The organism is Paenibacillus violae, from assembly GCF_032461945.1.
Lineage (GTDB): Bacteria > Bacillota > Bacilli > Paenibacillales > NBRC-103111 > Paenibacillus_E > Paenibacillus_E violae.
Map to the genome: position 1 here is coordinate 288,358 of NZ_JAWCUD010000006.1, position 115,343 is coordinate 403,700.

Genomic DNA, 115,343 nt, shown 5'->3' on the forward strand with positions numbered 1-115,343 from the left:
AGCGGTACGTGTTGTAGCAAAAGTAAACCCATCCCTGTATCGCCGCATGCATCAATTTGCTTTGGATCATTTTACAGAAGCGACAGCTTATTACCACGTGACGACGGACATCGATGCCATCGTTCCTCTTGCTGAAGTCGCGGATGCCGATCTGCCAAACTACATGGAAGAAAACAATGCGCGCCAATTGCTGCACATCACATACGGCCTGCTGCTGCAAGCAAAAAATGCCGATGGCAGCAAGCAATTTGCTGAAGAATTCTTCCGTACGATGACGGAGCAGGAAGACGTCTTCGCTGAAGGTTTGCGTCATCATATTGGCAGACATTTGGAGCTGCTCGGTAAATAATTAAAAAAGAGGCAATCCTCAAGCGCTTTGATCTGCTTGAAGATTGCCTCTTTCTTATTCTTGATTCGAAGGTTCATTCCGGTTATCATCTGCGCCAGGATAGTCCCGTTTGAGGCCTTCATGCAGCTCGTGATTTTCATAGGAAAACCGGTTCGGCGGGCGCTGATCTTTTCGCCAAGGCGTGCTTTTGCCCAGCGATTCCGTGTTTAGGCTTGTGCCATAAGGGCCTTCGGGAAATTCCTCAGGAATCAGGTCGTTTCGCTGAGATTCGACCGTCTCCAAATCGGTGTATACATCTCGCTGCTCGGGTATGAACCCCTTTGTTTCGGTATACTTATCTTTCGCGGATTCTTCAACACTCATGGAAAATGCCTCCTCATCTGGGTTGCGCATGCTTTTTCCAGTGTCCCCCGCTGATCCGTTAAATATCCGTGAAATGAATGGAACCGATAATTTGGGATAAAAATTCATTCAGTTCCAGTGCTTGCTCTTCATTGAGCTTGAATACGTACTCCAGGTATCCCTCTTCGGCCAAGTCATCCGGACCAATTACCGCACTGCGTCCTGATTGTAAGTCAATCACAAGCTTTTTGCCGTAATAACGGGTTGTAGTCATGATTGCAAGGTCAAAACGGTGCAGCGCATTGCCGACGAAGCATACAAAACGCGTTGTCGTCTCTTCTTGATGGTCGTATAAAAAGTCATAATCAGACATAAGGGCCCTCTTTTCATTCTGGTATGTCTTTCATTATAACCGAAATAGGCTTGTCAACAAAACATAGGTTGCGTCCATCTTACAAACATGGTATGATTTGGATATTAGAAAAAGGGAAGCACCTTTTCAGCCTAGCTGAAGAGGTGCTTTTTCGTTTTTCTTACCCTATTTTCGTAAACGTTTGGAGGAGGTAAGTATGAACATTGTTTTTTTAAACACATTGGAGAAAGAAACGGGGGATCATCGCGTATTATCAGCACAGGTGTCGATTGCTGAAGAGCAGGGCGTGTGGAATGTATTCTGGAACGAGCCCGACAGCGCGGGCAAGCCGCAGCAAGCACAGTGGTACCAGGGGATGAGCTGGGATGAGATGCTAAGCATCTTCCGTCATGGTTTGCGCGAGAAGTTTCGCAGCGGCTTTCGTCCCATTGTGAGCTCGGAGCTGGAATCCGTCCAAGTGCTGTCTGGTAAAGCGAGAATGACGCAGATGCTGACTTATTATTGCGAAGAAAACCCAAGCGAAGAAGTGTACGAGCAGCTTCGTGCGTGGAGACGCGAACAAGCCTCGCGCGAAGGCAAAGCGCCGTATATTCTCGCCACGAACCGGGTGCTGCGCATAATATCTGTTTTCTTACCCCAAAGCAAGGAAGAACTTCAGCAAATACCCGGCTTTGGTGAGCAGAAGACCAATATGTATGCGGGGGATATTTTAAAGATTACCGCAGAATATACGCGCACGAACGGCTTTCCGTTAGATTGGGTTGCTAAGAGCGTCGATATCGTCAAGTTCGAGTCCTGGCTCCTTGCTCAGAAGGAGCAGAAGCTGCGTATGGAGCTGGATCGTGAGGTCAGCAAACGCAAGCTGCTCGAGATTACTGCCCGCGGAGGCAGCTTGGCTGATCTTCAAACCGATTTGACGATGCCGCGCAGAGAGCTCTTGCTGTGGGTAGAGGAACTTGACCGGGAAGGCTATGATATGGATCTGTTAGTGGAAGCAGAATTAGCTTCGGTCCCGGAGGAGGAACAGATCAAAGCATGGAACGCTTTTGAATCGGAAGGCGACCGTTATCTGAAACCGGTTCTTCAGCGTATGGGCGGTACGGAAGAACTGAAAGGCAAAGAACTCGACCGCGCTTATGAGTGGCTGCGATTGCTGCGATTGCGTTTTCGCAAGGAGAAGGAAAGCATGAGCGCACAAGCTGCAAGCTAGTATTGACAGAGCTTTGGCAGATATGATTAAATGGTCAATAATCTTAATAGCAATCAAAGCGATGACGAACTGGGGCTAAGCCCTTAGTAGGAGTACTGCCGCTGCTGCAGAGAGTCGGTGGAAGGTGCAAACCGATGCAAGCATAGCTCCGAATTACCGTTCCGAGTTGGTTGAGGGAACATGCTCTGTTTGAGAGCATCAGTAGCTTATACCCGGCATTCGATGCCGTTACAATGACTAAGTGAAAGAGAAGGCTGCGAATGAGAGTCGCAGATGCTTCGCTTTAATTAGGGTGGTACCGCGAGACAACCGTCTCGTCCCTTTGTGGACGATTTGGTTGTCTTTTTGTTTTTTTTTATAACGATGAGGAGGGATTGCAAGATGACGGGGATCGAATTAACCGATGCACAAAGGCAGGAAGTCGAGCGCCAACTGCAAATCATTAAACGTGGTGCGGCTGAAATCATACCGGAAGATGCTCTGAAACAGAAAATTACCCGGGCAATTGTGACGGGGAAACCATTGAAAGTGAAATTGGGCTTAGATCCATCTGCGCCTGATATTCATATTGGGCACACGGTTGTCTTGCAAAAGCTTCGGCAATTTCAAGAGTTAGGCCATGAAGTTCAGCTGATCATTGGAGATTTCACGGGTCGAATTGGCGATCCAACGGGGAAGTCGGAAACGCGCAAGCAGCTGACAGAAGAGGATGTTCAGCATAATGCTCAAACGTACCAGACGCAGCTGTCCAAAATTTTGGATTTCACCAAAACAACCTTTTACTACAATTCTAGTTGGTTGGGTGAACTGAAATTTGATGATGTGCTGAAGCTTGCGGGTAAAGTAACGGTGGCGAGGATGCTGGAGCGGGACGATTTCGCCAAAAGATACGCGGCTAATCAACCGATTCATGTGCATGAATTTTTCTACCCGTTAATGCAAGGCTACGATTCCGTTTCACTTGAGACCGACATTGAGCTTGGCGGTACGGATCAGACATTTAATATTTTGATGGGACGCACGCTGCAAGGCGCCTATGAGGTGAAAGACGGCCAAGTGGCTATTCTGATGCCGCTGCTCGAAGGGCTGGATGGCACGCAGAAAATGAGCAAAAGCTTGAAAAATTACATCGGTATCGATGAGAACGCGAATGAAATTTTCGGCAAAACGATGTCGATTCCGGATTCGCTTATGCTGAAATATTATGAGTTAACGACTGCGATCTCAAGCGAGGCGCTTCAGGAGTTGAAAGAGGGACTGGAGGCGGGTTCCGTCCATCCAAGGGATGCCAAGATGAAGTTGGCGAAGGAATATGTGCGTATGTATCATGGTGCGGAACAAGCTCAAGAGGCTGAGCAGCATTTTATTACGGTCTTTCAGAAGCGGGCGCTGCCGGACGATATCGAAGAAATGCAGATCAGCGAGGAACTTCTCGAAGCTGGCCAGATCGCCATCATTAAGCTGCTTGTTTCTATGGGGCTGCAAGCTTCCAACGCAGAGGCAAGACGCAGCATTGAGCAAGGCGCGGTGAAAATTAATGAAACGAAAATGACGAATATCCATGAAACACTCCAGCCGCAGGACGGCGATATTGTTCAGGTAGGAAAACGAAAGTTTGTGAAAATTAAGCGGGTTTCGCCATAACCTAAAAAAGGGCCTCTTGAACAGCAATCCGCTGCTTCAAGAAGCCCTTCCTTTTATTTATAGCCATTCTTTTTTACGGAATAAAATATACATAGCAATACCTAACACACCCATAAACGCTAAGACGAACTCATCGCCGTGAGCGACATGGAGCCCTAGAATGTTATCAAAGTTCATTCCAAACACCCCTGTAATGAACGTCAGCGGCATGAAAATGGTTGTCAGCGCGGTAAATACCCGCATGATATCATTCGCGCGATTCGCCAGGCTGGACTGGTAAGCTTCTCGTAAGTTCCCCATCAGATCGCGGAGCGTATCGAATGTATCCACTATTTTGACGGCATTCTCATAAATGTCGCCAAAATATTTCTGAAGCTGGTGGTCGATCAGCCTGAGATCCTTCTTGCCGAGTGTACCGATCACATCACGTTGTGGAACAAGCACTTTTTTGAGCCAGAGAATTTCCGAACGAAGTCCGATGATCTCATTCAAGTGCGTTTTTTTGGTCGCTACCAGAATATCTTCTTCCAGCTTTTCAATCTTGGCCTCGATACGGTCACCAACCGCAACGTAGTTATCGACGACAAGATCGACTAGATGGTATAGGAAACGATCGGCGCTGTTGACCTCCTCTTCCCAGAGAAACGGCTTTAAAGCGCGAAGTTCATTGATTTTTTGTCTAGTAACGGTAATAATGACATGTTTGCTAAGAAATAGATTAAGTCCGCGAAGGAAAATCTCCTCATCATCAAAACGAATGCTATTTATCACGATAAAATAATGCGAATCATAAAATTCAATCTTAGGACGCTGCTCCTCTTCGCTCAAACAGTCCTCCACGGCCAAATCATGTAGATGGAATAAAGGTTGAAGAAGTTCTAAATCCTCGATCCCTGCATCGATCCAATAAAAGCCTTGTTCTGGAGGTGTTAGTGCGACAGACACGTCTTCGACCAATGTGAAAATGCCATTCTGAACCCACCGTGTTTTCATCTGATCCACCCCTTTGCATGGAATCAGCCGGTTACGTTCATCATGTGCGCGAGACTACGAATGATGGAATAACCGACTGCATTCCTACACTATAAAATTTACAAAACTTGCAGGTGCTACTCCTCGGTTCCCCGTCCAAACGTATGCCCCCCTTTTGCGTCCATGTCGAATAATACTTGTCTAGTATAACCCTTCATATACCCTGTTTCAAGCCAAAAAGTTTGGCGCAACAAGTAAGAATGTGCTTTAGATACTCTATGGATTCAGGGCTTGTTCGGTGTCAAAAAAAACCGCCATGAATTACATGGCGGCTTTCAAGATCTTTCCTTTCATTTCTTGATAAATGTCTATCAGTTCAGGATTACCTCGGAGCAGCAGATCTTCTTCACTCTCTGCTCCGTAGACTCGACATAATAAGGCAGCGGCATCCTCAGCTTGTTGCCTAGTTGGCTTCGATGTTTCAATTAGAGCGAAATATCGATTTAATGAAGCGAAAGCAGAGAAGTTATCCGAAGATGGTGCGGACATAATGGACCCCCTTTTGATGGTTAGATAATGTAATCAGTTTGATATTTATTTAACCCTGTTTTGAGCTATTTAAACACCAAATCACGATACATTTCGTATCAATAATATCATAGATGGACAGCCTGATGCAATTTCTTTGTTTTTGCAGGTTGTCAGGATCGGTTAATGTCTTGACTTTACATTATTTTATAGTATGATGATTTTAATCGCATACGTTTCATTTTCTTATCAAGAGTAGGTGGAGGGACTAGCCCTATGACACCCGGCAACCGACAAACCTTTGCAAGCAAAGGGATGCACGGTGCTAATTCTTGCGGAACCGCTTGTAACAAGCGAATCTGGGAGATAAGAGAAGGACATTGACAGTGACATTCCATGGCCTTTCTCTGATTCCAGAGAGAAGGCCATTTTTGCATTTCCATACACCCAAAATAAACCATGAAGAGGAGTGAACAGGATGCCGATCAAGATTCCTGACAACCTGCCTGCCAAAGAAATTTTAAACCAAGAGAACATCTTCACCATGGACGAATCTGTCGCGTATCACCAGGATATACGTCCACTTCGCATTGCTTTGTTAAATTTGATGCCTACCAAAGAAACGACCGAGACGCAGTTGCTGCGCTTGATTGGGAATACGCCGCTGCAGGTGGAATTCGTTCTTCTGCATCCGAAAACTCATACATCCAAGAACACCTCCGTTGAACACCTGGAGATGTTCTATAAAACTTTTGACGATATTAAAGAAGAAAAGCTGGATGGCATGATTATTACGGGTGCCCCAGTCGAACAGATGGAGTTTGAAGATGTGAATTACTGGGAGGAGTTGACGCAAATCCTGAATTGGAGCAAAGAAAACGTCACTTCAACCTTGCATATTTGCTGGGCAGCCCAAGCGGGCTTGTATCATCACTTCGGGGTTCGTAAATTTGCGCTGGACAACAAAATATTCGGTGTATTCCCGCACACGGTAGAGGTGCCGAATACGAAGCTGCTTCGCGGATTTGATGAAATTTTCCACGTGCCGCAATCGCGCCACACGGATGTTCGCCGTGAAGACATTGAGCGATGTCCGGACCTGGAGATTTTATCCGAATCAGAGGAATCCGGTGTTTATATCGCGGCAACACGTGATGGCAAACATATCTTCGTAACGGGCCATTCCGAGTATGATGCGAATTCATTGAAGTGGGAGTACGATCGGGATGTGAGCAAAGGACTTCCTATTGATATCCCCAAAAATTATTATCCCAACAATGATCCTAGCCGGCAGCCTTATAACACTTGGAGAGCCCATGCGAACCTGCTGTTCTCCAATTGGTTGAACTATTATGTGTACCAAGAAACGCCTTTTGAGCTTACCGCTAATATCAATGAAAGCCTGGCAAGTGCGTCTCTGTAATTCGAACCCAAATCATGAGGAGGAACTCCCTTTGTTGAAAATCGAAAGTCGTCTCGCCCAAATTGGCTCCATCGAAGAACCTGTAACCGGAGCTGTCAGCTTCCCTGTTTATCAAGCTACTGCTTTCCGTCACCCGAAGCTCGGTCAAAGCACCGGTTTTGACTACGCGCGTACCAAAAGCCCAACTCGTAAAGTGCTTGAGGATGCGATCGCTCAATTGGAATCCGGAGATGCGGGTTTCGCATGTTCATCCGGCATGGCAGCCCTGCAAACGGTTTTTGCCTACTTTAGCCAAGGCGATCATTTGATCGTTTCCTTGGATTTATATGGCGGTACGTACCGTCTGCTCGAGAAAATCATGTCTCGCTTCGGTGTGACGGCTACGTACGTAGATACGAACGATTTGGACGGCTTGGAATCTGCCTACCGTTCGAATACCAAAGGGCTGATCATTGAGACGCCGACGAATCCACTCATGATGATTACAGATATCGAGCTTGTATGTACATGGGCCCGTAAGAAGGGTATTGTGTCCATTGTCGATAACACGCTTTTAACTCCTTATTTACAGCGCCCATTAGAGCTGGGGGCAGACATTGTCGTTCACAGCGCGACCAAATATTTGGGTGGACATAACGATGTGCTTGCCGGTTTAATTGTGACCAAGGGCAAGGAGCTTTCGGAGCAGATGGCCTTCCTTCACAATTCGATTGGAGCCGTGCTTGGGCCGCAAGACAGCTGGCTTTTGATGAGAGGTATGAAGACATTGGCGCTTCGTATGGAGCGTCATGAACAGAATGCAACAGCCATCGCGAACTTCCTGCTGGAGCACCCGCTGATCAGTGATGTTTACTACCCGGCACTGGAGTCTCATCCAGGTCATGCTATTCAAAACAAACAATCGAGCGGAAACACAGGGATTTTCTCCTTTAAAGTGAAAGACGCCAGACTGGTTGAGCCGATTCTGCGTCACATTCAGCTTATCGCTTTCGCTGAGAGCTTAGGTGGCGTTGAATCGCTGATGACATATCCAGCTGTACAAACGCATGCGGATATTCCGCTTGAAATTCGCCAACAAATCGGCGTGGATGACCGCCTTCTGCGCTTCTCTGTCGGCATTGAGCATCAGGATGACCTTATAGCTGATTTAGCGAATGCGCTTAGCCAAGCACAAGCAGAATTAGAAGGAGAATCCCTGTAATGAGCCATTCACCGAACGATAAACGCAAGCCGCACGGCAAATTCGCTACCAAACTCATACACTTTGGCGCTGAAATTGATGAAGTAACAGGTGCTTCCAGCGTGCCTTTATATCAAGCGTCAACCTTCCATCAAGCCGATTTGGAGGTTTCTCCGGAGTATGATTATACACGTTCCGGAAACCCAACCCGTCAAGCCTTGGAAGACTACATTGCCCTTCTCGAAGGCGGAACGCGCGGCTTTGCTTTTGCTTCTGGCATGGCCGCGATTTCCTCGGCATTCATGCTTCTTTCACAAGGAGATCATGTGATCGTGACGGAAGACGTGTATGGCGGTACATACCGCTTGCTTACAACGATTATGAATCGGATGGGGGTCGAATCAACCTTTGTTGATATGACCGATATGGCCCAAGTTCGTGCAGCGCTGCGTTCTAACACAAAAGCAGTGTTCCTGGAAACACCTTCCAATCCGACCCTCAAAATCACCGACATCGCAGAAGTAGCTGCTTTTGCCAAAGAGCACGATTTGCTGACGATGCTGGATAATACATTCATGACGCCATATCATCAACGTCCAATTGAGTTAGGGATTGATATTGTACTTCACAGTGCAACCAAATTCCTGGGTGGACACAGTGACGTCCTGGCTGGACTTGCCGTAGTTGCGAATGACAGCTTGGGCCGCAGAATGAAGCAGATTCAGAATGGATTAGGCAATGTTCTTGGCATTCAAGATTCATGGCTGCTCATCCGCGGAATGAAAACTTTGAAAGCCCGTATGGAAGTGTCGGAGAAAAGCGCGCAAAGATTGGCACAATGGCTATCTGAACAGCCTGACGTTGAGGTCGTGTATTACCCGGGTCTTCCGAACCACCCACGTAGAGAGATTCATGAAAAGCAGTCTCTTGGCTATGGAGCCGTAGTTTCCTTTGATGTAGGTTCCGGCGAAAAAGCGAAAAAGATGCTGAGCAAAGTGCGCATTCCGCTGGTAGCCGTTTCTCTAGGCGCTGTAGAAAGCATTTTGTCCTATCCGGCTATGATGTCTCATGCAGCGATGCCGAAGGAAGTTCGCCTGCAGCGAGGCATTACGGACGGTCTTGTCCGGTATTCGGTTGGTCTTGAAGACATTGAAGACATCATTGAAGATCTGGAGCAAGCGCTTCGCGGTTAAACGTTCCGGAATTCCCAGAATAGTCATATTTGAAAAAGGTTCCTACGTATGAAAGCAGCAATTTGCTGCTTTTTTGGCATGAGTATGGTACGATAAATGGATACGAGCCATCAGAAATTAAAGGAGTGAAGAGCTGTGAAACCGATCGATCGTATTTTAAATAAAGCACAATCAGGCGGCCGAATTGATGTAGAAGAATGCATTACACTGTTCGAATCCGATCAAATAGAGAAAATTGGCGATACTGCGAATCAAATTATGAAGAAATGGCATCCGGACCCGATTACCACGTTCGTTATTGGCCGGAACATCAACTATACCAATATTTGTGATGTATACTGCAGATTCTGTGCGTTTTATCGTGCGCCTGGTTCAGCTGAAGGATATGTATTGCCGGACGAGACGATTTTCCAGAAGATTCAAGAGACACTGGATGTCAACGGTACGGAGATCCTGATGCAAGGCGGTACCAACCCGAACTTGCCATTCAGCTATTACACGAACATTCTTCGTGAGATCAAGAAGCGTTTTGACATTACGATGCACTCTTTCTCACCAGCTGAAATTATGAAAATGAAAGACGTTTCAGACGGATTATCCTTAGAAGAGGTAGTTCGCCAATTGCACGAAGCTGGACTGGATTCCTTGCCTGGCGGCGGCGCCGAAATTTTGGATGACCGTACTAGACGCAAAATCAGCAAGCTCAAAGGCTCTTGGCGCGACTGGATGGACGTCATGCAAACCGCTCACAAAATTGGTATGCACACAACGGGTACCATGGTAATCGGTTTTGGTGAGTCGATGGAGGAGCGCGCGCTTCACATGCTGCGTATCCGTGATGCACAGGACGACGTATTGATGCAGAAGCTTAATACACCTGGTTTCCTTGCATTCATTCCGTGGACGTTCCAACCGGATAATACGAACATGAAGGCGGAGAAAGTAACGCCTGAAGAGTATTTAAAAACACTGGCGATTAGCCGGATTATGCTCGATAATGTGCCGAACTTCCAATCTTCTTGGGTTACAATGGGACCTGAAGTGGGTAAACAGACCCTGAGCTATGGCTGCAATGATTTCGGCTCTACGATGATTGAAGAAAACGTGGTATCCGCGGCGGGCACGACACACAAAGTTAACGTTACCTCAACGCTGGACATCATCCGCCAAGCGGGCAAAATCCCTGCGCAGCGGAATACGAAATATCAAATTTTGCGTGTTTTCGATGACGAAAACGTGAAAATTGATAAAGATTTTGTTATGCAGAATTAATAATAAAGAGGCCTCCTTCCACTAGTGTAGTGGTTGGAGGCTTTTCTGCGTTAATTATCGCACTTCCTTCAAGGGAGCGGTGTGAATGATCGTTTTATTTTTACCCGTTTTCTTGGCTGTGTATAGGGATTGATCGGCGCCGGCGAAAAGCAGCTCTTTGGAAGTTCCAGGTTGGTACTCGCTGAGCCCGATAGAGATGGTGACAGATTGGCCGTTCAGCTCTTCCTGTTTCATTTGGGAAATTTGCCAACGAATTCGTTCGAGCAGGTCAAACACCACATCAGTGTTCTTCTCTGTGAAAATGATAGCGAACTCCTCACCGCCATATCGTGCTACAAAATCATTGAGACCCACATGACTTTTCAAGGTGCTGCTGACGTTCTTCAAAACGGCGTCACCGGCTCTGTGGCCGTAAGTATCATTGACTTTCTTGAAATTGTCGATGTCGAGCACAGCGATATGAATGCAGAAGTGACCTAAAGCGTTTTGCACAATAAGCTCATCCAAGTATTCATGGAAGGTAATATGATTGTACAAATCGGTTAGCGCATCTGTTTTGGAGAGCTTGTCCATAATAATATTTTTGATCAATAGTTCCTGTTTCAACTCCGTTGTTATTTGCAAATTGTTCAGGATTTCAACACCGCGCTTGATAATGCCGAATGTAATGATCGAAATAATGGTCAGCACCGGCAATATCGTCAGCAGATCTATGAAGGTGTAATCTGCGAGTAAGCGCAATTTGACAAGAAAAAGAATAGAGAAGGAGACTAGAGATAAACCTATGGAGTATATAATCTTAGAAAATTGCAGGTAAAAAATAGAAACGAAAATTGGAAGCAAAAGATAAAGGATAACTAGATTTATTTCATAATTGAAGAAAATAATCGTGAAGGATAAAATCGCACCGCCGCTTATAATCTGGTAATCCAAGTGATTTTTATAAAATTTATTGGTCGTTTCCAGCATAAGCAAGATGAGGATCATGGTAAGGACGGAGACAATGAGATGCCCTGACGTAAGGGATGCATCCCTTTTTGCAGTGAAAGAGTAGAGAAGTTCGAAAGGTAGTTGAATCATGACCAGGAACCAGTAGGTGTTCAGCAGCTTGCGGTTCCAAGCGTGTCTGTGCAGTTGATATGCGTCTATTTGCATGGATACTCACTCCAATATGAGACTAAAGCACTACGATGACTATCATAGCATGAAAATTTGTGGGATTGGAATAACTTTACTTAAAGATTTGATAAAGAATACTGAAAGGAAATGGCAATTTGTTCGTTGTATATCTCCTACCTATCGACCATATACTCTTAAGAGGAGGATGTATTGATGGAAGGAGTGAGGGTATGGAGCTGTTTACTATCGTGATCATGAAGGTTGATGAGTCCTATGTGCGTTCGCTAAGCGCTCAAATCGAACGTGAGCTGCAACTTTTACATATGGTTGAAAGTGGATGGACTATTGCATACGAATTGTCAGAAACACATGCATATATCCGCCTGGAATCGAAGCTGACGGACGAGGAAATTTCAGCGATGCGACGCCAAATGTTGCCGAATCTGGCTGGTGTATTGGCAGATCACATCATTGCGGACAAGGAATCAAGTATCTTGCGTCAATTGCTTATCAAAGAGTTTAAATATGAGGCCAAGGAAGATTTGGAAGCTATCGAAGGGTACTGTAAACCAACGGTTTATACAGATACAGGGACAGAGGACTTCCCTGTTCTTACCAACAGTTTCGGCATTCAGCGGCGCAGACAAGTCTTAGTCGACCAGCTAATGTTGGCATTAGAAGAAACTTCAAGGCTCAGTTTGGACGGCTTCCTGCATTTCCGTTTGCAAGATTACACGGACGAGCTGCGGGAAATCGCGGAATATGCGATAGACGAATTCATGATGGATCGCCAGTACCAGGAATTTATTTCTCTTTTGCAATATTTTGTGTATATTCAAGAAGCCAAAATTCCGGTTGTTCATCTCATTCACAAAGGCGGGCATGAGTTTGTTATTTTGAATGATCGTATGGAACTCATTGATGCCAATGAATTTGATGCTTCTTTCAAGATGGAAATGTTGGAGAAGGACATTAATTTTGAAGATATGATCGTGAGCACGTTGATAACGGTATCTCCTGCAAACATCTATATTCACACGAGAGACGCTGACATGACGATTATCAAAACGATTAGGCAAATCTTTGAAGATCGAACGACGGTGTGCTCCTACTGCCGAACATGTGACATTTATTTGGGGGAAGCCAAAAAACAAGACCAACTATCCCCTTGACCTTGGACGAAGAGCCAATTATAATAGTGAGCGAAGGCGTTAATCAAAGACAAGAACTTTCTGCAAGAGCTGTACAGAGAGAGGAGACCAGGCTGCAATCTCCTTCAGTGAAACAGATTGTTTACCCCTTTGTAGCCGTGTTGTGGAATTCTGCCTGATTTGCAGGCTGTTAGTATACAACACCGGAATCATTCCCGTTACCGAATGCTGATGAGGATTCGCCATGCTCGATAAGACATGCAGCGAATCGAACTAGGGTGGAACCACGAGCTGAGCGCACTCGTCCCTTATGGGATGCAGTGTGCTTTTTTGCGTTCAATCATATATATATACAGGAGGAACGAAGATGGTTGTACAAGTGAAATTACCAGATGGCGCAGTGAGAGAGTACGCAGTTGGAACGACCATTGAGCAAGTGGCGGAATCCATTTCTTCCGGATTGAAGAAAAATGCGGTAGGTGGTAAAGTGAACGGAAAATCGGTTGATTTGTCGTTCGCTTTGGAAAATGATGCTGACGTTGAGATTTTAACGCTCGACAACGAAGCGGGATTGGAAATGTATCGTCACAGTACAGCTCATTTAATGGCTCAGGCTATTAAACGCATTTATGGCGAAAAGGCTGTTAAATTAGGAATCGGACCTGTCATTGAAGACGGATTCTACTACGATATCGATTTGGAAACGCCGTTGAATCCAGAGGATTTGGTGAAAATCGAGAAGGAAATGGAACGTATTTCTAACGAAAACCTGGCGATTACTCGCCGTGTGGTTTCCCGTGAGGAAGCGATTCGCATATTCACTGAGATGGAAGATCCGTACAAACTTGAATTAATCCGTGATTTGCCGGAAGATTCCGTGCTCACGATTTATGATCAAGGTGAATTCTTTGACCTATGCCGCGGACCGCATCTGCCATCAACTGGCAAGATCAAAGCTTTCAAACTGTTAAGCGTAGCTGGTGCCTACTGGCGCGGAGACGCGAAAAACAAAATGCTGCAGCGTATTTACGGAACTGCGTTCCCTAAAAAAGCGCAGCTGGATGAGCACTTGCATTTGCTTGAAGAAGCGAAAAAACGTGACCACCGCAAGCTGGGTAAAGAGCTGAAAATGTTCGCATTCTCCCGTGAGGTTGGTCAAGGGTTACCGCTTTGGCTGCCAAATGGAGCTAAATTGCGACGTACAATGGAACGCTACATTGTAGACTTGGAAGAGCGTTTAGGCTATCAACACGTATACACTCCGGTTCTTGCCAACGTGGATCTATACAAAACTTCCGGTCACTGGGATCACTATAGCGAAGATATGTTTCCAAAAATGGTCATGGACAATGAAGAACTAGTTCTTCGTCCGATGAACTGCCCGCATCATATGATGGTCTATAAGAGCGATATGCGCAGCTACCGGGATCTGCCGGTTCGTATCGCAGAGCTTGGCACCATGCACCGTTATGAGATGTCAGGCGCATTAACCGGTCTACATCGTGTTCGCGCTATGACACTGAATGACGCTCATATCTTCTGTCGTTTGGATCAAATTAAAGAAGAGTTCTCACGTGTAGTTACTTTGATCCGTCAAGTTTATGCTGATTTCGGCATTACGGATTACCGTTTCCGCCTTTCCTACCGCGATCCTAAGGATACTGAGAAGTACTTCCAAGATGATCAAATGTGGGAAACTTCCCAACGCATGCTGCGTGAAGTTGTAGAAGAGCTAGGACTTCCATTCTACGAAGCTGAAGGGGAAGCTGCATTCTACGGTCCTAAACTTGACGTACAAATCAAAACAGCGCTTAAGAAAGAAGAGACTCTTTCCACAGCCCAAATTGATTTCTTGCTGCCGGAGCGCTTCCAGCTTGAGTACACAGGGGAAGATGGCCAGAAGCATCGTCCGGTTGTTATTCATAGAGGGATCATCTCGACTATGGAACGGATGACAGCTTTCTTGCTTGAAAATTTCGCAGGTGCTCTGCCAACTTGGTTAATGCCAGTACAAGCCAAAGTCATTCCGGTATCGCCTGCCTTTGAGGAATTCTCAAATAAGGTTACTGAGCGTCTATTGGCTGCAGGTATTCGTGTTGAAGCGGATAACCGCAATGAAAAGCTGGGTTACAAGATTCGCGAAGCGCAGCTGGAGAAAATTCCATTCATGCTCGTTGTCGGGGAAAATGAAGTAACGAATGAAAGTCTGTCTGTCCGTAAACGCGGTCAAGGGGACCTGGGTACACATCCGATTGATCAAGTTATCGGCATGATCAATGAAGAAATAAGCAAAAAACTATAATCATATAAAACGAAAGCAGAGAAGAGTGATTCTTCTCTGCTTTTTTTGTTTTCAAAATTAGGCATTTTGGTATGTATAAGGGAACGCAAAGGGGGCATTTTAATCAGTGAGTCTGCATATGGAGGTTTAATTCTGGAATGAACTGGACAACCTGCAATAGTAGGGGAGGTATCGAAACAATGTTTACTGCGTTATTTACGAAGCCCAAATGGCTTGGAACATGGATGATCATGAATGTTTTGATTGCGCTTTTCGGACAAGAAACAAGAAACACGGCAGAAACCGTAAGCCATATACAAGTGCCGCACCAAATGGATGCTCCGAGCAATTCGGAACCTGTTTCTGTGCCAGTAACACAAGATCGTAGGCAGCAAGTTAATTATCGCTATGTGCCGAAACTGGACTCCGATTTGTCCAAGCTTAAGTCGGTTGAAGTGACGGCTACCGGCTATTATGCGGGTAAAGAATCCACGGGTAAAAATCCGGATCATCCTGAATACGGGATTACCTTTTCAGGAATCAAAGTAAAGCGGGACGACAAAGCGCTATCGACTATCGCTGCAGACACGAAAGTCTTTCCGTTGGGCACGGTTTTGTTTATTCCGGGATACGGTTACGGGGTAGTTGCCGACACGGGAAGCGCGATTAAAGGGAAGAAAATTGACTTGTATTTTGACACGAAAGATCAGGTCTACAAGGAATGGGGCAAAAAAACCGTCAAAGTCTTTATCGTCAAGCAGGGGAGCGGCAAGGTGACGGAGCTCATTTGGAATCAATTGAAGGATGAGATCTTGTCTCCTACCAAATCGTTATAAAAATGGTTCAGGCTAAACTTTTTCATCATAAAAAATCCTGTTTGGGAAACCATATACATACAGGAGGTGATTGAACATGGCTAAGAACAAAAACAACAAGAAAGCAGCACAAGACGTAGAATTCGCTACGGAAACTGCGGTACCTAACAAGCAGCAACAAACGAACACACAAAACCAAAACAAATAACGAATAACCATAGCGATATTAAAAAAAAGCAGGGATCCTAAGGGGCTCTGCTTTTTTTATTTCTTTTCATCGTCGCCTATTTTCGATATAATGTAGCAAAATCTAACATTTGCCCATCTGGGAGGAGTGCCAATTGCTTATGCAGGCAGAGACGAAACTAAAAGCTTGGTTGTATGGTCTTATTCTCATCGGTATTGCCTTAAGTGTTACGGCTTTATTTTCAACATCTTTTTGGTTTACGGCTGCGAGTTTGGCTGTTTTTTTGTTTTTAGGGATATTGATCACTGTTATGAATAAGTCATCAAGCGTTTCACTCGACTCTGAAAAGCAGCAGCAGGAGCAATTCCGAACCTTTATTCAGGAATCACAAGTCGTGGCTGATCGATTGGCAGCGGCGGTAGAAGAAGTGAATCGCTCAATTAGCCAACTTCTGTACATTGCCGATGCGTCCATTCAAGGGGAAGAGGATCTGAAGGCTCGCAGCGATCAAGCGGTAGGACAGCTGCAGGAAGCGTTCGCAGCGATTCAGCAGGTGGCGGCGGCAGCCGACCATATTTTAGACTCATCGTTACATATGCACAAAGAGAGCGAACAGACCAAAGACACGGTTGTCGATGTATGCCGCTCCCTGAATGCCACAGACGAAGTCATGAGCGATCTGCATATCAATAATGATACGATGCAGCGTAAGATTCAGGATCTGACCACTCATACTTCTAAAATCGAAGAAATCAATACGTTCATTGCTGAAGTGGTCAATCAAACGTCGTTGCTTGCTCTTAATGCTTCCATTGAAGCCGCTAGAGCGGGTGAGCAAGGGCGGGGCTTTTCGGTTGTCGCACAGGAGATCAAGAAGCTGGCTGCACAAAGCCATGAAGCGGTGACAACCTCATCGGAAATTCTGACCGCTATTGAGAGTGGCGTTGCGCAAGTTGTCGCAGCAGTTGCAGAAGAGAAGAAGTCGGTTGCTTTAGGCATTAGCGAAATGAAGGTGATGAAGGAAAAGATCGATACGATTTTCTCGCTTATCCTGCATGTCAACAATCTCGTTGCAAGTACGACAACCTCAACCAAAACGCAGTCCACCTTAGTAACAGGTACGAGGTCCTCGCTCGGACAAGTGGTAGATTTGATGAACGAAACCATGAACAGCGTGGAGAACACGCTTTTGCAAATGAAAAAGCAGCGCCAGGAAGTTTCGATGCTTCAGCACATCAATCAAAATCTTGATCGCTCGTCGACAGAGCTTATCCAAGCTATTCAAGCCGTTGGTTTGCAAAATACGAAAGGGACAACCAACGTTAATATTCAAGAGATGAAGCAGCTGCTCAGCGCTCTTGTCCTCAAACCTGACATCACTTCCTTGATCGATGGGAATCATGCCGCTCAATTAAGCGCAGTTTTGAAGAAAACAGATGGTATTGAGGCGATCTGGTCGAACCGGGCAGACGGGACCTTCATCTTTTCACTGCCTGAAGCCGGCCTTGTGAATGGGAAGGGGAGAGAGTGGTGGAAGCGGGCGATGGCCGGTGAACTCTTCGTTTCGGAGGAATACGTGTCAGCTATTACGAAGAAACCGTGTATTACTTTATCCAAAGCGATAATAGGTGACACGGGAACCCCGATTGGTGTCGTAGGAATCGATTTAATCTTGAAATAATGGTTCTCAAAACCATAGTTTTAGTGTAAAATAAGATTACTGTGATGAATGTTAACATGGAGAGATAGGTGAGTGACTATGCTGAATGCTATGCGACTGGACGGTAATTCTCAAAAGACATCAAGGAAAGCCGCGGAGGTATTTCCTTTCTTGGAAGCTTACATTGCCCGCAAGGAGCAGCAGGCTTTAGAGATTGAGCAGGTAGTGGAGCGTTACGAAATGAAGAGAATGAAGGAAGAGCGGGCTTATCAGGCGATGTCTTCACTTCGTCGCATGTTTACGGGGAAGAAACCTGACCATCATCTGGCCGTTGAGTATATCCATTATGTGAAGAAGCCAATGGAGCAAGTGAACAAGTTGCGTGCCGAAATAGCACGGGCCAGACAGATTATGAACGAATCCAAGCCTGGCGAAGACATCACCATGCCCGATGATTTCGAAGAGCTGCTTAACTAATAACAAATTAAAACCCTTCCGTCTGGAAGGGTTTTTTGCTGTCGATTTTATCCTCTTTTCAATTGTTCCAAGTCCAGAAAACCATCCTCCTGGCTATAAGCGGGAACCCCGTGGATCCCTACGTCTAACCCTACGAGCTCTTCGTCACTGCTTACGCGCAGAGGTACGATGAGGTTGATGAGCTTCATGACACCCCATGTGAGGGCAAAGCCCCAAATACAAATCGTAACGAGACCCAATGCTTGAACACCTAACAGTCCAAATCCGCCGCCATAAAATAAACCGGCTGTACCTTCGCGGACAGCGTCAGGCTGTGCGAACAAGCCTACAGCCAGTGTTCCGATACTGCCGCTGATGCCGTGCACGGGAAACGCTCCGACGGGGTCGTCAATTTGTCTGGCTTCCAGCATTTCAGTTGCGTAGACCATCGCGATGCCGCAAACAGCTCCAATGAAAATGGCGGCAACATCACTGACGAATGCGCAACCTGCGGTAATGCCGACGAGCCCTGCAAGCGCGCCGTTGATAACCATCGGCGGGTCAGCCTTGCGATAGCGCAACATCGTAAACAGGATGCAGGTTGCGCAGCCTGCAGCTGCAGCCAACATGGTCGTTACGGCAATATGGCCGATCGATGTATTGGTAGCACTTAGCGTACTGCCGGAGTTGAAGCCGAACCAACCAAACCATAGGATGAATGCGCCTACGGAAGCTAGCGGTAAATTGGACGGTGGAACGATGTTGGCCGATCCATCCGCAGAGAATTTACCGATCCGCGGGCCGATGATCATAGCGGCAGCGAGTGCCGAGAAGCCGCCAAGTGCATGAATGACAGCCGATCCAGCGAAATCAACCATGCCTAGCTTGCCGAGCCAGCCACCGACTGACCACACCCAGTGACCGGCAATGGGATAAATTAAACCTGTCATGGCAATGGTGTAAAGGATGTAAGCTCGGAAGTTGATGCGTTCGGCTACAGCTCCCGATACGATGGAGATAACAGCGATAACAAAAGCGCATTGGAATAGCCAATAGGTTTCATGTGAGATGTTAAGCACGATGTGTGTCAAATCTCCTCCCATGAAAAAGCCGCTTGTGCCGATGATTCCCCCTGCGTCTTTGCCATACATGAGTGCGAAACCGATGAAATAAAAAATAAGTGCTCCGAAAGCGATATCAACAAACACTTTCATAATGATGCTTACAGCATTTTTCTGCCTGACAAAGCCTGCTTCCAGTAACGCAAAGCCCCCTTCCATCAATAGAATCATGGCAGCCGTTAGTACCACCCATATGGTATCTAGACCGCTGGAAAGCTGTTGGATTTGATCCATTTGTAATCTCTCCCTTATATTCGAAGCGTTCTAATGGAACAATTATACGGTTCTCATGATAAGCATGTCAACGAAATGCGTAAGAATATATAACATAAGTGGCATATTGTTCGTATCTATCAAATCCATGTCAGTTATTTTATGTTTGTGCTCGAAAAACTCAGTCTCTAGACCGAGGCGGCCTTCAATCCCTCGTCTCTTTTCAATCTTGCTTCGATCTTATAGACTAGAAGTATCTTAACAACGATGTACACAAATGGAGGAAGAACGTATGAATCCGCATATGTTTCAACGCATGATTTGGGGGCTTGTCCTTGTGACGGCAGGTATCCTATTTTTACTTAATCAACTGGGGTTCATTCATATTGACCTTGCTTATATGTTTTCCACGTATTGGCCTGTCATTCTCATCTTTTACGGGCTCGTCGGATTCCTATGGCAGCGTAAGTATCATTGGGGAGGTTCGATTTGGAGCTTACTCGTTTGCGGTGTCGGAACGATATTCCTTCTTAAGAATCTGAATCTCACCGATCGCTCGCTGGGAGACATGTTTAAAATTTTGGCTCCTGTTGCCTTAATCTTATTCGGGCTGAACGTTATCTTCCGCCCTGGCCGTAGAGAATCACCGGACTGGCTTTCAATGAAAGAAGCGAAAGAGCAAGCAAGAAGAGAGAGACGGGAAGCAAGACGTAAGGAGCACGAGAGACATAGTAATCCTTGGGACTCCGCCGGCTGGAACCATAAGGAAAAAGTAGAGCGGGACCTTTTCACAGGAAACGAAACCAAGCGTGCACTGAGCGACGAGGAAAAAGAAGTTCTCAAAGATATTCATGGCGAATTTCATCAAAAACATGCAGACGAATGGCTTGGCTCGGGAGAATCATCCGCGAAGGCGACAACAGCTCAACCTGAATCACATAGCCAGCCGAAAACACAGAATCTTCACAAGCACAGTCACAGTCACGGTCACGGCCATCGCTACGATGACTTCGTGCGCAACTTTGATTCAGGTGATGTTCTTCATCGTCACGGCTTCATCGGGGATGTGCATCTGGGGCAAGAAGCTTGGGAGCTTAAGCCGATTCAAATCTCTCACTTCATTGGAGATTCTGTGATTGACCTGACCCGTGCCGCCATCCCGCTTGGAGAAACAACGATTCATGTAACTGCCTTTATCGGCGACGTGAAAATTTTTATTCCTAACGATCTGGATGTTGAGGTTCGCGTGATGGCAAGTTCTTTTATAGGGGATATGAAGGTTCTTGATCGCCGTGAGAGCGGTTTTCTGCGCAGCGTGAGGACACAGACCTCCCATTATGAAGAAGCTGAACGAAAGCTTATCGTTACGACAAGCATGTTTATCGGTGATATTACAATCAAAAAGATAGGTTAAGGATGGAGCATGTACAAATTGCGAATGTTCAATATGAAGTGGCAGCTGCTGAATTACTTTCTGATTTCGAGTTTACTCACTGTCTCAAGTATTTTTATTGTGCTGGAATACTACAGCCGGGAGCTTGCATCATGGGAGTTCCGGATGTGGTTTCTCATTGCCATTTTAGCGGTCTGTTTAACAGTAGGTTATGTAGCAACCAAGAGATGGCAGCGTAAGGTCGATGAACTTCATGTGGCTATGCTCGAACTATCTAAAGGGAATTTCGCCAGTCGTGTTGAGCTTGAGCCTGTTGAACCGTTCATGTACTTATATGATGCTTTTAATAAAATGGCGGCTTCTGTCGAAGAGCGTGTTCAACTGTTGCAAAAACTTGGAGAGGCCGAAGCAATTCGCGATCAAGAGCTTACAGAGAATGCCGTTATGGAAGAACGGCGCCGGCTTGCGCGTGATTTGCACGACACGGTGAGCCAGGAGCTTTTCGCCATTCATATGTCAGCTTCCTCTCTGCCCAAAATATTGGAAAGAAACCCGGATGCAGCGGGGGCGGTCATGAATCAGTTGATTCAAATGTCTCACCATGCCCAGAAGCAAATGCGAGGCTTAATTTCACAGCTTAGACCGATTGAATTGAATGATATGAGCCTTCAAGAAGCCCTGGAGAAGTGGTTTCCGGAATATTGCCGGACCCATGAGCTGCAGGGCCAGCTTGACGTTTCTTTGCGCGATCCGATTTCAGAAGCGATTGAGCATCAGTTTTTCCTGATTATCCAAGAAGGTCTTGCGAATGTAGTGAAGCATGCTTCCGCCAAAGGAGTAAGGCTGGCTATTTATGAAAGAGAGCATCAGTATGTGCTTCAGCTGCAAGACGATGGCCAAGGATTCGAGCGAAAGGACATCTCCTCAGCTTCCCATGGTTTATCCACGATGAGAGAACGAGCGCAAAAGCTGGGTGGGGAAGTGGAAATCGACAGTAAATTAGGCTCAGGCACCCGTGTTAGGGTCCGCATTCCGCGCTTTACAGGACAGACTGGCATCGTCACAAAGGAAAGAGAGGGAGAAAGCCATGAGTAACATAAAAGTAATGATTGTTGATGATCACGATATGGTTCGTGTTGGCTTAAGGACTTATATTTCGATGGAACCTGGTCTGGAAGTTGTGGGGGAAGCCGGTAATGGGCAAGAAGCGTTCGATAAGTTAAACGGCGAGTTGTCCCAAGGGCTCCCTGATGTCATTTTGATGGATCTCACAATGCCTGTGCTCGACGGGATCGGAGCAACCAAATTAATTTACGCCAAATTTCCGCAAGTCAAAATCATTATGTTAACCAGCTTTCTGGAAGAAGCCAAGGTGCTTGAGGCGGTAGAGTCGGGAGCTATCAGCTATATGCTGAAAACCGTCTCGTCCGATCAATTGATTCACGCCATCCAGAGCGCATACCGCGGCATGCCTGTGATGAATTCGGAAGTGTCAATGGCGCTAACGAGAGGGGTTAGACAGCGCAACGCCATGCCGGAGGAAGAAGGCTTGACTTCACGCGAGAAGGAAGTGCTGTTATTGATTGCCGAAGGTAAAAGTAATAAAGACATTTCTGAGGAACTTTTTATTAGTATAAAAACGGTGAAAACACACGTCAGTAACCTGCTGATGAAGTGTGAATTAGATGATCGTACACAGTTGGCTATTTTTGCACACCGAAAAGGTTGGGTTTAAGGAAGTAGGCCCTCATAACACATAAAAACTACATTTTGGAACACTCTATGCGTAAGGAAATTAATATGAGCGCTTAAGGAGTGTCGGAATGAAAACAATATCTTCTTCATTAGAACAGGTCAAAGAGTCCTTCGACAGTGTAAGAGACCACCTGCAGGAGTTTGACTTTGCGTTGGGCGGTAACTGGGACTATGACCATGGCTATTTTGATCGCTCTTTAGATGAAGCCAATAAAGTGTGGTTGCGTATTCCTTTTCAAGTTGTGACGGGAAGAATTGATGGCGATACTGAGGCGACGGATGCCATCGTAGAAGTGGGAACCCCATTTGTGCTGAAACATGTCTATAATGAAGGACTTGATCAAGAAGCGGAAGCGGAAACCTATGGAGCGATGATTGATCAGTTTCAGGCGCCGCTCGATCCGGATGCTGCCGTAGAAGATAAATGGGTAAAAGAAGCCGCAGGACTGCTTAAAAAGGTTGAACAAGCTTGGATACAATAAAAGTGCCCTTTTTTTACCTCCATTTTATTGTTTTTTAATATTCGTTTAAGGTTGTGAGTGCATGATAGTACCATAGACAGCAAGGATTCATCCAACTAACAAACATGCACTTTATAACTCGTATAGACAAATGGAGGTAAGAACTATGGAAGACAACAAAAAAGACTACAGCGACTTCTTCAAGTCGCAGAATAACAATAGCGAATCGAACGACTCCATGAACCGCAAAGAAACGAACCCTGAAGAACCGCATGATCCGAACAAAGAAAGACCTTCCTATTATTATTCTTATGGACCGTACAAGTCCGCTTTTAACGAGAATAATGAACAGGAAGCCCTTACAACTTCCGCATCAGGCACAGAGGGAACGTCCAGCGTCGAGGTTACCCCGCCTAAGAATTTGCGCCCATTCAGCTTTGGCCCGGATGTAAGTTCTGCGCAAGGACCTGGTCCTTGGGATTCGCATACTAGAAAACGTTCTTCTTCTGTAAAAAGCGTTTTCGCTGCTTTTATGGCTGGAGCCTTGGTTGTTGGAGGACTCATGTTCAGCGCTGACAAAATGAACTTGTTCACAGGCAACCAGCCTCTGGCTTCGGGCAGCTCGACTACGGCTACAACGAAGAGTTCCAGCGACAACGGCGAAGTGAAAAATGTAGGGCTTGATGTTGTCCGCCCTGGCAACATTTCCGCAATTGCTCAAAATGCGGGACCAGCGATCGTGAAAGTTGAATCTTTGGTGAAACCGAAGCAGTCGACCCGCGGCGGTAACTCGCTGTTCGATGATCCGTTCTTCCGTCAATTCTTTGGGGATAACGGCGGCGGCAATACCGCACCGAAAAGCGGTACGCAAGATTCAGGCAGCGGCGAACTTCAGCCGGCAGGGATGGGAACCGGGTTTATTTTCGAGAAAACAGGCTATATTTTAACGAATGAACACGTGGTTGACGGCGCTGATGAAGTGCAAATTACGGTTGAGGGTTACGATAAACCATTCAAAGCCAAATTGCTGGGTAACAGCTATGACTTAGACTTGGCTGTCCTCAAAATTGAAGGCGACAAAGATTTCCCGATTCTCCCTCTTGGCAAAGCAGAAGATGTGAATGTTGGAGATTGGGTTGTTGCCATCGGTAACCCTTACGGTTTTGATCATACGGTAACTGTTGGTGTGCTAAGTGCGAAGGAACGTCCGATCTCTATTCCAGATACCAAAGGAACACGCGAGTATAAGCACTTGCTTCAAACAGACGCTTCCATTAACCCTGGTAACTCCGGCGGACCTCTGCTCAACTTGAACGGTGAGGTTATCGGAATTAACACGGCGGTAAGCTCGCAAGCCCAAGGTATTGGATTTGCCATTCCGACAAGCACGATATCTTCCGTCTTGGAGAACCTGAAAAACAACGTTCAAATTCCTAAAGAACCAGTTCCTTACTTGGGTGTAGGATTGCAAGATATCGGCAAAGACTGGGTTAGCGAACTGAAGCTTTCCAATACGGATGGGGCATTAGTTGGCAGCGTTCAACGTAAAAGCCCTGCTTTCCAAGCCGGCCTGCGCCAGTACGATGTAATTGTTGATATTAACGGTACGAAAATCAAGAACTCTCAAGAGTTGATTACGAAGGTTCAAGCTACAAAAGTTGGCGATAAAGTAACGTTAGGTGTTATTCGTGACGGCAAACGGATGGATGTGCCGCTTACAGTAGGAGACAAAAATACGTTGGCTGAAACACCTGCTGAATAAGAGGAAGAAACTTATTTATAAACAAAGATTCGTGCGTACGGTTAAGGAAGTGGAGACCCGCGGGCCGCAAGCTTGCAGGCTCTGCTTCTTTTTGCTTGCCGAGCTGATTTTGATACAATGAAAAGGAAGAAGGGGGGCCAACCAATGAGGGAAAATATTATGGTGATCGATGATGATGAGAAAATTACGTCTATGTTGAGACGTGGCCTGGCTTTTGAAGGATATTCCGTTGAAACGGCAAGCAATGGCGCTGAAGGACTTAAGCAAATGCTGAGGTCGGAGCCCAATTTACTGATCTTAGACGTGATGATGCCGCATATTGACGGTTGGGAGGTTGTACGACGCATCCGTGAAAGCGGCAGCGAGGTGCCGATCCTGATGTTAACGGCCAAAGATGAAATTAGCGATCGTGTGAAAGGCTTGGATCTTGGAGCAGACGATTATTTGGTCAAGCCCTTTGCGCTGGAGGAACTGCTCGCAAGGGTGCGAGTGCTTTTGCGTCGTCGAACGGATCGGACGGAGCAGCCGACGAATCGTTTAACCTATGAGGATACAATCCTTGATCTGGATACGCGCGAAGTATTCCGTGACGATAAATTGATTGAATTGACGACCAAAGAGTTTGATTTGCTTCACCTGTTCATGCAGAATCCGAAGCGTGTCCTTTCACGCGACATTATTATGGAGAAAATATGGGGCTACGATTACAGCGGCGAATCCAATGTTCTTGAGGTATACATAGCGCTACTGCGTCAAAAGACCGAAGAGTTCGGCCATAAACGATTGATTCAAACCGTCCGGGGAGCGGGGTACGTCTTGAGAGGGGAATCCTGATATGTCGCTTCGTTTGCGGCTGACGCTTTGGTATTCAGGTGTTTTGGCATTAACGATGCTGCTATTCGGGATCGTGCTGTACGTTTTCTTGAATTACTTTTTGTACGATCAGATCCGTCAGGATTTGAAACGGGAAGCGGGGAATACCTCTCTGCGTATTCAGAAAAGCATCGCCCTTTCACAAAAGGGGCTTGTCGTGGAATTAGAATTGGAGAACAGAGATTTCTATTCTACAAATACGTTCCTGCAATTATATAATGTGAATCTCAAAAGCTATAATCGCTCGGCTAATCTGCAATTTTATAACGTAGCTTTGCCTCTTGATGCTTCTAGCATTGATAAGTTGAAGGGGGATGCCGATGGTTTTTTTCAAAAAACCAAAGTGCTTGAGCAGGATTTCCTCATCTATTACCAAGGCATCTATGATCAAGCCAGCAATCTAATCGGAATTCTTCAAGCTGCGGTCCCTATTGGCAGCTATGAGAGAACGGCCGTTACCCTTAAGTATACGCTCATGTTCTGGGCAGTGTTTACAATTATCGTTGCTGCTTCGCTCGGGTGGTTTCTATCGCGCAAGGCGCTTCAGCCGATTGAACGCGTGATTGATGCCGCCAATCAAATAGGAAGCGGAGACGATTTGGAGAAGCGAATTGAGTACCAAGGGCCGCTTGATGAAATCGGCCGGCTTACCCAAACGATCAACGGTATGCTTTCACGCATCCAGATTACTTATCTGGAGCTGGATGAAGCCTATCGTGCACAGCGTAGATTCGTATCAGACGCTTCTCATGAGTTGAGAACACCGCTGACGACGATTCGAGGAAATGTGGACCTTTTGGAGAAAATGTGGAAGAAGACCTCGGGGACCGAGCTCGCCACACCGGAACAGATGCAAATGTCGCTGGAAGCGATGCACGACATTGCCGGAGAAGCGCAGCGGATGAGCAGGCTCGTGAACGATCTTCTCGCGCTTGCCAGAGCAGATGCGGGAGTTGTTATGGAGAAGCATCCTGTCGAAATGCTGCCGCTCGTGCAGGAAGTTGTGAGAAGGGCGCAGTTGTTAGAGCATACAGCGGAATGGCATGTGGGTGATCTGGAAGTTCTGGACCATGCCATCGTACAGGGGAATCGTGATTATTTGCAGCAGCTGCTGTTTATTTTCATTGAAAATGCATTTAAGTATACGCCGGTCGGGACCGTGTCGATTCAAGTGTCGCGGACGAATGATTTTATCGGCATTCAAATTGCAGATACGGGGATTGGAATGGACAAAGAAGATATCCCGCATATTTTCGACAGATTCTATCGTGCCGACTTATCCAGAGGGTTAACCACGGGTACAGGGCTAGGCTTATCGATTGCCAAATGGATTATTGATGAGCATGGCGGGTCCGTTGAAGTGACGACACGCAAAGATGAAGGCAGTACTTTTATGATATGGTTGCCGGCTAACTTTCCTCTACCTGTGTAATCCGTTATAATAAAAGGAAAACAGATGATGTAGGCGGGTGGAAGGCATGGAAGTCGTACGAATTTCTCCAAGAGGCTACTGTTATGGTGTCGTAGACGCGATGGCATTGGCTATGCAAACTGCAAAAAATTTAAATCTTCCAAGACCAATTTATATATTAGGTATGATTGTGCACAATGCGCATGTCACCGATTTCTTCAAAGAAGAGGGCGTCATTACACTGGACGGTGAGAACCGTCTGGAAATTTTGGAGCAAATTGAAAAAGGTACTGTCATTTTCACGGCGCACGGCGTTTCTCCCGAGGTTCGAAGACGAGCAAGAGACAAAGGTTTGACGGTTGTCGACGCAACGTGCCCAGATGTGACAAAAACGCACGATTTAATTCGCGAAAAAGTAGCAGACGGCTATGAAGTTATCTATATTGGTAAAAAGGGGCATCCAGAGCCGGAAGGCGCCGTAGGAGTTGCCCCTGGCCTTGTGCATCTTATTGAGAAGCTGGAAGAGGCTGATCGTTTGAGCATTAAGTCAGAGCGAATCATCATTACGAATCAAACAACCATGAGCCAATGGGATATCAGGCACATCATGAATCGTCTCTTAGAGCTGTTCCCTAAGGCCGAAATTCATAATGAGATATGTCTTGCAACGCAGGTACGACAAGAAGCTGTGGCAGAGCAAGCCAAAGAATCCGATCTGGTTATCGTTGTCGGAGACCCCAAAAGCAATAATTCCAACCGCTTAGCGCAAGTTTCAGAGGAAATTGCTGGAGTCAAGGCGTATAGAATAGCTGATATCACTGAATTGAATCGTGAATGGTTAACCCATGTCCGAAAAGTTGGGGTGACTTCTGGGGCTTCGACGCCGACTCCAATTACCAAAGAAGTCATTTCTTACCTGGAAAGTTACGATCCGAAAGATGAAACCACTTGGGCAGTTACACGTACTATTAATATGAAGAAGCTCATTCCGGCTGTGAAGTCCAAAGCAGCCAGCAGTGAGTAATTCGTATTTATTCCACAGGGCGGGATTGTGACCAGCATGCAGAGCACTCAGAAGGTGAAAATGATGAAAACTCGCTACGATTGGAAAAGCAGCAAACGCTGGTTTAGGTACAAATATTTACTTCTTTTACGTGCCAAAGGCGGCCCTTCTAAGGTAGCGCGCGGCTTTTCAATTGGTCTGGCTATAGAAATGTTTACTCTGCCTACAGCTGGATTTGCATTCGTTCTTATTTTTCCTTTGGTCTATTTGTTAAGAGCTAATCTGCCTGCGGCATTAATTGGGTTTGTATTCGGCAAAGTGATTTATCTTCCGTTCTCAATACTCAATAAGCAGGTCGGAGATTGGCTGGTACCGAAGCATGTCAAGGTGTATCTGATTCATCATCTGCCTCATGTCTTATCCAATATTATCCGAAGCGGTTTGGATTTGATTGTTGGTGGGATGGTGGTTGGAACCATTCTCGGTATTATTGCTTATTTCCCTGTCGTGCTCTTCCTCAAACACCATACAAATCGTCGCAAAGAGAAACGCAGACTCCGCAAGGATCAGCTAGCACCTTCTAAGCAAGAAGAATAGCAAATAAATTAACGCTTGACGAATCTTCGTCAAGCGTTGTATATTTACTTTAGTGATTAAAAGCGTAGAAGCGAACAAGCGTTGAAGTGTTTAAGTGGAACAACCCATATAAATGAGGAGCGTGTATATCATGATCGCCGTTACTTCTAACAAAACGTCTGACGAGCGTATTCAAGAAATCGTCCAATTTATCGAGAAGCAAGGTGTGCAAGCACACGTTTCCAAAGGTGAAGATCGCACGGTCATCGGTATTATCGGTCAAGCAGATCCCAAATTAGCAGAACAACTGCGCCAAATGTCAGGAGTGGAACAAGTCGTGAAAATTTCGAAATCATACAAACTAGCAAGCCGTGACTTCCATCCGGCAGATACAGTTATCAACATTAAAGGCGTGGAAATTGGCGGCGAGCAGTTGGTCGTTATGGGCGGACCTTGCGCCGTGGAAACACCGGAGCAAATCGATGAAATCGCCCGTTTGGTGAAAGCGGCTGGGGGTCAAGTGCTGCGCGGCGGCGCATTCAAACCAAGAACAGGACCTTACAGCTTCCAAGGCGTAGGCGTAGAAGGTTTGATCATGATGGCTGAAGCGGGCAAAAAGCATGGACTTCTTACGATTACAGAAGTTATGACTCCTGAATACGTAGATGTGTGCGCACAGTATGCAGATATCCTGCAAGTCGGCACACGGAATATGCAAAACTTTGACCTGCTTCGCAAGCTGGGAACGATTCAAACGCCGGTTCTGTTGAAACGCGGATTCAGCTCCACCTATGACGAATTCCTGAATGCAGCAGAATACATTCTTGCCGGCGGCAACCCGAATGTTATGCTCTGTGAGCGCGGAATCCGAACATTCGAAACTTACACACGTAACACATTGGATTTATCTGCTATTCCAGTCCTTAAACAGCTTAGCCATCTTCCTGTCATTTCTGATCCAAGTCATGGTACAGGTCGCAGAGAACTGGTCGTTCCGATGACGAAAGCTTCTGTTGCTGCAGGCGCGGACGGTTTGATCATCGAAATGCATACGGATCCGGACAACTCCATGACCGGTGACGGCGTACAATCGCTGTTCCCAGACCAATTTGCAAACTTGCTCGTAGATTTAGAGAAGCTTGCACCATTACTTGGCAAAAAGTTCGACACGAAGAAAGAAGGTATTCTGGCATAATCATATGTTCAAGGAAACGAGTTTCTTCTATATAGGAAGAAACTCGTTTCCTTTATTTGTATATAAGAAAAGTCTGTGAAATAGTGTGAGCATAGCTTACACATAAATAAAAAATACCTGACATAAGTATTGACTGTGAAAGCTTAATCGCTATATAATATGTGCAAGATAACAACAAAAAGTTGAACATTAATCATGTAAAGTACGTTGAATGTACGGAAATGGGAGGGTTTTTTAAATGTCAGTTCAAAACGTGTTGAACCTTATCAAGGAAAAAAATATTGAGTGGGTAGATTTTCGTTTCGTAGGTCTTTCCGGTAAAGCACAGCATATCTCTTTGCCAGCTTCTGAAGTAGATGAAGAAACATTTGTAAACGGCGTAGCTTTTGACGGTTCCTCCATCCCAGGATTCCGTGGTATTGAACAATCTGACATGGTAATGATGCCAGATACGGAAACTGCCTATGTAGATCCTTTCACAGCTCACCCAACATTGATCATTATGAGCAACATCCATACGCCAGAAGGCGAACGTTATGATCGTGATCCACGCAGTATCGCACAAAAAGCAGAAGAATATCTTCAAACAACTGGTGTAGGTACGACAGCATTCTTCGCACCAGAATCCGAATTCTTCATCTTTGACGATGTTCGTTTTGAAAATGGCATGAACAAGTCTTACTTCGAAGTTGACTCCGAAGAAGCTGGTTGGAACACTGGCCGCAAAGAAGAAGGCGGTAACCTTGCTTATAAAGTTCCAGTTAAAGGCGGTTACGTTCCAGTAGCTCCAATCGATTCTCAACAAGACATTCGTTCCGAAATGTGTAACAAACTTGCTGACGCAGGTCTTCGCATCGAACGTCACCATCACGAAGTGGCAACAGCTGGTCAAGCTGAAATCAACTTCCGTTTTGACACTTTAACTAAAACAGCAGATAACCTGCTCAAATACAAATACATCGTTGCTAACACTGCTAGAGAATATGGTAAAGTTGCTACTTTCATGCCTAAGCCGCTGTTTGGCGACAACGGTAGCGGTATGCACGTTCATATGTCTATCTTCAACGAAGGCAACCCACTGTTCTACGAAAAAGGTGCTTACGCTAACCTTAGTGAACTTGCTATCAACTACATTGGCGGTATTCTATACCACGCTCCTGCGTTGATTGCCATCACGAACCCAAGCACAAACTCCTTTAAACGTCTGGTTCCTGGTTACGAAGCACCGGTTAACCTTGTATTCTCCAAAGGTAACCGTTCCGCAGCAGTTCGTATTCCAATCGCGGCTGTAACACCTAAAGGCTGTCGTATCGAATTCCGTACACCGGACAGCACAGCTAACCCATACCTTGCTTTCGCAGCAATGTTGATGGCTGGTCTTGACGGTATCAAAAAGAAAATCGATCCACGTGCACTTGGATACGGTCCTTTCGATACAAACATCTATGAAATGTCTGATGCTGAGAAAGCTGAAATCCGCAGCGTTCCAGGTACATTAGACGAAGCTCTTGATGCTCTTGCAGCTGATTCCGAATTCTTGACAGAAGGCGGCGTATTCACACAAGATTTCATCGATAACTACATCGAATTGAAACGTGGCGAAGCGAAACAAGTTGCAATCCGCATTCACCCGCACGAGTACAACCTGTACTTCGATTGCTAATTCCTTAGCACTTATATCGTTTATAAAGATGAGCTGCTTCTACCATGGTTTTCCATGGTGGGGGTGGCTTTTTTTAATTGAGAATAATACCTTTTTAATAATTATTATAATCTAATCCTGGAAATTTAATGAAAACCATGTATAATAAAAGCATCAATCAAATCATTTCTTATTCTTTATTATTCCAACGCTGGGAAGGAAGATATATAATGAGAATCACCTTAATTGCAGGAAGCAATCAACAAGCAGCTACAAGTACAAGACTCACGGAGTACATTCAACACTTGGTTCAATCACATGGACATCAAGCCACGCTTATTGATCTGAACAAAACACCGATACCGTTTTATTCACCGGACGATGCTCATGGCGGTCATGAAGCACTTGAAAATCTGAAGCTTGCGATGCATGAAGCGGATGGTATCGTGTTAGCGACGCCTGAATATCATAGCGGAATCTCTGGTGTTCTGAAAAATGCACTGGATCATCTGGGACAAGACCATTTTAATAATAAAGCCGTTCTTTCCGTCAGTTCATCGGGCGGTGCTGTAGCTGTCAGTTCGCTCACTCAACTGCAAACTATCGTGCGCAATCTTCACGGCATTAACTGCCCTGAGTGGATTTCCATTGGCGGCGATCAGCGTAAAAGTTTTCAAACAGGAGTGGCTTACAGCGATATTCATCCGGATGTCGATAAACGCGTGCGACGTGTCCTAAATGCCTTCCTCGATTTGACAACCGTATTGAAAGTTCGACAATAGCTTGTTCGACAAGAAATGATTTAAATTCACATATTATATTTAAAAAGAGTAATGCAAGCGTTCAGACGCTTTGTATTGCTCTTTTTTTAATTGTTAACCACGATGAATGAAAATGTGTTTACAATGATGTAATGATCTGCTAAACTGACCACTATCTATTGTTAACCTAAATATATAATTTAAGGTTAACAATAAATTCTGTTTAGGAGGGAATGTCGTGTCAAAGTCCTACGAACGACTTGCGAATCTCAACAAGTCGCACGTCTGGCATCCTTTTACACAAATGAAAGACTACAATAACGAGGATCCTCTCATCATTGAGCGTGGAGAGGGCGTTAGACTTTATGATGTCCAAGGACGCGCGTATTACGATGGATTTTCGTCTGTTTGGCTAAACGTTCATGGACATCATGTACCGGAGCTTAACCAAGCCATTGCGAACCAATTGGAGCTTGTTGCTCATTCAACCTTGCTAGGTATGGCTAATATCCCCGCCATTGAACTGGCTGAGCGGCTTGTAGATATCACGCCAAGTGGATTAAACAAAGTGTTTTATTCGGATTCTGGAGCAACCGGAGTGGAGATCGCGATTAAAATGGCTTTCCAGTATTGGCATAACAAGGGGCGCCGTCATAAAAAATCTTTTATCACAATGGGGCAAGCGTACCACGGAGATACAATAGGCGCTGTGAGCGTTGGAGCAATTCCGCTCTATCATGACGTGTTTCGCCCCATGCTGTTCCAGTCGCATGTCATCCCTTACCCCTATGCTTATCGGCATGAAGGGGGGGCGGAGGGAGCCAAAGAAGCGACGATACATGCTTTGCGAGACCTGCTAGAAGCAAGGGCAGATGAGATTGCGGCGCTTATTGTGGAGCCGATAGTCCAAGGAGCCAGTGGAATCGTCGTGATGCCGGAAGGCTGCCTAAGCGAGATGGCTGAACTTTGCCGTGAGCATGACGTGCTGCTCATTGCCGACGAGGTAGCGACCGGTTTCGGTCGGACGGGGGAAATGTTTGCCTGTGATTTGGAAAACGTAACACCGGATCTGATGGTGGTGGGAAAAGGACTCACAGGCGGCTACTTGCCTGTAGCGGCAACGCTGGCGACGGATGAAATCTATGGCGCCTTTTATGCGGACTATCAGGAGCAGAAAACCTTTTTCCATGGACATTCTTACACGGGAAACCCGCTCGGTTGTGCGGTAGCTTTGGCCAGCTTAAGGCTTTTTGAGGAGAGGAACATGTTGGAGGGTGTTCGTTCTAAGGCAGTGTTTACTGCAAATAAACTAGCGGCGCTTAAAGATAGACCGCACGTCGGTGAAATCCGGCAGAAAGGGCTGATGATCGGAATCGAGCTTGTACGTGATAAAGGTTCACGAGAACCGTACGAGTGGGGAGAGCGAATTGGCGTGCGAACGAGCCAGAAAGCCAGAGAGCTTGGCATGCTGACGCGGCCGCTGGGCAATGTGATTGTTTTCATCCCGCCATTAGCCAGCACAGAGGCTGAGCTTGGAACGATGACGGAGATTTTGGCGGCATCCATTATTCAGGTCACGGAAGGATGAGGTGGACGATGAACAAAGACAACGAGGAGCCGATGCGGGGACTGTTCATCACAGGTACGGACACAGGAGTCGGCAAAACGATGGTGACAGCTGCCATAGCAGCGGCGCTTCGTGCGGACGGCTGCCAAGCAGGCGTGTGGAAGCCCGTACAATCAGGCGCAGGCCTGGGCAGTGGTGAAACGGATGCAGAGCGGTTGTTGCAGCTAACAGGGATAAAAGAGCAGCCGGATACCGTTGCGCCATACACATTTGAAGCGCCGCTGGCTCCAATGCTTGCTGCCAGACTTGCCGGCGTGACCTTAACGCTGCAGGAGCTGATCGCCGCGGGCAAACCGCTTATCGAGCGATACGATGCCCTGCTGATCGAAGGCGCAGGAGGCGTGGCCGTTCCGCTGAACGATGATGCTCTGATAGTGGATTTGATCGCAGAGCTTCAAATACCTGCACTGATTGTTGCCCGTTCCGGACTAGGCACAATTAATCATACGATTTTGACGGCAGCTTTTTTATCGCAGCATAGAATCCCGATTCTAGGCGTTATCTTAAATGACTGTGATGATCAAGACATTCAAAACGATCCGAGCGTTGTCACAAACGCGGAGCTTATCGAGCAGTATAGCGGTCTTCCCGTTCTCGGCCGGTTTCCTTTTTTGCCTGCTGAGGTTCATACAGATCTTTTCATACATACAGCTAGAAAATCCATTCAACTTGCGCCGATCAAAAAAGCGCTAAAAATTGTGCCCCGATGAACGCCAAGGAGGAGAACATGAACTTGAATATGAACATCATTTCAACCCATAAGGAGTGGCCTTTGTTGGCCCAAAAAGCATTAAACGGCGAACGTTTGACGGAAGAAGAAGGGCTGGCTGTGCTCGAAGCAAGCGATGATGAGGTGTTGCCGCTGCTGCAAGCCGCTTTTCAAGTAAGAAAGCACTATTACGGCAAAAAGGTCAAATTGAACATGATTATTAATGCGAAAAGCGGACTCTGTCCCGAGGACTGCGGCTATTGCTCGCAATCGATTGTTTCTACGGCGCCGGTAAGTAAATATACCTTGCTTGATAAAGATACGCTGCTTGCCGGCGCACGTGAAGCTATGGCGCGTAAAGCCGGAACATACTGCATTGTAGCGGCAGGCAAGGGACCGACCGACAAGGAATTGGCGCAAGTCGTGGATGCCGTGAAAGAGATTCGTGAAACAATGCCGCTAAAAATTTGCGCTTGCCTAGGCATTTTGAAGGACGAGCAAGCGCAGCGGCTTGAAGAAGCAGGTGTACATCGGTACAACCATAATCTCAATACGAGCAAAGCGAACTACCCATCGATAACGACGACCCATACGTACGATCAGCGTGTTGAAACGGTGGAAAAAGTCAAGACATACGGCATGTCCCCCTGCTCCGGCGTCATTATCGGGATGGGCGAAACCAATGAAGAAATTGTGGAAATGGCCTATGCGCTGCGTGATCTGGACAGCGATTCGATACCAATTAATTTCCTCAATGCCATTCCTGGAACGCCATTGGAGCATGCAGGCCGCACTCCGGCGATGAAGGCTTTGAAAGTGCTCGCTTTATTCCGTTTCATCTGTCCATCCAAAGAAATTCGTGTAGCGGGAGGCCGTGAAGTAAATCTCCGTACATTGCAGCCTATGTCGCTGTATGCGGCCAATTCGCTATTTGTCGGTGATTATCTGACAACGGCAGGTCAATCGATTGGTGTGGATCACCAAATGATTGAAGATTTGGGTTTTGAGATTGAACTTAACGCTTTGTAAGGTGGTACGGACAATGAGTGCGGAATCTTCTTTAAAATGGATGGAACAGGAACTAGCCTCTCTGGACGAAGCCTCCTTGAAACGATCCTTGCGGGCAAGTTCGGCGATTTCAGGGTTTCCTGGGCGCATGTTCCACGGAACAAGGGAGCCCAACCTGCCGAACTTGCTCAACTTGTCCGGCAACGACTACCTTGGGCTGTCCCAGCATCCTGCGATGATTGAAGCGATGCGAGAGGTACTGCTCCAGGAAGGGGTTGGCGCGGGGGCATCCCGCCTTGTGACTGGCAACCGGTCTGCGTATACGGAACTGGAAGCAGCCATTGCCGATTGGCAGAGCTGCGAAGCAGCCCTTGTATTTGCCAATGGGTATATGGCAAACACAGGAGTTATCCGAGCCGTGGTTGGCCGGGATGATGTAGTATTTAGCGATCAACTGAATCATGCCAGCATTGTGGACGGTATTCTAATGAGCCGGGCGGAGTTGGCCCGTTACCGGCATAACGATATGGAGCATTTGGGAGCGTTACTGCACAAACACCGCGACAGGAAGCGAAAGCTGATCGTTACGGATGCGGTCTTCTCCATGGACGGAGATCAGGCCCGCTTGGAAGATCTCATCCTGCTCAAGCATGAGTATGGAGCGATGTTGATGGTGGACGAAGCGCACAGCGGAGGAATTTATGGAAGATATGGCGAGGGATTATGCCATATACGTGGGGTCAAGGATGAGGTGGACATCCATATGGGAACGTTCAGCAAAGCCTTCGGCGCCTATGGAGCGTATGTGTGCGGGAGCCGGATGCTCATTGATTTTCTCGTAAACAAGGCGCGTACGCTTATTTATTCAACGGCGATACCGCCTGCGCTGGTCGCAGGCATTGCTCAAGCTTTAGTGCTTGTGCAGCAGGAACACTGGCGGCGTGAACGGCTGCATACCAATAGTCGTTCTTTTCGATCTCATCTGCAAAAGGCCGGCTTCCTCGTTGGAATCGGCGATTCTCCTATCGTGCCGATGATCGTCGGCGATAATGAGACTGCCTTGCGCTTCAGCGCTGCGTTGGAAGAGAAAGGCATCGCAGCGGTGGCGATCCGGCCACCGACGGTTCAAGAAGGGACAGCTCGTATCCGCTTCTCCTTATCCGCAGCCCATACAGATAAAGAACTGCGGGATGCAGCGGCGTGTATTCGTGAAGTAGGGCTGCAGCTTGGAGTGATGGGATGATGACACTAGAGAAGAGAGCAACGATCGTCTGGTTGCCTGGGTGGAGTATGCCGCCCGAGGTGTTTGATCAACTTTGTAAGACGCTGCCTGAATATCAGCATGTGTATCTCAACTTTAGCGAAGCTGAAACGCCGGAAGCTTTGTTGACGAACACCGAGCAAATGGTAAGGAAATGGAAAATATCGGCGCTACATAGACCTCTTTTTATTGGCGGATGGTCGCTTGGCGGATTGCTGGCGCTCCATTTAGCAGCTAGAGGTCTTGCGGACGGTCTCATTTTATTTGCAGCTACGGCACGTTTTATTCGTTCTAAAGATGAGGCCCATTTTGGTCAGCCTGATGCTTATGTGCGGCAGATGATGAAGGCCACTATGCAGGATGCGCTTGCAGTTGAAACCAATTTTCGCCAAATTTTGTGGACGGAAACAGAGTTGGAGTTAGGAATCAGCGACAAACTTCCTCGAATGGGTACGTGGACAGCTCCCTCTCTGCTGGCAGGACTTCAAATTTTGCGGAAAGTGGAAGTCAGCGCAGTACTCTCGGAAATTGTGTGTCCGGTGCTTCTGTTCCATGGTAGGGAAGACCGAATATGCCCTTACAAAGGGGCGGAAGAGCTTGCAGCGGGACTGTCTCGCGTTCATTTATATGCCATTCCTGATTGCGGTCATGCACCGTTTGTAGGAAGGGAAGAGGAGATCGCTGCGGAAATGAGGCGGTGGCGCGATGAACAGCAGTATGGAAATTGAACGTCAATTCAATCGGAGTTCTGCAGGATCTTATGATGAACATGCCAATGTACAGAAAATGATGGCTGAGCAGCTTGCAGAAGCTCTCGGGGTGTTGGATGTTACAAGAAAGAGTACACCAGCGCGAGTAGGCAGCATTCTTGAGATTGGTTGTGGCACAGGCATTGTGACGAGTGGCTTAGTTGAAAAGTACCCCATAGCGTCGATTACCGCGCTGGACCTTGCACCTGGCATGCTTCGGGCGGCTGAGCAGCGTGTTCGAGGCAGTCAGCCAGCTGACAGGGACATAAGATTCATCCATGGCGATGTGGAGAAGTGGTCGGCAACCGCACCGCCAGCTTCGTTCGATCTGATCGTCTCCGGCGCCTGCTTTCAGTGGCTGCAGCAGCCGAAACAGACGCTTCAGCACCTTCGGCGTCTTCTTCGTCCGGGCGGCGTGTTGGTGTTTACGACATTCGGGCCGACAACATTTTATGAGCTGCATGAGTCTTTCATGGAAGCGTACCGACAGAACGGACAGCAGCCGCAGCGGCACGGGCTGACTTTTCAATCCGGTGCAGGGTGGAGAGAAATGCTTGTTGACAGCGGCTTTACGCACACGCACATTCATGAAGATCGCTTGCTCCACGTAGAAACGTATCCGACGCCAAAGGATTTTTTGCATGCAGTTAAAGCAATGGGAGCCAGCACATCAGAAGCAGCGGTTGCGCCCGGCATTGGCAGACGGCGTTTGTTCGTCGATATGTACAAAGCGTATGTGACGAAGTTTAGCGTATTAGGGGGCGTTTCAGCTACCTATGAGCTTTTGATGATGCAAGCGAAGGTTCCTAATAAAGATAGAGATTCAGACAAGTTCTGAGTTTCTATCTTTTTTGTTCCTACATACTTTTGACACATTTATGTGCTAAGGTATGGAAAATTAGGCGTGGAGGGAAATCATGGGAGTAACTTGGACGAACACAGAGGTTGTTCATTTATTGCTTCGGGCCGGATTTGGAGGGGCAGAGGGGGAAGTTAACGCTTGTGTGGCGCTGGGGCGTGAAGAGACGGTGCGTCGGCTTATCGCAGGAGAAGCATTGACCGAAACGGCGGCGCTGACACCTTTTGATCAGTTAAACGCAGACAGCAAAAAAGCTCTGGATCCGTTACAGCTTGGCGATCAGCAAATGTATTGGTTATACCGGATGGTGAATTCCAGCGCGCCGTTGATTGAGAAGATGACGTTGTTTTGGCATGGACATTTTGCGACAGCAAATTACAAGGTCAAGAATGTCACACTGATGGTTCAGCAAAATGAGCTGTTCCGGAAGTATGCATTAGGCAATTATAAGGAACTGGTACTCGCTATCGGCAAAGATCCGGCTATGATGATCTGGCTTGATGTGAATCGCAATAAGAAAAACAAACCGAATGAAAACTATGCGCGTGAAGTGATGGAGCTTTTTACACTAGGAATTGGTCAATATACCGAAACGGATGTGAAGGAAGCGGCAAGGGCTTTCACAGGCTGGACCTATAATGAGAAGGAGAACAAAGTGGCGTTTAATCCCAAACAACATGACAATGATTCGAAAACGCTGCTCGGTGAGAAGGGGAATCTCGACGGTGATGAGGCTATTGAGATTATTTTTCATCAAAAGTCGTTATCTACCTTTCTGGCCTTGAAATTGCTCAAATATTTCGCCACAGACAATCCTTCAGACAGCTGGGTACAGCAAGTGGCAAAGCTGATCACTGAGAAGGCGACAATCGGAGAAGTGCTTCACGAGCTGTTCATGTCGGATGACTTCTATAACCCCGATTTGCGGTTATCCCTTATTAAAACACCGGCTGATTATGTTGCTGGCATTCTCAAAACCATGCAGCTGCATGTGGCCAAAGGGCATGCGCAAGCGATGAGGAAAATGGGGCAGGAACTGTTTTCACCCCCGGACGTTGCAGGCTGGAGAGGCGGTGCATCATGGCTGAACACCAATTTGCTGCTCGCGAGGTATCAATTCGCTGAGTCCATGGCTGCGCAAATGAACAACAAGCTGGTGGGCACTGCGCCGAAGCAGGCGGAAAGGCCGGAGGAATGGGTGAAGTTGTGGAGTCAGCGTCTGGGAATCACTCAACTGTCTGATAAGACGATGAAAGGTTTAAGCGCTTATGTGGAAGATACCCTCTTACATACAAAGCAGAAAAATGCCGGTTTACGAGGCTTGGTGCAGCTCCTTTTGATTAGTCCGGAAGCGCAAATGAAATAACGGGGGTGAAGGCCATGAAATTGACAAGAAGGGAATTTCTGCTGAAAGGGACCGCGATGTTTGCTACGTTAAGCCTTGGCGGCATTTTGTTTACAGAAACAGGCAGATCGATATTCGCCGGGGGAGCCAGTGACGATGTCGACGAGCCGGTGCTGGTTGTTGTGCAGCTTAGCGGAGGCAATGACGGCATAAATACGCTGATTCCATATGGGCAAGGCGTATATTACGATTCAAGGCCGACATTAGCCTATCAGCAAAAGGACGTGCTTGCGCTTGATCATCAAGTAGGCTTACATCCTAGCCTATCAGGGCTCTCTGACCTTTTTAAAAACGGAAACATGGCGATCATTCAAGGCGTCGGTTACCCGGAGCCGGATCATTCCCATTTCCGTTCCATGGAAATTTGGCAGACCGCAGAGCCTGCGAAAATTAGCCGGAGCGGCTGGTTGGCCCGCTATATAGAGTCTTCGCTGCGCGATAATGCGAATCCGCTTAAAGCGGTTCAGGTCGGTGCGGCGGGCAGCAAAGCTTTTGCCTCGGATAAGATGAGCTTTCCCGTCATTCAATCGCTGGAATCGTATCATGTGATCGATCCCAAAACGCCGATGATGGATAAGAATCGGATAACCAAAGCTTTTTTGGATATGTATAGCGATCAGAACCAGATGGAACAGCTGCGGGTCGTTTCGGGGCGCGGGTATGAAGCTTATAAAAGCGTTGAAGCCATACAATCTTTAACAGCCTCTTATGCCAACAAAGTGGAGTATCCCAAAACGAATTTTGCCAGTGATCTTCAACTCGTTGTCAAGCTGCTGGCGGGAAAGTCGGGAACGCGCGTATTTAATGTCCAAGTTGGCGGTTTCGATGATCATGCCGATGAAAAGGAGCAGCATGCCAGGGTTTTGACACAGGTGGATCAGGGTCTGACAGCTTTTTATAAGGATTTGGAGGCACAAGGTCTGCAGGATCGGGTTGCTATTATGATGTTTTCCGAATTTGGGCGTCGTGTGAAGGAAAATGGGAGTGGCGGTACGGATCACGGCACGGCAGCACCGATGTTTGTGATTGGCGGGAAAGTGAAAGGCGGTCTCTATGGCGCTTACCCGAGTTTAAGCAATTTGGATAACGGGGATTTGAAATATGAGGTTGATTTCCGCTCTGTGTACAGTACGTTGGTGGATCATTGGTTAAAAGGAGATGCTTCGGCCGTACTTGGGAAACCTTATGAATCGTTGAAGTTTATATAGGGAAAGTGGTAACCTAATTGAAGTAGTGAAAATAGTTAGACAAAGTGATACAAGCATGGAAGGAGTGCTGAAGGATGGTGGATATAAAACCGATCTCGGATCATTTGAAGGAGCATTTATCTATCCTTTTTGTGGGATATAACCCTAGTATTCGATCGGGTGAAACCGGCCATCACTATGCGAATCCGAACAATCGCTTTTATCGCATATTATTTCAAACTGGATTAACGCCTCGGCTCTATAAGCCGCAGGAAGATCAAGACCTGCTTGAACTTGGCTACGGGTTTACGAATATCGTGGCGAGACCCTCACTGACGGCTGCTGAAATAACGCCTGAGGAGTACCGACAAGGCCGCATCATTCTCAGGGAGAAGATACAAAACATGCAGCCAAGGGTTGTATGTTTTGTAGGCAAAGGGGTTTATGAGCAGTATAGCGGACGCAGAGGGATGGCTTGGGGCAGCCAGCCAGATCCCATCGTACCAGGCGTAGTAGAGTACGTATGTCCCTCTTCCAGCGGGCTCGTTCGAATGAAATTGGAAGAAATGGTCGCTATCTATACCGGAATTAAAACATTTATCGGGATGGAGTTGGGTAAGGGATGAATATTCCATGGCTGCAATGGGCTAAAGAAATTCAAGCGATTAGTCAAGCCGGGCTTGCTTACGGCGAGAACGGTTATGATTTGGAGCGATACGAGGCGCTGCGCAAGATTAGCGTGGAGATGATGAGCCACTTCACGGACACTCCGATTGACAAAGTGACGGAATTATTCGCCAGCGATACGGGGTATCAGACGCCGAAGGTCGATATTCGGGCGGTTGTTCTGAAGGAGAACAAAGTGCTCCTTGTGAAGGAAAGAGCCGACGGCGCTTGGGCTTTGCCAGGCGGTTGGGCGGATATTGGCTACACACCGAGCGAAGTCGCTGTCAAAGAGACGCGTGAGGAAGCCGGTTACCAAGTCAAGCCTGTGCGTTTGCTGGCGATTCTGGACAAGAAGTGCCATGCACACCCGCCTGCCCCCAACTACGTCTACAAAATATTTATCTTATGCGAATTGGTCGGCGGTGAGGCGCTAGAGGTCAGTTTGGAAACGACCGAAGTCGGCTTTTTCGGCGAACAGGAGCTGCCGCCTCTATCAATTGAGCGGAATACGGTCGAGCAGGTCAAACGGATGATAGAGCTTGCAAGCGGCCCGGCATCACAGGTGCTGCTCGATTAAAACAAAAATGCTCCCCAGTCGTATAGCCACGGCGGGGAGCATTCTGATATTATCGCATCAATATAGGCTTAAGCTGATCGAGAATATCCTCCATTTGCTTGGAGCATTGCTCGTACATCGCTTTGGCTTGTTTATTGTTGGTTGTCAGTCCGTATAACATCAGGTCTGCTTCGATCTGTTTCAGAGTCGCGAAGAGAGTAGCTTTTTCCTGCGGTATGGGAACGTTGATCTTATCGTCAAATAAATCAAGATACAATTGGCCGTACGAATCGACTTGCCCTAGAAAAACATTTTCGACCGTTACCCCGACCTTGTCCAACTCCGTTTTCAGCCATCCCCGGTTAAATGAAAGAGTTGCTAACGCTTCATCTAATATCTCACCGTCCATAATGACGGCTTGCGGCTCTTTCTCCGGTGCAACCTTGATGCCCAAATGCTTCGCAGTGAGCGGTAAATTCTCCCGATGCAGCAACACGTTAATTTCACCGCTGGGCTCCATAATCGCAAATTCAACATCCGCTACTTTGAAAACCGACCGCTTGCGCAGTTGTTCCATAAGTTCATCCGTGGTGAGCCGCTCTTTTTTTAAATTATCTTCTAAAACCTTCCCGTCTCTAATGAGTACGGTGGCTTTACTGTCAATAAAATCGCGCATTTTTTTGCTTTTAAGCTGTAATAGTTCAATGCCCAGCGAACACGCGATCCAAACGGTTAACGAGATTAGACCGAGGTACCATTTCGAATCGATATCTAAGGATATCGCTCCAGCCAGGTTTCCAATGGTAATGCCCGTGATGTACTCGAACAGAGATAGTTGGGACACTTGTCTTTTTCCAAGAATCTTGGTCATGATGAACAATACGATTACAGCTAAAAGGGTGCGTACGATGACTTCATAAGCATCGGGCATGTGATTTCCTCCTTACGTTTCAAAAAGAACTTGGCGGCAGGCAGTAGTTGCCGGGTTTGATGGAACTACAGGGCGCTATTTGAGCGAAATATTCGGCTTGCGGAAATATTGGGAACTACACCAGGATGATGTCAGCAGCAATAGGCAATCAGAAAAAGTAGGCAAGTTTATACATTATTTGTGAAAATAATGGAAGTTATACGCCGGGGCCCAAAGGAAAAACGCCCAGCGGCTCATACGAAGGCTGCCGGCCCAAGTGGCTGCGGTAGAGGACGATGTCCTCTACCCGCCACGCGGGCAGCGAAGGCGCGCCTGCCAGGGAGGCGCGCGAGAACGGTTCCGCCGCTAGCCGGTAGCGGCGGGCTAGCGTGAGATGCGGCCGGTAGGCGCGAGCCTCGGCCTGAAAGCCATGGCGGGCGCAGGCGCCCGCGACCTCGCGCTGCAGCGCAGCCAGCGCGTCCAGGTCGCCGGCGACGCCCGCCCACAGCACCGACGGCGCTGCCGGAGGTCCGAACACGCCGAGCCCCTCGGCGTGTAGGGTCAGCGGCAGCGCAGCTGCTGCAAGCTGGCGCAGGTCGTGCGCCAGCGATTCCGCTTTCTCGGCGGATGCGTCGCCGAGAAAGCATAACGTGACGTGGACGTCCTGCAGATGCGTCCACTTCTGGAAAGGCAGCCGCTCTTTGAGGGCGGCTGCCATGAGAGCCAGCTCCCGCTGCGTGTCTTGCGGGAGCTGGATGCCGACAAAAAGCCGGTACGTGTCGGACGGTGTTGAAAGCGCTTTTGTCGAATGAGCGGAAGGATGCATGCGAGTGTGGACTCCTTTTTGGCTTTTTATGTCGGTGTATCCTGGTTCCGGTTTCCTGCTTCAACTAGCATTGCCAACTAAGGTTTTACTTGATGCATGAGGAGAATATTGCTATCATAGCCATAATACAAAAGCAAAGGTGTGGTCATTCATGGGAAATCGGGCCTATAACTTTAACGCAGGGCCTGCGGCATTACCGCTCGAAGTTTTGCAGAAAGCGCAAGAGGAACTTGTCGAATTTAAGGGTATCGGCATGTCGATCATGGAAATTTCGCATCGCAGCGCGGAGTACGAGCAAGTACATACGGAAACGCAGCAATTATTGAAGCAAATTTTTGCTATTCCTGACGGTTATCAAGTACAGTTCCTGCAAGGTGGAGCAAGTACGCAATTCGCTATGATTCCTTTGAATTTCTTGAAGCCGGGCAAAGTGGGCAGCTATGTGCTGACTGGCGCTTGGGCTGAGAAAGCGGTACAGGAAGCAGGCCTTTTCGGAGAAGTATCGATTGCTGCCAGCTCCAAAGAGAACAAATTCATGAAAATTCCGGATCTCAGTGAAATCAACATTCATCCCGATTCCGCTTACCTCCACTTGACTTCCAATGAAACGATCGAAGGCGCTCAGTTCCAAAGCTACCCGGACACAGGCAATGTGCCGCTTATCGGGGATATGTCCAGCGATATCTTGAGCCGTCCGGTTGATGTATCGAAATTCGGCATGATTTATGCCGGTGCCCAAAAAAATCTAGGTCCATCCGGCGTGACGGTTGTCATCGTCAAAGAAGATCTTCTGCAGGACCTGCCGAAAACAATCCCGACCATGCTTCGTTATGACATTCACGGCAAAAACAATTCCCTGTACAATACGCCTCCGGTGTATTCCATCTACATGGTGAACCTTGTACTGAAATGGATTCAGGAACAAGGCGGACTAGCTGTTATCGAGAAGAACAATCTGGAGAAATCAGGCTTGATCTACAGCGCAATCGATCAAAGCGGCGGTTTCTACCGTGGTCCTGTCGATAAGGGCAGCCGTTCGGCAATGAACATTACTTTCCGCTTGCAGGATGAAGAGCTGGAGAAGAAATTCATCAAGGAAACCGAGCAGAACGGGTTTGTCGGGTTGAAAGGCCATCGCAGTGTAGGCGGCTTGAGAGCATCTACCTACAATGCGGTTCCTTACGCTTCCTGCAAAGCGCTCGCAGATTTCATGATTGATTTCCAAAAACGCAACGGCTAGTAACGAACGAAATCAATGAGCTAAATCAATGAGCTATTCATGGCACCCTCGTGTGCGCGTGGATAGCTTTTTTTTGTCGCAGGATAGAAGGGGCGGTTCGCCGTTTACAATGTCTTAAGATGGCCTCTGAGACGGTTTGAGAGGCTTCTTCTGAGAGGGGGGGCGGAACTAGATCTAGTAGGGTGAAAGAAGAGATTCCAGGCGAAGTTCCTTTCGACAAATGTGAAAATTTCAAGTCTAAAATGAAAATATTTTTTCAAATCCTCTCGAGCCACGCCCCGTCTGGGTTTGCCTATTTCGGGCTCAGAAATGTGTCATAATACACGTTGACAAACACAATATATTGATATAAATTTGAATCTATCAACTAGATGTCGTGGGAAAAAGCGAATTCGGCAACTCCTGAATTCGCAGCGGAAATACCGCGTAATACCGGGAAAACACCCGATTTACCGCTATTTTCAGCCGTTTTCCTGCTTGCGGAAATTCGCTTATTTTGTCGATGAGACAGAGGACAATACTAGATATGGATGGACGGTAAGATTTATATTACTAACTACATATAGGTTATCTACATAAGACTGACACAAGTACGAGAATGTTTGAACCAATGATAGAAATGTTAGGAGACGGAGCCCATGCTGATTGCTTACGATTCGAAAACGGGGAATGTTCGCCGATTTATTAACAAACTTCAAATGCCGGCGATCCAAATCGAGGAAGCGTTGAAAGTGGACGAGCCATTCGTGCTCGTTACCTACACAACCGGATTTGGCCAAGTTCCAGAGAAGGTAAGTTCCTTCCTGGAAACGAACGCCTCCAATTTGATCGGAGTGGCAGCAAGCGGCAACCGCAACTGGGGAGACGGGTTTGCCAAAAGCGCAGACACCATTTCACAACTGTATGATGTGCCTGTGTTAACGAAGTTTGAGTTATCCGGCACCAAAAATGATGTAGAACGATTTGTTCAGGGGGTACATGCAATTGCGGCACATTGAGCTGAATAATTTATTAATGCAACGCGGAGCGGATGGTTTTTTTCAACTAGAGAAGGATAAAGAAGCTGTTGAAGTTTTTATGCAGGATGTTCACAGTAAAAGCCTCACTTTCCCCGATACCTCTTCAAAAGTTCGTTATATGATTGATAACAACTATTATGAGAATGTCTATGAGTACTACACATCAGAAGAAGTAAATCAAGTTTATCAAGTGGCCCACGATCATCAGTTTGAGTTCGCCTCCTACATGGCAGCTTCGAAATTCTATACAGATTATGCTTTGCGCAGTGACGATAAATCCTTGTACCTGGAGCATTTCCCGGATCGCGTTGCGATTGTAGCGCTTTACTTGGGGCGCGGTAACGTTGAGACGGCTAGTACACTTGCTGTGTCGATGATGGAACAGCGTTTGCAGCCGGCGACGCCGACATTCCTGAACGCAGGGAAAAGCCGCCGTGGCGAGATGGTTTCCTGCTTCCTGCTGGAGATGGATGACTCTCTCAACTCGATTAACTATGTGCTGGCGACATGCATGCAGCTTTCCAAAATTGGCGGCGGCGTAGCCGTTAACTTGTCCAAACTTCGCGGGCGCGGTGAGTCTATCAAAGGCGTAGAACGCGCAGCCAAAGGGATTATGCCTGTTCTTAAGCTGATGGAGGATGCGTTCTCCTACGCGGATCAAATGGGGCAGCGCAAAGGCTCCGGAGCGGCTTATTATAACATTTTCGGCTGGGATCTTATGGAGTTCCTGGATAGCAAGAAAATTAATGCAGATGAGAAATCGCGTCTGAAAACACTTTCCATCGGTCTTATCGTACCGAATAAGTTCTACAAGCTGGCCGAAGAGAACAAACCTCTTCATGTTTTCGCGCCTTATACGGTGTGGCAAGCTTACGGCAAGCATCTGGATGACCTAGATATTGATGAGATGTACGATGAACTCTTAGCGAACCCGAAAGTGAAGAAAAAAGTCGTGATGAGCGCGCGTGACATGCTGATCAAAATTGCGACAACGCAACTGGAATCCGGTTATCCTTATATGATGAATCGTACGAACGCGAACAGGGATCATGCTCTGAAAGGGATCGGAACGATCAAAATGTCCAATCTCTGCACAGAGATTTTCCAATTGCAAGAAACATCGGAAATCAATGATTACGGTCAAGATGATGTGATTCTGCGTGATATCAGCTGTAACTTGGCTTCCATGAACATTGCGAATGTGATGGGGCACAAGAAATTGCGTGAAACCGTTCATGAAGGCATGACGGCTTTGACAGCAGTGAGTGACATGACGACGATCAGCAATGCGCCAGGCGTGGCTAAAGCGAATCGTGAGCTGCACTCCGTTGGTCTGGGAGTCATGAACCTGCACGGGTATCTATCGAAAAACAAAATCAGCTATGAAAGCGATGAAGCGAAGGATTTCGTCCGCACGTTCTTCATGGCGATGAACTACTATTCGATCGAAAAAAGTATGGAAATTGCCAAAGCGAAAGGGCAGGTCTTTGAAGGGTTTGAGCTGTCTGAATATGCGAATGGCGCTTATTTTAACCGTTACACAGAAACAGATTACCGTCCGCTTACGGATAAAGTGAAGGCTCTGTTCGAAGGGATGGAGATCCCGTCACCAAGTGACTGGGGCAAGCTGAAAGATGAAGTCCAGAAGCACGGTTTGTACCATGCGTACCGTTTGGCTGTTGCGCCAACACAAAGTATTTCGTATATCCAAAACTCAACTTCGAGCGTAATGCCGATTGTAGAACCGATCGAGACTCGTACATATGCGAACTCAACGACATACTACCCGATGCCATTCATGGCTCGCGACAATTATTTTTACTACAAATCCGCGTATCAAATGGATCAATTCAAAATTCTCGATCTGATTGCGGAAATTCAAACGCATGTGGATCAAGGCATTTCAACTATTTTGCACGTAAATAGTGATGTGTCTACGAGACAACTTGCTAGATTGTATCTGTATGCGGCACACAAAGGACTTAAATCGCTCTACTACACGCGAACGAATCAGCTATCCGTTGAGGAATGTGTCAGCTGTTCGGTGTAATTGGGAAGGGGATTGAACATAGATGAGCACGGCAACTACCATTAATCAGCCAATCGTCAAAAAAGCGGTGAACTGGAACCGGCCTGATGATGATTTCACGATAACCTTCTGGAATCAGAACATTATGCAGTTCTGGACGGATGAAGAGATTCCATTGTCTGACGATAAAATGTCCTGGATCACGCTGAGCGGGGCTGAACGTGAGCTCTACATGAAGGTACTGGGCGGCCTTACGCTGCTCGATACGATGCAAGGCGGCGTTGGCATGCCGAAGATTCTTGAGCATGTCGACGGGCTGCAGCGCAAAGCGGTGCTCAGCTTCATGGGCATGATGGAGCAAATTCATGCGAAATCGTACAGCTCTATTTTCACGACACTGTCGACGACAGAAGAGATTAATGAGCTATTCGCATGGGTAGAGCGGAATCCTTATCTGCAGTTCAAAGCGAATAAAATTTCCCATTATTATGAGAATATTACGACGACCAAAGAGCTTTACTTAGCGATGGCAGCGTCGGTTTTGCTGGAGAGTTACTTGTTCTACAGCGGCTTCTATTACCCGCTTTATTTGGCCGGACAGGGTAAAATGACAAGCAGCGGGGAAATCATTGATTTGATTTTACGCGACGAGAGTATTCACGGTCTGTACATTGGTGTATTGGCTCAGGAAGTTTACGCAGAGCTTAGCCCTGTTGAGCAAGATGAGGCTTACGAGACGTTGTCTGCGCTGCTGAAGGAGCTTCATGCGAACGAGGAAGGCTACACGGAAAGCCTGTATGGTCCTCTGGGGCTAGCGGATGATGTGAAAGCATTCCTGCGCTACAACGCTAACAAAGCGTTCATGAACTTAGGGGTAGAGCCGTTGTTCCCGGAAGAGGATATTAATCCGATTGTTCTGAACGGACTCAGCACGAAGACGAAACAGCACGACTTTTTCTCGAAAAAAGGGAACGGGTATGTGCGTACGATTCACGTTGAAGCTTTGACGGATGATGATTTTGTTTTTTAAGGTTTGAAAAAGGTGCCCTTGGGTGCCTTTTTTTTGGGCTTATAGAAGGTTGGAGTGGTTGAGGTGTTACCCTTTGGCGGTAAGGTACGGTGGAACATAAGGGAATGACGAGACGCAATTCTAGCGAAAAGTGACTTCATAGAGAACTGGAGGGAACTATGGTACGCTATTTTGGCCATTTCTAGGGGAATTCTGCTTATTTCATGGAAAAAAGACCCTGTGGTTCCTCTACTTCCATGGCATGCCGGATATTTGCCAAAATAGCGCCCTGTAGTTCTCTCCGAGGATTTGTTGCCTTATAAGGCTCATTTTTTGTGACGTGCAAGCCGTTTAAAGTAAGAAGAGTACCGTGACTTTGCCACGTTGCACCGCGGGAGTTGCAACTTGTACAGTGACCAAGTGTCACTCTTGCCGTAATCGAGCAGTGCTGTCACGGATGACTAATTCCGGTTTTTTGGGCATCTCAAAAGACGGTGTCTTGCCTTCAATCCGCTGCAGCAGAAGATCTACAAGCTTGGAACTGGTCCAGGTTATATCGTAGCCGACATTCGTTAAATTGGGACGCAGCGTGCGAAAGAACTCGGAAGGCCCGAAGCCAATGATAGATACATCCTGTGGCACTCTGTACCCCTGATCAGCGAAGTAGTTCAAGGCTGCGACCGTCGTAATCTCATTCGAGATCAGGAGTGCTGAAGGTTTTTGCGTCTGAAATAATTGATAGATCGCATTATAGCTTTGATCCATTTGTCCAATAATAGGGACGATCATTTCTTCTTTGAACGGTACACCATACTGGGCCAAGGCTTTCTTAAAGCCATTTATTCTTTCGACATTGAAGGATAACATGCTGCCTTTGACACTTCCCACCAACATACGAATATCTGTATGGTTCAAATCGAGCAGATATTTAGCTGCGATATAACCGCCTTCGAAGTCGTCCGAGGATACGTAGTAACGGTCTTGAGGGTTGTCAGAGTATTTCATATTGAAGACGTAAGGGATTTCAGCTTCGTCTAGCAAGGAAGTCAACGTATCATTTTGAGAGGGGCTGAAAATAATAAAGCCGTCCGCGAGTTGATTTTTGATTACCTCAAAATAGGAATAAGCGTCCCCTTCAGCGGACGTGATGATTAAAATGTTGTAACCTTCTTTGTGGGCTTTCTCGGTCAAGCCTTTAAATTGCGCTTGAAATCCAGCATTTGACATGATCTCGCTAATATGAGCCTGACTAATCACTAGTCCAAGAATATAGCTTTTACCGGACTTGAAGATGCGTGCTGTCTTGTTTGGAATGTAGCCGAGACTTTCGATGACCTCTAGAACCTTTTGCCTTGTTCGGGGTTTCACGAGGTCAGAATCATTTAATACTCTAGAGACGGTAGAAGCAGTGACATTCGCCTTCAAGGCGACGTCACGGATAGTAGGCTTTTTGATGGAGACTCTCTCCTTTGGGAAAGCGTGGAATGAAATAATGATAACGATGCCATTATATCATTTTATCTAAAAAAATCACAGCAAATTGTTCAATAAAAACGTGGGAATTCAGGTTGACATCCTTTGATAGCGGGTCTAATATAATGTTGTAAGTGCTTTCAGTTCTTTGTAAAGCAAAATGGCAACGGTACCATTTCTTGTGTAAATTTCAATAAAGAGAGGGGTATGACCTTGCATAATTCGTTGCAAATTTCCAAGAAGATGACGCGTACATATCATTTTTTAAACAAAGGAACCACTTTTTACAATTTGAATTATGTTGCACGTATGCCAATGACGGCTTCGAGGAATGGGGAAAGCCTCCCATTTGATGATCGGAATCAACATAAGAGTTATGAGTACGCAACACTTTTTGAACTGGAAGAAAAGCTCTGCAGTACGATGATGCGGAGCACAGTCAAGAAGCTGCAAAGTACGCTGGACTACATTGAGCTGCGCATGGATGCTATTCAGCCAGAAGATACGAGCGCGGCAAGGCGTGTGTATCTTCACTTGATGCATGCCATAATTCGAACGGTATATAAAGCTGGTTTTACACTCAGAGACATGATGGAATGTGATATTGACCCATGTGCCAATATGGAGCAGTTTGCAACCAAGCAAGAGATTCACCGTTATTTGGAAGAGATTTGCCTGCATATATGTAGGCATATGCTTGCATTGCGCGTGGACAAAAACCAACGTATTGTGTGGGAGATCAAATCCTACATCGATGAACATTTTAACCAGGACTTTGGACTTGAGCATGTATCTGAGTTAGTGAAGTGCTCCTCTACATATATAAATCGCTTACTGAAGCAGTACACAGGAAGCACTTTTTATAACTTATTGACTGCAAGGCGCATCGTAAGCTCCAAGCAATTGCTTTCCTTGAATGATTGGACGGTTTGTCAAATCAGTAATAAAGTTGGCTACAATAATGTGCACAGTTTTATACGTGCCTTTAAGCGAAGCGAAGGCATTACACCCGGGCAATATCGCGACTTGCTTCTCTATAACGCCTTGGAGCTTGAGTAAAAATGGCAACGGTACCATTCTTATTTTTGATAAGGGGGCAACTATGGAAAGAGTCAGAAATAACAATCTGGGTTTAATTCCTTTAGCAGGTATTTGCAGCTATGAACAAGCTTGCAATGTCGGTTATGGCATTGACCGTTCGGTAAGTTTATTGAAAAGGTACGTGTACGTGGAAACCCAACTGACGAACATTTTCGCCGCACATCTTGCCCATGTGCCTGAATGGGAAGTAAAGTGTGCTTTCGGCTTGCACATGTGGCTCGATGCCGAGCATAGTGCCATGCTTCGTAAGCGAATTACAGAGATGCGCGAACCTCCGCATGATTTGGACAAAACACCAGATACTGCGATTGAATTGTTTTTTCAGGAGTTGATTCGGTCGCAAACGACCCTGGAGCTTATGGTTGGTATTTATGGCGTAGCCAAGAAGGAACTTATTCGATCTTTAAACAAGTATTTGGTAGAAACCAATCCGTTAGTGGATCATCCTACGTGTCGAGTGCTCAAAATCATCTTAGTGGAAGAAGAAGAGATGCAGCTATGGGGAGAGCAGGCGATACAAGCGTTGAAGATAACAGAGGAGGATCGAATAGCCGCACAACAATGGCAGGAGCATTTGCAATGCTGTTTGCAAGCGGCAGGAGGCTTCTCAGGTGATTTGGAAAAATCAGCGAACTGGACGCCTACTACTCCTCGTGCCGAGGATGGCAAGCCTTATGACATGGAAGTTGAACCACGCCGGGATGCCCGATTTGCCGATAAGTATAACTCAGCGGGGAAAATAGATGAGTATTATCTAGAAGAGACACGCCCTTCAGACGAGAGAACATATGCCTTGATCTATAAAAGGTTGAAGGAAATGACGGTTCCAGAATGGATGGGGCCAATCATTTACAAGACGAAGGGGAAACCGTGGGACTATTATGTGGATATGAGCAGACAACTGTGGGATGAGGCCCGTCATTCCATGCTCGGTGAGGTTGGTTTGTATCAAGACGGTGTTGAATTTTATAAATACCCCATCGACTTTAGAACAAGCTTAACATTGAACACGAAGTTCGAACCGTTGGAAGCGCACATCATTTTGTGGTATTTCGAGCAAAGGCAAATGCCCAAAAAGACAGGAAAACGGCTAGAGTGGGAGATTGCCAAAACGTCGGACAATGAGCTTGCAATCACGTTTCAGGATTACGATTGGGCTGATGAGGTGCTTCACACGCAAATCGGCAGAAAATGGCTTGTGCCGGAGGTCGGTGGCTTAGAGGAGCTGAAGCAGAAAGCGGAGGAGTTATTGCCCAGAATAGTGGAAGAGAGGGCTAAGTTGGATGAACGATCGGATCAAAAGCAATGGTGGCCGGATTTTTTAACTGAAATGCGAGCAGGTCGGGATCGGACTCGATAGGTAGCTTAACATGCCATACATGAAAAATGAAAACTCCGTATTGAGCAGCAGGTCTAGGAGACCAGCCCATACTCGTACGGAGTTTTTTCATCAGTGTTCTTTTACTGCCAAGACAGTTGGGTGAATATATCTTGCCGTACTTCCCCGAATGATCAGCTCGGGTTTTTTTGGTCTTTCAAGAACCACTGGCCTGCCTTCAATTCGCTGCAGCAGCAGATCGACCAGCTTGTCGCTGGACCATGTAATGTCATAGCTGACATTCGTTAAATTCGGCCGATGATGCCGAAAAAATTCTGATGGACCGAAACCGATGACAGACACATCCTGCGGTATACGGTAACCATAATCGTAAAAATAATTTAAAGCGGCCACCGTCGTTGTTTCGTTTGAAATCATCAGAGCAGTGGGCTTTTGCGTCTGGAACAATTGATGGATTAAATTGTAGCTCTCTTCCATCTGACCGGGAATGGTGACGATCATTTCCGGTTTGAACGCGATGCCGTATTCGTCGAGTGCCTTTTTGAAACCAAGCACGCGATCTTCATTGAAAGGCATAATAGTCCCTTTTACAATACCAAGAATAAAGCGAATATCCGTATGGTTCAAATCTAGCAAGTATTTAGCCGCCATATATCCACCCTCAACATCATCCGAGGAGATATAGTAACTATCTTCGGGATTATTGGAATATTTCATATTGAACACATAGGGAATGCCGGCTTCCTCAAGCAGGGAGGTCAAGGACTCATTGATAGACGGACTTAATATGATAAATCCATCGGCTACCTGATTTTTGATTACCTCAAAGTAGGAGTTGGGTTCAGCATCGGTTGAAGTGATAATGAGCATGTTATATCCTTCGTTGTGCGCTTTGACGGTTAGCGCTTTAAACCTTGCTTGGAATCCGGCATTTAAGACGAGTTCGCTAATATGCTGCGTACTAATCACGAGTCCTAGGATATGGCTTTTGCCGGATTTGAACACGCGAGCCGTTTTGTTTGGAATGTAGCAGAGGCTCTTGGCGGCTTCCAGTACCCGCTGTCTTGTGCAAGGTTTAACGAGGGTGGAAGCATTCATAACTCTGGATACGGTGGAGGGAGTTACGTTTGCTTTTTCGGCAACGTCAAGAATGGTTGGCTTTTTGATGCGGCTTCCCTCCTAAACATAGTAACGATAACTGCCACCGTGACGAATTTAGCTAGGCAGCTCCCGTAGTTTGGCAAACAGGTCCATGTACACTAGACTCCGATCAATATCTATCGATTCTTTATAAAAGTGACGAGAATCATCGAAAGAATATGTAAATCCGGGATTGAGAACTGGAGCCCGCCTTACCATAGAAGGCACCCATTGCTCGTTAAGTACCCAGGCAATAGCTGCAACATCCCAAAGTACCTTGGACCATCCCATCTTATTTTGTCCAAACCGGGTAAATCGACCGTGGAACATATCGCTGAAGTAGGTGCCAAGCTTATTTTGCCCACGCAAACAGGCATCAATTTCATATGGCGTAGTCAGCAAATGGGACGCTACCCCATGACATGGGAGTACAACTAAAGGCACGCCACTGTCAAAAATAAGCGAAGAGGCCTGATAGTCTTGCGACACATTAAAGATTTTCTGAGTGGGCCACCAGTAGGCATTCGGACCAAGCCACACGACGACCATATTGTGAATGATTTCAGGACATTTTGCGATAGCTGATGCCACATTCGTAATGGCGCCAATGGCAACCACATACAGCGGTTCGCTGGATGAAAGAGCCAGGTCAATGATTTTATCCGCAGCTTCGCTCGGCACTGGCTCAGTATGACTGGTCATGTATTGCGATGACCCCTTATAGACCGGAGGAGCATTCTTCACATCCATCAGCTGCATAATATTTAGGATTTCCTTATAGCTTTTCTCCATGCCATCCGCCGGGCTGACCGAGTTCCAATTGAAGAAAGGTGCGGCTGTAACGGCCAGTAAATCGATTTTTTCCGGGGAAAGCAGCGCATAGGCTAAGGCAAATTGATCGTCAACTTCGTTAAATGTGTCGGTATCCAATACCATACGAACTCGGCCTTCCGGGAATGTAAGTCTTTGCAGCATGGTGCTGTCATCCAGTTTGGGCCACGTAGATTTAGTCATTTTGTGCCACCTTTCCAATCGTTAACAGGATTTTGAAATGATAAGTTGTATTATAGGGGAACAAGTTAAATTTATGGAATATTCAATTATCTAACAGGTGTCAATTTTATAAATGCACATTTGTTTCATAATTGCACAATCTGAGATGTTAACTGTGTATTTACTACAGGATAAGGAGAGGGCTATGATAGAGGTATCAAACGGGAAGGGCTGAATGGAGTGAAGCGATAGTTGGATAGCGTAAATTATTATTTGAATATTCAGAAATTTAATAGTTGCCAATTACTGTACATAGATTGCGAGGTGTTCATATGAGTGAAAATTCAGGTTCGCAGACAGTGAGGTTGGTAAGATCCGCACGTCAACCGCTGGCGTTGACCAGGCTACTGAAAAATCTCGTCCGCTATAAGTATTTCTATATGATGTTAATCCCCGGTCTTCTGTACATCGCCATTTTTCATTATGCACCGATGTTCGGGTTGGTCATTGCCTTTCAGGATTATCAAATTTTTAATGGGGTTTGGGGCAGTAAATTTGTGGGCTTCGACAATTTCATGTATTTATTTCAAGCCCCTCAGTTTATCACAGCTATGAAAAATACGTTTATAATCAGCGCATATAAAATTATCTTAGGTTTTCCTGTTCCGATTTTGCTGGCGCTGCTAATCAATGAAGTTCGCATTTTGATTTTTAAGCGCAGTATCCAGACCATTCTTTATCTGCCTCACTTTTTATCGTGGATTGTTATGTCTGGTTTAATGTTTAACTTCCTATCCGATCAAGGACCGGTTAACAAACTCATTAAGATGATGGGTGAGAAGGCCATTTACTTCTTCAGCGATGAGGTTTATTTCAGAAGCATATTGGTTATATCCGACATTTGGAAAGAGATGGGCTGGAACGCCATTATTTATTTGGCGGCACTGACCGTTGTATCGCAGGATTTGTATGAGGCGGCCAAGATGGATGGTGCTACACGTTTTCAGTGTATGATGAAGATTTCGCTTCCTAGTATAATGCCAATTATTATGATCATGCTGCTGCTGCGAATGGGAAGTGTGCTTAATGTAGGATTCGAGCAAGTATTTAACCTGTATAACCCGATGCTTTATGGTGTAGGCGATATTATTGATACTTATGTTTACCGAATTGGAGTTTTGGAAAATAAATTCCATATTTCTGCGGCTGCTGGCATGTTCAAATCCGTTATTGCGTGCATAATGGTCGTTACCACCTACTATTTCCTAGAAAAAGTGGAGGATAAATGATGAAGCCGATACTTTCACACACCGTCAGACCACGCCGCCGTGTTTTTGGAATCAATGCTGACAGCGCTTTCGGAGTAATTAACCTGCTGATTCTTTCCGTTATAACTTTGGCGACACTGCTTCCAGTAATCACCGTTCTGCTAAGCTCAATAACGCCGATGAGTGATGTAATCAATCAACCCAATGCATTTATCGTTATACCGACAAGCCTTACATTTGAGTATTATGCCTGGTTATTTCGAGGCAGCTCCAAGATTATTGATGCGTATACGATTACTATTCTAAGAACGTTGATTGGTACAACGGTCAGCCTTGTCATCACCATTCTTACAGCGTATCCGCTTTCGAAGAAGTTTTTGCCGGGGCGCGGTGGCATTATGGGGATCTTCTTTTTCACCATGTTGTTTTCCGGTGGCATGATTCCAACCTTCCTGGTCGTTAACAGCTTGTATTTGACAAATACGTTTTGGGCAATGATTATTCCCAGCGCGTTAAGCGTGTACAATTTGATCATTATGCGGACATTTTTCCAAACAATCCCAATTGAATTGGAAGAGTCGGCGATTATCGATGGTGCGTCCGAAATGACTACTTTGCTGAAAGTTATTTTGCCCGTCATGCTGCCTTCCCTGGCCACCATAAGCTTGTTTTACGCAGTGGCTCACTGGAACTCATTTTTCGACGCTGTATTGTATATCACCGACCGGCAGTTATGGCCGCTGCAGCTGTTATTACGCGAAATTTTGGTCGCGAATGATATCGGCGGACTCGCGCTCGGAGGTTCGTTGTCTGACAACAGACCGCCTGCGTCGGTGCTTATTAATTCCACTATCGTAGTGGCGGTGCTGCCGATCATGTGCGTCTATCCGTTCTTGCAGCGCTATTTTGTGCAAGGCATGATGGTTGGCTCCATTAAAGGATAAGCGATGGATAACAGTTTCCCAAGCAGCGGCAAGCCCCGCCAATCGGCAGGTTTGTAATACAACAAATCAATGGGAGGTTATGTAAAATGAACGGAAAGCAGAAAGTCAGCTTAGGTCTATCCGCCGCATTGCTTCTATCCCTGGTTACCGCTTGTACCAAAAACGACGCATCGCCACCGGCACAAGTTTCAAACGCTGATGCAGGCCCTATTAAACTACTATATACAAAGGGCGGTTTTGAAAAGGCACCAGACAACAATCCCATCAAAGATACGATTGAAAAAACCACTGGCGTGAAATTTGAACAAATTTCCCCGCCTTCAGCGAACTATGCGGATCAGGTACCCGTCATTATGGCTTCTAAAGATAAACCGGACGTTGCCATGATGCCAACGAGTCAAGCGGTTTTTGACTATGCAAAGCAGGGCGCATTGCTAGATTTGAAGCCATATCTGAGCCTGATGCCGGATATTCAGAAGAATATTCCGAAGGAAGCGTTAGATTACTTTACGGTAGATGGTAAATTGTGGGCGATTCCGCTTTGGCTTCATCCGCAGCGCTATAATTTCGTTATTCGTGGAGATTGGTTAAAAAAAGTTAATCTGCCTGTACCTAAAACACTAGATGAGCTGCACAATGTGCTGGTTGCTTTTGTTGAGAAAGATCCTGACGGCAACGGCGCGAAAGACACCTATGGCATTAGTGGCCTTGGACTCGATTCACTCGATGGCATTTTCGGAGCATTTGGCGTTATCGCTGGAGATGCACCTTGGGTAAGCACAGCGAAAGCGAGCGTTTATTTCGTTGAAAAGGACGGTAAGCTAATTCCCCAAACAACGCGCCCGGAAGCGAAGGAAGCTCTTCAGGTGTTAGCAAACTGGTACAAAGAAGGACTTATTGATCCAGAAATGTTTACGCACAGTTCGGCTGTGAGAGACGAGAAGTTTGTTAAAAATCGTTATGGTGTATCAGCCAACTGGTGGACCTGGGAATCAAATATGGAAAACACCATGAAGAAAACCGATCCGAATGTCGAACTGCTTCGCATAGCTCCGCCGATAGGACCTCGAGGTGAATCGGGCTTACGCGGTGCAGGGATGGTTGCCCGTGGCGTGGTCGTGTTGAAGGATACAAAGCACCCTTCCGCTGCGGCTAAGTTTATGAACTATTTTAATACCGAAGAAGGCGGTTTTACGACGTATACAGGTCTTGAAGGCGTGCAATGGGAGAAGAAGGACGGCAAAATCTACACCACAGAGCAATGGAATAAAGACAGCAAGTGGATTCAATGGTACTCATTATTTGAAAACGAAGCTCCGTTGTTAAAGGTAGAAACTTACGCGGTTCAATCCCGTCGAGATGCCTTCAACTGGAAAGTTATTACGAATGCTGCTGATATGATGAACTCACAAGCAGAATTGAAGTACCAAGCCGATTTACGCGGATTGACAGCTGACTACTACGCTCGGTTTATTACCGGTAAAACACCTTTGTCTGAGTTCGATAAATACGTGGATGAATTCAATAAACGAGGCGGCAAAGAGTGGACAGATGAAGTTAACAAAATTTATCAAGAGAAAAAAGCGAAAAAATAGGAGTAGAAAACATGGTGTTATCCCATAAGAAGGTATCACATGTCCGATCAGCCAGATCATTCACTGCTGAAGCGTCGGAGGCGGCATTCCTGTTAGGGGGAATAGGTACTGGCAACGTATCGCTTGGCAGCCGGGGTGAATTCAGAGATTGGGAGCTTTTCAATCACCCTGATAAGGGACTCCATTTTCCTAATTCTTATTTCGCAATATGGGCTAAGGAAGAGGGCGAGCCTTCCATCGCAAAGGTGCTGCAGTCGCAATTTAAACCGCCGCACAGCAAACCTCATGGATATTCCCCGTATGCGGGGGGCGGGCTTCCGAGAATGGAGGCATCCCGCATGTCAGGCGAGTATCCGATCTGCCGAATCGTGTTTGAGGATTCTGAATTGCCGGTGCAGGTGGAACTGGAGGCTTATACACCCTTCATTCCTTTGAATGCGGATGACTCTGGTATCCCTGGGGCAGTTATGACTTACTGGGTAAAAAATGTATCGGACCGCCCTGTAGATGTGACCGTGGCGGGCTCGTTAATTAATCCTATAGGCGGGATTAGCTTTAACGCCTTCGGCAGTATGGAGCTGCCTGCCACAGGCCGGAATGTTAATGACTTTGTGCAAAAAGATGGAATCAGCGGCCTTTATTTTCACTCCCATAAGTATGCTGATACCGATCTGCTTTACGGCGACATGTCACTAGTCACAACGAATCCAAATGTTACGAGCAAGCGGGTTTGGCTGCGAGGCGCCCATTTTGATTATCTTCAGGAATTTTGGGATGATTTCGCAGAAGATGGCCGACTAAACGATCTTGGTTATGAGACACCTTCCGACGATCGCAAAACGGATACCGGTTCTTTAGGTATCTTTGAAACGCTGGCCCCAGGAGAAACAAAACAGTTCCAGTTTATCATGAGCTGGTATTTCCCGAATCGTATGAATGGCTGGAGCGAGCAGTTCCGTGTCAGAGCAGAAGGTAGAGAAATCACCCAAAACTATTATGCTACTCGGTTTGACAGCTCATGGTCGGCGGCAGCCTACATCGTACAGCATTTTGAAAGATTAGAAAGGGAAACGTATCTGTTCCAAAACGCTTTATTTAATAGTACATTGCCTGATTATGTGCTTGACGCGATGTCCGCCAATATTACTGTTCTTCGCAGTACAACCTGCTTCTGGCTGAAAAACGGTAAGTTTTTTGGTTTTGAGGGCAGCTTGAATCATTTGGGCAGTTGTGAAGGAACTTGTACGCATGTATGGAACTATGCACAAACTGCCGCATTTTTGTTTCCAACGTTGGAGCGCAGCATGAGACAAACGGAGTTTTTGCTGGAAATGCATGAAGACGGCAAGATGAACTACCGTGCTACGAAAGTGTTCGAATCAGAGTTCGTATGGCCAGGCAACCTCATAGCGCCGGGCGCTGCGGATGGTCAGATGGGCGCCATCATGCGAGTTTTTAGGGAATGGAAGCTTAGCGGAGAGGATGAATTCGTTAAGGAACTGTGGCCTTCTGTTCAGAAAGCCTTACATTACGGCTTGGAACATTGGGATACAGACGGCGATTACGTGATGGATGGGCAGCAGCATAACACATATGATATTGATTTCCATGGCCCTAACCCGCTGACTGGAACGATATTCTTAGGCGCTTTGCGGGCGGCGGAGGAAATAGCAGCCTATCTCGGAGAAGCCGACAAAGCAAGGGCATATCGGGACATCTATGAAAAAAGCCTCATCCGGCTCGAGGAATTAATGTGGAATGGGGAGTACTACGAGCAAATGGTAGAGGATGTAGACCAACATAAACACCAGCTTGGTTTAGGCTGCCTGTCTGATCAGTTGCTGGGACAACAATTTGCGCATTTGTATGGGCTTGGGTATTTACTTCCGCCAGACAAGGTGAGGAGTGCCTTGAGTGCAGTGTTTAAATATAATTTTAGAAACAATTTTAACAAGCATGCCAACTGCCAGCGTGTCTACGCGCTTAACGACGAACAAGGTATGCTGCTTTGCTCCTGGCCGCAAGGCGGTCGTCCGAAGCTGCCATTTGTGTACTCAGATGAAGTTTGGACCGGCATTGAATACCAGGTAGCCACACATCTGATATACGAAGGCTTTCTTGAAGAGGGCTTGAAGCTTGTCAAAACCGTTCGGAATCGCCACGATGGGATTCGGCGTAATCCATGGAATGAGGTGGAATGCGGTCATCATTATGTCCGCTCCATGGCCAGCTGGGGTCTGCTTATCGCGTTAAGCGGGTTCAAATATGACATGGTTCAAGGCACAATGGCATTTGCACCTGTCATCGATGCAGACAGGTTCACCTCATTTTGGAGCACAGGTAAGGCATGGGGGACGTATTCTCAACGGATGAATCAGGCGGGGGATTACGAAGCAGAAATCAAGGTGCTCTATGGTGATATGACAGGAGTTCGTGTAATTGCTTGCGGCAAGGATTACATTCTCTAATTCTTCCGTGTCTTTAAAAATGGCAACGATACCATTCGGAGATTTGAGAGGGATGAATGCTTGAAAGGGGTGATGGGTACTAGTTTATTTGTCCCGTTTTAAGAGAAGGCGAAACATCATGTTGATCTATTTATTAGTAAATAATCCATAGAACAAATTGAGGAGAGAACAATCTATGAGTGAAAAAGTGAGCTTAAAAGACAAGTTTTACGGTTGTATAGCTGGTGTTCATATTGGTTCCGCGATGGGGGCACCTGTAGAGGGCTGGGATTTTGAACGAACGGAAGAAACGTATGGCATCCTGGATAAATTGGTATCTTACGAGCATTTCAATAATGGCTGGGTGCGTGAGGCGGGCACGACGGAAGACGGTGTCGAGAGACAGAAACTGATGATCTCCGCCATTATTGAAAAACAGGATCGAGTTACGGCTGAGGAAGTCCGCAGACAGTGGATCGCGAAAATTAAGCCGGAGTCAGCAGGCATGATCTCGGAGCCATTCGAAGCCGTATTGCTAGCGATGGCAAAAAGCGGTATTCCGGCCAGGGATATCGGGAAATATTGTGATTACGCCGGACTGAACAGTTTCTCACGTTCCTGCCATCCGATTGGACTCATTAACGCCGGTGATGTGGAAAATGCCATTAACGATGTGAACGAAGTCGGACAGCTGTATCAAACATCCAATGGACGAGGGTTAAAATGGGCGGCTGTAACGGCAACGGCAATTGCAACCGCTACGAAAGCGAATGCAACCGTAGATAGCGTAATTGGGGCGATCTACAATTATTGCGACCCCGATGTTGTTGTAAAGGAAATTGACCGTGAGCTTAAACGCACACAAAACATTACGGATATTCGCGAACTGCGCAAAGTCTTGTATGAGTCTTACAGCATTAGAGGGATTCCATATGAGGTAAGTTATGCGAACGAAGTTGTAACTAAAGCGATATGCATATTCAGAATGGTCAATGCCAACGTCAAGGATGCTTTGATTACCGCTGTTAATATGGGCCGTGATACGGACTGCGTTACAGCGGTTGCTGCTGGGATTTCTGGTGCGTTGAGCGGAACGAGTTCCATTCCTGAGGAATGGATTAAGCAAGTTGATTACGCAACTTCGCTGCACGTTGTAAGTAATTCGCACAGAACGATGAAAGAACATTCGGAAGGATTGTACCAGGCCTATCATTCAAGACTACTGAAACTGAAAGCGTATTCGGAACAAATGTCTGCAATTTAGCTAATGCGCATAATCTAACTATGTGAGGAGAGTTCTTTCAATGAGCGAAAATATTAGTCTGAAGGAAAAATTTTATGGTTGTATAGCGGGAACTTATGTGGGTGCTGCCATGGGCGCTCCTGTCGAGGGAATGAGCCATCAAGAGATTGAAGCGAAATACGGTGTTTTGAATACATTATTGCCCTATGAGCGTAATAACAACGGTTGGATACGTGAGGCAGGCACGACAGAAGACGGAGTGGAAAGACAAAAGCTTATGACGACAGCCATCCTTGCCAAGCAAGATCGTGTAAATGCGGAAGATATCCGCTCCATCTGGGTTAGGGACATTAAACCGGACGCAGGCGGAATGATCACGGAACCGTTTGAAAATACGCTGCTGGCGGTTGCCAAAAGCGGTATCCCTGCCCGGGACATCGGTAAATATTGCGATTATGCGGGATTAAGCAGTGCGTCTGGCTCCTGTCAGCCGATCGGTTTAATTAATGCCGGCGATGTTCGCAATGCGGTTGCGGATGCCTTTGAAATCGGACAGCTGTACCAGACGTCCAAAAGCTACGCTGTCCGCTGGGCAGGCGTTTCCGCCGCAGCGATTGCTTCGGCTACCAAGCCAGGTGCAACCGTTGATAGCGTTATTGGCGACATTTTCAGATATTGCGATTATACCGATCTTGCGCTCAAAATTGATGGCAACAAGTATGGCTACCTTCGTGATAATGTCATACAGGAGCTGGACTCCGGCTTGAAACGTACTGCACACTGCAAGGATTTCGGCGAATTGAGAGAGGCCTTTGACAAAATTTATTACGGTTGTGGAGTTCCCTACTGCAACAGCTTTGCGAACGAAGCATTAACAAAGGCGATCTGCGTTCTAAGATTAGTAAACGGAAACGCTTATGAAGCTATCCTTGCCGGCGTAAATATGGGAAGAGATACAGGGGCTGTTGCTGCAATTGCTGGTGGACTGGCTGGTGCGCTGAAAGGGGCAGGATCCATCTCTGCCGAATTAATTAAGCAGGTGGATGATGCAACAAGTTTGAATCCGTACACCAATAATGAAAGAACAATTCAGGAACAAGCGGATGGTTTGTATCGAGCCTTTCACGCAAGATTGCAAAAGATTAATACATTTACGGAAACAATGTTGGCTGTTTAAAGGGGGAAAGTTTCATTGACCAGGTTAAAAATAGGCATTATCGGTCTTGGCGAGGTCGCCCAAATTATCCATTTTCCCGTATTGGAATCTTTGTCCGAGAGGTATGAAATCGCTGCCATCTGCGACATTTCACCTAAGCTATTAGAGGTGATCGGGGATAGATATCACGTGCCGAACCGCTATGTTGATGCTGCTGAAATGACGAGCCTTCCAGAGCTGGATGCCGTTCTCATCTGCAATAGTGATGAATATCATGCGGATTGTGTGATTGCCGCTCTCCAGAACAAAAAGCATGTGTTAATCGAAAAACCGATGTGCTTAACCTTGCAAGAAGCCGATGACATCATTCGTGTCCGGGATGAAATGGGCGTGAAGGTCATGGTCGGTTATATGAGAAGGTATGCCCCGGCATTCGTACAAATGGTTGAAGAAGTGAAGAAGCTGGATACAATCAACTATGTGAGGGTCCGCGATATTATTGGGGGAAATCATTTGTTTATCGATCAATCCAGCAAAGTCCACCGTTTTGATGATATCAGTGAGCATGCCAAATTAGACCGTGCCGATCGGGCGGCTAAATTGGTGAAGGATGCCATCGGCGAAGCCCCTGCGGATTTGCGTTCAGCCTATCGTTTGCTTTGCGGGCTAGGAAGCCATGATCTCTCCGCGATGCGGGAAGTGATCGGATTCCCCAAAAGGGTTGTTTCCGCTCGACAATGGAATAACGGCAGATTTATGAGCGCAATATTGGAATATGACGGATTTCATGTTACCTATGAAACGGGGATTGACCATATAAGACGTTTTGATGCGCACATTGAAGTTTACGGCAACAACAAATCGCTGAAGGTACAGTACAATACGCCGTACATGCGTCATCTTCCTACAACACTGCAGGTGAACGAAACCAATGGGGAAGCGTATAGCGAAACGGTTGTTCGTCCTACCTTTAAGGATGCGTACACTTGTCAATTTGAATATTTTTACGATGTAGTCGTGAACGATGTTACGCCGAAAACAACGCCGGAGGATGCCAAAGAGGACTTGAAGCTATTTCAAATGCTGATTGAAGCTATGAGGGGAAATGAGCCAAACAGCTAGTTTTGTCGGCATCTCGCAAGGTAGTAAGGGAGGGAAGGCATTTGAAGATTGCCTTGGGAAGCGATCATTGTGGTTATGAATTGAAGGTAGCTCTGAAGCCGTTATTTGCTAAACTGGGCGTTGAAGTTACCGACTTCGGTTGTCATTCGGTTGAGCCGGTCGATTTTCCAGATGTGGCTAGAACCGTGTGCAACGCTGTGCGCGGTGGGGAATTTCAGCGGGGAATCATGGTTTGCGGTACAGGCGTAGGTGCCGCGATTGCAGCGAATAAGGTTCCGGGCATTCGGGCTTCGGTATGCCATGATATTCATTCGGCGCATCAGTGTGTAGAGCATGATGATGTAAATATCATGTGCCTCGGTGCGCAGATCATCGGGCCTTGGCTGGCAGAGGATTTAGTCCGCTCGTTTTTGCAAGCCGAATTCCGTACAGATGAACATTTCCGGAGACGTGTAAATAAGCTTCATAGTTTGGAGCTAGAAGGCGCCAGAGAATTGCTGAACGGTAAATAAATAATCGCCGCCCCGGATTCTTTGAGCGGGCGGCGATTTTGCCTTTTCTTAAGCTAATGATTCCTTCACGACAGGCTCCGTCAATTTGTAACCAACATTGCGAATCGTCATGATATATTCCGGATTGCGGGCATTTTGTTCAATTTTATCGCGCAAATGGGAAATGTGCACATCGACGATTCGGGTATCGCCCAGGAAGTGATAGTCCCAGACGCCATGAAGCAGCTGTTGTCTGCTTAGGACTTTACCGCGGTGTTTGCATAGGAATAGCAGTAATTCAAATTCTTTGGGTGTGAGTTCGATCGGTGCGCCGTTTATCGTAACTTCGCGTTGGTCCGCTTTGATGGAGATTTGGCCAATTGTAATCGGCGTGTTCTCGGATGCAGACGGCAAAGTTTGAATCCGACGATGAATAGCATGAATACGGGAAATAAGTTCTTGCGGCGAAAACGGCTTCGTCATGTAATCATCAGCCCCGTTATCGAGCCCCGCAATTTTATCCGTAAGGTCCTGCATAGCTGTGAGCATAATAATCGGAACGAGGTTATTTTGGTTTCTTAGTTTACGGCATACTTGAAAGCCGTCCATTTTCGGCAGCATAAGGTCTAGAACAATGAGGTCAGGTCGAAAAGTTTGAATCGCATCAAATACAGCTTCACCATCGAATACGCAATATACTTCGAAGCCCACGAGCTTCAGGTTGAACTCTATAAGCATTGAGATTGAAGGTTCGTCATCGACAACGAGGATCTTTTTTTTCAGCATTTAGGTTGACTCCTTTTATCGAGAAGGATAACTCTATTATGAGGGGGCTCTATCATCGACATATTAAGATAAAGTTAACCCTGTGTAAAATTGCAATCCTTGGGCGCATATAATAGGATAGAAGATGAGGTGAATTTGACAGAGATGGCTTTTCATATTGTACTAGTAGAACCCGAAATTCCTGCAAATACAGGAAACATATCAAGGACATGCGCGGCAACAGGCACGCATCTCCATTTGGTCAGGCCGCTGGGCTTTCAGACGGATGACAAGACGCTGAAGCGGGCAGGTTTGGATTATTGGCACTCCGTAAAACTCGAGTATCACGATTCATTTGACGAAGTGCTGGAGATGTATAAAGGGCATCGCTTCTTTTTTGCAACGACCAAGGCGAAAAAGCGTTACACAGAATTTACATTTCAGGATGGCGACTTTTTGGTTTTTGGCAAAGAGACGAAAGGTCTCCCGGAAGATCTTCTGCGTCAGCATCCGGAGACGCTTCTTCGACTTCCGATGTCGGATAACGTTCGGTCGCTCAATTTATCCAATTCGGTTGCCATTATGCTCTATGAGGCATTGCGGCAGACCGGTTTCGAGGGGCTTGACTAGTTGAACTAGATAGTAGTACGACAACATTATTTAGGTCTGTGTCGACAAAATTGACAATAAAAGAAATTTCGGCTTTTAATTAGAAGGAGTTTCTTGACCAACGGCGAATAGTATTCCCTATCAGTCCGTATAGATATGCTAAGCCAACACGCGAGCATAGAAAATGATAGCGGAAGAGAGGTGAAGTCCTATGATGAAACCAGCCGGAGTCGTTCGTAAAGTCGATCAATTGGGACGTATTGTTCTGCCTAAATCGTTACGTAAACGATATCAAATGAATGAAGGGGATCCTGTCGAGATTTTGGTACAGGGTGATCATATCATTTTGGAGAGATACCGCCCGAAATGCGTATTTTGCGGCAGTATGGAGAGCGTGAGTGAATTCAAAGAACGTTACATATGCAGCACTTGTGTAACAGAAATGAATGTACTTAAAGTGAGAGCCTAATAATGAAAAAAGCATCGTCTTTCCTTCAGGGAAAGAGGTGCTTTTTTTTCGTTTAGCCGAACGTAAAAAAGACCACCAGAATGATACATTCCGATGGTCTTTGGTAAACTTACAGGCCCTTAGTTTTGTCCTCGTTATAGGAAGCCGTCATCATAGCGACGAGAAATAGCACAAAAACGGAATTAACGAGCCAAAATGTTGCTGATAAGCCAAACATTGCTGCACCCCCTATAGGTTAAAGAACGTAAAAGCATATAGTTAAGGCTTATTATACCCAACCATCCTAAAAAAAGAAACGAATAAAGTGTGAATAATTTCAGTTATTTGAAAAATAAAAAGTTTGTAGCCAGCGGTCTCAGCTTCCCATCGGACGGGCGGTTAATGACGCTTCCACCCATGACTAGCGTAGTAGAACCGCCGCCATCCAGATTATAAGCGTCAACAATGCCTAACTGCTGCATCTTGTCCTGCAGCTCAGCAAGCGTTGCACCTGAGTTGCCGCTTTCGTCATAACCATCGGTCACGATAAACAACAGCTGGTCGTTCTTGTAATTGGCCATCACGGTTCGGGCAGCACGCGCCGGCGAGCTTTGCCACTGATACGGGATGGTCGCTTTGGCTCCGTTCTTGAGGAGCGTCGGAACGAAGGTCGAACCCATCAGCGGATTCAGCTTGTCCAGCTCAGCTTGGGAGCTGAACTTGCCGCCGATCAGCTGGCGGTCTTTATTCAATCCGATGAAAATCGTATCATTTTTCGTCGGGAAGAAGCCGTTTAAGTACTTGCCGTTCATCACCGTCGTATCGAGCGGGTAGCGTTTGCCTTTGCTGTCATCGGCAAAGCCTCCTGCGTTTACGCCGGCAATAGCGCCGTAGCGTGACACAGCTTCCAAAGTGGTCTCGCTGGAGCCCATTTTATCCTTGCCAAGAACAAGCTTAATGGCTTTATCGCTTTTGAGGTTTACTTTAAGCGCATAACCTTTGTAGTTATTTTCACTCAAAGCAAATAATTTCAAATCGATATTGCCCGATGAGGCTTGGCGAATGGGACTGCCAAGCTTCGCGGTAATCCGCGCATCATAGATGATGCCGGGCTTGGCTACTTGGGCTGTCGCGCTCTGAAGGGCCGCAGTGACTTCGGCTGTGCTTTTCTCGTACAGTTCAAAATATTTCTGAATAATCGTCTTTGTTTGCGCAGCATCCGTCGTTGCTTTGGTCAGCAAGTTGTCAAGTGCAGACGATTCTTGCTGAAAGGAAACCGGAACTGCGGGTGCAGTTGACCATGGATGAATAGGGATACTCGCGGTAACGAAAAGCAGCCAAATCAACATGCCCACGAACGGAGCACAAGCCAGCAGAAAGACGCGATTGATACCTTGAATGGTCGTCATTATTTCAGCACATCCAAGTTCTTCTGCAGCTCATCGAGCTTCTTCTTCACATCAGCCAGCTGGGTGTAAAGCTGGTTGCTATTATCGGTCTTGCTGTTGGCGCTGTCCTTCGTGAAGGCAAGCAGTTCATTCAAGGAGTCTACCTTGGTCTGTAAAGCTTTCATCTCTGTTGAAACGTTGTCTTTCAAGTCGGTCACTTGCTTCTGATAATCTTCCTGCACGACTTGCAATTGCTGCTGGGTTTGCTGTGCGATATCGGTTGCTATTTGTTGTCTTAAATGCTCTGTATACAGCATGGCTGCTGCCACTCCGATTGCGATCAGCATGACCCAACCAAGAAACAAGTAAACATACGTTTTTCTTCCAGCTTTTGTGGCTTTGGCCGCGCGAGGGAAGGAATTCGCCGTCGTTGTCTCGATTTGCATACTCATGATAATCACCTCTGTCTCCTAGTATAGCATATTCCCTATTTTATACAGAAATTTAGATGGAATTCGATGTTTTTCGATATTCATTGGGGGTAATCCCCTCTAATTTTTTGAAAACTTTGCTGAAATACTTCTCATCCTGATAACCGACCATTTCAGCCACTTGGGAAATCCGAAGATGCGGATTGCGCAGCAGAACCTTCGCTTTGCTCATGCGGATCTGGCCTAAATAATCCGAGAGGTTCACCTCGAACTCCTGCTTGAATTTGCGGGAAATATATTCGCGGCTCAGGAAAAAACGGCTCGCTATTTCCTGCAAAGTCACATCTTCGTGGTAATGATTTTGCAGGTATTCGGCAATTTCAAAAATAACATTTTTGTCCTTGTGCTGATTCTCAAGCAGCATTTTGGACATGTGCACGATACTCCGTGTAAGCTCCTGCTGCCACTGTGAAAGTGACAGAATCCCCTGTTCGTCAAGCGGCACAATGACGCTCGTTGGCTCATCCGCGAGCATCTCCTTGACTTTGTCCTCGCTAATGCCGGAGAAAAACTGCTGCACCCAGCGACGTTTCATGACAGTGTACTCGCGCCACCACAGATCGAGCTGTTCCAGCGTAATGACCTCGCTTAGCTTGACTGTGTCCATCCATTGCTGGATGGCATCCTCAATCTGCTCCATGCTCCCGCTGCGGATAGCCAGATTGATCTTCTCCTCATATTGGGTGAAGGTAGGTGCAGCTTGAGGGGATTTGGTAGGGTTCAACATGCTGTGAATCCAGGTATCCCTAGCTTTAAGGTTGCGTTTGCGAAGCGCATCACGCGCTTCTTGATAAGATAAAGTTACATCAGCTGGAAAAGCATGCAAGCGGCCGATTCCAAAATCAACGCGTGTGTGTAGGGTAGTGCGCATGCCTTCATTAATTTTTTCCAAAAACCCTTCAGCGCCGAGCAGATCCTTCCATAATAGAAGGACAATTTCCGTATCACTGTGCCAATGGCGGAAAGCGTAGCCGCGGCCATCCGTCGTGAGAAATTCATTGCAAATATTGATGAGCGAGAAAAATAAGAGATCCATGTTCTGGCTGAACTTATTTTTCACACTGCGCTCCATGGTATCTAGCGATAAAATGGCAACCCGGCACTCGTTGATGTTCCGGGTCAACTGAAGCTCTTTGTCGAGTTGCTCAGCAGCGCTCTCATACGTGGAAGGCTCCGCGATGATGCCGGAAAGAAGCTTGTCCCAATACATCGGCTTAATCGTATTCATTTCAATATTCAGCTCGCGATTGGTTTGACGAAGCTCCTCATCCTTGGTCCAAGCCTGAATCGCTTTATCCAGCGCTTCATTCAGCTGATCCGGATCAATGGGTTTCAGAATGTAGTCGGTTCCTCCATACTTCAAGGTATGGCGCAGTAAGGAGAAATCGTCATGACCGCTGATGACAATCGTTTTGGAGTTTGGTGCATTCGCTTGCAGCCACTCCAGCAGCTTCACGCCGTTCATGATGGGCATCATCATGTCGGTCATAATGATTTCAGGTTGGTGCTGGTCAATAAGCGCGGTGGCGGATTCACCGTCCGGCGCTTCCAATATGGTATCTATACCGTGCTGCTGCCAGTTCACAAGCAGCCGGATCGCATCGCGTACATGTTTCTCATCATCGACAAGTAAAACTTTCATCTGTTAACTCCCTTATTCATCGGGATATGGATGACGATTCTTAACCCCTGGGGCTGAGCATGTTCAATGTCAAGAGTAGCGTCATCCGTGAAATACAATTTGACTCTAGTTTGAACATTGCTAAGCCCAATGCAGGCCTCATCGCCCGTGGAGGGGGCATTCAGCCTGTTTCTAATCTCGCGTAAACGCTCCTCCGTAACGCCAATTCCATTATCCTCAACAATTAATTCTAAAAATTCATAGTCTTCCTCTGTCCGTTTGGATGCTTGGATGTGCAAGAGCCCATCTTCAGCTGCGCTTGGATTAAAACCATGTTTGAAATAATTTTCGACAAGCGGCTGAATAATCATCTTGGGCACCGAGATGGCCTTGGTGTCTTCCTCAATGTCATAGACGATCTGGAATTGATGTTCAAAGCGCTGCTTTTGCAGTTCCAGATACGCTTTAATATGCTCAAGTTCTTTGCCCAGAGGGACAACGGATTCATTCGTATTCATGCTGTAATGCATCATTTTGGCCAGGGAAGCGATTAAGGCATACACCTTGGGCGCATTGTGCTGCAGAGCGAGCGTACCGATAGATTGCAGCGCATTGTTCAGAAAATGCGGATTGATCTGAGCTTGCAGCGCCATAAGCTGATTGGACTTGTTCGCAAGCTCCAGACGGTATTCGCGCATGACCATTTGATTCAAATCCTGCATGAGGCCGTGGAACCGATTGGCTAGAATGCCCATTTCATCGGTGCGAGTCAATTCGATATCTTTATGCATATGGCCCAGTTGAACCTGACCGGCTTGAATGCGCGTGATATAACGGATCAATTGCTTGATCGGTTCTGTAAAACGAATGGAAATATAGATCGTTCCACCGATAACGATCAGCATGAAAAAAGTCAGGACAAGCGAGTTGATGAGTGTTAATTGCTTGGCGTTTTTGGTTAATTGATCATATGGAAGACGTTTGACAATCGTCCAGTCGACATAGTCCGTTTTCATTTTTTCGAAAACATTGATGCCGGCGTAAGGTCCTTTGCTCCATTCATACGAGCCCTTATCCAATGTGCTGTGAATCGCTTCATTACCCCAGCTGCCTTCAAGCCGCTGCCCCCATTTGGAAGGATCCGGACCGAAAACAATATAGCCCTCATTATCCAGAATGTACAATTCTTCTGTGTCATGTGTGTACAAGCTCTGGGAAATTTCCGATATCAGATCTAAATGAAGATCAATGATAAGTTCCCCAATCGATGTGTTATTCGGTGAGTACATCAGCTTGCGATGCATAGACAGGACCGGTGTTGGAGCAGAATACACGTTAATTGCAATATTGTAACTGTGATTCAAATGAGTGGTTTCAAAATAAACGGTTTTGCCTTCTGGAAAAGGACGCAAAAACTCATATTTCCCGGTTGTACTTCCTGTGAAATCGTTACTCGACAAGAAGGAGCGGTCGCTTACAGAAGCATACAAATAAACTTGTTTAAACTCTTTAACGGCATGCGACATGACCTGCAGCCCGCTTTTGATCACTTTATCACTCATATAATCGATATCCCGCTCACGTTCCAGAATATCGTATAATTGTCCGAGCTCTGACAAATGCTGACCTGTATAGATCGTCGTAGATGCTTGGACAACCCCATTTAAATAGTTTAATATATTCAATTTCGCTTGGGAGATGAGGGCCGAATTGTTGGTGATGGTATCTTCGGTGACTTTTTCCTTGGTGAATATATAGGAGACTACGATGGAGGTAATGAATGGAACGAGTGTGGCGATCAGCAGAAAAAGGATCAGTTTATTGCGTATGCTGTGACGAAACATGTCGAATCAACTCGGTTTCTTCGTGGACTTTTCACCCTTTATTGTAGCAGTAGAGGTCAACAAATTCCACCTAATGCATCACGATTATCTGTGTTTCAGGAGGATAAAGGTATTTATACTATAGGTTATAGTTACCTAATCGTAAGGGGGAAATTCCCATGAAACAGAGCAAGGGGTTATCAGGACTATTACAGCAATGGGTGTTCATCGGACCTGCGTTCCTATTTTTCGCGCTCATTGTAGTGATTCCTTTTCTCATGAGCATTTATTATTCATTTACAGAGTGGAATGGTGTCACGACAAACGTGAAATTCAACGGTTTGGACAATTTCAAACACCTTCTATTTGATGACAAAGATTACCGCAACGCTTTCTGGTTCACAACGCGGATTACCGTAACGGATGTTATTCTAACGAATGTTGTCGGATTCCTGTTGGCACTGCTGCTAACACAAGCGCTGAAAACGAGAAATGTGCTGCGCACCATTTTCTTCATGCCCAACGTCATCGGCGGACTTCTGCTGGGGTTCATCTGGCAGTTTATTTTCGTCAAAGGCTTCGGAACACTGGGCGAATTGACGAACTGGAGCTTTTTCCAACTGCCTTGGCTGGGCGACGCGCCTACCGCTTTCTGGGCGATTGCGATCGTTAGTATTTGGCAGGGTGCGGGCTACTTAATGATCATCTATATTGCGGCGCTTTCCAATGTGCCCAAAGATATGATCGAGGCGGCCTATATTGATGGAGCAACCCGTTTCCAAGTACTTAGAAGTATTATTGTTCCGCTCATTATGCCGGCGGTTACGGTATGTCTATTCCTGACGATTTCGTGGAACTTCAAAATGTTCGACTTGAACTTCTCCTTGACCAAAGGCGGACCGTTCAACTCCACGGAATCCGTGTCGATCAATATTTATCAAGAAGCGTTCCGCAATAACAACTATGGCTTAGGAACAGCGAAAGCATTAGTGTTCTTCATCGTAGTGGCCATTATTTCGACCATCCAAGTCATGTATACGAAACGCAAGGAGGTTGAAGTGTAATGGAAACAGTCAAAAAATATTCCGGACGTTTATTCACGCTTGAAGTGCTGGGTATCCTGATCGCTCTGCTCTTTCTAGTTCCGTTCTACTTTGTTATTGTCAACTCGCTCAAAACTTTCCCGGAGCTCGCTGCCAGTACGGCAAAGCTGCCGCAAACGTTGTATTTCGATAATTACAAAAAAGTATGGACGATCATGAAATTCCCTAGCGCTTTCATGAACTCGTTAATCATTACGGTTTTCAGCAATATCGGGCTAGTCGTGATTAGCTCCATGGCTGCTTACCGCATGGTACGGAAGCCAAGTAAATTCAACAATCTTATTTTCTTGGCCTTCGTTGCTGCGATGGTCATTCCGTTTCAGTCCATTATGATCCCGCTGGTTCGTGTAGCGAGCGGAGTTGGACTGATGGACAGCAAGATAGGTTTGATTATTTGTTACTTTGGTTTCGGTGTATCCCTTAACGTTTTCTTGTTCCACGGTTTTATCAAATCGATTCCGCTCGAAATCGAAGAGTCGGCCACGGTGGACGGCTGCTCGCCCTATGGCGTGTTCTGGCGTATCGTGTTCCCGTTGTTAAAACCGATGTCTACGACGGTCGTGATTTTGAACAGTTTATGGATCTGGAACGATTATTTGCTGCCGTCTCTCGTGCTGAACAGTCCAGAGCTGCGAACAATACCTTTAGCGACGTTCTCCTTCTTTGGTCAATATACGAAGCAATGGGATTTGGCTTTGGCGGGTCTAACTCTCGGCGTTCTACCGATCGTTATTTTCTTCCTGGCCATGCAGAAGCATATCGTTGAAGGAATCACAGCAGGTTCCGTAAAAGGGTGACATTTTTGTTAGGAAGTTCAAAATCTTCCACCTTTATGTTCAATATCCTCTGTGTTAAGGGTTCAAGAAAGTGTTTACAATAAACCATGTAAGCTGATGACGAGGGAATGAACGGCCTGTTATCAGGGTAAGCTGAGTAAACAAAAAAAGGGAGGCTTCACCTCAATGAAAAAATTAACGATGGTCAGTATGGCTGCATTACTCACACTTTCTGTGGTTGCAGCTGGCTGTGGTAAAAAAGAAGAGACACCTGCGCCTGCTGCTTCAGCCGGGACATCAGCATCAGCGACACCTGCTGCGGCTGGTAAACCTGTAACCATTAAAATGTTCCAGTTCAAAGTAGAAATTGCTGATCAATTGGGTAAATTGGTAGCTGAATATCAAAAGCTGAATCCAAATGTGAAAATTCAAATTGATACGGTAGGCGGCGGCGCAGATTACGGCGCAGCTTTGCTGGCGAAGTTCAACTCCGGCGACAAACCGGACATTTTCAACAATGGCGGCTTCTCGGATCTGGACAAATGGATCGACAACTTGGAAGATCTCTCCGATCAACCTTGGGTTAGTGACCTTGTAGACGTGGCGAAAGAGCCAATGACCAAAAATGGTAAACTATACGGCCAACCGCTGAACCTTGAAGGCTACGGCTTCCAATACAATAAAGATTTGTTCGCGAAAGCTGGTATTACAGAGCTTCCAAAAACAATTACACAATTGGAAGATGCCGCTAAAAAGCTGCAAGCTCAAGGGATTACACCTTTTGAAACCGGATATGGCGAGTGGTGGGTACTGGGTAATCACTTCGTAAACCTTCCTTTTGCTTATCAGAAAGATCCGAATGCTTTCATCGACGGTTTGAACAAAGGAACAGCGAAAATTCCGGGTAATGAGCAATTTAATCAATGGGTAAATTTATTTGATCTTCAATTGAAATATGGTAACAAAAACCCGCTGCAAACAGACTACAACACGCAAGTAACTGATTTTGCAACCGGCAAAGCGGCTATGACACAGCAAGGTAACTGGACACAAGTCCAAATTTCCAAAACGAACCCGGACATTAAAGTTGGCTTCTTGCCAATGCCGATCAACGATGATGCTGCATCGAACGACAAATTGTTTGTTGGTGTTCCGAACAACTGGGTAATCAACAAAAACTCCGCTGTGAAAGACGAAGCGAAGAAATTCCTGAACTGGATGGTAACATCCGATGTGGGTAAAAAGTATATCACAGACGAGTTCAAATTCATCCCGGCTTTCAAATCCATTCCTGCTGACGAGAAAGTACTTGGACCATTGGCGGCAGACATTATTTCCTACAGCAAAGCTGGTAAAACATTGAGCTGGAACTGGTTCAAATTCCCTGGCGGCGAAGCATCCAGTAAAAAATTCGGCGATATTATGCAAGGTTATGTCGCGAAGAAGTATACGAAGGACCAAATGCTTGATGAATTCCAGAAAACATGGGATAGCTTGAAGAAGTAATACGATATTGGATAGAAATAGAGCCTCAGCGCCAAAGCTGGGGCTTTTTGCCGTTTAACAGAAGGATGGGGGGGCTGTTACAATAAGGAAGACTGAGGAGCGGGGGGCTACGATGGATTTACGATTCAAGACTTGGTTACAAAGCAGGGGAAACTCCTTGCCGCAAGAGAAAAGATTAACGCGAGAAGCGATTATTTCGCTCATTATCCATTCTACTTTTCAATTCGGCGCTTCGATGTCGGGTGTGTTTCTGAACTTATATCTATGGCGTTTAACACACAGCGTAGCCGTGAATGGAACTTACAACATTATCGTTTACATTTTGACACCGATTGGGTTCGCCCTTGGCGGCTGGATGATCAAAAAGAAAGACAGAATGGTCTCGTACCGCTTAGGCATCATGCTGATCGGTTTATTTTACTTGAGTGTGATTATTGCGCAAGAAGCGCTTGTGAAATATTATGTAGCGTTCGCCATTTTCAATGGTCTCGCCGCTGCTTTTTACTGGGTAGGTTATCTGACGCTTATGTACGATGTTTCAACCGAGCAGAATCGTATTCGCTATCTTGCCTACAATATGATTTTCTTCACGATGGCTTCTCTGGCAGGACCGGCGCTTGCCGGGTTTATTATTCGATTAAAAGAGGGCTTAAGCGGCTATACCATCGTTTTTGGTATTGCTTTTTGTATGTTTCTACTTGCTGCCTTGATATCTATGAAAATAAAAGCTTCGAGCGGACATCATCGCGTGTACTATTTAAAATGGACTGGGCTCATTATGAAAAAAAACCGAGACTGGCTGAAGGCATTGCTTGGTTTTTTCGGTATGGGCTTACTCCAAGGCACGATGTTATTCCTTCCGAACATTCTCTTGTTTCAAGTCATGCCGCGGGAAGATATTGTAGGTTATCTAGGCGTGCTTTACTCCAGCTTAAGCATAGCCATGGGCATGTTTATTTCCAAATATGCGCAGGGCAGCAAATCTCGTTTGTATCTAGCGATTTCCACAATAGGGTATTTGGTAGGTGTGTCGCTTTTATTAGGAAGCATCACCATTTGGACTGTCGTAGGATTTATGATTTTATACTCGGTCTTTTCGCCGCTGCAAGGCAATACCATGACGGGTTACTACTACGGGCTAATCGCCAAATTGCCGCTTAAGGGCGAATTGAAAGTCGAAAGCGTTGTCGTTCGAGAGCTTTTTCTAAATGTAGGGCGTGTTATTTCTATTTTTTGCTTCATTACATTTGGCAGTGATTTGGAAGGCGGGATGATTCCGTGGATTCTGATGATCGCTTCTCTTACGCAATTCGCTTTGGTCTGGTCCATTAAGAATCGTTAACAAGAGCATGAAAGCACCCTTGCCCGGTTATCCTAGGGATAGATGATAGGAGAAGAGGGACTTCAGGTTATGGAACAGTATGACAGTATAATTGTTGGCGGAGGCATTGCCGGACTTCAGGCGGGTATTCAGCTTGGCAGATATGAACACCGCGTTCTCGTGATTGATGCCGGTTATGGCAGGTCGACCTTGTGCAAAAGTTATCACAACCTTCTGGGTTGGCCAGATGGTGTTTCAGGAGAAGAGCTTCGGAGACTGGGAAGGCTGCAGGCCGAGAGGTTGGGGGTAGCTTTTGCCCAGGATGAAGTTGTACAAGCAGTGAATAAAGGAAAGCCGGGCGACGGCTTTGAGTTATGGGGGAAGTCTGGTCAAGGATATGAAGCGCCGACGCTGCTGCTAGCTACAGGCTTGATGGATCGCATACCTGACATTCCAGGGTTAAAGCCCTGCCTCGGATTAACGATTTATGTCTGCCCGGATTGTGATGGGTATGAAATAAGAAATAAAGCGACGATTGTGATGGGGTCGGGTGATGTCGGAGCGGCCATGGCACTGAAACTCAGCCTTCGCACGGACAAGCTGACTTACGTTAACCATGGCTTGTGCGCTGTAAAAGGCAGTAATCTGGAAGAGCTTAAGAAAAAAGGGATCACTTACATAGCGGATGATATTCAAGAGGTACTTGGACAGGAAAATGGGCTTTTTGGCGGCCTTGTGACCGTAAATGGGAAGCGTCTGGAAGCGGAGCGCGGATTCATTGCTTTTGGTGGAAATGAAGTGAAGTCGGATCTGGCTCGTCAGCTAGGTGCGGAACGATTGGAAAATCGCCACATCATGACAGATGCCCGTTCCAAAATGACCAGTGTGCCGTTCCTCTGGGCCGCCGGTGATGTAGGTGTTCATGCGGAGCAGGTAACGATTGCGATGGGCGAGGGCGCACAAGCCGCCATCTGGATGAACAAAGTGCTGCTCATGTTAAAAGAAGAAGCGAACGCTCATAAAGTGGTCGTTCGCTCTTAAGGAATTCTTAGGGTGCTTCCGCAGGAGAAAAAGCGGTCGTTACGTGAACGTAGTCTGCCAAAGCTTTTTCACCAAGCGGAGTAATGTGATAGATGCCGCGGCTTTGGCGAACAAACCAGCGATAGTAGTTTTTTTGGAGCAGGGAACTGACGGCTTTGTTATTCGTCAGTTCCCGCAGCTTCCGCGGACTGAGTGGTCCATGCTCACGCATCAAATAGGCGCAATGCAGCGATTTCTCACGGTAAGCGGTCATTAGCTTTTGCTTGGAGCTGCCCCCTACGTTGTAGTCGCCGCTGCGTTCATGGAATTCATTGACGACCCGTAAAGCCGCTCTTTTGTTATGGCGTAATGTATAAGGCGTAGGCTCGCAGACGAGATCGACTGCGGGTTTTTTGCGTTTGTAGAATTGTACGGTTAAGACCCCAAGCCCCAGCATGCGGCAGAGACGCCGGATGTCCTCCCACTGCAAGCGATGTGGAGCTTTCCCTTTATTAGGTAATTCGAAAGCGACATACACTTGCTCGGTTAGACGAAGGCGGTCGATACCTTGCACAAGGAGCGGGATGTTGAAGCTTTTTTTGAGCTCTACGACGATGGGGGGCTCATCCCCGCGAATGGCGACTAGGTCACAATGTTTCACTTCTCCGCGAACGGCATAGCCGCGCTCTTCGAAATATTGTTTCACCGGAGCGTAGAGCTCCGTTTCGGTTTGAATGGGCATGATGGCTATTCTCCTCCTACTTGCGATGAAGGCAGTGTGTATCATTATAGCATAGGTTTTGTTAAAATAGGGGAAGAAGTACTTGTACGTACATCTTGAGAGACGTGATGGAGTAGGAGATTCAGGGAAGCTTAAGTTCAAGTGATGGAGTAGGAGATTCGAGGAAGCTGAAGTTCGAGTGATGGCGTTTGGTTTGAAGATGGAGAGGGGATGTTGGGGAATGAGTGAGGTTTTGGATACATGGCTTGGTCGTACGATTGATTGCGCTTGTGGTCAGAAGCATGAAGTTCCGATTCGACGCATCGTGATTGAGCGAGATGCGCTGGGGCAGGTGGCCGGTTATGTGAAAGAAGCCGGGTATCGTGAAGTCACGCTTGTCGCGGACGAAAAGACGTATCAAGCGGCGGGCGTGAAGCTGCGCGGGCTGCTGGAAGACGCGCAAGTCAAGGTCAGCATCAGCGTGATCCGTGAGAACGCGATGGGAGAAGTTGCCGCCGATGAGGAAGCGATCGTCCAGCTGCTGCTGGACACGCCATTATCATCGGAGGTTCTGATTGCCGTGGGGGCGGGGACCCTGCACGACATCGTGCGCTTCGTCGGTCACCGCACGAAGCGGCCTTTCTTCTCTGTGCCGACAGCGCCATCCGTCGACGGCTTCGCTTCGGTCGGCGCACCGCTCATCGTGCGCGGCTTCAAAACGACGATTCCGGCGAGCTCACCGGAAGCGATTTTTGCCGATCTCGCGCTGCTCGCGGAAGCGCCGCAAGCGATGATCGCAGCCGGCCTCGGCGACATGCTCGGCAAGCATACTTCGCTTGCCGACTGGTCGCTTGGCCGCGTGCTGCTTGACGAGCACTACTGCGAGCTGAGCGCGCAGTTGACGCTGGAAGCCGTGGAGCTCTGCACGGCTCACTTGGACGAGATCGCGCAGCGCACGGATCTCGGCATGTTGAAGCTAATGGAAGGCCTGCTGTTGTCCGGCCTTTCCATGCTCTTGGTCGGCCATTCGCGGCCGGCCTCCGGAGCCGAGCACCATCTCTCCCACTATTGGGAGATGGTGCTTCTGCAGCAGCGCCGCCGGGCGCTGCTGCACGGCGCGAAGGTCGGCGTCGCGACCGTGATGATGGCGCAGCGCTATGCGTCGCTGCGGGACATCACGGCCGCTGAGGCGGCTACGCGCCTAGCGCAAAGCCAGGCCCCAAGCCGGGAGGCGGATGCGGAGCGCATCCGCGGGGCCTATGGGGCCATGGCTGAGCAAGTCATCGCCGAGAATTTCCCGGCGGATGGCGGTGTTGTTGACAGCGAGGCGCTGAAAGCGCGCATCGCTTCGAGGTGGGGCGATGTGCAAGCCATCGCCCGAGCGGTCCCTGCACCCGAGCAGCTGGCTGCTTGGCTCGGGGATGTGCAGGGACCGGTTGCGCCGGAGCAGCTCGGCGTGGAGCCGGAGCTGGTGGAGGCGTCACTGCGGGATGCGCTGTTTGTGCGCAACCGGTTTACGGTTTTGCGTTTACTGCGACTGCTGTAAACGATGTTTGGGACGCCCGGGGAGTTTTGTTTGCTCCTTCGGGCGTCTTTTTGTTGTGTTCCAGCGGAGCCTGGGAGCTCCATTGGATGAATTCCAATGAGAGGGCGGATAGGACGGCTAAAATAGCAATCTCATTGGACTAAATCCAATGAGGTGATCGAATTTAGCTTGAAATGGGCTGTTTTGAAGGAGGCGCATTGGATTTCTTCCAATATAAGGTAGCAAATATGGCTTAAAAGGGTACTTTCATTGGATTTCATCCAATGCAGAGCGAGGGATGCTAGTTAAGAAGCAAAAGTAGAAGTAACAAAGCAAGTATCTAGAGAAACAGTGGTAGTAGTAGGGTGAGTAGGTAGCTAAAAAAGTAGAAGCAGCAGAGCAACTGTCTACAAAAAAACTAAGACCGTCAGACTAAGCGTCTGAACGGTCTTTTTTATAATGCCGCAAGAGTGAAAAGTGTAAAAAATCACAACCTCGCTAAATTTTTGCCATCCCTTTAATTCAGATTGTTTTCTATACTTGTAGCGTATGCAGGATTGGATGATGGTGAGGAGGAGCAAAAGCACAATGAAATTCAATAACGGGAAAGTTAATGAGATACAAATTGCTTATATTGGTGGGGGCTCCATGTATTGGGCCAAAAATCTCATTGCGGATCTTGCGCTGGACGAACAATTGTCAGGGACGATTCGGTTGTATGATCTTGACTACGACAAAGCCAAAAATAACGAAAAATTGGGCAATTCGGTTTCTGATTATGCCGAAACGAAGTCCAGATGGACCTATAAGGCTTATCCGACGCTGAAGGAAGCGCTAAGTGGTTGTGATTTTGTGTTCATTTCGATTCTTCCCGGAACGTTCAAGGAGATGGCCTCTGATGTGCATGAACCGGAAAAATACGGCATTTACCAAGCGGTTGGTGATACGACAGGACCTGGAGGGCTGGTTAGAGCGCTGCGGACGATTCCGATGTACGTGGAAATTGCACAAGCCATTGAGCGTTTTTCGCCGGATGCTTGGGTGTTTAATTATACGAATCCAATGACGCTCTGTACGAGAACGCTATACGAAGTGTTTCCAGGAATTAAAGCGCTCGGTTGCTGCCACGAAATTTTTGGAACGCAGGGATTATTGATTCGTATGCTGCGTGACATGGAAGGGATAGAGGGCGTGCACCGGGATGAAGTGAAAGTGAATGTGCTGGGTATTAATCATTTTACTTGGATCGATCAAGCCACTTATCAAAATATCGATCTGCTCCCGATGTATAGGAAGTTTGTAGATAAGTATTACGAGACGGGTTTCGAGCATAACAAAGATGCCTGGATGACGAACACGTACACGGCCGCTAACCGAGTGAAGTTTGATTTGTTCCGTCGTTATGGGATTATTGCGGCGGCAGGCGATCGCCATCTGGCAGAATTTATGCCTCCTTGGTACATGAAGGACCCGGATACGGTTCGCTACTGGAAGTTTGGCTTGACGACGGTCGAAAGCCGTGTGGAGAAGCACATTGCGACGGAGCTTTTTTACCGCAAGCTGCTTAGTGGAGAAGAGAAGCTGCCGCTGAAGGCATCGGGTGAGGAAGAAGTTAGACAGCTCAAAGGATTAATTGGTCTTCAACCCTTTGTTACGAATGTTAACGTGCCGAATGTGGGACAAATGAAGGGGATACCGCTCGGAGCGGTTGTGGAGACGAATGCTTATTTCTCAGCGAACAGTCTGCGCCCTGTTTATGCAGGCGAGCTTCCGCCAGCTGTGCATAATCTGGTGCTGCAGCACACGGTGAATCAAGAACTAATTTTGAAGGCTGCTCTACAAAAGGATAAGGCGTTAGCGTTCAATGCTTTTGTGAATGACCCGCTTGTGAACATCGATGTGAATCAGGCGGAGATGTTGTTCGAGCAGATGCTGCAAAATACGAAATCGTATTTGCCGGGATGGAACATCTAATGGCGGCCCGATCATGAAAGCAGCAGAAGCCTACAGCGATTCCGTCACGGTCGATCCGCAGGATCACAAGGCGGTCCGCCGCATGATTTTTAAACTTGCCGGACCCTCTTTGGCGGAGATGCTGCTCATTAACCTGACACAAATGGTGATGATGATTCTGGTGGGCCATTTAGGAGCGGTTGCGGTTGCCGCTGTTGGATTAACAAGCCAGCCTTATATGCTAATGACCGTCCTTTTTGCGGCGCTGAATACAGGCACAACGGTCATTGTTGCCCGTTCCACAGGAGCAGGCAATAGGGGGGAGGCGAACCGGGCTGCCGGCCAATCGCTCATGCTCGGCTCTGTGCTCGCCGTTCTGATTGTTGCACTTGGCATCTTATTTTCGGAGGAGATGCTCCGAATGATGGGGGCTAGCCCTGAGGTTGTTCACTATGGGCTGAACTATGCCCGGCTGATGTTTCTATCCATTGGATTTTCCTCCATCTCGTCCGCTTTGTCCGCTATTCTACGCGGGGCTGGAGACACCCGGACGCCAATGAAAATTAATGTGTTGTCGGGGTGTTTGTCCATATCCCTGGGGTTTGTGTTGATTTACGGCCATTTAGGCCTGCCGGAAATGGGAGTTGCTGGAGCAGCTATCGCCACTTTGGCGGTTCAGGCTATGGCGATGATCGCCTTCTTAGTCGTTATGTTCAGTGGGAAATTTGCGGTGCGGATTGGCTGGGCGGAGGTAAGCCGTCTGGATAAAAGCATGATTTACCGCATGTTGAGAATCGGGATCCCCTCAAGCCTTGAGCAGCTCATTATGCGTCTGGGGATTATGACGTTTGTCAAAATATGCGCAGGACTTGGAACGGTTGCTGTTGCCGCCTCGCAAATTGTGACGAGTATTATCGGCATCTCGTTTATGCCCGGGGCTGCTTTTGCCATAGCGGCTTCTACGTTGGTAGGGCAAACGCTTGGCGTCGGCAAACCCGACCTTGCTGAACGGTATGTCTGGCAAATTCGGAAGTACGGCATGCTCTTAGGCGGTGTCATGGGGGCGGTGTTTATCTTGTTTGCCCCCTCCATTTTTAGGCTGTATACAAATGACGCCACCATTATCCGCGAAGGGGCATGGGCGCTTCGGATCGTTGGTTTTATTCAAATTTCCCAAATCTCTCAGTTCATTCTTGGCGGAGCTTTGCGGGGAGCTGGAGATACGCGATTTCCATTGTACTCGACTTTGATTGGTGTTTGGGGCGTGCGGGTCATGCTCAGTTATTTATTTGTTTATATCTTTTCGTGGGGGATGTTCGGCTTATGGAGTGCTGTTGCCTGCGATCAGTTTCTACGGTCAAATCTCATTTATTTCAGGTTTAAACGGATGGTTTGGAAACATGTAAAGATTTAATGGCACAAGAAAGGAGCTTCAGGATATGGGAATTGTGTACGATCCGAATTCGCAAACCTTCCATCTTCAAGGGAAGTCGATCAGTTACATCATGCAGTTGGTTAAATCCAAATATCTTGCTCACGTCCACTTTGGACGCCGGGTGCGGGGAAGCAATCTTGGCGGGCTGCTCGCCATGCGGCGCCGCTGCTCATTTTCGCCGTCTACGGATCCGGATGATTTAACGCTGTCGCTCGATACGCTGCCGCAGGAATTTCCGGCGTATGGGGGCAGTGATTTTCGTGTACCTGCCTATCAGGTGCAGATGGAAGACGGGACGACCGTCAGTGAGCTTATTTATGAGTCTCATCGGATATATGCGGGTAAACCGCAGCTGGAGGGCTTGCCGGCTACTTATGTGGAAGAGGACGGCGAAGCGGAGAGTCTCGATATCGTTTTGACAGATGCCGCGATCGGTTTGCAAGCCATTCTGACGTATACGGTCTTTCGAGATCATGATGCGGTTGCCAGATCCGTTCGATACATCAATACGGGAAACCGTTCGATGAAGCTGCTCAGAGCGTTGAGTTTCGGCCTCGACATCTCGCATTCCGAGTTCGATATGCTCCATTTGTCCGGAACCTGGGCGCGCGAGCGCCATATCGAAAGACGCCCTCTGGCAACGGGGGGATCTGTGATTGAGAGTCGGAGGGGGAGCAGCAGCCATTCGCTCAATCCGTTTATGGCCCTGCTCTCGAAGCAGGCGGATGAAGATCAAGGAGAAGCCTATGGCTTTAGTCTTGTATATAGCGGAAGTTTTGTCGCGCAAGCAGAGGTAGATCCTTATGGAACAACCCGTGTTGTCATGGGGATTAATGCCTTTGACTTCTCCTGGCTGTTAGAGCCGGGGCAAGCTTTCCAATCGCCTGAGGCGGTTCTTGTATTTTCAGCAGAAGGTCTTGGCGGCATGTCGCGCATTTACCATAAGCTGTACCGCACGCGACTATGCCGAGGGGAGTTTCGGGATCTTCACAGACCGATTCTCATCAACAACTGGGAAGCAACCTACTTCAATTTCAACGCGGATAAAATCGAAGAGCTTGCGGTCGTTGGAAAACAGCTCGGTTTAGAGCTGCTAGTCCTTGACGACGGGTGGTTCGGCAAAAGGGACAATGACAAAAGCTCGCTCGGAGATTGGTTCGTCGATCTGGGCAAGCTGCCTAAGGGCCTGCAGGATTTGGTTAGCCGTGTGAACCGGAAGGAACTGGCGTTCGGTCTATGGTTTGAGCCGGAAATGGTGTCACCGGACAGCGACTTGTATCGCGCACATCCCGATTGGTGTCTACACGTGCCGGGTCGGCGCAGGACAGAGGCGAGACAGCAGCTGATTCTGGATTATTCGCGCCAAGATGTGAGGGATTACATCGTAACTGTCATAACGGATATACTGGCCAGCAGTCCGATCGCCTATGTCAAATGGGACATGAACCGCAATATGACGGAAATCGGTTCAGCTCTGCTCCCTCCGGAGCGGCAGCGGGAGACGGCCCACCGCTATATGCTTGGGCTCTACGAAGTGTTGGAGCGGATCACGTCCAGATTTCCGAACGTGTTGTTCGAAAGCTGCTCCGGCGGCGGCGGGCGGTTCGACCCAGGTATGCTTTACTACATGCCGCAGACGTGGACGAGTGATAACACGGATGCGGTGGAGCGGCTAAAAATCCAATATGGCACAAGTATTGTGTATCCAATCAGCGCTATGGGGGCGCATGTTTCTGCGATCCCGAATCATCAAGTTCATCGCACGACACCACTGGATATGCGGGGACATGCCGCTATGTCGGGCAATTTCGGCTATGAGCTGGATTTGACCACGTTTACGGAGGAGGAAAAAGAAGCTGTAAAGCGGCAGGTTGCGCTCTATAAGCAGCTGCGTCCGCTGATTCAATTCGGGGAATTTTACCGGTTGAGCAGTCCATTCCAAGGTGTGGACGCGGCTTGGATGTTCGTGTCGGAGGATCAGAAAGAAGCGCTTGTCGCTTATTTCCAAGTGCTGGCTGAGCCTAATGCTCCGCTGAAGAAGCTGCGTCTGAAGGGCTTGGAAGCAGGCGCCAATTATCTTTTGTATGATGCGGATGCTCCTGATGAGACTGGAGCTACGTGTTTTGGCGGAGACGATTTAATGCATGTTGGTTTGCATTTACCGATCTGGAAAGGTGATTTTCGAAGTCGCCTTTACCGTTTGAAAATGGAGGGGTAACGATGATAAAGCTGCGTTTGAGCGAGCTGCGGGATACCAAAAGCGGACACATTTTGCAAGATGTTTTGCCAGGGGATTACTTATCTTCAGGGGGTCTTTCATTTGCCAAACGAGGTGAGCGCAGTCACACCAATGATGGACCGGATGGCAGAGACTATCATATCCATGGGGATTGTGAGGCGTTCATCATTTTGCAGGGGAGCGGAACCATGGAGATTAACGGGGAGCATACGCCGGTTACAACGGGGGACATCGTGATTGTTGAGCCAGGCGAAGATCATCATCTCAATTCGAGTGAAGACGATCCGATTGTGACCGTATGGTGCCATGCAGGCTTGAACCGCCATAAGAATCAACAGCAGGAGGAGTCCGTATGAACCGGCAAATCACGACGGCTGCCCATACCTTTACGTTAGATGGAGCGAGTGATCCGTTCACGGTGTCCCTTGCAGCTGAGAAGCTGCAAGAGGGCCTCGATCTAATCACGCTGCGTCTGGATGCGGAAGAAGCGGCAGTTCCCCCTGTTTTAACGATCAATTGGTCCCATCCCGCATGTGACATTCAGGCCAGCTGGCATCCGGCGCAAGACCGTAATAAAAGCTTTAAGGCGGACTGGATGCGCACATTGCGCTCGAACGCAGCGGCCTCGGCCCCTGTTTATGCGCTGTTTAACGGTCTTGGCCACAATCGGCTTACATTCGCGTATTCGGATGCGCTGAATACCGTTCATTACTCGGGAGGCATTAGCGAGGAGAAAGCGGACTTCCATTGCCGGGTCCAATTATTTGCGGAGACGACAGCTCCATTTTGTTCGTATGAGGCCAAACTTCTCGTGGACACAAGGGATGTTCCTTACTACGAAAGCTTACAAGGCGTGCAGGAGTGGTGGAGCTCAATGCCGGAGTACCGACCTGCCTTCGTCCCAGCGGCTGCCAAAGAACCGATGTACTCAACTTGGTACAGCATGCACCAGAATGTAACGGACGAACAGATTGAACAGCAGTGCCAGATCGCCAAAAGGCTCGGGATGGAAGCCGTCATCGTTGATGATGGCTGGCAGACGGAGGATAACCGCAGAGGGTATGCCTACTGTGGCGATTGGGAGACATACGCGGGGAAATTTCCCGATATGAAGCGGCATGTGGATGCGGTTCATCGTCTAGGTATGAAATTTATTCTATGGTACTCTGTGCCATTTATCGGTAAATACAGTCGTGTGTGGGATCAATTCAAGGATAAAATTTTGCGCTTTAATGAGAATCATGGCGCCGCCGTGCTTGACCCGAGATACCCGGATGTCCGTGAGTATATCATTCATAAATATGAAGAAGCGGTGAAAGAATGGGACTTGGACGGATTCAAGCTGGACTTCATCGATACGTTTTATTCGCCGGAACTGCAGCTCCCTTCAACTGTTGAAGGGAAGGATTATGAGTCGATTCCGGCGGCTGTTGACCGTCTCTTGACGGATTCGATCGGCAGGCTGAGAGAGCTGAAACCCGATATCATGATTGAGTTTCGCCAAATGTATATTGGGCCGGCGATGCGCAAGTACGGCAATATGTTCCGTGCGTCGGATTGTCCGAATGATAGCATTCAGAACCGGGTGCGGACGATTGATATTCGACTGATTTGCGGAAATACGGCGGCTCATGCGGATATGATCATGTGGCATCCCGAGGAGCCGGTGGAAAGCGCCGCACTCCAGCTGATTAACTGCTTATTCTCCGTCCCTCAAGTTTCTGTCCTTCTGGATAAATTGCCGTCCGACCATTTGGCGATGCTGGGCTATTGGCTTGCTTTTTGGAAAGAGAACCGGGATCTGCTTCTGGCCGGCAGCATGGAGCCGATGAATCCGGAATTGTTATATCCACTTGTACGTTCTGTTAAAGGTGATAAAGGGATTGTTGTCGCTTACCATGACAGCATTGTGCCTATTCCAGCTGCGAGATCCGTGTCGAAGTGGATAGTGGTGAACGGCAGAAGGCAGGATGGACTGTACCTTGAGGTATCAGAACCGGTTGAGGCAGCGAAAGTGGTCATTACATCGTGCACGGGTGAGATTGTTGAGGAAAGGTCCGCGCAGTTTACGGCAGGTATTCATAAGCTGGCGATTCCAGCTTCCGGCCTGGCAACCCTCTACCTTTCATAATTACTCTATCCAGCTCGTACTTATTAGGAGGTTTCATTCATGAACTATTTGGCAGACGAACAACGATATACCAAAATGGCTTATCATCAGACGGGAAAAAGCGGACTTAAGCTGCCGCCGATCTCATTCGGCTTATGGCATAACTTTGGCGGCGTAGATACGTTCGAGAGCAGCAGGGCACTCACGCGTCACGCCTTTGATTTGGGGATTACGCATTTCGATCTTGCGAATAATTATGGTCCGCCGGCAGGTTCTGCGGAAGAAACGTTTGGGCAGATTATGAAAAAGGATCTGCACCCCTACCGCGATGAGTTGATCATCGCCACGAAGGCCGGCTATCGCATGTGGGATGGCCCATATGGAGAACGTGGCTCGCGGAAAAGCATGCTGGCGAGCCTTGATCAGAGCCTGAAACGTCTGGGCATGGATTATGTCGATATTTATTATTCGCACCGGTTTGATGCCGAAACGCCGCTTGAAGAAACGATGGGCGCTTTGGATCAAGCGGTACGCCAAGGGAAAGCGCTGTATGTTGGGGTATCCAACTATAATGCAGAGCAGACGGAACGGGCAGCGAGTATTTTGAAAAGCCTGGGAACTCCGTTCGTGATCCACCAAGTACACTATTCCATGTTCGAAAGAAGGCTGGAACAAGGCTTACAGGATGTGCTGGCCCAAGAGGGCATCGGTTCGATCGCTTACAGCCCGCTGGCTAGAGGACTGCTCACCGATCGTTATTTGGAGAACATTCCGGCCGACTCGCGTGCCGCCGGAGGCAGTGTGTTTCTGCGGCCTGAAGACATCACCGAAGAGAAAATTGCGAAATCGCGCCGATTGAACGTGATGGCGCAGGAACGGGGACAAAGCTTGGCCCAAATGGCCCTGGCGTGGGTTCTTCGCAAGGGGCACGTGACTTCCGCTTTAATTGGGGCAAGTAAAGTGCAGCAGTTGGATGATAATGTGGCGGCTTTGAACCAGCTGCATTTTACAGAGGAAGAATTGGCTTTGATTGATCAAATTCTTGCAGGTTAATAGATTCGAATTTCGTAGCAGCAGGAGGAGGAAATAGAAATGAGCATGGGGATACAACTCAGTAAAGAAGCATTCACGAAACATATTTTGCAGCAACCGGTTTTGGATACTCACACCCACCTTGTGGGGGATCGTCTGGCTGCTGCGGATTTTTGGGAAATAGCTCATTACTTCTGGCTGTTTCGCGAGATGCAGGCAGCAGGTTATCCGGCAGGTGCGATGGAGCTGCCGGAGGATTTGCGAATCTCTGCGTTCTTGGATGCGTACCAAGCAACCAGAAATACCTTGATGAACATTGCGTTTACGCACATTCTCAAAGATCTTTATGGCATAACGCTCAGCAATAAAGCTTCCGTGCTGGAAGCCGATAGGGCCATCAAGCAGTCTGCTCAAAGGGCCGACTGGGCACAAGAGGTAGCCAACCGTATGCAAGCGCGACGTTTCGTCGTGAATATCCCGGAGCACGCCGAGTTTCAAGGTATGGCGCACAATGCCATTCTTATTCCGCGAATTGATGGCAAATTGGGGACGTGGGTCAAGGACATCGAAGCGTCGAGTGACCGTGCTGCGGCCTTGGCGGAAACTAGTGCGAAGCTGGGCCAATTGTTGGATGCGTACAAAGAGGATGGCGTCAAAGGGATTATGACGACGCTGCCAAGCTATAAGGCCAGCGCCAATCATAAGGTCGTTATCGGGCAGGACAGCACCAAAGACGAGATCCTGATGTTGCTTTTACACGAAATCGGTGCAGCAGCTGAACAGAGGGGACTGCTCGTGCAGCTATTTCTCGGCGTAGAGCGCTCCTGGTGTGGAACAGCTGTGCCGGTCAATGATCCGGAACGTATCTTGAAGCTGTCCGCTTTATTTGAAGCGTACGCCTGTCCGTTTGAGCTTGTCGTGGCATCGGAGCTGAATAATCTGGATATCGTGCAGGCTGCATGGAACTTCCCTAACGTGCACGTTGGCGGGCACTGGTGGTTTAACTTCCGGGCGAGCACATACCGTGACAGCATGCAGTACAGGCTGGAGGCTCTGCCTGCTATCAAAAGCTCGCTGATCGTGTCCGATGCGCGCTGCATGGAGTGGAGCTACGGCAAAATTATCGTGATTAAGCGACTAGTGGGCGAGTTCCTGTGGAATCAAATTGAAGCGGGCTGGATTGACCAGTCGACGGCGTTACAAATTGCGGAAGATTGGCTGTATCGAAGTGCAGCGAAACGATACGGCATAGAGTGTTAATTGTTCGCTTAACAATCATAAAAAAACACAAAGCGCTATAAGTTTCGCCATCGCTAGCTACTACCAACCCTTGTAAGATAAAGAAGTACATTAAATGCTGCAGGCATGAAGGGGAGGAGAACATGGCCAGTAAAATTCAGCCATCTGATCGAACAATTTACAATTTCACATCGCAGAGCCAGAAGTGGGCTTTTATGCGAAAACATTGGCCGATTTATGTCATATCACTACCGGGTATTATTTATTTCTTGCTTTTTAAATATGTCCCCTTATTTGGTTCAGTTATTGCTTTTCAAAACTACAACATATTCAAAGGCATTAAGGGGAGTCCATGGGTTGGACTTGAAAATTTCCAGCGGATGTTCCAGTACACCGAATTTCTGCAGATTTTGAAAAATACGATTTTGATCGGGATCTACGATTTGCTCTTCGCCTTTCCGGTTCCCATTATTTTAGCTTTATTAATCAATGAATTGCGCATCATGACTTACAAAAGAATCGTTCAAACCGTGGTCTATATGCCACACTTTCTCTCGTGGGTCATCGTAGGTGGGGTTGTTGTCGGAGTACTATCCCCGTCTACTGGAATCGTTAATCATCTTCTCGGCTTATTCGGCGTCGATCCGATCTACTTTTTAGGGGAAAATGAATATATCCGTACGATTCTTATCTCCTCAGGCATTTGGAAAGACAGCGGTTGGGGGACGATTATCTATTTGGCTGCTATTGCAGGGATTAACCCTGATCTCTACGAGGCCGCACAAATTGATGGTGCCAGCCGGTTGCGGCAAGTGTTTTCCATTACGATTCCGACGATTTTACCGACGATTGTCATTCTGTTCTTGCTTCATATCGGAAACTTTCTCGACTTTGGCTTTGAACGTGTCTTCGTCTTCCTTAACCCGCTCAACAACGAAAATGGGGAAATTATCGATACGTTTGTATACCGTGCAGGACTTGTCGACCGTCAGTACAGCTACACAACGGCTATTGGGTTGTTCAAGTCGGTTGTCGGCTTAGCGTTAATCATGTTCAGTAATGCATTCAGCAAAAAAGTAACGGGTGAAGGTTTGTATTAATGACACAGATAAGAAAGGAGGTAGTTCGTTATGATTATGACAAGAGGCCATAAAATTTTTAATTTTATTAATATTATTCTGTTGGGAGCTCTCGGACTAAGTATGGTGCTTCCCCTTATCCATATTATTGCTCAATCCTTAAGCAATAACGTCGCGATTAATGCTGGGCAGGTCTCTCTGTGGCCGGTTGGTTTTACACTGGGAAGCTATAAGCTTATTTTGCAAGATCCGACAATCTGGTTAGGATTCCGGAACAGCGTCATTATTACGGTATTCGGTACATTCATCAATTTGTTTATGACAACGACACTGGCTTATCCACTCTCCAGGCCGGAATATTTGTTCCGTAAATCAATTCTGATTATGGTGCTGTTTACACTGATTTTCAGCGCACCGCTAATTCCGAATTATTTGCTCGTGAAGCAGTTAGGCTTGCTTAATACGCTATGGGCTTTGATGCTCCCGATGGCGATCAGTGCTTTTAATCTATTTGTTATGCGATCTTTCTTTCTGAACCTACCGGTTGAGCTGCTGGATTCAGGCCGAATGGACGGATGCGGGGAGTTCCGGATCTTGTGGAACATTGTACTGCCGCTTTCCAAGCCCGCTATGGCGACCATGGGGATCATGTATGCAGTTGGACATTGGAATCGTTATGCCGAAGCCGTCTTTTATATCGATCACCGGAATTGGATTCCGCTCCAGGTCCGCTTAAGGGAGATTGTATTTACGGATCAGTTCGGCCAATCGGATGTATCATCCGAATTAATGCTCTTTCTTTCACCTGAAGGGATCAAAATGGCCGTTATTGTTGTTGCAACAATACCCATTCTTCTGGTCTATCCGTTCCTGCAAAAGCACTTTATTCAAGGTATGATGGTAGGCTCCGTCAAGTCTTAACCTTATAACCTTATGGAAACACATCTAATTTCGATTAGAAAGAAGGGATTCCATTGAAAAAAGTAGCAGTTGTGGCATTAGCCGCAGCACTGTCTGCTGGAACTATGGCCGGATGCTCCAAGGGAACTACAGAGCCGCAGCAAACCGCTGCGGCTACGGCGGCAATGGAGGCGAAAAAGCAGCCAACGAAATTTTCCATTTCGTATCCGACAACGGCCAATACCGGCTACCACACCCGTGTCGATATTAACAATGACAAATGGGTGAAAAAGTTAGAAGAACTGACGAATACCGACCTCACGCTGAAAATAACGGAAGTAAGCAAAATGGGCCTTATGTTCGCCAGCAATGACGTGCCCGATGTCGTGGGAAGCTTGGGGACAGCGACAGACAAAGCGATGTCCGGTTCTGTAGAAGCGGGTATGTTCATGCCTCTGGATGACTTATTAAAACAAAATGCTCCCAATTTGATGAAAATGGTACCGAAGGAAGCCTGGGAAGCCGTATCGTATAATGGCAAAATTTACGGCATTCCCAACTGGTTGAACAATCCCTCCAGGCGTGCAACCTTTATTCGTACCGATTTGTTGGAGAAGGCGGGATTGCCGGCACCGAAAACGGTTGATGAGTTCCTGAATGTCCTCCGCAAATTTAAAGAGATGGGTGTTAAGTACCCCTATGGGGGGCGTGAAACGTTAAAATATGCCGATACGATCCTCGGCGCTTTCGACGTGCTTCCGTACAAAGAACAGTTCGAATTGGTCAATGGTCAAGTTGTGCCGAAATTTTTTGATGTGGACAATATGACGAAAGCTTTATCCGTCTATAAAACCATGTACGATGAAGGATTGATGGCTAAGGAATTCGCGACGACGTCATCGACGGATTGGTTGAAAAACATTCGAGCCGGCGAAGTAGGCATATGGTCTTCCAACTTGGTCAGTTTAAATGACTTCCGGACGAATATTCCGAACGCCGTGAAGGGCGCGAAAGTCGATGTAATCTCGTCGCCGAAGGGTCCGGATGGCAAAAGCGGCTATCTGATGTATTTACCGGTTACAAGTGCGCACTATATTAACAAAAATGTGAAGCCTGAGACGGCAGCGGAGATCGTGAAATATTTTGATTGGATGTCGTCAGACGAGGCTTATAAGTTCTTCACGTTCGGAATTGAAGGCGACACATATACGGTGGTCGATGGTAAAATCAAGTATAAAGAGCCGACTAACAAAGAAGAACAGGAAGAACAGGATCATAGAGGCACCTTGCACTCCGCCCATGAAAGTACGGTGAACCGTTTGAAAATGGAAACAGATCCGAACGGTCCGTATATTCTGGATGCTTTCGATAACATTCTTGCTCATGAAGGATTATCTGGGATTGGCTTTGCTCCGGATTTGGAGGCGAATAGCAAATACCCCGACGCTGCTTCTCCGGGTTCGGATGCAGCTCCGAAAATCATCATGGATCATATGATCAAAATGATATACGGCAAAGAGCCGATTTCTGACTGGCCGAAGGTGATTGAAGAATACAAGACCAAAGGCGGCAATGAAATCATCAAAGAAGCAACCGATCGTTATCAAAATAAAAAGGGCGTTCTTTTTCTTGGAAAGAAATGAGGATGACCGCTTAGCAATCGTATAAAATGACATAGCTCCTTAAATTTATACATTCAGAAAATTTTAAGCAGTCGTTATGATAACACTGAGCAGTGGAACCGCTTGCAAAAAAGCTGGAAAGAAGGGGTTATATGAAAAAAACGATAAGTCTCACTCTCGCTGTCATCATGGCAGCATCCGCACTCACCGCTTGTTCAACAGATAGCAAAGTAGCGGAAAAAGCGTCGTCGCAGCCGTCTACAGATGCGAAGAAAGCACCGGCGAAATTCTCTATCCTTTTCCCGACGACAGTCAGTACTGGCTATCATACCCGCGTACCGGATTTGAACAAGGACAAATGGGTGCTGAAGCTGGAGCAGCTAACCAATACGGATCTTGACGTGAAGGTGATGGAGGATGCCAAATTCGGCGTCATGTTCGCAAGTAACGACATCCCGGATGTTGTTGGCAGCATTGGCGGTCCAGGCAGTAAGTCCATGTCCGGTTCCGTGGAGAACGGCGTGTTCATGCCGCTGGATGATCTGCTGAAACAGTACGCTCCGAACTTGATGAAATTGATTCCGAAAGCCGCTTGGGATAGTGTTTCATATGAAGGCAAAATTTATGGCGTGCCTGAATTTTTGAGCAATCCATCCCGTCGTTCGACCTACATTCGTACGGATCTGCTGGAGAAGGCAGGGCTTCAAGCGCCGAAAACTGTCGATGAATTCCTGAATGTGCTAAGGGCGTTCAAGAAGCTGGGCGTCGAGAATCCGTATCAGATGAGGGAAAACTTCAAGTATGCGGACGTTATTTTGGGCGCGTACGACGTGCTTCCTTACAAGGATCAATTTGAATTGGTGAACGGTCAGGTTGTTCCGAAATTTTTCGATGTAGAAAATGTACAAAAAGCGCTGACTACGTATAAAACGATGTACGATGAAGGCTTGATTCCAAAGGAATTCGCTACAATTTCCTCCACGGATTTCTCCAAAAATATTGAGTCAGGCAAAGCCGGTATCTGGTCGCAGAACGCTTCAGGCTTGCCGGGATACCGGACGAAAATTCAACAAGCCGTTCCAGGGTCCAAGGTCGAGATCGTTGCTTCTCCCAAAGGGCCGGAAGGGAAAGGCGGCTACTTCTATTATGCGCCGGTCATTCGAACCTTCTTTATTAACAAAAACGTGAAGCAAGAAACGGCAGTAAACATTATTAAATTCTTCGATTGGATGGTTACGCCGGAAGCCGAAACTTTCTTCACTTTTGGTATTGAGGGAGATACTTACACCAAGGACAGCAGCGGCAACATTAATTACAAGTTCCCTACGACCAAGGAAGAGACGGATGAAGAAGGCTTCCGCAGCGGAACGATGTGGGCGGTGCACGACTCCACTTACAACAAACCAAGATTGCTGCTGAACGAGGATGGCAAAGCGACATTGAAAGCCTTTGATGAGGTGTTAACGAAGGAAGGGCTGCCTGGTATTGGCTTCTATCCGGATTTGAGCACGTTCTCTAAATTCCCGGATCTTGCGGCGCCGCAACCCGATGTAGGTCCCAAAATTATCGTTGATCATATGATTAAAATGATTTACGGCAAAGAGCCGATCAGCGACTGGCCTAAAGTTATCGAAGAGTACAAGTCTAAGGGCGGTAACGAGATAATTAAAGAAGCGACCGATCGTTGGAACAAGAAACAAGGCGCGATTATGATTGATATTAAATAAAGGCGGAAAAGTATCCATTAGCAGAGCTGTTTGCTGATGGATATTTTTTATTTCCAGGGGAACTACAGGGCGTTATTTCAATGAAATAGGAGGTTACCCTATGCCAAAATCGTAAAAAATGACATACGATCTTAATTTTATCCTTTCTGAGTGGCGGATTAATTCCTATAATGAAGGCAACGAGACGATGAAGGGGTGACCAACGCGTGAAAGCGATATTGGTTGGTTTAGGTTCGGCAGGATTTAGCTGGTATAAGCGCCTGCGAGATCAAGGTTTATTGGCAGCTGTTGTCGAAGTGGATGAGGCGATGAAAGAGAAAATGCAGAATGACCGCTTTCCTTTTTACACTTCATTAGAGGAAGCCTTACAGAAAGAGCAAGCGGATTTTCTTGTTAATGTCACTTCTCCGATGGTGCACACTGTGGTGAATCATGCGGCTTTTGATCGTAAATTGGCGGTTTTATGCGAAAAGCCGATCTCCTTTAATTATGAGGAGTCCATTGAAGTGGTGGCTCGGGCTGAGCGAGAAAAGCTGCCTTTTATGATCGCAGAAAATTATCGGAGGATGCCGCATATACGTAAAATGAAACAGCTTCTAGACGAGGGCGTTATCGGCAGCCTGTCCTCTATGGATGTACAGTTTTATAGATATCACAACGTACAAAGAAGATACACCGTCAGCATTCTGGATGACATTGGTGTTCATCACTTTGATTTGTTCCGTTATTTTAGCGGTAGAGAAGGAAAAACAGTACAGGCGAAGCTGTACAATCCGATCAATGCGTGGGAGCAGGACGGCGCCATTATTAATGCTTATGCGTTCTTGGAGATGGATAACGGCATTACGGCTTCATATAACGCCTCCATCTCGGCCAGAGGGACTGAAACACCGTGGAGCGGGAATTGGCGCTTGGAAGGTACGGAGGGAGCGATTGAATACGTCGGTAAAGAGATTCGCGTCATACGGGACGGAGAGGCTCAACTGATCGAGGACTATAGCGGTATTGATCTAACAGATACGCTGACTGAATTCCTGGCTTCACTGCGGGAAGGGCGAGAGTCGGAGACAAGCGGCCGGGATTATTTGAAAACGCAGGCGCTTGTGCATTATGCCAAGTTGGCTAGCGAATTCGGGAAGACGTACGCAATTCCCGTTCCAATAATTTAGATGAATGGAGGTTCGAGCATGCCGATCACAAAATGGGAACAAACAGCGCCAGGTATCTGGCGTTTGACAATTGGAGAGCCTCAGGGGATCACACCGTTAACCTGGATGGGGGTTGCACCTAAGGATGAGGCTTTGCAGCAAATGCCGCAGGTAGAGCCACCTTTTGCCTGGGATCGTGTTCAGCTGGAGGAGGCGGGAGGGCGCTTTATTCTGTCCTTACCACTAAATAGGACCGAGAAGCTGTATGGGACAGGCCTTCAACTGCTGCGAATGAACCAACGGGGAAGAACCCGCTTTTTGCGTGTTAACAGCGATCCTAAGCAGGATACCGGTGAAACGCATGCTCCCGTCCCTTTTTATGTGAGCGATCAAGGGTATGGGGTCTGGGTGGATACGTCACGCATCGTAACCATGCATTGCGGCTCTACTTTGAAGCAAGAGGATAGGCAGCATGAAGAGATTCGTGATCGCAATACGGATAAGGGGTGGAAGGCAACGCCGGTTGCTTCACGAGTGGAAATCCAGATTCCTGCCGAAGGCGCAGTCGTCTATTTATTTGGCGGGCCTACTCTTTCTGAGGTGGTAGCTAGATACAATTTAATGTGCGGGGGAGGCGTTTTGCCTCCGAAATGGGGACTAGGTTTCTGGCACCGGGTTCCGACACTATACAGTGATCAGCAAGTACTTGAAGAAGCCGAGCAGTTCCGCCTTAACGATTTCCCTTGCGATGTTATTGGACTTGAGCCTGGCTGGCATAGCCATAGTTATCCGGTCAGTTATGAATGGGAAAAAAGCCGATTCCCTGAGCCCGCTAGCTTTGTCAAAGAATTGGCACAGAAGGGCTTCCGTGTAAACCTTTGGGAGCACCCCTACGTTTCGCCTCAGAGCGAATTGTATGCAGGTTTGCAGCCGCTTTCGGGAACTCATACCGTGTGGGGCGGGCTTGCGCCGGATTACTCGCTGCCAGAAGCAGCTGAGCTTTATAAGAAACAGCATGAGGAACAGCATATCCAAATCGGAGTGTCAGGGTACAAGTTGGATGAATGCGATGGCAGCGAATTGACGAACAATTCATGGATGTTCCCGGCACATGCCAAGTTCCCTTCCGGCTTGGACGGCGAGCAGATGAGACAGATGTATGGCTTGATGTTCCAAAAAATGACGGCTGATCTCTTCCGAAGCCAGAATCGCCGGACGTTTGGACTGGTCAGAGCTTCAGGCGGCGCTGCCTCGACAATGCCTTATGTTCTGTACTCGGATTTATATGACCATAAGCAGTTTATTCGAGGCATTTGTAGTGCTTCCTTCAGCGGTCTGCTGTGGACACCGGAGGTCCGCCGGGCGAGAAATGCCGAAGATTGGGTTCGGCGTATGCAAACGGTGTGTTTCTCGCCGATGGCCATGCTGAATGCATGGGGAGACGGGACCAAACCGTGGTCCTTCCCCGAGGTAGAGGGCACCGTGCGGCATTATATCAAACTGCGGATGAAACTTCTGCCGTATTTGTATACCGCTTTTGCCGTTTACCGCGAGCTGGGGATTCCGCCGTTTCAGGCGATGCCGTTCGTACTGACGCCGGAAGAGATTGCTGACGCTGAAGCCAAGTTAGCCCTTGATGAGCAGCAGCTTTTGAATACGACGGATGCCGCTTACGGCAAGAAGAAGGCTAGAGAGTGGGACGATCAGTATATGGTCGGGGATGCCCTGCTTGTTGCTCCTCTGGTCGAGGGGGAAACCGAGCGTGAGGTGCTGCTGCCCGCTGGTATTTGGTATGGCTTGGAGACGGGAGAACGCTATACAGGCGGCCGTGTGATTCGTGTGCAGGCGGGCCTTGAGCATATCCCTGTTTTTGTGAAAAGCGGCTCCATTATTCCCATGACAGCTGCGCTTTCGCATGTTCCGGCACCTGGGACGCTTACGGAGATTGAATTGGTGCACTTTGGCACTGAACCCTGCACAGCAAGGCTTTATGACGATGATGGCGAAACCTATGATTACGAGCAAGGCAAATGCAGTTGGTGGAATTTGAGCGTAACGATCGATCAGGATGGTCATTATATCGGTGCATGGATGGGAGAAAACGATGGATCCTCATCCTATCAGAAAGTCACTTGGCGATTTGCCCAAACACATTTGTTGATGAACGAACAGCAGTAGGTTATCATAATTGGATTAGCAACGCTGAGAGCATGAGGAGGTCTGGACATGCATGTACTGATCGTGGACGATGAACCTGTTATTCGCAGAGGGATGGTAAAAATGGCGGAACTGTACGTCCCCGCTTTCTCCAAAATTCAGACGGCCGAAAACGGCGAAGCTGCTTTGGAGCAAATTCGGGCGTCAGAGCCTGATCTGGTGTTGACGGATGTTCGCATGCCCAAAATGGACGGACTGGAATTATGCAAAATCATTCATGAGGAGTTCCCTCATATCAAAACCGTTGTCATATCCGGTTACAATGACTTTGAATATGCACAAAAGAGTATGAATTACGGTGTCAGGCACTATTTATTGAAACCGGCTACCAAAAGCGATGTCCATGACATGCTGGATCAGCTGATCAAAAAACCAAAACACGGTTATTTATCCCCTTCCCGCTATATCGAGTGGATCGATCAGATGGAACAGCAAATATGGGCGTTGCAAATGGAGGAAATCAAGCACCTTATCACAGGCTGGCGGGAATATTGCCTGTCGGCGAATATCTCGCTGGCCCAGCTGAAAGAGCTGCTGGATGATTGTAATGCGCTTCTTGTGAAACGCTTTCAAGCACGCCATTACTCGCCTGCGTCCGTTCCGGCTCATCTGCAGGCGGATAGCGTCAAAGAAGCGTTGGACGCTTTTGAGAAAGGTCTTTTGAACATGATCAGCGGGCTGCATGCAGTCCGCAGCGGTCATTTCAAAGATCCGATGGAAGAAGCCAAGGCGTATATCGACAGCCGATTGTCAGAGGATATTTCTTTGGATCAAGTCGCGGCTATGGTTGGACTGACGCCGACGTATTTCAGCTCGCTTTTCAAAAAAATCACGCAAGAGACCTTCGTACAGTACCGGATTAACAAGCGAATGGCGAAGGCGAAAGAAATGCTGTCCGCACCGCATGTTCGAATCGTTGATGTTGCAGCGGATGTAGGGTATGACGATTACCCCCATTTTACAAAAACCTTTAAGAAAATTGTCGGTGTTTCTCCAACGGAATACCGCGCCAGTCTAGGTATCAAATGAAGATCAGAGGTTTCACGAAGAAAATATTTGCATATTTCCTCATTGTTATTGTTCTTTCGCTCAGCTGTGTAGGTATCTTCTCCTATATCATTACTTCTGGAGAACTGGAAGAAATGGTAGAAAATCAAATGGATCAAATTGCCGGCAACGCCGTTCACCATACCGATCTGTATCTGAAGGACTACGAGCGCTCGATTGTCTCGCTGTTAACAAATAGACAGATTATGGAGTTCATTGATCTGCCTGCCACAAGAGAAGAATATGACTACTATTTGTATCGTAAAACAATCCGGGAAGTTAGCGTAGACCCTTTATTTATACGTAATCCCAAACTTGCTTCTGTCTATCTGATCAGCGATAAGAAGAATGCGGTTTATTATTATAATAATGTGAATGAACAATCCTTTAATGCCGAGGATATCCAAAAGCAGCGCGATTATTTCCTCGCCAATACGACGGCTAACGGACAATTAAGCATCCTGAATCACACGATCATTGAAGGGCAAGAGAATCAAATGCTAACGATCGTCCGTCGTATTCGCGGCTACACGTCACCGGAATTGTCGGGTTTGCTTGCGATTGAGATGCGGTCTGCCGATCTATCCGCCTTATGGAAAGGTATTGATTTGGGGAAATATGGGTATTTATTTATCATTGATGACAAAGGGCGTTACATTTATCACCCTGACGGGTTAAAAGTCGGCACGAGTGTGCCGAAAGCTTTTTTTGATAAGCTGAATCAAGCCGATTCGCATTCCTTTGCTGACGCCTATGAAGGTGATGAGCGCATGTATGTAAGCCGCAAATCGGAGTTTTCCGATTGGCAGCTTGTTGTGTCCATGCCACTTCGCGAGCTGCGCAAGCCGCTCTCCAACATCCGCTCGACAACGCTGGTCGTCGGATTGTTCACTTTGATCTTGGCGATGCTGCTCGCCTACCGATTCGGCAAATCCATTGCCAAACCCGTGCAAACGCTCAAATCCGGCATGCGGGAGACGGAGAAAGGGAATTGGGCGACGATTCCGCTGCCGCCTCACCGCGATGAAATTGTGGAGCTGATGGTCCGTTATAATTTGATGGTCAAGCGGCTTTCGGAAGCCGTAGACCGTGTAGTGCAAGTGGAATTAAGCAATTCCGAAATTCGGATGGAACGCCAGAAGGCTGAATTTCAATCGCTTCAGCTGCAGATCAATCCCCATTTTATGTATAACACGCTGGAAACAATCGTTTGCTATGCCACTATTCAGGATTCTGAGGAGATTTCTGAAATTGTGAAAGCATTGGCTTATATGCTGCGCTACTCCGTTCAGACGAACCTTGAGGAAATCACAGTAGCGAACGAGTTGAAGCACGTTATGTATTATTTGGTCGTATTAAGGCATCGCATAGGCCGGGAGTTCGAGATTGATGTGGCGATTAAACCTGAATATTTGCTTCATGTCATGGTACGTCTGACGCTACAGCCGCTGGTTGAAAATGTGTTCCAACATGCCTTCCCGGACGGCCTGGAAGATTATCATATTGTCCGGATCGATGGCGGCGTTCATGATGGCATCTTTTGGATCAGTGTAGAGGATAATGGGGCCGGGATGTCGGAAGCGAAGCTTACGCAGCTCCGGGAGAAGCTGAATACCAATCGACTGGCGGACGGCGAAGTGGATGAAGCGGGTAAAAAGGGCGGCATCGGCGTTTTGAACGTTCATCGCAGGATTCAAATGGTCTATGGCGAGCAGTATGGGCTGCGAATTGAAAGCAAGCTTGAACAAGGCACCAAGATGATTATGGCCATGCCGGCTTTGCCTCAAAAGCTGGAGTAGGTGCAGGTAACCGGATTAGCAGGGCGCACTTTCTTTCTTATGAAAACCAATTCTCATAAAAATTTCGGGCAAGTTCTCTTCTGTGGGTGCATAGGATTGTAGTACACAATTCACCATCACGAGCTGACCTATATTTTGAAAGGCAGCAGTGAAAGGAGGTACCCATGGACATATTCAAAAGAATTTCGGAGCATCGTACGGAGAAGGATGCATTGAGCTGGACCGGTACGTTCGCGGAGTACATAGAATTGCTTCGCAAAAATCCTGGACTCGCAAGAACTGCACATTCCAGAGTCTATGATATGATTGCTTCGCAAGGGATTAATGATCAATCCGGGCACAAGTCTTACAAATTTTTCAACCAAGAGATTTTTGGTCTGGATCGAGCGATTGAGAAGCTGGTAGAAGAATATTTCCACTCCGCTGCCCGTCGATTGGATGTTCGTAAACGTATTTTGCTACTAATGGGTCCTGTAAGCGGTGGTAAATCCACAATTGTGACAATGCTAAAACGTGGGTTGGAGCAGTTTGCCAAAACAGACTTAGGGGCCGTCTATGCAATCAAAGGGTGCCCGATGCACGAGGAGCCGCTTCATCTTATTCCGATGGAATTGCGCCCCGAAATCGAGCGAGAGTTAAATGTGAAAATCGAAGGCAGCTTATGCCCGTCCTGCCAAATGCGTTTGAAAACTGACTACAACGGATGCATTGAAGACGTCTTGGTGGAGCGTGTATTTGTATCCGAGGAAGGCCGTGTCGGTATCGGGACGTTCAGTCCATCGGATCCCAAATCACAAGATATCGCCGATCTGACGGGTAGCATCGACTTCTCGACGATCACGGAGTTCGGTTCCGAGTCCGATCCGCGTGCTTACCGGTTCGATGGGGAGCTCAATAAGGCCAATCGCGGGATCATGGAGTTCCAGGAAATGCTGAAATGCGATGAGAAGTTCCTCTGGAACTTACTCTCACTAACGCAGGAGGGGAATTTCAAAGCGGGCCGCTTCGCGCTCATTAGTGCCGACGAGTTGATCGTTGCGCATACGAATGAAACGGAGTACAAATCCTTTATTGCCAATAAAAAGAATGAAGCGTTGCAATCCAGGATGATTGTCATGCCGATTCCGTATAACCTTCGGGTATCCGATGAAGAGAAAATTTACTACAAGCTCATCGGACAGAGCGATATGTCGCACATTCACACAGCCCCGCACTCGTTACGTGTGGCTGCCATCTTCTCCATCATGACCCGTTTGAAGGAAACGAAGAAGCAAGGGATGGATTTGGTCAAAAAGATGCGGATGTACGACGGCGAAGTCGTCGAAGGCTATAAAGAGGCTGATCTGAAAGAAATGCAAAATGAATTCCAAGAAGAAGGCATGAGCGGTATCGATCCACGTTATGTCATCAACCGGATTTCGAGCGCTCTGATCAGGCAGGATCTTCAGTGCATTAACGCGCTGGATGTCTTGCGTGCCCTCAAAGATGGCCTGGATCAGCATCCGTCGATTACGAAGGATGAGCGTGAACGGTACCTCAACTTCATTTCCGTCGCGCGTAAAGAATACGATGATATCGCCAAAAAAGAAGTGCAAAAAGCCTTCGTCTATTCCTTCGAAGAGTCGGCCAAAACCATTTTCGACAACTATCTCGATAATATTGAGGCTTACTGCAACTGGGGCAAAATCAAGGATCCGCTCACCGGTGAGGAGATGGATCCGGATGAGCGCCTGATGCGCTCCATTGAGGAACAAATCGGCATTTCCGAAAATGCGAAAAAAGCGTTCCGGGAAGAAATTCTGATCCGTATTTCCTCCTATTCGCGGAAAGGCCGGAAATTCGATTACAGCAGCCACGAACGCCTGCGTGAAGCCATTGAGAAGAAGCTGTTTGCCGATCTGAAAGACATCGTGAAGATTACGACATCGTCGAAAACACCGGATGAGAAGCAGTTGAAGAAAATTAACGATGTGACGAAGCAGTTAATTGATGAGCACGGGTATTGCCCTGTGTGCGCCAATGAGTTGCTGCGGTATGTGGGAAGCTTGCTGAACAGATAATTTAAGCCTGAAGCGCGGGTGGCGCTTCGGGCTTTTTTATTGGTGTGGGGTATTTTCTCCGCCAAGTGTCCCAGTAACGCTGAATTCTTAGCAGGTATGTTAGCTATATCTGTACTTATACGGTAAATAGGAACACGGAATCTAGCAATCTATCATATACTATTTTAACTTCGAGCAAGGGAGGTGTAACAGATAATGAACGGGAACTTCATGAAAAAAACGGGGATTATTTTCTTGTTTTTTATAAGCTTAATGGCTGCGCTCATGACTTGGCAAATGAATATATTATCAAACTTTGGGGGGATATGCATAATCGGATTTTGTTTCGGCGCAGCTACGCTAATGTGGTTGGATGTGCTGGACGTCAACGAGGCCATTCAACGATCTGTAAAAAAGGATGACAAACGAACAAAAGCCGAACACTGAACCTCCAAAGGACAATTCCCCCCAGAATAAATCCAATGAACCGAGCAAATCATCCGATCTTTTCGGATTTGGCAGGATGATGGACAAACTTCCCCTTCACAAGCTTTCAGCCCGTATGGCGTATTGCATGTTTTTTGATTTGCTCCTCCTCTTATTTGTCATCATTTTGCGTGTAACGGGAACCAAAGTGAATGATTTCCCCAATGCCTGGGATTTTCGATTTATTGTTATGACGACGATTATTGTTTTTTTTGTTGGACTTTGCGATCTTATGAGTGTTCGGAAAAAATAGGTTGTATGGCAATTTATCAAAAAAACCGGGCTCATCCTGATGGATGTGTCCGGTTTTATTTTCGCCCAATTTGAGTAAACTAATCACCAACTAGGCATTTACACATACAGTGTATTAGGCATTTCAACTACACAAGAATGTGAGTGATCCTTTAATGACGAATCAGGAAGAACTTGAATTTCGTCCGCCAGTTGGTGGCGGTTTACATGGCGGAGGCATCGGACATGGTGGAATCGGTGGCCCAGGACATGTCGGCGGTATTGGAGGTATCGGCGGCATCGGGCACGGCATTGGCCATGGACCGGGCTTCGGACCTGGATTCGGCCATGGCTTTCATGGCGGTTTCTTCCCTGGCGGTGGCTTTAATGCACTTCCGTGGCTAGTAGCTCCACTTGTATACAGTGCGGCTGATTCTTACTACCCATATCCATATCCGTACCCATATCCGTATCCTTATCCCTACCCGCCTAATCCCTACTATCCATATCCCCCAGGCTATCCTGGGATCTAACACGAACATTACAACCGAGGAAGTTCTCTCAGGAGAGTCCTCGGTTTTTCCCTTGTTTGATGGACTGTTCCATTAAAAGATATTAATCGTGTCACATAAAATAACAATATTCTGGGGTTGAATTCAGAAGTCATTCCAAGATTTAGATGATTTTAATGGTCGTATGTTATATTACATAACACGAAAATCAAAATTTCTTGACAGGTTATAAATCTCCTGATAATATCGTATTATTAACACCGAGGGATTAATTAATAACGTATTCTTTGAATGAACTACTTATTTTACATAATTACATGTATTTTCGTCATTTTTTTTATTTAGTTAATAACACCAGTGGAGTAATTAAAGGGTGGTAAAGAAATGGATATTAGCAAGCATGATCAGGAGTTTATAAAGAAGAAAAATAAGAATATGGTGCTCGACCTCATTAAGAGCAGCCGCCCGATATCCAGAGCGAAGATTGCTAAGCTCACCTCGATGAGCGCCACTTCTGTAGGTCGTATCGTCAACGATCTTTGTCAAATCGGCCTGGTCAAGGAGACGGAGCAATACTCTTCAGGTGTAGGAAGAAAAGCGACGATGCTGGATATTGATGCCGGTTCCGTACTCACAATCGGTGTCGAAATGGATAAAGGAGTAATCAAAATAGGGATCGTCGACTTTGACGGTCACATGATTGCTGAGAATACAATAACGAGGCTTTATCACTTGGATGAACCGGTTAAGGTGGCGCGTGAGCTTTCCGAGTACATTCAAGAGCTTATTGAACGCAATGAGATTATTATTTCTAAAATCATCGGAATCGGAATTGGCGTTCCGGGAATCATCGATACGGATAAGGGGACGATTATTTTCTCATCGCAATTAGGATGGGAGAATGTCCATTTCGCTGCTTTGGTAGAGTCACATCTTAATATTCCGACGGTTATCGATAATGACCTGAAAGTCAAGGCGCTGGGTGAAACATACTACGGTTTCGTTAAAGGATCCAAAAGAGCGGTATTGCTTGGTTTTGGCAGCGGAGTCGGTTCTGCACTCGTCATTGATGGTACGGTTTACCGGGGAGAATCAAATATCGCAGGTGAGATCGGTCATTCAACCGTTGACCCGAATGGCATGCTATGCGAGTGCGGGAAACGTGGTTGTCTGCAAACGTATATTGCTGATTTCACCATCATTCAGGAAGCCAATAAAGTTAAGCCGGTAACCAGCATTAAGGAGATTTTTGACAGTGCTCATAATAACGAGACATGGGCTGTGCAAATTATTGACCGTGCCTGCACGTATATTGCGATTACCGTCAGCAATGTTGTGTGCATGTATAACCCGGACACGATCATTCTCGGTGGGCATTTGATTGAGCAGCATGCAGAAATGCTTGAAACTGTGAAACAAAAAATAAATCAATTTATATGGGGACCATTTAATGGAACCTATAAGCTGGTTAGTTCCAAATTGCATAGTAATGCCGTGATGATCGGAGCGGCAACCCTTGCGCTGCAGCAGCGTTTGGATCATGAAATGTAACTTAGGAGGAAGTCATATGGATCAAGTATTGCTGGAAGAGTATCGCGGAGACACGCTCGAATGCGTGCATCGGGGGCACATTTGCGGAGTTTCTTATACGGGGGATGTGAAGTATGTTGTCGGTGATACGAATGCTGTCACGTTCTTAAGATCTGCTGGCAAGCCATTTCAAGCAATTCCCGTGCTGCGCCATGGCGCTGATGTCCACTTCGGATTAACCGGTAAGGAAACGGCCATCATGATGGGCTCTCATCGCGCCGAGCCTTTTCATGTAGATGCGCTAGAGTCCATGTTGAGAAAAATTGGTGTGACGGAAGACGGGCTTGTCTGCCACCCGACTTACCCGCTTAGCGTCTACGCGACAGAGGATTTGCTTCGCCATCAAGCGCCTAAGCGTTCAATTTATCATAATTGCTCCGGCAAACATCTGGGGATTCTAGCACTGTGTAAAATGATGGGATATCCCTTGGAGACCTATTATGAGCCTCAACACCCGGCGCAGATAGAGATATTGGAAACGCTATCATACCTATCCGAATGTGCGATTGACGAGATTGAGCTAGGCACTGATGGCTGCGGGTTCCCCGTGTTTGCCATTCCTTTGAGAAACTTGGCAACCGCTTTTCTTAAGTTGGCCTGCCCGGAACTCATAGAGGATGCAGCGATCCGTACAGCTGTCGAGAAGATGGTGGGGCTCATGAATGAGCACTATGAGATGGTAGCTGGTTCTGATCGCATTTGTTCGGCTCTACTCATGGATCCGAATATTGTAGCGAAAGGTGGGGCCAAAGGCGTCTATTGCTTCGGGCTAAAAAAAGAAAAGCTGGCCTTCGCCTTGAAAGTGCTGGACGGTTCCGAGGACGAATGGCCGTTAATCGTCGCGTCGATTTTGGAGCAAATCCATTACGACAATCTCAACACGATTCAGAGCATGTATGAGCTCGCACCCATAGAAATCAAGAATGATAACAAGAAAATTATTGGTCGCAACACAGCTGTCTTTACGCTTCAAATTCACTCATAAGTGATATGAGCATTGTCGGATAAGCACGATTTACGCTCCGGCAAGTTACATATATAAATTTCGAGGAACAATCGGGAGGGGTTATTTTGAAAAAAAGAATGTCAACAATGGTGATGAGCATGGTTCTTGTACTGACGGTCGGACTTGTCGGCTGCTCCAGCGAACCTGCAGGAAATTCAAGTAATGCAGCTCAAAGTTCAGGCAAAAAAGAAAAAATTACGTATTTAGATCCGCTTCCAAGCCCAGAGCGAACAGCACTCATGCAAGATTTCATCAAACAATTCCAAACCAAAAACCCGAACATTGAAGTCGAATACACGTCCGTTCCTTGGGATGATGCGAATAAGAAATGGATGGCTCTAGGTGCTGCCAAACAGCTTCCGGATGTCATCAGCATCGACGATACATCTCTCGTGGCCATGTCTGCTGCCGGTTATATCGAAAATCTACAGCCTTATTACGATAAATGGGATCAAGTAGGCAACCTAACTGAGGCGTTCAAGCAGGCAAGAAACAAGTATCAGGACAAAGTTTATGCAATTCCCGATGGATTTTTGCTCCAAGGTCTATTTATTCGTAGCGACTGGTTCAAAGAAAGTAACTTGCCGGAGAAAATCGATACATGGGACGATTACTTCAAGCTTTCCCAACAGCTAACGGATGCTTCCAAAGGACACTATGGCATTTCATTCCGTGGCGGTGCGAACGGTATTCTTAGAGCGATGGAATACGTTATGGCGGCGACGCACAGCGAGAGTTGGTTCGACAAAGACGGCAAATCCATCCTTTATAAACCGGAAGGGCAAGCGGCATTTAAGAAGTTTTATGATATCTATCTAAACGGTAATTCTCCTAAAGAGTCGATCAACTGGGGCTTTAATGAAATGGTGCAGGGCTTCTTAAACGGGCAGACAGCCATCCTGAATCAAACCCCTGAAGTTATTGTCACAGCTCAAAAGAACATGAAGGAAGGCACTTGGAACGTAGTTCCTATGCCAAAATCCGATGACGGCAAACGTTATATTTTCTGGGGATACACAGCTGCATACGCGATGGCTGCCAACTCTGAACACAAAGATTCAGCTTGGAAGTTTATCCAGTTCCTAAGCTCCCCAGAGATCAATTTACAATATAGCATTAAAAATTCAAGCATCCCGATTTATAAGGATAATTTGAAAGATCCGTTCTTCAGCAAAGGTCCAATTGCCGGATATGCGGGTGCTATGGCTGACTCCAACATTGTATTTGCCGGACCGCCGAGCCATCTGACCAAGCTGGGTCAATTCTCAGGTACATTTGCTGTACAAGAGACCCAAAAATATTTGAGTAAAACCCAATCCCTCGAGGATACCATTAAGCATTTGGCTGATTTCCTGACTAAGGAGCAGCAAGATTATTTGAAAACTAATAAATAGTAACATTTAGAAGCAGACAACCGGGGCGGAGTTCTGTACCGGTTGTCTTTTCCTTATCCGATAGGGAGGTGAAGCGGCTTTGAAATTGAGATTGAAACTATGGGAACCTTACTTGCTTATTGCTCCAGCTATCTTGATCCTGTTAGCTTTTTTTGCATATCCGCTGCTCCAGGGCTTGAAGTTAGCCTTCATGCACTATATCTTGTTTGAACCAAACGATGTTCGTTTTTCTGGTTTGGAGAACTTTAAAGCCATACTTACTGACAACAATATCGTTCGCATTTTGTGGAATTCCTTGCTGTGGGTCGTGCTGACGGTCGGTCTGCAATTCGTTCTCGGATTTATTCTGGCCCAGGCTTTGAATACGAAGTTTAGAGGAAAAAACATCTACCAATCGGTTGTATTTCTACCATGGGCGGTCTCTGCTTTTTTGATCGGGATGATTTTCAAGTGGATGTTCAGTGAGCAAAACGGTTTGATTAACTATCTGTTAATAAAGCTGGGAATCGTGGAGAAGGGCATTTCGTTTTTGGCGCTTCCTGGGATTTCGATATTTCCTATCATTATCGCGATGGTTTGGTACGGCGTACCCTTCTTTGGAATCATGCTGCTGGCCGCTTTGCAATCGGTGCCGAAGGATATTTACGAATCCGCAGATATCGATGGTGCCGGCCGATGGACGAAGTTATTCTTCGTGACCATTCCGTTCATTAAGTCGACGATCATCCTTACCGTTTTGCTTCGAGTGATATGGGTGTTCAACTCAGCGGATCTTATTTATATCATGACCAATGGGGGGCCAGCTAACACATCGCATAATCTGTCATCGTACATATTCAATCAGATTTCCTATACGACGGATTTCGGGCAAGCGTCCGCTCTTGGCGTACTCATGTTGATTATCCTAATTCTCTATACGTTAATTTTCCTTCTTGCAACCAAATATGACGATGCAGGTGATTTTTAAAATGACTTCCTTCGGACGAAAAACGACTCCTGAACTAGTTCGATTTGTTGTACTGTTGCTTTTTGCGTTAGGTACGCTGCTTCCTTTTTATTGGATTATGGTGACTTCTTTAAAAACAAGACAAGAAATATATAGCGGACAATTGACTTTGTGGCCCAAGGCACTGACGTGGGTGAACTATGTGGATACGCTGCAAAACACAAGTTTTCCCCGCTATTTATTGAACAGCTTTACAGTCAGCATGAGTAGTTCAATTCTGGTTCTGCTTGCTTCCATCTTGGGAGGATACAGTTTGGCCAGATATCAGTTTAAGGGTAAAAAATTTGTGCTCGTCTCCTTTTTGGCTACTCAAATGGTGCCGGTCATGGTCATCCTGGTGCCTTTGTTTATTACCTTTGGCCAAATCCATTTATTGAATAAGCTGCCCGCATTGATTATTACTTACACGGCGATGAATATCCCATTTTGCTTGATTACGATGTCCAGTTTCTTTCAGCGAATTCCGGTTTCTTTGGAAGAAGCGGCCATGATTGATGGCTGCAATAAATTCCAGACCATGTCTAAAGTTGTGCTGCCGATGATGCAGCCGGGTATCGTGGCGACATTTGTATTTGCTTTTATTGGTGCTTGGAACGATTTGTTCTTCGGGGTTATGTTCACAAACAGCGAATCTGCCAAGACGGTTCCTGTCGGTCTCAGCAGTTTTGTTCAGAAATTCGATATCAATTGGGGGCAAATGAGTGCGGCAGGCATCATATCACTCATTCCTGTCGTTATTATGTTTGCCATCGTGCAAAAATATATCGTTGCGGGTTTAACGCAAGGAGCAGTGAAAGGTTAGGTGAAGCGTGTGCTGCTCGAAGTTATTGCTACTAGTGTGAGGGACGTTATTGCAGCTGAACGGAGTGGTGCCGATCGGATCGAACTCATCACCGGCATGTTGGAAGGCGGGCTAACGCCAAGTTACGGGCTAATCGAAGCGGCGGTTAAAGCTACCAAGCTGCCCGTTCAGGTGATGATCAGACCTCACAGCTATTCTTTTTTCTATGATCGTCTGGATGTTGCTGCCATGATTACGGATATCCGCATGGTCAAACAACTTGGGGCGGCTGGCGTGGTGTTAGGTGCGCTGACTCCAGACCGGCGTCCGGATGTGGAAGTGTTGGCAAGATTGTTAGAAGAGGCGGAGGGGCTCTCCGTTACCTTCCATCGTGCATTCGATGAAGTTCGGGATGTTCATGAAGCGTTAGATGAGCTGGAGAAGTTCAAGCAAATCGATCGTATCCTTACCTCGGGCGGCAAACCCAATGTTTTGGATGCCGTTCAGGAGATGAAGCATCTGGTCGCTTGGAGTCAAAAGACGTCCATCCGGATTTTAGCGGGAAGCGGGCTTACGATTGCGTCCTTGCCTGCATTTGTAGCCGAAACAGGAGTTCAAGAAGTACATTTCGGAAAAGGTGTACGAGTGAATGGCGATCCGCTTAGCCCGATTGATCCCGTTCGGATCCAACAGATTAAAGAACATAGGTACGAGTCTACCAAGACAGATGTATGAAGGAGCAGCTATGACAATTGACGGGTACTTTTTAGGGATAGATATTGGTGGAACCAAAATGTTGGCAGCCTTGGTGGACGCTCAAGGGCGTGTAGTAATCAAAGATCAACAGCCTACTTTGGCCGCTGAAGGTGAGCAAGAAGTTATTAGAAGGCTGATCCTTATGATTGAGTCGTTGCTGTCTTCTGTACCCAATCTTCATGCTCGCAGTATTTTGAGTCTAGGTATCGCAACTGCGGGTATACTTGATATGGATACGGGAACGATTGTTCTTTCAACAAATTTAGGTTGGAAAAATGTTGCCTTAGGGCCGATATTGGAACGGAAATTCGGTATTCCAGTCCGCTTAATCAATGATGCAAGTGCAGCAGCGTTGGGTGAGTGGATCGTTGGAGCAGGTAAAGGAACAGAGGACTGTTTGTATGTAACCGTGTCCACGGGAATAGGGGGCGGTGTCATAAGCGGTGGCCACTTGCTGCTCGGTGCTTCGAATAATGCAGCGGAGATCGGCCACATCAGCATTGATCGGAAAGGGCCTGCATGCAAGTGCGGGAATAAAGGGTGTGTTGAGATGTATGCATCCGGCAATTCAATAGCACGTATAGCCGCTGAAGATATTATTGCAGGCAAGGTACTAACTGCACCGCTGGCCGAGATGGCCGGACATGATCCGAACAGGGTTACTGCGAAACTGGTGGCAAAAGCTGCCTCAAGCGGTGACCCCTATGCCATCTCTTTGCTGAAAGAGGCGGGGGAAGCGCTTGGGACAGCGATGGTAACGTTCATTCATTTGTTCAATCCGGAAATCATCATTTTCGGTGGCGGCGTATCTTTAAGCGGGGACGTGCTCTTCGAGCCTATGTGGAACACGATTCAGAAGCTTGGAATCGAAGATATGGTGAAGGATGTAAAAATGGCTCGCTCATCTCTCGGTGTAGATGCAGGGGCAATCGGCGCTGCATTATTATGGAAGTATGAAAATCAAGCCGTTATCATTTAAATGGTATTATTAGAATCGTTAGCGAGGTAAAGGTAGGAGAGGAGAATTCGATTGAAAATTGAAGTTTTACCTTCCGAAGAAATTAAAACTAGAGTTGCGGACCTGCTATCGGAACAGATTAAGCGCAATCCCAAATCGGTGCTTGGCATGACCACGGGCTCATCACCTATAAAATATGGGATCTATCAAGAGTGGATCCGGCGGGAGCAAGCTGGTGAGTTTTCCTTTCATGAAGCAAGATTCATTAACCCTGATGAACTGGTCGGCATTCCGGCTGATCATCCGGAGAGTTATCGAACCTATATGCAAGAGCATTTGTTTGGTCAGCTTCAGACGCTTCGATACGAGCCGCAAATTCCCGATGGCAGTTCAACGGATCTGAAGGCTGAATGCCTTAGATTTGATCAATTGTTAGCTGATCTAGGTTACGTCGATTGGCAGCTTATGGGGTTAGGCTTAAACGGACATATTGCTTTTATCGAACCAAGCAATCATATACCGGCGAAAACGTATGTTTCGCAACTGTTTGTAGAGAACAGACCTGTTCACTCGCCGCATTTTCGTTCCGAAGAAGAGGTGCCCAAGCAATCGATAACAATCGGTTTGGAAGCCGTTATGAAAGCGCGGAACATCGTTCTGGTTGCTACAGGCGACAATAAAGCCGAGATGGTGGCAAAAGCTTTTGCTGGGCCAATAACAACTAGCGTTCCAGCGTCATTTTTACAGCTGCATGCGAGTGCGACGATTATTCTCGATGCTGCGGCTGCTTCGAAACTGTCGTTGTAACTAACCTTTGCTTTTAAGTGCCGTGAAAATCGCGGATTTTTCAATAAATTTATATTTTTAGGGGGTAAGCGGAGCTTACCCCTTATTTATTGTACTTGGTTCAAACGAGAAGAGAATGAGAAATCGTTAATGTTAAAAGGGCCGCTTTTTTTCCATATACCCATGCCATTTTTTCCATCGGACATATGATAATTCATACATTCGGTTAATGGAGATGAGTACATGCTGATGTCAGGAAGCGTCGCGTTGAGTAGTTCAACCCAAATTGATGTGTTAATCCCAGCGATCGAGAAGGATTTGGGAACACTTCCTATGGTGATTGATGCCGTACGGAAGTATGTGAAACATCCAATTGGTGAAATCATCATTGTTGCCCCGCGAAAGGCGAGAATTATGGAGCTTTGTCAACGAAAGGGATGCAGGTTCGTTCATGAGGACACAGTTCTCCCTATAACGAAGAAGGACATCCACTATGAATCCAAAACATGGGAGCGATCCGGCTGGCTTTATCAACAACTGCTGAAGCTTAACGGTGACAGGCTCTGCACATCCAAGTACTACTTGGTGATTGATGCGGACACAGTTCTCATTCGCCCGCATGTTTTTAAAGTAGGATCCAAGACCGTGTTTTATTGCCGGGACTGGAGTCAGAGTGAATATTTTAAAACCTATCGCAAACTAATGGGCAGAGGACGCTCGTCCCGTCGGTCGTTTGTTACCCACTATATGCTGTTTGAAAGAGAGAAAGTGGCAAAGCTGAAAAGCACGATTGAAACGAAGCACAACAGAAGCTGGTATTCGGCTATTTTGGCCAGTATGAATAAATCCAAGCAGTTTGCTTTCTCGGAATTTGAAACTTACGGTAATTTCCTCTACGCGTCCGCTCCGCACAACATGATCTTGAAGTCGGCATTGAACAAAAGTTTAAGTCTGAACGCTTCACGCATTTCATCTACTGTCAGGGCTCTTGCGAGGCATTACAGATCAATTTCCCTTCATAAACGCAAGGGTTATGTAAAAGCCAGGAAGGTAAGGTCCTGATGACGTCTTATCATGTGACCTGGGAAGGACCTGTCCATAAAGCCAGTGGTCTTGGTTATGCGAGTAGAGCCTATGCACGGGCACTTACGCGCCAGGGTGTTGTGGTGAGTTGGGGATTGTCTGGTCCCAAAGGAAGGTCTGCTCATGGCAAAAAGGTGCTTATCTATAACCATCTTCCCAATCATATAAATTTCAAGGCGGCGCGAAGCAGATACGATACTATTATTCTGAACACGGTATGGGAGACTAGCAGAACGCCAAGGAATTGGCTGCCTAATATGAACAAATTCGATGCGATCTGCGTCCCCTCCCAGCATAACAAGGTGGCATTGCGAAATAGCGGTGTGAAGGTGCCGATTTATATTGTTCCTCATGGCGT

102 protein-coding genes, 1 riboswitch and 1 other annotated feature (2 of these 104 only partly in view) are annotated in these 115,343 nt (G+C 47.0%); of the genes, 85 read left to right on the top strand and 17 right to left on the bottom strand.

The features are described from left to right. On the top strand, positions 1-349 hold the 3' portion of the coding sequence (locus tag RQP52_RS19190; protein WP_315953352.1) for a tagaturonate epimerase family protein. Its footprint begins 1,136 nt before the window's first position; only the last 349 of its 1,485 coding nucleotides appear in the window; its start codon lies off the left edge, out of view; the stop codon is at positions 347-349. Positions 350-403: 54 nt separating this feature from the next. Here RQP52_RS19190 and RQP52_RS19195 read toward each other — a convergent pair whose 3' ends face one another. Together RQP52_RS19195 and RQP52_RS19200 are read right to left on the bottom strand one after the other, a co-directional pair. After that, entirely contained in the window at positions 404-712 is a 309-nt protein-coding gene (locus RQP52_RS19195; RefSeq protein WP_181646387.1) for a hypothetical protein, read from the bottom strand. A gap of 58 nt (positions 713-770) precedes the next feature. Then, on the bottom strand, positions 771-1,064 hold the full coding sequence (locus RQP52_RS19200) for a DUF3055 domain-containing protein (protein WP_167061910.1): 294 nt from the start codon (positions 1,062-1,064) through the stop codon (positions 771-773). A gap of 196 nt (positions 1,065-1,260) precedes the next feature. On the opposite strand from RQP52_RS19200, the gene RQP52_RS19205 reads away from it, so the two are divergent. Beyond that, complete coding sequence (locus tag RQP52_RS19205; RefSeq protein WP_315953353.1) at positions 1,261-2,274, top strand: HRDC domain-containing protein; 1,014 nt, start codon at positions 1,261-1,263, stop codon at positions 2,272-2,274. A 52-nt stretch (positions 2,275-2,326) separates the two neighbouring features. Beyond that, positions 2,327-2,599: a binding site (T-box leader), on the top strand. A 56-nt stretch (positions 2,600-2,655) separates the two neighbouring features. Further along, complete coding sequence (gene tyrS, locus RQP52_RS19210) at positions 2,656-3,918, top strand: tyrosine--tRNA ligase (protein WP_315953354.1); 1,263 nt, start codon at positions 2,656-2,658, stop codon at positions 3,916-3,918. 57 nt (positions 3,919-3,975) lie between these two features. On the opposite strand, the gene corA is transcribed toward tyrS, so the two are convergent. Continuing rightward, complete coding sequence (corA, locus tag RQP52_RS19215; protein ID WP_315953355.1) at positions 3,976-4,911, bottom strand: magnesium/cobalt transporter CorA; 936 nt, start codon at positions 4,909-4,911, stop codon at positions 3,976-3,978. A 300-nt stretch (positions 4,912-5,211) separates the two neighbouring features. After that, positions 5,212-5,439: a hypothetical protein gene (locus tag RQP52_RS19220; RefSeq protein WP_127457775.1), complete on the bottom strand. Its 228-nt coding sequence runs from the start codon at positions 5,437-5,439 to the stop codon at positions 5,212-5,214. Positions 5,440-5,661: 222 nt separating this feature from the next. Beyond that, positions 5,662-5,791: riboswitch (SAM riboswitch) on the top strand. A 105-nt stretch (positions 5,792-5,896) separates the two neighbouring features. On the opposite strand from RQP52_RS19220, the gene metA reads away from it, so the two are divergent. The 4 genes from metA (at position 5,897) to mqnC (ending at position 10,486) form a co-directional block, all read left to right on the top strand. After that, positions 5,897-6,841 (top strand): homoserine O-acetyltransferase MetA, encoded by a 945-nt coding sequence (gene metA, locus RQP52_RS19225; RefSeq protein WP_315953356.1) that lies wholly within the window; start codon positions 5,897-5,899, stop codon positions 6,839-6,841. A 34-nt stretch (positions 6,842-6,875) separates the two neighbouring features. After that, positions 6,876-8,042: an aminotransferase class I/II-fold pyridoxal phosphate-dependent enzyme gene (locus RQP52_RS19230; protein ID WP_276562821.1), complete on the top strand. Its 1,167-nt coding sequence runs from the start codon at positions 6,876-6,878 to the stop codon at positions 8,040-8,042. Further along, positions 8,042-9,214 carry a trans-sulfuration enzyme family protein gene (locus tag RQP52_RS19235; RefSeq protein ID WP_315953357.1) on the top strand — a complete coding sequence of 391 codons (1,173 nt, stop codon included), beginning with the start codon at positions 8,042-8,044 and terminating at the stop codon, positions 9,212-9,214. The genes RQP52_RS19230 and RQP52_RS19235 overlap by 1 nt, the downstream gene beginning before the upstream one ends. Positions 9,215-9,349: 135 nt before the next feature. Continuing rightward, positions 9,350-10,486, top strand: a complete 1,137-nt coding sequence (mqnC, locus tag RQP52_RS19240) for a cyclic dehypoxanthinyl futalosine synthase (protein WP_315953358.1) — start codon at positions 9,350-9,352, stop codon at positions 10,484-10,486. 54 nt (positions 10,487-10,540) lie between these two features. Here mqnC and RQP52_RS19245 read toward each other — a convergent pair whose 3' ends face one another. Continuing rightward, on the bottom strand, positions 10,541-11,641 hold the full coding sequence (locus tag RQP52_RS19245) for a GGDEF domain-containing protein (protein ID WP_315953359.1): 1,101 nt from the start codon (positions 11,639-11,641) through the stop codon (positions 10,541-10,543). 194 nt (positions 11,642-11,835) lie between these two features. On the opposite strand from RQP52_RS19245, the gene ytxC reads away from it, so the two are divergent. From ytxC to RQP52_RS19270, 5 genes are all read left to right on the top strand, one after another. Further along, a complete protein-coding gene (ytxC, locus tag RQP52_RS19250; protein ID WP_315953360.1) occupies positions 11,836-12,777 on the top strand; it encodes a putative sporulation protein YtxC in 942 nt (313 codons plus the stop codon). Positions 12,778-13,123: 346 nt separating this feature from the next. Beyond that, on the top strand, positions 13,124-15,058 hold the full coding sequence (thrS, locus tag RQP52_RS19255; RefSeq protein WP_315953361.1) for a threonine--tRNA ligase: 1,935 nt from the start codon (positions 13,124-13,126) through the stop codon (positions 15,056-15,058). Between the two features lie 179 nt (positions 15,059-15,237). Beyond that, positions 15,238-15,873 (top strand): 3D domain-containing protein, encoded by a 636-nt coding sequence (locus tag RQP52_RS19260; RefSeq protein WP_315953362.1) that lies wholly within the window; start codon positions 15,238-15,240, stop codon positions 15,871-15,873. A gap of 326 nt (positions 15,874-16,199) precedes the next feature. Further along, positions 16,200-17,720, top strand: a complete 1,521-nt coding sequence (locus tag RQP52_RS19265; protein ID WP_315953450.1) for a methyl-accepting chemotaxis protein — start codon at positions 16,200-16,202, stop codon at positions 17,718-17,720. Between the two features lie 78 nt (positions 17,721-17,798). Further along, a complete protein-coding gene (locus tag RQP52_RS19270; protein ID WP_315953451.1) occupies positions 17,799-18,176 on the top strand; it encodes a hypothetical protein in 378 nt (125 codons plus the stop codon). 47 nt (positions 18,177-18,223) lie between these two features. Here the strand turns inward: RQP52_RS19270 and RQP52_RS19275 are convergent, their stop codons facing one another. Next, positions 18,224-19,510, bottom strand: coding sequence for an ammonium transporter (locus RQP52_RS19275; protein WP_315953363.1), 1,287 nt, complete (start codon positions 19,508-19,510; stop codon positions 18,224-18,226). 271 nt (positions 19,511-19,781) lie between these two features. Between RQP52_RS19275 and liaF the strand changes: the two genes are divergently transcribed. The 22 genes from liaF (at position 19,782) to RQP52_RS19385 (ending at position 42,369) form a co-directional block, all read left to right on the top strand. After that, positions 19,782-20,903: a cell wall-active antibiotics response protein LiaF gene (gene liaF / locus RQP52_RS19280; protein WP_315953364.1), complete on the top strand. Its 1,122-nt coding sequence runs from the start codon at positions 19,782-19,784 to the stop codon at positions 20,901-20,903. Between the two features lie 9 nt (positions 20,904-20,912). Then, positions 20,913-21,977, top strand: coding sequence for a sensor histidine kinase (locus RQP52_RS19285; RefSeq protein ID WP_315953365.1), 1,065 nt, complete (start codon positions 20,913-20,915; stop codon positions 21,975-21,977). Beyond that, complete coding sequence (locus RQP52_RS19290) at positions 21,970-22,617, top strand: response regulator transcription factor (protein ID WP_315953366.1); 648 nt, start codon at positions 21,970-21,972, stop codon at positions 22,615-22,617. Before RQP52_RS19285 ends, RQP52_RS19290 begins: the two co-directional genes overlap by 8 nt. Positions 22,618-22,705: 88 nt before the next feature. Then, positions 22,706-23,119, top strand: coding sequence for a YugN family protein (locus RQP52_RS19295; protein WP_315953367.1), 414 nt, complete (start codon positions 22,706-22,708; stop codon positions 23,117-23,119). Positions 23,120-23,264: 145 nt separating this feature from the next. Then, positions 23,265-24,860, top strand: coding sequence for a S1C family serine protease (locus tag RQP52_RS19300; RefSeq protein WP_315953368.1), 1,596 nt, complete (start codon positions 23,265-23,267; stop codon positions 24,858-24,860). 144 nt (positions 24,861-25,004) lie between these two features. Then, positions 25,005-25,694, top strand: a complete 690-nt coding sequence (locus tag RQP52_RS19305; RefSeq protein ID WP_315953369.1) for a response regulator transcription factor — start codon at positions 25,005-25,007, stop codon at positions 25,692-25,694. A 1-nt stretch (position 25,695) separates the two neighbouring features. Continuing rightward, positions 25,696-27,165: a sensor histidine kinase gene (locus RQP52_RS19310; RefSeq protein ID WP_315953370.1), complete on the top strand. Its 1,470-nt coding sequence runs from the start codon at positions 25,696-25,698 to the stop codon at positions 27,163-27,165. Positions 27,166-27,211: 46 nt separating this feature from the next. Next, positions 27,212-28,168, top strand: coding sequence for a 4-hydroxy-3-methylbut-2-enyl diphosphate reductase (locus RQP52_RS19315; protein WP_315953371.1), 957 nt, complete (start codon positions 27,212-27,214; stop codon positions 28,166-28,168). Between the two features lie 60 nt (positions 28,169-28,228). Then, positions 28,229-28,744 carry a DUF2062 domain-containing protein gene (locus RQP52_RS19320; RefSeq protein WP_315953452.1) on the top strand — a complete coding sequence of 172 codons (516 nt, stop codon included), beginning with the start codon at positions 28,229-28,231 and terminating at the stop codon, positions 28,742-28,744. Between the two features lie 130 nt (positions 28,745-28,874). Next, the gene (gene aroF / locus RQP52_RS19325; protein ID WP_315953372.1) at positions 28,875-29,918 is read left to right on the top strand and encodes a 3-deoxy-7-phosphoheptulonate synthase; all 1,044 of its coding nucleotides are present in this window, start codon (positions 28,875-28,877) and stop codon (positions 29,916-29,918) included. 238 nt (positions 29,919-30,156) lie between these two features. Beyond that, positions 30,157-31,581, top strand: a complete 1,425-nt coding sequence (gene glnA, locus RQP52_RS19330) for a type I glutamate--ammonia ligase (protein ID WP_127457793.1) — start codon at positions 30,157-30,159, stop codon at positions 31,579-31,581. Positions 31,582-31,790: 209 nt separating this feature from the next. Beyond that, positions 31,791-32,342, top strand: a complete 552-nt coding sequence (locus tag RQP52_RS19335) for an NADPH-dependent FMN reductase (RefSeq protein ID WP_315953373.1) — start codon at positions 31,791-31,793, stop codon at positions 32,340-32,342. Positions 32,343-32,559: 217 nt separating this feature from the next. Beyond that, entirely contained in the window at positions 32,560-33,909 is a 1,350-nt protein-coding gene (gene bioA, locus RQP52_RS19340) for an adenosylmethionine--8-amino-7-oxononanoate transaminase (RefSeq protein WP_315953374.1), read from the top strand. A gap of 8 nt (positions 33,910-33,917) precedes the next feature. Continuing rightward, a complete protein-coding gene (gene bioD, locus RQP52_RS19345; protein WP_315953375.1) occupies positions 33,918-34,658 on the top strand; it encodes a dethiobiotin synthase in 741 nt (246 codons plus the stop codon). Between the two features lie 17 nt (positions 34,659-34,675). After that, positions 34,676-35,686, top strand: a complete 1,011-nt coding sequence (bioB, locus tag RQP52_RS19350; RefSeq protein ID WP_315953376.1) for a biotin synthase BioB — start codon at positions 34,676-34,678, stop codon at positions 35,684-35,686. 13 nt (positions 35,687-35,699) lie between these two features. Further along, positions 35,700-36,908, top strand: coding sequence for an 8-amino-7-oxononanoate synthase (gene bioF / locus RQP52_RS19355; protein WP_315953377.1), 1,209 nt, complete (start codon positions 35,700-35,702; stop codon positions 36,906-36,908). Beyond that, entirely contained in the window at positions 36,908-37,654 is a 747-nt protein-coding gene (locus RQP52_RS19360; RefSeq protein ID WP_315953378.1) for an alpha/beta hydrolase, read from the top strand. The genes bioF and RQP52_RS19360 overlap by 1 nt, the downstream gene beginning before the upstream one ends. Beyond that, complete coding sequence (gene bioC / locus RQP52_RS19365) at positions 37,632-38,513, top strand: malonyl-ACP O-methyltransferase BioC (protein ID WP_315953379.1); 882 nt, start codon at positions 37,632-37,634, stop codon at positions 38,511-38,513. The genes RQP52_RS19360 and bioC overlap by 23 nt, the downstream gene beginning before the upstream one ends. A 79-nt stretch (positions 38,514-38,592) precedes the next feature. Beyond that, positions 38,593-39,900 (top strand): DUF1800 domain-containing protein, encoded by a 1,308-nt coding sequence (locus tag RQP52_RS19370; RefSeq protein ID WP_315953380.1) that lies wholly within the window; start codon positions 38,593-38,595, stop codon positions 39,898-39,900. 14 nt (positions 39,901-39,914) lie between these two features. Continuing rightward, positions 39,915-41,147: a DUF1501 domain-containing protein gene (locus tag RQP52_RS19375; RefSeq protein ID WP_315953381.1), complete on the top strand. Its 1,233-nt coding sequence runs from the start codon at positions 39,915-39,917 to the stop codon at positions 41,145-41,147. Between the two features lie 83 nt (positions 41,148-41,230). Then, positions 41,231-41,752 carry a mismatch-specific DNA-glycosylase gene (locus tag RQP52_RS19380; RefSeq protein WP_315953453.1) on the top strand — a complete coding sequence of 174 codons (522 nt, stop codon included), beginning with the start codon at positions 41,231-41,233 and terminating at the stop codon, positions 41,750-41,752. Then, positions 41,749-42,369 (top strand): NUDIX hydrolase, encoded by a 621-nt coding sequence (locus tag RQP52_RS19385; protein ID WP_315953382.1) that lies wholly within the window; start codon positions 41,749-41,751, stop codon positions 42,367-42,369. The genes RQP52_RS19380 and RQP52_RS19385 overlap by 4 nt, the downstream gene beginning before the upstream one ends. A gap of 49 nt (positions 42,370-42,418) precedes the next feature. Here RQP52_RS19385 and RQP52_RS19390 read toward each other — a convergent pair whose 3' ends face one another. Both RQP52_RS19390 and thpR read right to left on the bottom strand, forming a co-directional pair. After that, positions 42,419-43,279, bottom strand: coding sequence for a DUF421 domain-containing protein (locus tag RQP52_RS19390; RefSeq protein WP_315953383.1), 861 nt, complete (start codon positions 43,277-43,279; stop codon positions 42,419-42,421). 196 nt (positions 43,280-43,475) lie between these two features. Further along, the gene (gene thpR / locus RQP52_RS19395; RefSeq protein ID WP_315953384.1) at positions 43,476-44,084 is read right to left on the bottom strand and encodes an RNA 2',3'-cyclic phosphodiesterase; all 609 of its coding nucleotides are present in this window, start codon (positions 44,082-44,084) and stop codon (positions 43,476-43,478) included. Positions 44,085-44,235: 151 nt separating this feature from the next. On the opposite strand from thpR, the gene serC reads away from it, so the two are divergent. The 4 genes from serC (at position 44,236) to nrdF (ending at position 49,402) form a co-directional block, all read left to right on the top strand. Further along, positions 44,236-45,324 carry a 3-phosphoserine/phosphohydroxythreonine transaminase gene (serC, locus tag RQP52_RS19400; RefSeq protein ID WP_315953385.1) on the top strand — a complete coding sequence of 363 codons (1,089 nt, stop codon included), beginning with the start codon at positions 44,236-44,238 and terminating at the stop codon, positions 45,322-45,324. Between the two features lie 638 nt (positions 45,325-45,962). Then, positions 45,963-46,322: a class Ib ribonucleoside-diphosphate reductase assembly flavoprotein NrdI gene (gene nrdI / locus RQP52_RS19405; protein ID WP_127457572.1), complete on the top strand. Its 360-nt coding sequence runs from the start codon at positions 45,963-45,965 to the stop codon at positions 46,320-46,322. Then, positions 46,309-48,393 (top strand): class 1b ribonucleoside-diphosphate reductase subunit alpha, encoded by a 2,085-nt coding sequence (gene nrdE / locus RQP52_RS19410; protein ID WP_315953386.1) that lies wholly within the window; start codon positions 46,309-46,311, stop codon positions 48,391-48,393. Before nrdI ends, nrdE begins: the two co-directional genes overlap by 14 nt. A gap of 22 nt (positions 48,394-48,415) precedes the next feature. Next, complete coding sequence (gene nrdF, locus RQP52_RS19415; RefSeq protein WP_315953387.1) at positions 48,416-49,402, top strand: class 1b ribonucleoside-diphosphate reductase subunit beta; 987 nt, start codon at positions 48,416-48,418, stop codon at positions 49,400-49,402. 402 nt (positions 49,403-49,804) lie between these two features. Here the strand turns inward: nrdF and RQP52_RS19420 are convergent, their stop codons facing one another. After that, complete coding sequence (locus tag RQP52_RS19420) at positions 49,805-50,884, bottom strand: LacI family DNA-binding transcriptional regulator (RefSeq protein WP_315953454.1); 1,080 nt, start codon at positions 50,882-50,884, stop codon at positions 49,805-49,807. 183 nt (positions 50,885-51,067) lie between these two features. On the opposite strand from RQP52_RS19420, the gene RQP52_RS19425 reads away from it, so the two are divergent. Beyond that, on the top strand, positions 51,068-51,913 hold the full coding sequence (locus RQP52_RS19425) for a helix-turn-helix transcriptional regulator (RefSeq protein ID WP_315953388.1): 846 nt from the start codon (positions 51,068-51,070) through the stop codon (positions 51,911-51,913). A 43-nt stretch (positions 51,914-51,956) separates the two neighbouring features. After that, positions 51,957-53,315 carry a hypothetical protein gene (locus tag RQP52_RS19430; RefSeq protein WP_315953389.1) on the top strand — a complete coding sequence of 453 codons (1,359 nt, stop codon included), beginning with the start codon at positions 51,957-51,959 and terminating at the stop codon, positions 53,313-53,315. A gap of 90 nt (positions 53,316-53,405) precedes the next feature. Here RQP52_RS19430 and RQP52_RS19435 read toward each other — a convergent pair whose 3' ends face one another. Together RQP52_RS19435 and RQP52_RS19440 are read right to left on the bottom strand one after the other, a co-directional pair. Further along, entirely contained in the window at positions 53,406-54,461 is a 1,056-nt protein-coding gene (locus RQP52_RS19435; RefSeq protein WP_315953455.1) for a LacI family DNA-binding transcriptional regulator, read from the bottom strand. A 48-nt stretch (positions 54,462-54,509) separates the two neighbouring features. Next, on the bottom strand, positions 54,510-55,448 hold the full coding sequence (locus RQP52_RS19440) for a nucleoside hydrolase (RefSeq protein ID WP_315953390.1): 939 nt from the start codon (positions 55,446-55,448) through the stop codon (positions 54,510-54,512). Between the two features lie 311 nt (positions 55,449-55,759). On the opposite strand from RQP52_RS19440, the gene RQP52_RS19445 reads away from it, so the two are divergent. The 8 genes from RQP52_RS19445 to RQP52_RS19480 all read left to right on the top strand — a co-directional run bounded on the left by RQP52_RS19445 (position 55,760) and on the right by RQP52_RS19480 (position 65,714). Beyond that, positions 55,760-56,716, top strand: a complete 957-nt coding sequence (locus RQP52_RS19445; protein ID WP_315953391.1) for an ABC transporter permease — start codon at positions 55,760-55,762, stop codon at positions 56,714-56,716. Further along, positions 56,716-57,639 (top strand): carbohydrate ABC transporter permease, encoded by a 924-nt coding sequence (locus RQP52_RS19450; RefSeq protein WP_315953392.1) that lies wholly within the window; start codon positions 56,716-56,718, stop codon positions 57,637-57,639. Before RQP52_RS19445 ends, RQP52_RS19450 begins: the two co-directional genes overlap by 1 nt. An 86-nt stretch (positions 57,640-57,725) precedes the next feature. After that, positions 57,726-59,234 carry an extracellular solute-binding protein gene (locus tag RQP52_RS19455; protein ID WP_315953393.1) on the top strand — a complete coding sequence of 503 codons (1,509 nt, stop codon included), beginning with the start codon at positions 57,726-57,728 and terminating at the stop codon, positions 59,232-59,234. 11 nt (positions 59,235-59,245) lie between these two features. Further along, positions 59,246-61,702, top strand: a complete 2,457-nt coding sequence (locus tag RQP52_RS19460) for a GH116 family glycosyl-hydrolase (protein ID WP_315953394.1) — start codon at positions 59,246-59,248, stop codon at positions 61,700-61,702. A 175-nt stretch (positions 61,703-61,877) separates the two neighbouring features. After that, positions 61,878-62,945, top strand: coding sequence for an ADP-ribosylglycohydrolase family protein (locus RQP52_RS19465; protein ID WP_315953395.1), 1,068 nt, complete (start codon positions 61,878-61,880; stop codon positions 62,943-62,945). A 40-nt stretch (positions 62,946-62,985) separates the two neighbouring features. Beyond that, on the top strand, positions 62,986-64,101 hold the full coding sequence (locus tag RQP52_RS19470) for an ADP-ribosylglycohydrolase family protein (RefSeq protein ID WP_315953396.1): 1,116 nt from the start codon (positions 62,986-62,988) through the stop codon (positions 64,099-64,101). A gap of 15 nt (positions 64,102-64,116) precedes the next feature. Then, entirely contained in the window at positions 64,117-65,202 is a 1,086-nt protein-coding gene (locus RQP52_RS19475; protein ID WP_315953397.1) for a Gfo/Idh/MocA family oxidoreductase, read from the top strand. 41 nt (positions 65,203-65,243) lie between these two features. Next, positions 65,244-65,714: an RpiB/LacA/LacB family sugar-phosphate isomerase gene (locus RQP52_RS19480; protein ID WP_315953398.1), complete on the top strand. Its 471-nt coding sequence runs from the start codon at positions 65,244-65,246 to the stop codon at positions 65,712-65,714. Between the two features lie 48 nt (positions 65,715-65,762). Here the strand turns inward: RQP52_RS19480 and RQP52_RS19485 are convergent, their stop codons facing one another. Then, positions 65,763-66,479: a response regulator transcription factor gene (locus tag RQP52_RS19485; protein ID WP_315953399.1), complete on the bottom strand. Its 717-nt coding sequence runs from the start codon at positions 66,477-66,479 to the stop codon at positions 65,763-65,765. A gap of 144 nt (positions 66,480-66,623) precedes the next feature. Between RQP52_RS19485 and trmL the strand changes: the two genes are divergently transcribed. Together trmL and RQP52_RS19495 are read left to right on the top strand one after the other, a co-directional pair. Next, the gene (gene trmL, locus RQP52_RS19490; RefSeq protein WP_127457615.1) at positions 66,624-67,088 is read left to right on the top strand and encodes a tRNA (uridine(34)/cytosine(34)/5-carboxymethylaminomethyluridine(34)-2'-O)-methyltransferase TrmL; all 465 of its coding nucleotides are present in this window, start codon (positions 66,624-66,626) and stop codon (positions 67,086-67,088) included. A gap of 193 nt (positions 67,089-67,281) precedes the next feature. Then, on the top strand, positions 67,282-67,536 hold the full coding sequence (locus tag RQP52_RS19495) for an AbrB/MazE/SpoVT family DNA-binding domain-containing protein (protein ID WP_127457616.1): 255 nt from the start codon (positions 67,282-67,284) through the stop codon (positions 67,534-67,536). 320 nt (positions 67,537-67,856) lie between these two features. On the opposite strand, the gene RQP52_RS19500 is transcribed toward RQP52_RS19495, so the two are convergent. The 4 genes from RQP52_RS19500 to RQP52_RS19515 are packed head-to-tail and all read right to left on the bottom strand — an operon-like array spanning position 67,857 to position 72,859. Beyond that, positions 67,857-68,924, bottom strand: a complete 1,068-nt coding sequence (locus RQP52_RS19500) for a phosphodiester glycosidase family protein (RefSeq protein ID WP_315953400.1) — start codon at positions 68,922-68,924, stop codon at positions 67,857-67,859. Beyond that, entirely contained in the window at positions 68,924-69,355 is a 432-nt protein-coding gene (locus tag RQP52_RS19505) for a hypothetical protein (protein WP_157319491.1), read from the bottom strand. The genes RQP52_RS19500 and RQP52_RS19505 overlap by 1 nt, the downstream gene beginning before the upstream one ends. A 52-nt stretch (positions 69,356-69,407) precedes the next feature. After that, positions 69,408-71,036 (bottom strand): response regulator, encoded by a 1,629-nt coding sequence (locus RQP52_RS19510; protein ID WP_315953401.1) that lies wholly within the window; start codon positions 71,034-71,036, stop codon positions 69,408-69,410. Beyond that, on the bottom strand, positions 71,033-72,859 hold the full coding sequence (locus RQP52_RS19515; RefSeq protein ID WP_315953402.1) for a cache domain-containing sensor histidine kinase: 1,827 nt from the start codon (positions 72,857-72,859) through the stop codon (positions 71,033-71,035). Before RQP52_RS19515 ends, RQP52_RS19510 begins: the two co-directional genes overlap by 4 nt. Before the next feature lie 158 nt (positions 72,860-73,017). Here RQP52_RS19515 and RQP52_RS19520 point away from each other — a divergent pair, with 158 nt between their 5' ends. The 5 genes from RQP52_RS19520 (at position 73,018) to RQP52_RS19540 (ending at position 78,585) form a co-directional block, all read left to right on the top strand. After that, positions 73,018-73,902, top strand: a complete 885-nt coding sequence (locus tag RQP52_RS19520) for a carbohydrate ABC transporter permease (RefSeq protein WP_315953403.1) — start codon at positions 73,018-73,020, stop codon at positions 73,900-73,902. Continuing rightward, the gene (locus RQP52_RS19525) at positions 73,902-74,738 is read left to right on the top strand and encodes a carbohydrate ABC transporter permease (protein ID WP_315953404.1); all 837 of its coding nucleotides are present in this window, start codon (positions 73,902-73,904) and stop codon (positions 74,736-74,738) included. Before RQP52_RS19520 ends, RQP52_RS19525 begins: the two co-directional genes overlap by 1 nt. Before the next feature lie 165 nt (positions 74,739-74,903). Then, positions 74,904-76,223 (top strand): ABC transporter substrate-binding protein, encoded by a 1,320-nt coding sequence (locus tag RQP52_RS19530; RefSeq protein ID WP_315953405.1) that lies wholly within the window; start codon positions 74,904-74,906, stop codon positions 76,221-76,223. Between the two features lie 112 nt (positions 76,224-76,335). Beyond that, on the top strand, positions 76,336-77,565 hold the full coding sequence (locus RQP52_RS19535; protein WP_315953406.1) for an MFS transporter: 1,230 nt from the start codon (positions 76,336-76,338) through the stop codon (positions 77,563-77,565). Positions 77,566-77,607: 42 nt separating this feature from the next. After that, positions 77,608-78,585, top strand: a complete 978-nt coding sequence (locus tag RQP52_RS19540; protein ID WP_315953407.1) for an NAD(P)/FAD-dependent oxidoreductase — start codon at positions 77,608-77,610, stop codon at positions 78,583-78,585. Between the two features lie 7 nt (positions 78,586-78,592). Here RQP52_RS19540 and RQP52_RS19545 read toward each other — a convergent pair whose 3' ends face one another. After that, positions 78,593-79,306: a DUF2161 domain-containing phosphodiesterase gene (locus RQP52_RS19545; protein ID WP_315953408.1), complete on the bottom strand. Its 714-nt coding sequence runs from the start codon at positions 79,304-79,306 to the stop codon at positions 78,593-78,595. 220 nt (positions 79,307-79,526) lie between these two features. On the opposite strand from RQP52_RS19545, the gene RQP52_RS19550 reads away from it, so the two are divergent. The 30 genes from RQP52_RS19550 to RQP52_RS19695 all read left to right on the top strand — a co-directional run. Further along, a complete protein-coding gene (locus RQP52_RS19550; protein WP_315953409.1) occupies positions 79,527-80,831 on the top strand; it encodes a sn-glycerol-1-phosphate dehydrogenase in 1,305 nt (434 codons plus the stop codon). A 567-nt stretch (positions 80,832-81,398) separates the two neighbouring features. Beyond that, positions 81,399-82,784, top strand: coding sequence for a family 4 glycosyl hydrolase (locus RQP52_RS19555; RefSeq protein WP_315953410.1), 1,386 nt, complete (start codon positions 81,399-81,401; stop codon positions 82,782-82,784). A gap of 13 nt (positions 82,785-82,797) precedes the next feature. Next, a complete protein-coding gene (locus tag RQP52_RS19560) occupies positions 82,798-84,177 on the top strand; it encodes an MATE family efflux transporter (RefSeq protein WP_315953411.1) in 1,380 nt (459 codons plus the stop codon). Positions 84,178-84,202: 25 nt separating this feature from the next. Beyond that, positions 84,203-86,416, top strand: coding sequence for an alpha-galactosidase (locus RQP52_RS19565; protein ID WP_315953412.1), 2,214 nt, complete (start codon positions 84,203-84,205; stop codon positions 86,414-86,416). Positions 86,417-86,418: 2 nt separating this feature from the next. Beyond that, complete coding sequence (locus RQP52_RS19570; protein ID WP_315953413.1) at positions 86,419-86,793, top strand: cupin domain-containing protein; 375 nt, start codon at positions 86,419-86,421, stop codon at positions 86,791-86,793. Then, on the top strand, positions 86,790-88,568 hold the full coding sequence (locus RQP52_RS19575) for a glycoside hydrolase family 36 protein (protein WP_315953414.1): 1,779 nt from the start codon (positions 86,790-86,792) through the stop codon (positions 88,566-88,568). The genes RQP52_RS19570 and RQP52_RS19575 overlap by 4 nt, the downstream gene beginning before the upstream one ends. A gap of 39 nt (positions 88,569-88,607) precedes the next feature. Next, positions 88,608-89,600 (top strand): aldo/keto reductase, encoded by a 993-nt coding sequence (locus RQP52_RS19580; protein WP_315953415.1) that lies wholly within the window; start codon positions 88,608-88,610, stop codon positions 89,598-89,600. 39 nt (positions 89,601-89,639) lie between these two features. Continuing rightward, positions 89,640-90,839 carry a glucuronate isomerase gene (locus tag RQP52_RS19585; protein ID WP_315953416.1) on the top strand — a complete coding sequence of 400 codons (1,200 nt, stop codon included), beginning with the start codon at positions 89,640-89,642 and terminating at the stop codon, positions 90,837-90,839. Between the two features lie 122 nt (positions 90,840-90,961). Next, a complete protein-coding gene (locus RQP52_RS19590) occupies positions 90,962-91,918 on the top strand; it encodes an ABC transporter permease (RefSeq protein WP_315953417.1) in 957 nt (318 codons plus the stop codon). 30 nt (positions 91,919-91,948) lie between these two features. Next, positions 91,949-92,818 carry a carbohydrate ABC transporter permease gene (locus tag RQP52_RS19595; RefSeq protein WP_315953418.1) on the top strand — a complete coding sequence of 290 codons (870 nt, stop codon included), beginning with the start codon at positions 91,949-91,951 and terminating at the stop codon, positions 92,816-92,818. A 53-nt stretch (positions 92,819-92,871) separates the two neighbouring features. After that, positions 92,872-94,440, top strand: a complete 1,569-nt coding sequence (locus RQP52_RS19600; RefSeq protein ID WP_315953419.1) for a type 2 periplasmic-binding domain-containing protein — start codon at positions 92,872-92,874, stop codon at positions 94,438-94,440. A 131-nt stretch (positions 94,441-94,571) separates the two neighbouring features. Then, entirely contained in the window at positions 94,572-96,146 is a 1,575-nt protein-coding gene (locus RQP52_RS19605) for a type 2 periplasmic-binding domain-containing protein (RefSeq protein ID WP_315953420.1), read from the top strand. Between the two features lie 206 nt (positions 96,147-96,352). Then, entirely contained in the window at positions 96,353-97,315 is a 963-nt protein-coding gene (locus RQP52_RS19610; protein ID WP_315953421.1) for a Gfo/Idh/MocA family protein, read from the top strand. Between the two features lie 18 nt (positions 97,316-97,333). After that, positions 97,334-99,472: a glycoside hydrolase family 31 protein gene (locus RQP52_RS19615; RefSeq protein ID WP_315953422.1), complete on the top strand. Its 2,139-nt coding sequence runs from the start codon at positions 97,334-97,336 to the stop codon at positions 99,470-99,472. A 48-nt stretch (positions 99,473-99,520) separates the two neighbouring features. After that, positions 99,521-100,540, top strand: coding sequence for a response regulator transcription factor (locus RQP52_RS19620; protein ID WP_315953423.1), 1,020 nt, complete (start codon positions 99,521-99,523; stop codon positions 100,538-100,540). Beyond that, on the top strand, positions 100,537-102,357 hold the full coding sequence (locus tag RQP52_RS19625; protein WP_315953424.1) for a cache domain-containing sensor histidine kinase: 1,821 nt from the start codon (positions 100,537-100,539) through the stop codon (positions 102,355-102,357). Before RQP52_RS19620 ends, RQP52_RS19625 begins: the two co-directional genes overlap by 4 nt. Before the next feature lie 164 nt (positions 102,358-102,521). Then, entirely contained in the window at positions 102,522-104,417 is a 1,896-nt protein-coding gene (locus RQP52_RS19630) for a PrkA family serine protein kinase (protein WP_157319472.1), read from the top strand. 195 nt (positions 104,418-104,612) lie between these two features. After that, a complete protein-coding gene (locus tag RQP52_RS19635) occupies positions 104,613-104,843 on the top strand; it encodes a hypothetical protein (RefSeq protein ID WP_315953425.1) in 231 nt (76 codons plus the stop codon). A gap of 115 nt (positions 104,844-104,958) precedes the next feature. Beyond that, positions 104,959-105,135, top strand: a complete 177-nt coding sequence (locus RQP52_RS19640; protein WP_315953426.1) for a hypothetical protein — start codon at positions 104,959-104,961, stop codon at positions 105,133-105,135. Between the two features lie 139 nt (positions 105,136-105,274). After that, positions 105,275-105,646 (top strand): hypothetical protein, encoded by a 372-nt coding sequence (locus tag RQP52_RS19645; protein WP_315953427.1) that lies wholly within the window; start codon positions 105,275-105,277, stop codon positions 105,644-105,646. 363 nt (positions 105,647-106,009) lie between these two features. Further along, complete coding sequence (locus RQP52_RS19650; protein ID WP_315953428.1) at positions 106,010-107,176, top strand: ROK family transcriptional regulator; 1,167 nt, start codon at positions 106,010-106,012, stop codon at positions 107,174-107,176. A 16-nt stretch (positions 107,177-107,192) separates the two neighbouring features. Continuing rightward, positions 107,193-108,200: an asparaginase gene (locus RQP52_RS19655; RefSeq protein ID WP_315953429.1), complete on the top strand. Its 1,008-nt coding sequence runs from the start codon at positions 107,193-107,195 to the stop codon at positions 108,198-108,200. An 86-nt stretch (positions 108,201-108,286) separates the two neighbouring features. Next, on the top strand, positions 108,287-109,615 hold the full coding sequence (locus tag RQP52_RS19660; RefSeq protein WP_315953430.1) for an ABC transporter substrate-binding protein: 1,329 nt from the start codon (positions 108,287-108,289) through the stop codon (positions 109,613-109,615). A 79-nt stretch (positions 109,616-109,694) separates the two neighbouring features. Continuing rightward, positions 109,695-110,582, top strand: coding sequence for a carbohydrate ABC transporter permease (locus tag RQP52_RS19665; protein ID WP_315953431.1), 888 nt, complete (start codon positions 109,695-109,697; stop codon positions 110,580-110,582). Between the two features lies 1 nt (position 110,583). After that, the gene (locus tag RQP52_RS19670) at positions 110,584-111,423 is read left to right on the top strand and encodes a carbohydrate ABC transporter permease (protein WP_315953432.1); all 840 of its coding nucleotides are present in this window, start codon (positions 110,584-110,586) and stop codon (positions 111,421-111,423) included. Then, the gene (locus tag RQP52_RS19675; protein ID WP_315953433.1) at positions 111,424-112,137 is read left to right on the top strand and encodes a copper homeostasis protein CutC; all 714 of its coding nucleotides are present in this window, start codon (positions 111,424-111,426) and stop codon (positions 112,135-112,137) included. It abuts the gene before it with no gap. 10 nt (positions 112,138-112,147) lie between these two features. Next, positions 112,148-113,137, top strand: coding sequence for an ROK family protein (locus RQP52_RS19680; protein WP_315953434.1), 990 nt, complete (start codon positions 112,148-112,150; stop codon positions 113,135-113,137). Positions 113,138-113,188: 51 nt separating this feature from the next. Then, the gene (locus RQP52_RS19685) at positions 113,189-113,923 is read left to right on the top strand and encodes a glucosamine-6-phosphate deaminase (RefSeq protein ID WP_315953435.1); all 735 of its coding nucleotides are present in this window, start codon (positions 113,189-113,191) and stop codon (positions 113,921-113,923) included. Positions 113,924-114,145: 222 nt separating this feature from the next. Then, positions 114,146-114,964, top strand: a complete 819-nt coding sequence (locus RQP52_RS19690) for a DUF6492 family protein (protein ID WP_379175285.1) — start codon at positions 114,146-114,148, stop codon at positions 114,962-114,964. Continuing rightward, positions 114,964-115,343: the start of a glycosyltransferase family 4 protein gene (locus RQP52_RS19695; RefSeq protein WP_315953436.1), read on the top strand. It continues 736 nt past the right edge of the window; the window shows 380 of its 1,116 coding nt (coding positions 1-380); the start codon lies at positions 114,964-114,966; its stop codon lies beyond the right edge, outside the window. The genes RQP52_RS19690 and RQP52_RS19695 overlap by 1 nt, the downstream gene beginning before the upstream one ends.

Bases quoted from the DNA above. Each gene is read 5' to 3' on its own strand.
- RQP52_RS19195 (WP_181646387.1), bottom strand. From the start codon at position 712: ATGAGTGTTGAAGAATCCGCGAAAGATAAGTATACCGAAACAAAGGGG.
- RQP52_RS19200 (WP_167061910.1), bottom strand. From the start codon at position 1,064: ATGTCTGATTATGACTTTTTATACGACCATCAAGAAGAGACGACAACG.
- RQP52_RS19205 (WP_315953353.1), top strand. From the start codon at position 1,261: ATGAACATTGTTTTTTTAAACACATTGGAGAAAGAAACGGGGGATCAT.
- tyrS (WP_315953354.1), top strand. From the start codon at position 2,656: ATGACGGGGATCGAATTAACCGATGCACAAAGGCAGGAAGTCGAGCGC.
- corA (WP_315953355.1), bottom strand. From the start codon at position 4,911: ATGAAAACACGGTGGGTTCAGAATGGCATTTTCACATTGGTCGAAGAC.
- RQP52_RS19220 (WP_127457775.1), bottom strand. From the start codon at position 5,439: ATGTCCGCACCATCTTCGGATAACTTCTCTGCTTTCGCTTCATTAAAT.
- metA (WP_315953356.1), top strand. From the start codon at position 5,897: ATGCCGATCAAGATTCCTGACAACCTGCCTGCCAAAGAAATTTTAAAC.
- RQP52_RS19235 (WP_315953357.1), top strand. From the start codon at position 8,042: ATGAGCCATTCACCGAACGATAAACGCAAGCCGCACGGCAAATTCGCT.
- RQP52_RS19245 (WP_315953359.1), bottom strand. From the start codon at position 11,641: ATGCAAATAGACGCATATCAACTGCACAGACACGCTTGGAACCGCAAG.
- ytxC (WP_315953360.1), top strand. From the start codon at position 11,836: ATGGAGCTGTTTACTATCGTGATCATGAAGGTTGATGAGTCCTATGTG.
- thrS (WP_315953361.1), top strand. From the start codon at position 13,124: ATGGTTGTACAAGTGAAATTACCAGATGGCGCAGTGAGAGAGTACGCA.
- RQP52_RS19260 (WP_315953362.1), top strand. From the start codon at position 15,238: ATGTTTACTGCGTTATTTACGAAGCCCAAATGGCTTGGAACATGGATG.
- RQP52_RS19265 (WP_315953450.1), top strand. From the start codon at position 16,200: ATGCAGGCAGAGACGAAACTAAAAGCTTGGTTGTATGGTCTTATTCTC.
- RQP52_RS19270 (WP_315953451.1), top strand. From the start codon at position 17,799: ATGCTGAATGCTATGCGACTGGACGGTAATTCTCAAAAGACATCAAGG.
- RQP52_RS19275 (WP_315953363.1), bottom strand. From the start codon at position 19,510: ATGGATCAAATCCAACAGCTTTCCAGCGGTCTAGATACCATATGGGTG.
- liaF (WP_315953364.1), top strand. From the start codon at position 19,782: ATGAATCCGCATATGTTTCAACGCATGATTTGGGGGCTTGTCCTTGTG.
- RQP52_RS19285 (WP_315953365.1), top strand. From the start codon at position 20,913: ATGTACAAATTGCGAATGTTCAATATGAAGTGGCAGCTGCTGAATTAC.
- RQP52_RS19290 (WP_315953366.1), top strand. From the start codon at position 21,970: ATGAGTAACATAAAAGTAATGATTGTTGATGATCACGATATGGTTCGT.
- RQP52_RS19295 (WP_315953367.1), top strand. From the start codon at position 22,706: ATGAAAACAATATCTTCTTCATTAGAACAGGTCAAAGAGTCCTTCGAC.
- RQP52_RS19300 (WP_315953368.1), top strand. From the start codon at position 23,265: ATGGAAGACAACAAAAAAGACTACAGCGACTTCTTCAAGTCGCAGAAT.
- RQP52_RS19305 (WP_315953369.1), top strand. From the start codon at position 25,005: ATGAGGGAAAATATTATGGTGATCGATGATGATGAGAAAATTACGTCT.
- RQP52_RS19310 (WP_315953370.1), top strand. From the start codon at position 25,696: ATGTCGCTTCGTTTGCGGCTGACGCTTTGGTATTCAGGTGTTTTGGCA.
- RQP52_RS19315 (WP_315953371.1), top strand. From the start codon at position 27,212: ATGGAAGTCGTACGAATTTCTCCAAGAGGCTACTGTTATGGTGTCGTA.
- RQP52_RS19320 (WP_315953452.1), top strand. From the start codon at position 28,229: ATGATGAAAACTCGCTACGATTGGAAAAGCAGCAAACGCTGGTTTAGG.
- aroF (WP_315953372.1), top strand. From the start codon at position 28,875: ATGATCGCCGTTACTTCTAACAAAACGTCTGACGAGCGTATTCAAGAA.
- glnA (WP_127457793.1), top strand. From the start codon at position 30,157: ATGTCAGTTCAAAACGTGTTGAACCTTATCAAGGAAAAAAATATTGAG.
- RQP52_RS19335 (WP_315953373.1), top strand. From the start codon at position 31,791: ATGAGAATCACCTTAATTGCAGGAAGCAATCAACAAGCAGCTACAAGT.
- bioD (WP_315953375.1), top strand. From the start codon at position 33,918: ATGAACAAAGACAACGAGGAGCCGATGCGGGGACTGTTCATCACAGGT.
- bioB (WP_315953376.1), top strand. From the start codon at position 34,676: ATGAACTTGAATATGAACATCATTTCAACCCATAAGGAGTGGCCTTTG.
- bioF (WP_315953377.1), top strand. From the start codon at position 35,700: ATGAGTGCGGAATCTTCTTTAAAATGGATGGAACAGGAACTAGCCTCT.
- RQP52_RS19360 (WP_315953378.1), top strand. From the start codon at position 36,908: ATGACACTAGAGAAGAGAGCAACGATCGTCTGGTTGCCTGGGTGGAGT.
- bioC (WP_315953379.1), top strand. From the start codon at position 37,632: ATGAACAGCAGTATGGAAATTGAACGTCAATTCAATCGGAGTTCTGCA.
- RQP52_RS19370 (WP_315953380.1), top strand. From the start codon at position 38,593: ATGGGAGTAACTTGGACGAACACAGAGGTTGTTCATTTATTGCTTCGG.
- RQP52_RS19375 (WP_315953381.1), top strand. From the start codon at position 39,915: ATGAAATTGACAAGAAGGGAATTTCTGCTGAAAGGGACCGCGATGTTT.
- RQP52_RS19385 (WP_315953382.1), top strand. From the start codon at position 41,749: ATGAATATTCCATGGCTGCAATGGGCTAAAGAAATTCAAGCGATTAGT.
- RQP52_RS19390 (WP_315953383.1), bottom strand. From the start codon at position 43,279: ATGCCCGATGCTTATGAAGTCATCGTACGCACCCTTTTAGCTGTAATC.
- thpR (WP_315953384.1), bottom strand. From the start codon at position 44,084: ATGCATCCTTCCGCTCATTCGACAAAAGCGCTTTCAACACCGTCCGAC.
- serC (WP_315953385.1), top strand. From the start codon at position 44,236: ATGGGAAATCGGGCCTATAACTTTAACGCAGGGCCTGCGGCATTACCG.
- nrdI (WP_127457572.1), top strand. From the start codon at position 45,963: ATGCTGATTGCTTACGATTCGAAAACGGGGAATGTTCGCCGATTTATT.
- nrdF (WP_315953387.1), top strand. From the start codon at position 48,416: ATGAGCACGGCAACTACCATTAATCAGCCAATCGTCAAAAAAGCGGTG.
- RQP52_RS19430 (WP_315953389.1), top strand. From the start codon at position 51,957: ATGGAAAGAGTCAGAAATAACAATCTGGGTTTAATTCCTTTAGCAGGT.
- RQP52_RS19440 (WP_315953390.1), bottom strand. From the start codon at position 55,448: ATGACTAAATCTACGTGGCCCAAACTGGATGACAGCACCATGCTGCAA.
- RQP52_RS19445 (WP_315953391.1), top strand. From the start codon at position 55,760: ATGAGTGAAAATTCAGGTTCGCAGACAGTGAGGTTGGTAAGATCCGCA.
- RQP52_RS19450 (WP_315953392.1), top strand. From the start codon at position 56,716: ATGAAGCCGATACTTTCACACACCGTCAGACCACGCCGCCGTGTTTTT.
- RQP52_RS19455 (WP_315953393.1), top strand. From the start codon at position 57,726: ATGAACGGAAAGCAGAAAGTCAGCTTAGGTCTATCCGCCGCATTGCTT.
- RQP52_RS19460 (WP_315953394.1), top strand. From the start codon at position 59,246: ATGGTGTTATCCCATAAGAAGGTATCACATGTCCGATCAGCCAGATCA.
- RQP52_RS19465 (WP_315953395.1), top strand. From the start codon at position 61,878: ATGAGTGAAAAAGTGAGCTTAAAAGACAAGTTTTACGGTTGTATAGCT.
- RQP52_RS19470 (WP_315953396.1), top strand. From the start codon at position 62,986: ATGAGCGAAAATATTAGTCTGAAGGAAAAATTTTATGGTTGTATAGCG.
- RQP52_RS19485 (WP_315953399.1), bottom strand. From the start codon at position 66,479: ATGCTGAAAAAAAAGATCCTCGTTGTCGATGACGAACCTTCAATCTCA.
- trmL (WP_127457615.1), top strand. From the start codon at position 66,624: ATGGCTTTTCATATTGTACTAGTAGAACCCGAAATTCCTGCAAATACA.
- RQP52_RS19495 (WP_127457616.1), top strand. From the start codon at position 67,282: ATGAAACCAGCCGGAGTCGTTCGTAAAGTCGATCAATTGGGACGTATT.
- RQP52_RS19500 (WP_315953400.1), bottom strand. From the start codon at position 68,924: ATGACGACCATTCAAGGTATCAATCGCGTCTTTCTGCTGGCTTGTGCT.
- RQP52_RS19505 (WP_157319491.1), bottom strand. From the start codon at position 69,355: ATGAGTATGCAAATCGAGACAACGACGGCGAATTCCTTCCCTCGCGCG.
- RQP52_RS19510 (WP_315953401.1), bottom strand. From the start codon at position 71,036: ATGAAAGTTTTACTTGTCGATGATGAGAAACATGTACGCGATGCGATC.
- RQP52_RS19515 (WP_315953402.1), bottom strand. From the start codon at position 72,859: ATGTTTCGTCACAGCATACGCAATAAACTGATCCTTTTTCTGCTGATC.
- RQP52_RS19520 (WP_315953403.1), top strand. From the start codon at position 73,018: ATGAAACAGAGCAAGGGGTTATCAGGACTATTACAGCAATGGGTGTTC.
- RQP52_RS19525 (WP_315953404.1), top strand. From the start codon at position 73,902: ATGGAAACAGTCAAAAAATATTCCGGACGTTTATTCACGCTTGAAGTG.
- RQP52_RS19530 (WP_315953405.1), top strand. From the start codon at position 74,904: ATGAAAAAATTAACGATGGTCAGTATGGCTGCATTACTCACACTTTCT.
- RQP52_RS19535 (WP_315953406.1), top strand. From the start codon at position 76,336: ATGGATTTACGATTCAAGACTTGGTTACAAAGCAGGGGAAACTCCTTG.
- RQP52_RS19540 (WP_315953407.1), top strand. From the start codon at position 77,608: ATGATAGGAGAAGAGGGACTTCAGGTTATGGAACAGTATGACAGTATA.
- RQP52_RS19545 (WP_315953408.1), bottom strand. From the start codon at position 79,306: ATGCCCATTCAAACCGAAACGGAGCTCTACGCTCCGGTGAAACAATAT.
- RQP52_RS19550 (WP_315953409.1), top strand. From the start codon at position 79,527: ATGAGTGAGGTTTTGGATACATGGCTTGGTCGTACGATTGATTGCGCT.
- RQP52_RS19555 (WP_315953410.1), top strand. From the start codon at position 81,399: ATGAAATTCAATAACGGGAAAGTTAATGAGATACAAATTGCTTATATT.
- RQP52_RS19560 (WP_315953411.1), top strand. From the start codon at position 82,798: ATGAAAGCAGCAGAAGCCTACAGCGATTCCGTCACGGTCGATCCGCAG.
- RQP52_RS19565 (WP_315953412.1), top strand. From the start codon at position 84,203: ATGGGAATTGTGTACGATCCGAATTCGCAAACCTTCCATCTTCAAGGG.
- RQP52_RS19570 (WP_315953413.1), top strand. From the start codon at position 86,419: ATGATAAAGCTGCGTTTGAGCGAGCTGCGGGATACCAAAAGCGGACAC.
- RQP52_RS19575 (WP_315953414.1), top strand. From the start codon at position 86,790: ATGAACCGGCAAATCACGACGGCTGCCCATACCTTTACGTTAGATGGA.
- RQP52_RS19580 (WP_315953415.1), top strand. From the start codon at position 88,608: ATGAACTATTTGGCAGACGAACAACGATATACCAAAATGGCTTATCAT.
- RQP52_RS19585 (WP_315953416.1), top strand. From the start codon at position 89,640: ATGAGCATGGGGATACAACTCAGTAAAGAAGCATTCACGAAACATATT.
- RQP52_RS19590 (WP_315953417.1), top strand. From the start codon at position 90,962: ATGGCCAGTAAAATTCAGCCATCTGATCGAACAATTTACAATTTCACA.
- RQP52_RS19595 (WP_315953418.1), top strand. From the start codon at position 91,949: ATGATTATGACAAGAGGCCATAAAATTTTTAATTTTATTAATATTATT.
- RQP52_RS19605 (WP_315953420.1), top strand. From the start codon at position 94,572: ATGAAAAAAACGATAAGTCTCACTCTCGCTGTCATCATGGCAGCATCC.
- RQP52_RS19615 (WP_315953422.1), top strand. From the start codon at position 97,334: ATGCCGATCACAAAATGGGAACAAACAGCGCCAGGTATCTGGCGTTTG.
- RQP52_RS19620 (WP_315953423.1), top strand. From the start codon at position 99,521: ATGCATGTACTGATCGTGGACGATGAACCTGTTATTCGCAGAGGGATG.
- RQP52_RS19625 (WP_315953424.1), top strand. From the start codon at position 100,537: ATGAAGATCAGAGGTTTCACGAAGAAAATATTTGCATATTTCCTCATT.
- RQP52_RS19630 (WP_157319472.1), top strand. From the start codon at position 102,522: ATGGACATATTCAAAAGAATTTCGGAGCATCGTACGGAGAAGGATGCA.
- RQP52_RS19635 (WP_315953425.1), top strand. From the start codon at position 104,613: ATGAACGGGAACTTCATGAAAAAAACGGGGATTATTTTCTTGTTTTTT.
- RQP52_RS19640 (WP_315953426.1), top strand. From the start codon at position 104,959: ATGGCGTATTGCATGTTTTTTGATTTGCTCCTCCTCTTATTTGTCATC.
- RQP52_RS19650 (WP_315953428.1), top strand. From the start codon at position 106,010: ATGGATATTAGCAAGCATGATCAGGAGTTTATAAAGAAGAAAAATAAG.
- RQP52_RS19655 (WP_315953429.1), top strand. From the start codon at position 107,193: ATGGATCAAGTATTGCTGGAAGAGTATCGCGGAGACACGCTCGAATGC.
- RQP52_RS19670 (WP_315953432.1), top strand. From the start codon at position 110,584: ATGACTTCCTTCGGACGAAAAACGACTCCTGAACTAGTTCGATTTGTT.
- RQP52_RS19680 (WP_315953434.1), top strand. From the start codon at position 112,148: ATGACAATTGACGGGTACTTTTTAGGGATAGATATTGGTGGAACCAAA.
- RQP52_RS19690 (WP_379175285.1), top strand. From the start codon at position 114,146: ATGCTGATGTCAGGAAGCGTCGCGTTGAGTAGTTCAACCCAAATTGAT.